The sequence below is a fragment of the Kribbella sp. NPDC051587 genome (assembly GCF_044453945.1).
GTDB lineage: Bacteria > Actinomycetota > Actinomycetes > Propionibacteriales > Kribbellaceae > Kribbella.
Genome location: NZ_JBITDE010000009.1, coordinates 1 through 113,314 on the forward strand (window position 1 = coordinate 1; position 113,314 = coordinate 113,314).

The window sequence follows — 113,314 nt, forward strand, 5'->3', positions numbered from 1 at the left end:
ACGGTCGACCGACAGATCCCGTTGAAGACCCGAAGTCAGTTAGAGGGCGAGTCAGGACGACCGCTGCGGAGCCACACTCACATCATCACTGTTAGCGGGTGTCGGGGCGTGGGACGAGGGCCAGGAGGCCGACGCGTAGGGCGTCGCGCTCTTGGTCGGTCAGGTCGCTGAACAGCTCCAGGTCCAGCTGCTCGGCGGCCGCGGCCGCCTCGGCGAGGAGTTGCCGGCCTTGTTCAGTGACTTCCAGGCGTGCCGCGTGGCCGTGGCCGGGGAGGGTTCGGGTGACTGCGCCGACCTCTTCGAGGGCGCGGACGGTGGCGTGCATGCTCTGCGTAGTGATCCCGGCGCGCCGAGCCAGGTCCGAGTACGACAGATCCGGGCGGTGCGACAGATGCGCCAGCGCGCCGTAGTGACGCAGGGTGAGACCCAGGGGTGCGAGCACGTCCTCCACTCGCCGGCTCAGCGCTCGTCCCGCGGCCACCATCATCAGCGCCACGGATCCGCTCGTCGGTGTACCAGCGCCCGCCATACCTGAACCCTACTGGCACGCCCCGACAGAACCCTGGGTATCAGTTTGACTTACAGGTGAACTGATACCCTAGCCCACTCACCGTTCGGAGACACCGTGACCAAGGTTCTGCTGTCACTGCACGTGCTCGCCGCCATCCTGGCGATCGGCCCGGTGGCCGTCGCCGCGAGCATGTTCCCCGCCGTAGCTCGCCGCGGCGCCACGACGGAAGTCCGCGTCCTGCACCGCATCTGCAACGTGTACGCGCTCGTCGGCATCGCCGTCCCACTCTTCGGCTTCACGCTGGCCAACGTCATGCACGTCCTGGGCAGTCCCTGGCTGATCGCCTCGATCATCCTCACCGCCCTCGCCGCCGCCGTACTGGGCCTTCTGATCCTCCCCGCCCAGCGAGCCATGCTCACCACCACAGAAGTCACCCCCAAAGCCACCGCTCGACTGGGAATGCTCACCGGCTGCTTCAACTTGCTCTGGGCAACTGTCACCGTCCTGATGATCATCCGCCCAGGCTCCACCACCGGAGCCTGAGCGGCGCAGAGGCGTGAGGGTGTAAGACTGCTGGTGGTGGATACACCACGGTGCGTCATGGCTGTCTGGAGGCGGTGCTGTGTTCGGGACTGAGGTACTGGCGGCTGGCGGGGATGTGCATGCGCCGTGGGACGGGCATGACACGCGGGTGCTGATCGTGGCGGCGGTGGGGATCGGGATCATCGTGGCCCTGATCGTCGCGGTGAAGCTGCATGCGTTCCTGGCGTTGACGATCGGTGCGTTGTTCGTCGGGCTGGCTTCGGGGATCGGCGCGGGGGCGGTGACGAAGTCGTACGAGGCCGGCGTTGGCAGCGTGCTGGGGTACGTCGGTGTGTTGATCGCGCTCGGCGCGATGGTCGGCAAGCTGCTCGCGGACTCGGGTGGCGCGGATCAGGTGGTGGACACGCTGCTGCGCGGGCGGACGGTGAGTCTGCCGTGGAAGATGGCGCTGGTCGCGACGATCATCGGGATCCCGATGTTCTTCGAGATCGGGCTGGTGCTGCTGATCCCGGTGGTGGTTCTGGCGGTACGACGTTCTGGCGCGCGGGCCATGTTGTTGGGTATCCCGGCCCTCGCGGGCTTGTCGGTGCTGCACGGGTTCGTGCCGCCGCATCCCGGTCCGCTGGCGGCGATCGGCGTACTGGGTGGAAATGTCGGCATCACGCTCGCGCTGGGTCTGCTGGTCGCGATCCCGACGGTCATTGTCGCGGGCCCCCTGTTCGGGCGGTTGGCGGCGCGGTGGGTGCCGATCGGCGCAGCCGGTACGGCGCTCGAGGTGACTGGCGCATCGGGTGACAGCGAGCGGAAGAAGACGCCGTCGTTCACCGTGACGCTGGTGACCGTGCTCGCGCCGGTCGTGCTGATGTTGCTGAAGGCCGCGTCGGACATCTGGATGAGCCCGAAGAACGCGATCTACCCGGTGCTGCAGTTCATCGGTGATCCCGTCACGGCGTTGCTGCTCGCGGTCCTGCTGGCGATGGTGACCTTCGGTACGGCGATCGGTTTCACTGTGCCGGTGCTGGGCAAGAAGATCGGCGCCAGCCTGCTCCCGATCTCGGGCGTGATGCTGATCGTGGGCGCGGGCGGTGGGTTCAAGCAGGTGCTCGTGGACGGCGGCACCGGGATCGCGATCGCCAAGATCGCGATCGCGGCCAACCTCTCGGCACTCCTGCTCGGTTGGATCGTCGCCGTACTGATCCGGCTCGCGACAGGTTCCGCGACCGTCGCCACGGTGACCGCGGCGGGCATCGTCGCGCCGCTGGCGGCCGGAGAGAACACGACCCAGGTGGCCCTGATCGTGCTGGCGATCGGTGCGGGTTCGCTGTTCTTCTCGCACGTGAACGACGCCGGCTTCTGGCTGGTCAAGGAGTACTTCGGGATGACGGTCGGCGAGACCATCAAGACCTGGTCGCTGATGGAGACCGTGATCTCCGTGATGGGCCTGGCGATGACCCTCCTGCTCTCCGCCATCCTCTGACCGGGGGAGAGCCAGGGAGATTCCGGGTGTGTTCCGGGCCTGAGTCACCGATACTCATTGCTATGCCCAGCGCCAGTACGCCTGTCGATGAGTATCTGACCGCATTGCGCCACTCGCTCGCAGGTCCGCGACGTCATAAGGCGGACCTGCTGGCCGAGGCGCGGGATCACCTGACGGACGCGACCGAAGCGTTCGAGGCCGACGGGCTGGATCGTGAGCAGGCCGAGCGCGAGGCGCTGGCCGACTTCGGGGAGCTGTCCGATGTGGTTCCGGGCTACCGTGCGGAGCTCGCGATCAGTCAGAGCCGGCGGACTGCGATGTTGCTGTTCCTGGCGTTGATCGTGCAGCCGATCGTCTGGCTCGACGGCGTCTGGAGCTGGAACGATGCGCCGGATCGACCGAGCGCGCTGAACGACGTACTGCAATGGGTGGTTCAGGCCGTTGGCATGCTGTCGATCGCCGGTGCGGTTCTGGCGGTGATCGCGACCGGCGTGGGGCTGCGCTTCCCGCTCGTGCGGCATCACGTCAGCCGGGTGACGGCGCAGTTCGCGCTGGTCAGCGCGGTCGCCGTCGGCGTGATCAGTATCTGCATGGTGACCCTGAACCCGTACCCGATCGACGTCCAAGCGGTGAGCGTCGTCGCGGGATTCGTCGTCCTGCCGCTGTGCTTCGTCGGTGTCCAGGCCGGCCGCTGCCTACGCCTGGCGCGCACCGCCTAGGACTCCTTCGACGACGGCCCGGAAGGTCGACCAGTCTTCCTTGCCGGAGGCAAGCATCTTCTGCCCCTCGGCGGTGAGTCGGTAGGTGCGGCGCTTCCGCCCGCCGACAGTGCTCCATTCACCGGCCAGGTATCCGGCCTGCTCCAGTCGGCGCAGCGCCGGGTAGAGGGTCCCGGTCGGCAGGTCGAGTACGCCGCCGCTGCGCTCCAGCAGCGCCTCCATGATCGCGTAGCCGTGCAGCGGCTCGGCCTGGACGATCGCCAGGATCATCGGGTCCAGGTGTCCACGCCACGCATCCGCCTTCATGTAGACAGTCTACCTATTCGTGTCCTAATGTCGAGAGGCGACATGTAGACGAACTACTTATGAAGATCCGAGGAGATCGAGATGGCCGTGGACACCCCTGTACGACGCCCGCCGCGGAAGGCGGGTGAACGCCCGGGACTGCTGCACCGGGTGTCCGGCTGGTCGATGCGGCGTGCCGGAATCGCCTTGGTGCTCTGGGTGATCGCGGTTGCCGCGATCACGACGGCGTCGACCGTGATCGGCGCGAGCTACGACAACGGCGGATCGCTCCCAGGGACCGATTCCCAGCGGGTCAGTGACCTCCTGGCCGAGCATCAGCCCCGGGGTGAAACGGGCTCGGTGCAGCTTGTGCTGCGCGCTGATGGCGGTCTGGCTGCGGAGAAATCCCGGATCGCCTCGATGCTGGCCGTGGTTCGCGACCTGCCGCACGTTGCATCGGTGGCAGACCCCTTCGCCGCACCCGGATCACTCTCGCAGGACGGACGTACGGCGTACTCGACTGTCGGTCTGGATGTCGCGACTGCGGACATGCCGGTGGCGGATGTGCGGACGATCATCCAACGGGCGAAGGACATCGGGGGCCTGGAGCTCCAGGTGGAGGCCGGCGGCGATCTGGCGCGCAGTGCGTCGGAGAGCGCGGGCGGTGCCTCCGAGGGCGCTGGCCTGCTGGCTGCGCTGGTGATTCTGGTGCTGCTGTTCGGATCGTTGCTCGCGGCAACTCTTCCGTTGCTGACGGCCGTCTTCGCCGTCGGTAGCACGCTTGGTCTGCTGGTGCTGGCGTCGCACGTCTTCTCGGTGCCGAGCTACACCGCGCCGGTGATGATCCTGGTCGGGCTCGGTGTCGGGATCGACTATGCGTTGCTGATCTTCTCCCGCTATCGGCATGAACTACTGAAGGACGGTGTGGATCGACTGACCGCCTCGACGCGGGCGCTGGACACCGCCGGGCGTTCGGTGATGTTCGCTGGGTGCACTGTGGTGATCGCGTTGCTCGGTCTGCTCGCGCTGGGACTCGGATCGCTTCAAGGCATCGCGCTCGGAGTGACGCTCACCGTGCTGGTGACGATGCTGGCCGCGGTGAGCCTGCTGCCAGCTCTCCTTACCCTGTTCGGGAAACGGATCGAGCGGAGTGTCCGCAAGCATGCTGCGAAGCAACGCCGTACGCCGGGTGATGGCTGGCGCAGGCTGGCAACGAGAGTGCAGCGCGGGCCGTGGGTGCCGTTGCTGCTGGGGACGGTCGCGTTGGTCGCCTTGGCGTTGCCGGCGTTGGACATGCGGCTCGGGTTCGCTGACGCGAGCACGGATGCTCCGGCCAAGACGAGCCGGAAGGCGTACGACCTGCTGGCCGAGGGGTTCGGGGCGGGCTTCAACGGTCCGCTGGTGGTCGTTTCGGAGGGTGACCAGGCCGCGGCCGACGCGCTCGGTAAGACGCTGACCGCTGACCCGGGGATTGCTGCCGTGGCCCCAGCGCAACTGACGCCCGACGGCAAGATCGCGACGGTCATCGCGTTCCCGAGGACCGGCCCGCAGGATGCCGCGACGAGCAAGCTGGTGGAACACCTCCGCGAGACGACCCTGCCGGCACTGGAGTCGCAGACCAGAGCGACGTACCTGATCGGTGGTTCGACCGCGGCCTCCGACGACTTCGCGTCGGCGGTGAGCAAGCGGCTGCCGATCTTCGTGCTGGTGGTGGTCGGACTGTCCGCACTGCTGCTGATGGCGGTGTTCCGGTCGATCCTGATCCCGCTGAAGGCCGCGGTGCTCAACCTGCTCAGCATCGGCGCTTCGCTCGGAGTCATCACGCTGGTGTTCCAGCAGGGATGGTTCGGAGTGCAACCCGGTCCGATCGAGGCATTCGTGCCGGTGATGATCTTCGCGATCGTGTTCGGGCTTTCGATGGACTACGAGGTGTTCCTGGTCTCGCGGATCCACGAGGAATGGCGGCGTACCAAGGATTCGCGGGCCGCCGTCCGGGAAGGTTTGGCGACGACCGGAAGTGTGATCACGGCAGCGGCCGCGATCATGATCGTGGTGTTCGGAGCGTTCCTGCTCAGCCCGGACCGGATGCTGCAGCAGTTCGGCCTCGGCCTGGCCATCGCCGTACTGCTGGATGCGTTGCTGATCCGCTGCGTCATCGTCCCCGCCGTACTGCGGCTCTTCGGTGACCGCGCGTGGTGGCTGCCTCGCGGCCTCGATCGCGTGCTGCCGAAAATCGCCCTGGAGAAGGAGTAATTGGGGTTCTGAGCAATCTCGGGGTACCCGCTTCGAGGTGTTGTCGCCCTCTGCGGTGGCTCCTACTGTCATCGGCGGGTGAGCGACTGACGACGTGAGGTAATCAGCGTCACCCCCCTGGGGAGGGAATTTCGATGACAGGTATCTATCGTCGCCTGACTGCCGCTGCCGCAGTCCTCGCGACACTCACCATCGGCCTGGCCGGGACACCGGCCGGCGCCGCGCCACCCGACACCGGATCGAAACTGGCCGCGGTCGACAACGGCGACGTCTACACCGTCGAGTACCTGGCCAACGGTCAGATCAGGGTCGGACTGCACGAGCCCGCCGGAAGTCCCGAGGCACTGCGTCGCTCCTTGCGAGCGCAGGGGAATAACGTCCTCGCGGCCGGTGAGACGCCGCCGGGCGGGGGCATGGGCATTTTGGCCTGCGTGACGTACGGGACCGCGGCTCAGTGGTGCAACCACGCCTGGAGCTACGGCCCGTTCAACGACCCGCAGGTCTACTTCCTCGACTACACGCCCGCCGGGTTCCCCGTCACCGATGCGGTGGCCGACTGGTACCAATCGCCCGGCATCGACGCCTACTACCGCTGGAACACCCAGGGCTGCCCGGGTGGCGGACGGCACTGTGTGGCAGTCCGGACCTACAACGCGGGACCGGATGAGTTCGGCGTCACCTACTGGAATGCGAACGCACCGGAAGGCCCGGTGAGCGTCTATCTCGCCAGCCACATGGCCGGCACCAACCAGGCGCGCAAGTCGACCTGCCATGAGCTCGGTCACGCACTTGGACTCGACCACAACTCTTCGACCAACTCCTGCATGAAGCAGGGCCGCATCGCTGCCGGCTGGTCGCTACACCCGTCCAGCCAGGACTTCGAGGTCCTGAACCGGGTCTACCCCAAGCCGGGAACGTAAGTCGTTTGACGAGGTGAAGCGTGGCGCCGGTCCTGCTGCAGGGCCGGCGCCGCCTTACTGAAGGTCGTTGGACAGGGCAGTTGCCGCCTCGGTCAGGAGGGGGACAGCCCGGGCCACCAGAGCCTCGGTCATCCGTGGGGCCGGCCCGGAGACGGAGATGGCCAGCGGACCGGGACCATCCGGTACGGCGACAGCCACGCACCGTACGCCGAGCTCCTGCTCACCCTCGTCGGTCGCGTACCCGGATCGCGCGGCCTCGTGGAGTTGAGCGGCGAAGGCATCGGGTGTGGTGATCGTGTTCTCGGTGTGCCCGGGCATACCGGTCCGGCCGAGGAGCTCACGGACCGCCGTTTCGGGGTACCCCGCGAGGATCGCCTTGCCGACCGCGGTGCAGTGTGGGAGCACTCGCCGACCCACCTCGGTGAACATCCGCATCGAGTGCCGGGACGGGACCTGGGCGAGGTAGACGATCTGGTCGCCGTCGAGCATGGCCATGTTGGCCGACTCGCCGAGCTCGTCGACCAGACGGGCGAGATGTGGCCGCGCGAACACGCTGAGCATGCGCGACGAGCTTTCGCCGAGGCGGATGAGCTTGGGGCCGAGGATGTACTGCCGCGACGGCTCCTGACGCACGTACCCCAGGTCGACCAGGGTGCGGACCAGGCGGTGAATCGTCGGCAACGGCAGGCCGGAGGCCGTGGCCAGCTGGGACAATCCCATCATGCCGCCCGCGTCGGCCATCGTCTCGAGCAGCCCGAACGCGCGCTCGATCGACTGCACGCTGCCGGTACGGCCCTTACTGCCGGGTTCCGTCATCACCGCCACCCTTCGCCTTGATGCTTCCGCACAGTAGATATTAGTCTCCGCAATACGGAAACCCGAGGAGGCAAGCCCATGGGGCTGGACGAGCTTGGTGACGAACTGGACCAGCGGCTGGCGGCCGCCGATGCGGCGCTGGCGGCCGATTACCCGGGAGACCGCGGCGTGCGGCAGCCGGTCCACACGGTGTACGTACCTGCCGACCGGTACGACGCTCAAACCGTCGCCGACTGGGGATCACAGGCGCGGGCGGCGCTGACCGGTCACGACCTGGCCGCCGTACTGGATGTTCCTGCTGAGGTCTATGACCGGATGACGGCCAAGCTCGAGCGGGAGCCGATCGAGGATCTTCGGATCGACTTCGAGGACGGGTACGGGAATCGGCCCGATGCGGAAGAGGATGCGGCAGCCGTCGCGGCGGCGCGGGTTGCGCCACAATCGCCGTACTACGGCTTGCGGGTGAAGTCGCTGGAGGCACCGACCCGGCGTCGCTCGCTCCGGACCCTGGACCTGTTCGTTCGGGAAGGTGGGGTCCGCGAGGGGTTCGTGGTCACGCTGCCGAAGGTGACGTCGGTCGAGCAGGTTGAGGCGTTCGTGCACGTCCTGGAGACGCTGGACAGCGCGTATGGCACCTCCTTGAAGTTCGAGATCCAGGTGGAGACGCCGCAGGCGATCCTGGGTGCTGACGGGACTGCGTTGATCGCGCGGATGCTCAAGGCCGGTGGGTCTCGCGTGACCGGGTTGCACTACGGCACGTATGACTACAGCGCCTCGCTCGGCGTCGCGGCGGCGTACCAGAGCATGGAGCATCCGGTTGCTGACCACGCGAAGGACGTCATGCAGCTGGCCGCGGCCGGGACGGGCGTGTTCGTATCGGACGGCTCGACCAACGTGCTGCCTGTCGGTGACGGGATCCACGCGGCCTGGCAACTGCACTTCCGGCTGGTACGACGTTCGCTTGCCCGCGGCATCTATCAGGGCTGGGACATGCATCCGGGTCAATTGCCGACCCGCTTCCTCGCGACGTACCTGTTCTATCGCGAGGGTTTCGACCAGGCCGCGACCAGGCTGAGCGCCTATCTCGGCCACGGCTCGTCGGGCTACCTCGACGAGCCGGCGACTGCGGTGGCACTGGCTGGTTTCGTCCTCCGCGGTCTCGATTGTGGCGCGATCGACTCGGCGGAGATCGACTTCGACCTGGCAGAGCTCGCCAAATTGGCCCGCCGCCCATAGCCTCGCGTCATGCGACTGGTTGCCGAGTTCACCACCGAGCCCTTCGATGTCGAGGGTTCTCCACCCGCGCACGTAACCGAGGCGCTGCGGGCCGCGGAGGAGGCCGGGCTCGACTGCGAGTTCGGCCCCTTGGGCACGCAGGTTCGAGGTGAGCAACAGGACGTGCTGTCCGCGCTCCCGCAGGTGCTCGAGGCCGCCTTCGCCGGGGGTGCGAGCCAGGTGACGCTGCAGGTACGACGCGATGCCTGAGCCGCATCCGCTGGTCGAAGCGATCACCCCGCTGATCGAGCGGCTCAACGCTGAACTCGTCGCGCCAGACGAGGCGGGCGACGACGACATTCCCTTGCTGTGGAAGGGGAAACCGGTGGTCGCGGTCCGGCTGACGCCCAAGCCGGTCGACGGCGTACAGGGTCTGCTCGCCGAGGTGGCTGGTGAGCTCGGCGGGCCCCTGAACTCGTTGTCGCGGACGGACAAGCAGCAGGCGGTGTTGTTGCTGGAGGCCCGGGGTGCGTTCGAGTACCGCAAGTCGGCCGAGATCGTCGCCGAAGCGCTCGGTGTCACCCGGTTCACGGTCTACAACTATCTGAATCGCTCTCGCTAAATTCAACAAACTGTTGACGGAGGACTGGGTGGGATGCCAGGCTCTCGGTCATGGATCTGGTGGAGTTCAACGCGGCGCCCGCCGACCGGCTGCGCCCGGAGCTGGCGAGCTGCTGTGACGTGCCACGCTGGGTCGACGGAATCCTGGTCAAGCGCCCGTACGGCGATCGCAGCGTCCTGACCGCGGTCGCGGATCAATTGGCGCGTGAACTCGACGCCGCCGAGGTCGACCGCGCGCTGCAGGCGCACCCGCGGATCGGTGACCGGCCGCAGGGTGCTGGTACCGAGGCGGCCTGGTCCCGCTCCGAGCAGTCCGGCGTCGGCGATGATCCGTCTGTTCGTCAGGCGCTTGCTCGGGGCAACTTTGAGTACGAGGCCCGCTTCGGGCGGGTTTTTCTTATCTGTGCAACGGGATTGTCCGCTGAGCAGATGCTGGGCAGTTTGCAGGAACGACTGACACATGACGACGCTGCTGAGGCTGTCGTCGTCCATGAGGAGCTGCGCAAGATTGCGTTGCTGCGACTTCAGAAGCTGGTGACGGTATGAGTAGCTTGTCGACGCACGTGCTGGATACGGCATCGGGTCGGCCGGCGGTCGGCGTACCGGTGCGGCTTTATCGGGGGGACGTCGTACTGGCGACCGGTGCGACGGACGAGGACGGCCGGATCGCTGAACTGGCGCCGACAGTGGAGCACGGGACCTACCGGCTCTGGTTCGACGTCGCCGCCTACGCGGGTCCGGACAGCTTCTTCCCGGAGGTCTCCGTGACCTTCACGGTCGCCGACGAGCGGCACTATCACGTCCCGTTGCTGCTCAGCCCGTTCGCGTTTTCCACCTACCGAGGGAGCTGACCGGAATGGCCATCCGCCTGGGAGCCAATCAGTACGGCAAAGCCGAGAGCCGCGTCGTGCGCATCTACCGCGACACCGCCCGTCACCAGATCCGCGACCTGAACGTCTCCACCGCCCTCCGCGGCAACTTCGCGGCCGCGCACACCGACGGCGATCAGAGCGACGTGCTGCCGACCGACACCCAGAAGAACACCGCCTTCGCCTTCGCCAAGGAGAAGGGGATCGGTGCGCTGGAGGACTACGCGCTGACGCTCGGCGCGCACTTCCTGGACGCCTCGCCGGCCGCGGAGGGTGCGCGGATCTCGGTCGAGGAGTATGCGTGGGAGCGGATCTCGGTCGACGGTGCTGAGCACGACCACGCCTTCGTGCGTGGTGGGAGCGGTGTGCGGAACACGATCGTGAACGTCGAAGGTCGCGGCGCCGACCGGCGGACCTATGTCGTGTCGGGGATCAGTGACCTGATCGTGCTGAAGTCGACCGGGTCGGAGTTCCACGGGTTCCTGAAGGACAAGTACACAACGCTTCCCGAGACCAACGACCGGATCCTGGCGACCTCGCTGGTGGCGCGGTGGCGCTACGACCACACTGAGGTCGACTGGGACAAGTCGTACGACGCGATCAAGGCGTTGCTGCTCTCGCGGTTCGCGACGATCCACAGTCTCGCCTTGCAGCAAACCCTTTACGGGATGGGCGAAGCGGTGCTGAGCGAGCACCCTGAAGTTGCCGAGATCAAGTTCTCCGCGCCGAACAAGCATCACTTCCTGGTCGACCTCAGCCCGTTCGAGGTCGAGAACCCGGGCGAGGTGTTCATCGCCGCCGACCGTCCGTACGGGCTGATCGAGGCGACGGTGGTCCGGGACGAGGCGAGCGACGCCGGGAGCGCGTGGCACGCCGTACCGGGTTTCTGCTGATGCTGGTGATCGAGGGCGCCTACGTGGCGACCCTCGATCCGGCCCGGCGGGAGTTCGTCGGGCACGTGGTTGTCTCCGGCAACAAGATTGTTGCCGTCGGCCCGGGGTCGTCGGGGTTGTCCGAGGGCGCTCAGGTGATTGACGGGTCGGGATGTCTGGTGACGCCTGGGTTCGTCAACACGCATCAGCATCTGTATCAGTGGGTGACGCGCGGGCTTGCCGTGGACGCGACGCTCTTCGAGTGGTTGCAGACGCTCTATCCGGTGTGGTCGCGCATCACCGAAGAGTCCGTGTACGTCGCCGCGAAGGGCGCGCTCGCCCAGCTCGCGCTGACTGGCTGCACGACCGCGGCCGATCACCACTATGTCTTCCCGCGCGGTGGTGGTGACCTCCTCGCGGCCGAGATCACCGCGGCGGCTGAGGTCGGACTGCGGTTCCACCCGACGCGCGGCTCGATGGACCGCGGTCAGAAGGATGGTGGCCTGCCGCCGGACTCGGTGGTGGAGGACCGCGACGAGATCCTGGCCGCAACCTCGGCCGCGATCGATCGCTGGCACGACCCGTCGCCCGGGTCGATGCTCCAGATCGCCGTCGCGCCGTGCTCGCCGTTCAGCGTCAGCGGCGAGCTGATGCGGGAGTCCGCCGTACTGGCTCGTCGCAAAGGCGTTCGCCTGCACACGCATCTCGCGGAGACCACGGACGAGACCGCATGGTGTCTCGAGACGCAGGGGTGTACGCCCCTCGAGTACGCCGCCTCACTGGGGTGGACAGGGCCGGACGTGTGGTTCGCGCACGGCATCCACTTCGACGACGCGGAGATCAAACAACTAGGTGCGACGGGTACGGGCGTCGCCCACTGCCCGAGCTCCAACGCCCGCCTCGGCGCCGGCATCGCCCGCACAGCCGACCTCCGCGCCGCCGGCGCTCCAGTCGGCCTTGGCGTGGACGGTGCCGCCAGCAACGAAGCAGGCAGCCTCGTCGAAGAGGTCCGCAACGCGCTGCTCCTGGCCCGAGCCCGCAACGGCCCCCAGTCCCTCACCGTCCGCGACACCCTAGAGATGGCCACGCTCGGCGGAGCCCAACTCCTAGGCCGCCTAGACGAGATCGGCTCTCTAGAGCCCGGCAAACTAGCCGACCTAGCGCTCTGGAACCTCAACACCCTCCAACACGCCGGCATCCCAGACCCCATCGCCGCCCTGGTCCTCAGCACACCCCCACCCCTGGACCTCCTCCTAGCCAACGGCCGCCCCGTCGTAAACCACAACACCCTCGTGACGGTCAATCACGACACCCTCGCCCGCCAAACAGCCCAAACCCAAGCCACCCTCCTCTAACCACCACCCGCCCCCAACGCAAACCGCCCCGGCCGCGACCTCACCCGGACCGCCCCCACTGTCCAACCTCCCGTGGTGCGCCCCATCCACGCTCAGCCCTCCTCGCCCGAGGCCCGGCTTAAGAGGTTAGTGAGTGGCGCACGTCCGCCTACCTCGATCCCCGCCCCGGTCGCCCGATCCTTGCCTTGCCGTCGGCGCCCGTTGCGTCCCGGCGCCTCGGCGGCGGCCTCGCGGACCGCCCCCACTGTCCAACCTCCCGTGGTGCGACCCATCCACGCTCAGCACTCCTCGCCCGAGGCCCGGTTCGAGGGGTTAGTGAGTGGCGCACGTCCGCCTACCTCGATCCCCGCCCCGGTCGCCCGATCCTTGCCTTGCCGTCGGCGCCCGTTCCGTCCCGGCGCCTCGGCGGCGGCCTCGCGGACCGCCCCCACTGACCAACCTCCCGTGGTGCGACCCATCCACGCTCAGCACTCCTCGCCCGACGCCCGGTTCGAGGGGTTAGTGAGTGGCACACGTCCGCCCGCCCGGATCCCCGCCCGGGTCCCCGCCCGAGCCTTGCCTCGCCGTCGGCACCCCGTTCCGTCCCGGCGCCTCGGCGGCGACCTCATGCGGACCGCCCCCACTGTCCAACCTCCCGTGGTGCGGCCCATCCACGCTCAGCGCTCCTGGCCCGAGGTCCGGTTCGAGGGTTTAGTGAGTGGCACACGTCCGCCCGCCCGGGTCCCTGCCTGGTCGCCCGAGCCTTGCCGCCGGCACCCCGTTCCGTCCCAGCGCCTCTTCGGCGACCTCACGCGGACCGCCCCCACTGACCAACCTCCAGCAGTGCGACCCATCCACGCTCAGCACTCCCCGCCCGAGGCCCGGCTCGGGGGGTTAGTGAGTGGCGCACGTCCGCCTACCTTGATCCCCGTCGCGCCCGCCCGGATCCTTGCCTCGCCGCCGGCGCCCCGTTCCGTCCCAGCGCCCCGGCGGCGGCCTCGCGGACCGCCCCACTGTCCAACCTCCCGTGGTGCTGCTAACCCACGCTTAGCGCTCCTAGCCCGAGGCCCGGCTCGAGGGGTTAGTGAGTGGCGCACGTCCGCCTAGCCGATCCCGCCTCGGCTGCGGGCACACCGGTCCGTCCCCGCACCCCGGCTCCCTCAGCACCTCCGGCGACCTCGGCATCTCGGACACCCCGGTACCACGGCCACACCAGCACGCTGTTGCCCCGACCCGCCGGACATTCCGGCGACTGCCGTCACGATCGCTCGCCGCATTCGCCGCGACTGGGTCCACCGTGCGCCGCGACTGGGTTCACCGTGTGGCGTGGGTGAGTTCACTGTGCGGCGCGAGTGAAGCTGGCGTGCGAGTGTGGGGAGTGGGGTGTTGAGTGGGGTGAGTGTGTTGCTAGTAAGGGGTTTCTGGCGACACGGTCCTTCCACTCGGCGTGGTTGGGTGGGGTTCCGCGAGTGGCGCTACCGTGTGGCGTGGGTGGGTTCACCGTGTGGCGCGAGTGGGTTCACCGTGCGGCGCGAGTGGGTTCACTGTGCGGCGCGAGTGAAGCTGGCGTGCGAGTGTGGGGAGTGGGGTGAGCGTGTTGCTGGTAAGGGGTTTCCGGCGACATGGTCCTTCCACTCGGCGTGGTTGGGTGGGGTTCCGCGAGTGGGTTCACCGGGCTGGGCGGCCGACCCGCGAGTGGGTTCACCGTGCTGGGCGACCGACCCACGAGTGGGTTCACCGTGCGGCGCGAGTGGGTTCACTGTGCGGCGCGAGTGAAGCTGGCGTGCGAGTGTGGGGAGTGGGGTGTTGAGTGGGGTGAGTGTGTTGCTGGTAAGGGGTTTCCGGCGACACGGTCCTTCCACTCGGTGTGGTTGGGTGGGGTTCCGCGAGTGGCGTCACCGTGTGGTGTGAGTGGGTTCACCGTGCTGGGCGACCGACCCGCGAGTGGGTTCACTGTGCTCCGCGAGTGAAGCTGGCGTGCGAGTGTGGGGAGTGGGGTGTTGAGTGGGGCGAGTGTGTTGCTGGTAAGGGGTTTCCGGCGACACGGTCGTCCCACTCGGTATGGATGGGGGGATTCTGCGAGTGGGTTCACTGGGCTGGGCGACCGACACGCGAGTGGGTTCAGCGTGTGCCGGGGAGGGGCGGCGGGTGGGGGTGGGGCGGGTTTGGTTAGGGGGTTAGGAGGGTGCCGTTGATCCAGACGGCTTGGACGTCGGTGGTGGTGCCTAGGGTGAAGATGCGGGCTACTACTTCGTCGTGGTCTTCGGCGTGGGCTATGCCTACGGCTAGGGGGGAGTCGGTGGCGGGGCGGATTAGTTGGGCGTCGAAGGCTTGGCCGGGGCTGAGGTGGCCTACTTCGGGGAGGTTGAGGGCTTCGGCGCCGGCGGTGGTGGAGAGGTAGAGGAGGTGGGCGGCGGTGAGGGGGCGGCCTTGGTCGCCGAGTAGTTGCTGGCAGAAGTAGGCCTGCAGACCCTCCTTGAGCAGCGAGAAGCCGGCGCCGGCTCCGACGTCTGAGCCGAGGGCTACGCGGACGCCGTGTTGGAGGTGACGGTGTAGGGGGAACAGGCCGCTGCCGAGGGCTGCGTTGCTGGTTGGGCAGTGGGCGACGGATGCGCCGCTGACGCCGAGGAGTTTGAGCTCGACGTCGGTGGGGTGCACGTTGTGGGCCAGCACGGTACGGCGGTCGACCAGCCCATGCCGGTCGTACGTCGTCACGTAGTCACTGCCCCCGAACAGATCGGCGACCGTCACGATCTCGGCCTCGTTCTCGTTCACGTGCGAGGTGAAGAGCGCACCCGGTACGGCGTCCATCAGCTCGCGACATGTGGCGAGCAGTTCATCGGTGCACGACAGCGAGAACCGCGGCGTCACGGCGTACCGGTTGCGACCAACCCCGTGCCACCGATTGGCCAGCGCAAGCGACTCGGCGTACGCCCGGACCGGCGTGGTGAGCAGATCAGGCCGCAGCAACCGATCGCTCAGCACCAACCCACTGGTGATCCGCAGCCCAACCTCCGACGCCGCACCAAACAGCGCGTCCATCGCGTCGGCGTAGTGCGCGCCGAACACCAGCGCAGACGTCGTACCGGCTGCAGCCAGCCCGCGCACGAACTCGCGAGCAACCCCGGCCGCATAAGTGGCGTCAGCCATTCGGGCTTCCTCGGGGAGCGCGTACTTGTCCAGCCACTCGAGCAGCGGCAGGCCCAGCCCACCAACGGCGCGGATCTGCGGGAAGTGCACGTGTGAGTCAACGAACCCAGGCAGCACGATGCCGCCGGTCAGGTCGACCACCGGCTCGGCCGGGTGGGCGCGGCGGATCTCCAGGAAGGGGCCGCGGGCAACAATCACACCGTCCTCGACCAGCAGTCCCGCGTCGGTGTCGACCCGGAGTTCGGCACCGGTGAACGGGTTCTGCGGGGTGTCGATGAAGGTGCCACGGAAGATCGTCATGCATTCGCCTCACGATGAGCCGGCGCAGGGCGACGCTCGGCGATGAACAGTTCGAGCAGCCAGGCAGCGACGCTGACAGCGATCACGGCCGGCTCCTTGCCGGTGACGGAGGGAACTCCGATCGGGGTGGTGATCCGCGCGATCGACTCGGCGGAGTTGCCGTCCTCGGCGAGTTTGCGCCGGAAGCGGGCCCACTTGGCGCGGGAGCCGATCAGGCCGATCGTCGCCAGGTGTTCGTTGCGGATCGCGGCGTCACACAGCGCCGCGTCCTCAGCATGGTCGTGCGTCATGATCACGGTATGCGTACCCGGCGGCAGTTCGCCGACGACCAACTCGGGCAGCACAGGCACGTTGTGCACGTGGACAGAAGCGACCGAATCGTCCAGCACAGCCAGCCGGTCCGCGGTCAGCTGCTCCGGTCGAGAGTCGATGAGGTGCAGCTCGATGTCGTGCCGCGCGAGGATTCGCGCCAGCTCCAGGCCCACGTGCCCGACGCCGAAGATCGCCACGGACGGCACGATCGGCAACGGTTCGAGCAGCATGGTCACCTCACCTCCACAACACTGAACTCCATGCCGGTACGGCGCTTTGTCCGACAACGCCGTCGTGATCAACTCCGGCTCTCGCACGTCGGCGGTGATCATTTCGCGCGCCCGCTCGATCGCCAGCGCCTCAAGGTTCCCGCCGCCGACCGTCGCCCAGACGTTGTCCAGGGCAACGACCATCTTCGCGCCGGCCTCGCGAGGCGCATGCCCGCGGACCGCGGTCACCGTGACGAGCACTCCGGCGCGACGCCCGGCCCGCAACTTCTGGATCGCCTTCACCCACTCCACGAGACACCTCCCCGCGCCCGATCCAGCGCCCAATAGACGGCCTCGGGTGTCGCAGGCGACGGCAGATCAACACTCACCCCAGCGGGACCGAAGGCTGCGGCCGCGTGCCGCAGCGCCTCGCGAACCGAGAAGGCCAACATCAACGGCGGCTCACCAACAGCCTTGGAACCGTAGACGGCACCGTCCTCATGCGCCTTCTCCAGCAACCGGACGTTGAATACCTCCGGCATCTCCGACAAGCTCGGCAGCTTGTAGGTGCTCGCAGCCTGCGTCGCCAGCCGCCCACGCTTCTCGCCTGTGCTCTCGTCCCACCGCAGATCCTCGAGCGTCAGCCAGCCGGCGCCCTGGACGAACCCACCTTCGATCTGTCCGATGTCGATCAACGGACTCAGGCTGTCGCCGACGTCGTGCACGATGTCGACCCGGCGCAGCCGGTACGAACCGGTGAACCCGTCCACCTCGACCTCAGAGGCAGCAACGCCGTACGCGAAGTATTTGAACGGCTCCCCACGCATCGCATTCGCATCCCAGTGCAGACCCTCGGTCCGATAGAACCCGGCGGCCCACAGCTGAACGCGTTGCATATAGGCGGAAGCGACCAGCTCCTCCCACGGCAGACCGTCACCAGACAGCCCCCGTACGACGCCGTCCGCGAACCGCACGTCCGACGGGCTGATGCCGAGTCGCCCGCCGGCGACCTGTGCCAGCCGCTCGCGGATCTGTTCGCACGCGTTCTTCACCGCGGCACCATTCAGATCCGCACCGGCCGACGCCGCGGTCGCGGAGGTGTTCGGCACCTTGTCGGTCCGCGTCGGGGCGAGACGCACCCGGGAGAGCGGCAGGCCGAGCGCGGTCGCGGCGACCTGCATCATCTTGGTGTGCAAACCTTGACCCATCTCGGTGCCACCGTGATTGATCAATACTGATCCATCTTTGTACACATGAACCAATGCGCCGGCTTGATTGAACGCCGTCAGGTTGAACGAGATCCCGAACTTGACCGGTGTCATCGCCAGTCCACGCTTCACGTGCTCATGCGACGCGTTGAACGCGGCGATGTCCGCCTGCCGAGCGGCGATCTCGCCACCGGTCAGCACCTGACTCCAGCAGGACTCCAACCTGTCCGCATGCCGCACCGGCTGCGCGTACGGCGTCGAATCGCCGGGCTGGTAGAAATTCCGCCGCCGAAGCTCCAAAGCGTCGTACGGGAGGAGGGGTGCGCAGCGGCCGAGAATGTCCTCGATCACGAGCATCCCCTGCGGGCCGCCGAAGCCGCGGAAGGCGGTCTGCGAGGTCTTGTTCGTCTTCGCGATCTGCCCGTCGACCCGCACGTGCGGGATCTCGTAGGCGTTGTCGATGTGGCACATCGCGCGCGCCAGTACAGGTTCAGACAGGTCCAGGCTCCACCCGCCATCGGCAGTCAGCGTCGCATCCAGCGCGACCAGCCGACCGTCCTCGTCGAATCCGACCGTCCACGCGCTGTGGAACCCGTGCCGCTTGCCCGACATGGTCATGTCCTGCGTCCGGTTCAATCGCAACCGCACCGGCCGGCCGGTCAGCGTCGCGCCCAGCGCCGCGATCGCGGCGAACCCGTGCGGCTGCATCTCCTTACCACCGAACCCGCCGCCCATCCGCAGGCACTGCACAGTTACCGAGTGGCTGGCCAGCCCGAGCACGTGCGCGACGATCTCCTGCGTCTCGGACGGGTGCTGCGTACTCGACTGCACAAAGATCTGCCCGTACTCGTCGACCAGAGCCAGCGCAGCATGCGTTTCCAGATAGAAATGCTCTTGCCCCGCGAACTCGAATTCGCCCGTGAAAACATGTGCAGCCCCAGCCAACGCGGCCGACACATCGCCGCGCTCCAGGTGCCGCCCGATGCCCTGGAAACTCCCGGCCTCGATCGCCTCGCGCACCGACACCAACGACGGCAGCGGCTCGTACTCGACCTCCACCGCCAACGAACCCAGCCGCGCCGCCTCCAGCGTTTCCGCCAGCACCCAGCAGATCGCATGCCCGTTGAACATGACCTCGCTCGGGAACAGCGGCTCGTCATGCTTCACGCCCGCGTCGTTCACCCCCGGTACGTCGTCCGCCGTCAACACGCGCACGACACCCGGTACGTCGTACGCCGGCTTCACTCGCAGCGCCGTGATCCGCGCGTGCGCGTGTGGCGACTGCACCGGCCAAGCGTGCAGTACGTCACGAGTCCGCTGCACCAGATCGTCTGTATATAAGGCGTTCCCGGTCACATGCAGCGCGGCACTCTCATGCGGCATCGGTACGCCGACAACCGCGCTAGCCGGCCTTTCCGACAACAGGCTCATGCCGTGGCCTCCTGATCAGAGAAGTAGAACCGCAGCAGCGACTGCCCGAGCATCGCCGACCGGTACGACGAACTCGCCCGGTGATCGTCCATCGGCGTACCCTCGGCCGCCATCACCGCGGCCGCCCGCCGGACCGTCTCCCCGGTCCACGGCTTCCCGATCAGTTCCGCCTCGGTCGACCGCGCCCGCAACGGCGTCGCCGCGACCCCGCCGAGCCCGATCCGTGCTTCCCGAACGATGCCGTCGGCAACGTCGACGGCGTACCCGATCGCAACACTGGAGATGTCGTCGAACCGGCGCTTCGCGATCTTGTGGAACGCGGTCATCGGTGCCAACGGCAACGGAATCACGATCGTCTTGATCAGCTCATCAGCCGCCTTCACGGTCTGCCGGTAGCCGGTGAAGTAGTCAGCCAGCGGTACGACGCGGTCGCCCCGAGTGGATGCGAGCACCAGGGACGCATCCAGCGCGAGCAGTGCGGGCGGCGTGTCACCGATCGGTGAGCCGGTACCGAGGTTCCCGCCGATCGTTGCCCCGTTACGGATCAGCCGCGACGCGAACTGTGGGAACAGCTGATCAAGCAACGGCACCCGGCCGGCCAGCCGCCGCTCGATCTCCGTCAGCGTCAACGCGGCACCCAGCCGAGCCTCATCAGAGCCAACGGAGAACTCCCGCAGCTCGGTCAGCCGATCGATGGCGATCACCAGCGGCGGACGCGAGCCGAAGATGTTCACCTGGACCCCGACATCGGTCGACCCGGCAACGATCTGAGCATCCTCCCGCTCGCTCAGCAGCTCCAAAGCAGCGTCAAGCGAGGCAGGGCGAACGAACTCACCCTCGCCACTCACCATCTCGGTCGCTGCAGGCGCAGGCGGGGGATTGCTGCAACGCGCTGCAAAAGCATCGTTCGGCCCGGGCTGACTCAGCGCGTAGGCGGCATCGCGGATCGGCCGATAGCCAGTACACCGGCAGAGATTGCCGCTCAGCGAGTGCAGGTCGAACCCATTCGGACCGTGCTCGTGATCATCGGCGCCGGCCGCACGGCCAGGCCGGTAGTACTCGGCAGCCATGCTGCACACGAAGCCCGGCGTACAGAAACCGCATTGTGAACCACCGCGAACCGCCATCTCCTCCTGCACCGGATGCAGCGCGGCAGGCGTCCCGAGACCTTCGGAGGTGACGACCTCCTGACCATCCAGACCGGCGATCGGCAGCAGGCACGCGTTCACCGCGATCCACTCGGTCGGAGCATCGGTGCCAGGCCGTGCGACCAGTACCGAGCACGCGCCACACTCGCCTTCGGCACAGCCCTCCTTCGCGCCGGTCAGGCCGCGGTCGCGCAACCAGTCCAGTACGGAGGTGTGGACCGGTACGGCGCCAATGGCGGTCGACTCGCCATTGACCTTCAGAGTGGGTGTGGTCATCGGTTGCTGCTCCAACGGGATCGGGCACTGTGAATCGGGTTGGCATCGGAGACGTAGTCGTCGAACCGGTAGCCGGCGATCTTCGCGATCTCGAGCAGCGCGGCGGCGTGCTCCTGGTTCTCGCAGTTGCCGAGGCGCTCGCGACCCTGCTCGAGGATGCGGGCGTACGACTCGGCGTCGCGGACGCTGATCACGAGCGGGAAGCCGAACCGGTCGCGGTAGGCGCCGGTGATCGAGGCGAGCTCGTCCTGATCCGGGCCGGCCAGGAAGGTCAGTCCCTTGTCGGACTGGTCGCGCAGCGAGGCGGGACCGCTCAGACCATCGGCGACGAACTGCGAACCGAGCTGCGGGTAGGCCTCGATCAGCGCGCGTTGTTCATCACGCGAACCGGAGAACAGCGCCTCCTGGAACGACCGCCGCAGCGCGTGAGTATCGGCGTACGGGCGTAGTTCCCAGGCTCGTTCGACCGCCCAGCGCGGTCCCTGGAACAGGTCGCCGAACGTGTCGACGAACTCCGCACGGGTCATCTTGTTAACCTGGTCGAGGCGGATCGAGTCGCCCGGCTGCCCGGCCACGGCGGGCCCGAAGTCCTTGCCTACATGGTGAAACAGGATGTTCAGGAAGATCGCGGTCAGGCTGCCGAGGGTGATGCCGCTGCCGAAGATGATCTCGGCCCAGTCGGGTACCGCCTGGGCGACCTGCGGTTGCGCGGTCACATACATGGCCAGGCCCACACTGGTGGCAACGATGACGACGTTGCGGTGGTCGTTGAAGTCGACCTTGGTCAGGGTCTGGAAGCCGACCACGGCCACGGTTGCGAACATCGCCAGCGCCGCGCCACCGAGCACAGGATGCGGAATGCCGGACACGATGGCGCCGGCTTTCGGCAGCAGGCCGAGCAGGATCATGATCCCGCCGGCCGCGGCGACCACCCAGCGGCTGCGGATCCGGGTCAGCCGGACCAGGCCGACGTTCTCGGCGAAGCAGGTGTAGGGGAACGAGTTGAAGATGCCGCCGATCGTGGTGGCCAGGCCGTCGGCCCGGAGTGCCTTGGCGATGTCCTCCTTGCCGATCCGCTTCTCGACGATCTCACCGGTTGCGAAGACGTCACCGGTGGTCTCGACCGCGGTGATCAGCATGACCACGACCATCGAGATGATCGCCGCCAGCGAGAACTTCGGCCAGCCGAAGTAGAAGGGCTGTGTCACCCCGACCCATGCTGCGTCGCCGACGGCACCGAAGTGCGCGTCCCCGAAGGCCCAGGCCACGAGGGTCCCGACGACCAGGCCGGCCAGTACGGCGATGGTCGCCATGAAGCCCTTGAAGACGCGCTGGATGAGGACGATCAGCGCGAGCGTGCCGAGCGCGTACGCCATGTTCTTGCCGCTCATCGGCGCCGCGGTGGGACCCGCGCCGCCGACCGCGTCCCCGGCTGCGACCGGTAGCAGCGCCAGTCCGATGATCGTGATCACCGAGCCGGTCACGACAGGTGGGAAGAAGCGGATCAGCCGGCTGAAGAACGGCGCGATGAAGAACGTTGCCAGACCTGCGACCAGTACGGCGCCGTAGATCACCAGCAGGCCGTTGGTACCGCCGCCCGCGGCCAGCCCGATCGCGATCATCGGGGAGACGGCCGTGAACGTCACCCCCTGCAGCAGCGGCAGCTTGACGCCGACCTTCCAGAAGCCGACCGACTGGATGATCGAGGCGATCCCGCAGGTGAAGAGGTCGGCGTTGATCAGGTGGATCAGCTGCTCGGTGCTCAGCCCGATCGACCCGGCCAGCAGGATCGGCACGATCACCGCTCCGGCGTAGAACGCGAGCACGTGCTGAGCGCCGTACACGGCGAGCTTGCCGGGGGGCAGCACCTGGTCGACAGGGTGGCGGCTGCTGGTACGGGCTGCCTTCATCGGACATCGCTCCTCAGGTTTGACCTGCACGCCAGCATTGACCCGGAGCGACCCGGATTGCACCCGAGGAACCTCCGAAGATGAACTGGCGGCGACCCCCGCTCTTTGGAGGATCCACCAATCAGAGTGATTTCAGGGCGAGAAACACGTCAACCCGGTTCTCGAGGGTCGACAGATCGCGATCAGTCAGTTGCTCGACGCGTTCGATGCGGTAGCGAACCGTGTTGACATGCAGGTGCAGGAGGTCCGCCGTACGGGTCCAGGAACCGTCGCAGCCGAGGAAGGCCTGCAGGGTGTCGAGCAGGCCGGCGTTGGTACGGCGGTCCTGTTCGAGGACCGGGCCGAGGACACGCTGGGTGTAGGTACGGCGGACGTCGTCCGGCAGCGTGGAGAGCAGGAGGACGTGGGAGGCGACCTCGTCGGAGGTGACGACCGAGACCGGGGCGCGGCTGCCCGCGGCGGCGCGCTGCGCGAAGCGGGCCTCCTCGAGGCCGCCGGCGAGCGCGTCGACCGAGGTTTCCCCGCTCACGCCGACTGCGAGCCGGGCTCTGTGCAGGCCGGGGGCCAACCGTCCGAAGGCTCGGCGGAGTTGTTCGGCGAGGCCGGGTGCTGCTGGTAGAAAGCCGACCAGCAGACCGTCGCGGGCGGTCGCGACCACGGCTGGTCCGACGGTCAGGGCGACGTCCTCGAACAGGCCGAGGGCGATCTCGCTCGGACCGTCGTCGCGCAGGTCGCCGACCGCGACGACGAGCGGCCGACCCGAGTACGCGCCGGCCTGCCGGAGCCGCGTCGCGAACTCCGTGTGCGGTGCGCCCGACTCGACCAGGGCCAGCGCGTCCGCCACGAGAGGCCTGAGGGCGCGCCGCCCCTCGTCCCGTCTGGCCCGATCCAGGGCGCCGATCGCGCAGAGTTCGTGCACTGCTTCGACATGATCGCGCGACCAGGTCGTGTAGTCGCCGTCGATCACCAGCACCCACGCGGTCAGCCGGTTGCCGAGCCCAGAACCGACGGGGAACAGGCTGTACGCCGTCTCGCCGGCGGTGGCCACCGCCGGCGTCCGGTCGGCGGTCAGGAACCGATGGGTGATCACGTCGAGGACGTCGTCGGGAAGCTCGCCAGGGCCCGGTACGACGTGCCGGCCGGTCGGGGTGAGGACCCGGCAGTCGTGGCCGATCTCGGAGGAGATCCGGGCCGCGAGCTCGTCCAGGCTGCGGCCAGCGGCGATCGATGACAGCAGTTGCCGCTGGCGGACCAGGCTCGCGGACAGACGGGCCCCGGTCTCGGCCGAGCCGGCGGCTGCGACGTACTCGGTGACGTCGGCGAAGGCGATCTCGATCGGTACCTCGATCAGGGTGACTTCGTGCCGCTGACAGGCGTCGAGGAGATCGGCCGGTACGTCGCCCAGTTGGGCTCGGCCGGCCAGGATCGTGGTGGCTCCGCGGGCTGCCATCGAGGCGACGAACAGCTCGCTGTCGAGTGGTCGGCGGCGCCAGACGAGGCCGGTCAGGACCACCTCGCCACCGCTCAGATAGCGGCCGGGGTCGAGCAGATCGGTCGTCACCAGTCGGCCGATCGGGCGGTCGAGTGCACCGCCCGCGGCGTGGACCAGGCGCAGCCCGAGTTCGGGTGCATCCAGCAACTCCGACAGCAGCACGCCGTACCTCCGATGGTTGTGCGTCTTCGGGCTTGTAGCTCTGCCTTTAGAGGAACGTACAACGCGCACGTGCGTACGGGGGAGGCCGGCCGGCACCTTGACGGCCGGTCGGTGCCGAACTTATGGTCATTTCGCAGACCAGAATTAGAATTCCACAATGCGGAAGTTGGCGAGTATGGCTCATCAATTGCGCCACACGGTGAACTGTTCGTTGCTCTTCACCGAGCTGCCCCTGCTGGAGCGGCCGGCGGCGGCCCGGCGGGCCGGGTTCGGGGCGGTCGAGTTCTGGTGGCCGTTCGTCGAGGCGGTGCCGCCGGATCGGCAGGTCGACGCGTTCGTCACGGCGATCACGGATGCGGGTGTGCAGCTGACCGGGCTGAACTTCTTCGCCGGTGACATGCCGGGTGGGGATCGCGGGCTGGTGTCCTGGCCGAAGCGTTCCGGTGAGTTCCGCGACAACGTCGAGGTGACGGTCGGGATCGGGGAGCGGCTCGGTACGCAGGGGTTCAACGCGCTCTACGGCAACCGCCTCGAGGATGTGTCGGCCGCTTCGCAGGACGAGGTCGCGGTCGAGAATCTCGCTTTCGCGGCCCGTGCTGCCCAACGGATTGGTGCGACCGTGCTGGTCGAGCCGGTCAGTGGAGCTCCCCGCTACCCGCTGCTGACGGCTGGTGATGCGTTGGCGGTGATCGATCGGGTCGATGAACCGGGTATTGGTTTGCTGGCAGACCTTTACCACCTAGCGGTCAACGGGGATGAGGTCGAGCGCGTGATCGCCGAGCACACGGCTCGGATCGCGCACGTACAGATCGCGGATGCGCCGGGGCGGGGCGAGCCCGGATCCGGAACCTTGCCGCTCGATCAGCAACTGACCGCCCTGGAGGCCCAGGGGTACGCCGGTTGGGTCGGGCTCGAGTACAAGCCGTCGACCAGCACGGACGAGTGCTTCGGCTGGCTCCCGTTTGAACGCCGTCGCTGACTTTGCTTCGAGGAGATGACATGACGAATATTGCCTTTATCGGTCTCGGGATCATGGGTAACCCGATGGCTGTCCACCTCGCGAACGCCGGTCACGCTGTGGCCGGTCTCGATCGCAGCCCTGACCGAGCCGCGGAGTTGGTCGCGGCGGGCGGCCGAGCTGCCTCGTCGATCGACGACGTGCTGAAGGGCGCCGACGTGGTCTGCGTGATGGTGCCGGACTCGCCGGATGTCCAGGAGGTGCTCGACGAGGTCTTCCAGCTGGCCGAGACCGGCACGCTGATCATCGACTTCTCCAGCATCCGCCCCGACATCACGCAGCAGCTCGCGTCCCAGGCTCGTGCGCTGGGCTTTCGGTTGCTCGATGCACCCGTTTCCGGCGGCGAGGCCGGCGCGAAGAACGCCGTACTGTCGATCATGGTCGGTGGGTCGGCTGAGGACTTTGCCGATGCCAAGCCGCTGTTCGATGTGGTCGGCAAGACGGTTGTCCACGTGGGACCGAGCGGTTCGGGTCAGACGGTCAAGGCGGCCAACCAGCTGATCGTGGCCGCGAACATCCAGGCGGTCGCGGAGGCTCTGGTCTTCTTGGAGGCGTACGGCGTCGACACGGCCGCGGCGCTCGAAGTCCTCGGTGGTGGACTTGCTGGTTCGGCCGTTCTTCAGCAGAAGAAGGCGAACATGCTGTCGCGTTCTTTCGAGCCCGGGTTCCGGATCGACTTGCACCACAAGGACATGGGCATCGTCACCGCGGCGGCTCGGGAGGCGGGCGTCGTCGTACCGCTCGGGGCGTTGGTGGCGCAGCTCGTCGCGTCGGCGCGGGCCAACGGTGACGGTGGGCTCGACCACTCGTCGCTGCTGCGTGGCGTGGAGCGTCTGTCCGGAAAGGCTTCGAGCTGATGGCACGCATGCGAGCTGTTGACGCGGCGGTGCTGATCCTCGAGAAGGAGGGATCGACGCAGGCGTTCGGGTTGCCGGGCGCTGCGATCAATCCGTTCTACAGCGCGATGCGCGCGCACGGTGGCGTCAAGCATGTGCTGGCTCGCCATGTCGAGGCCGCGTCGCACATGGCTGAGGGATACACCCGGGCGCGGGCCGGCAACATCGGCGTCTGCATCGGTACGTCGGGACCGGCCGGGACCGACATGATCACCGGACTGTATTCCGCGTCGGCGGACTCGATCCCGATCCTGTGCATCACCGGTCAGGCACCGGTGGCCAAGCTGCACAAGGAGGACTTCCAGGCGGTCGACATCTCGTCGATCGCTGCGCCGGTCGCGAAGTGGGCGGTCACGGTGATGGAGGCCGCGCAGGTACCGGGAACGTTCCAGAAAGCCTTCCAGATCATGCGATCCGGGCGCCCTGGACCGGTGCTGGTCGACCTGCCACTCGACGTGCAGCTGGCCGAGATCGAGTTCGACATCTCCGCCTATGAACCGTTGCCGCTGGCGCGCCCGGCCGCGACTCGTTTGCAGGCTGAGAAGGTGTTGACGATGCTGGCCGGCGGCTCACATCCGCTGATCGTGGCGGGTGGCGGCGTCATCAATGCGGATGCGTCCGAGCTGCTGGTCGAATTCGCCGAGCTAACCGGGATTCCCGTCGTACCGACGTTGATGGCGTGGGGTGCGATTCCCGACGACCATCCGCTGAGTGCAGGGATGGTGGGACTGCAGACGTCGCACAGGTATGGAAACGCGACCATGCTCGCGTCAGACGTCGTACTGGGGATCGGCAACAGGTGGGCGAATCGGCACACAGGTGGATTGGACGTTTACACCTCTGGCCGGACCTTCATTCATGTGGATATCGAGCCGACGCAGATCGGGCGGGTGTTCGCGCCGACGCTGGGCATCGCGTCCGACGCTCGAGCCGCTCTTGAGGTCTTCGTCGAGGTTGCGCGCGAGTGGGCGGCCGACGGCCGGTTGCCTGACCGTACGGCGTGGGCCGCGGAGTGCCGGGAGCGTCGTACGACGATGCAACGGCGGACGCATTTCGACGCCGTACCGATCAAACCGCAGCGGGTCTACGAGGAGATGAACCGGGCGTTCGGTCCGGACACACGTTACGTAACAACGATCGGGCTGTCGCAGATCCAGGCCGCACAGATGCTGCACGTCTACCGACCGCGCCACTGGATCAACGCCGGCCAGGCCGGACCGCTCGGCTGGACCCTCCCGGCCGCGCTCGGCGTCGCGGTCGCGGAACCCGACAGCACCGTGGTCGCCCTCTCCGGCGACTACGACTTCCAGTTCCTGATCGAGGAGCTGGCGGTCGGTGCGCAGTTCAACATCCCGTACATCCACGTGGTGGTGAACAACTCGTACCTGGGGCTGATCCGGCAGGCGCAACGTGGGTTCGACATGGACTACTGCGTGCAGCTCTCGTTCGACAACATCAACAGCCCAGAGGTTCAGGGCTACGGTGTCGACCACTTGAAGGTCGCGGAAGGCCTTGGCTGTAAGGCGTTGCGGGTCGTCGAGCCGGACGGCATCCTGCCGGCGCTGGAGAAGGCCAAGAAGCTGATGGTCGAACACCAGGTGCCGGTCGTCGTCGAGGTCATCCTGGAACGCGTCACCAATGTGTCGATGGGCGTCGAGATCGACAACATCATCGAGTTCGAGGACCTGGCCATCGATCCGGCCGACGCGCCGACTGCCCTCGCTCTGCTCGACTGATGGTGCGGGTGGTCGTTGCGTCGGACAAGTTCAAGGGTTCGCTGACGAGCGCCCAGGTGGCCGCGGCTGTTGCTACCGGAGTACGGCGAGTGCACCCCGACGCGAGTGTGGTCGCCGTACCGGTGGCTGACGGTGGTGATGGGACGCTGGCCGCCGCTGTGGCGGCCGGCTACGCACTGGTGCCGATGGTCGCGTCTGGGCCGACTGGTGATGCTGTGCACTCGGGTTACGCGCGTCGCGGGGACACTGCGGTCGTGGAGCTCGCAGATGTCTGCGGACTGGTCAGACTGCCCGACGGGCTCGCCCCGATGACGGCGTCGTCGTTTGGCTGCGGTGAGATGATCGCCGCGGCCGTGGACGCCGGCTGTACCCGAGTGATCCTCGGCATCGGCGGCAGTGCGTCCACCGACGGAGGTATCGGCCTGGTCCAGGCGCTCACCGGTAGCGAGGCGCTCGACACCGCCGTACTGCGGGCTCGGCTGGATGGTGTGCAGCTAGTGGTCGCGTGCGACGTCGACAACCCGCTCACGGGACCACGGGGTGCGGCAGCCGTCTACGGGCCGCAGAAGGGCGCGTCACCTTCGCAGGTAGCCGCCCTGGACGCCAGACTCACCGAGTGGGCCGCCCGCGTCGCTGCGGCGACTGGACGGGACCTCCGCGACACTCCGGGCGCCGGAGCGGCCGGTGGGGTTGGTTTCGCCGCACTGGCCCTGCTGAGCGCAGAGCTGCGACCAGGGATCGACCTCATGCTGGAGCTGGTCGGATTCCGCGAGCAGCTCGCCGGTGCGGACCTGGTGATCACCGGTGAGGGCGCCCTGGATGAGCAGACCCTCCACGGGAAGGCGGTCGCCGGCGTGGCCGCCGCCTCCGTCGTACCGGTGGTTGCGGTGTGCGGAGTGAACAAGCTGCGCGCGGATCAACTGGCGGCGGCCGGCGTGCGGGCGGCGTACGCGCTCACTGACCTGGAGCCGGACGTGGCGCGGTGTATCGCGCAACCGGTTCCGCTGGTGGAGAAACTCGCCGAGCGGATCGCGATCGAGCACCTTACGATGGCGGAAACCGGGGAGGTTGGCGCGTGACTGGATTGGATCTGGTGGTCCGGGCTCAACGAGTGGTCCGAGCCACCGGCGAGCAGGCCGGTGCGATCGGGATCCGCGAGGGCCGGATCGTCGCCGTCGCCCCGTACGACGCAGCACTCGCAGCCGCCCTTGAGGTTCGACTCGCGGATGACGAAGTGCTCCTGCCCGGCCTCGTCGACTCACACGTCCACGTCAACGACCCCGGCCGGACGGCGTGGGAGGGGTTCACCTCCGCGACCCGAGCCGCGGCCGCGGGTGGCGTGACCACGATCATCGATATGCCGCTCAACAGCCTTCCGCCGACTTGCGACGTACCGGCGCTGACGTTGAAGCGGGAGACCGCAGCACCTCAGGCGGCCGTCGACGTCGGCTTCTGGGGCGGTGCGATCCCGGGCAATCTGACGGATCTTCGTCCGCTGCATGAGGCCGGGGTCTTCGGGTTCAAGTGCTTCCTGCTGCACTCGGGAGTCGATGAGTTCCCGCCCCTTGATTCTTCGCAGCTCGAAGCGGTCATGCGTGAGCTGAGTACCTTCGACGGGTTGTTGATCGTGCATGCGGAAGATGCCCACAGCATCGACCACGCTCCGCCGCCGCGCGGCGCGTCGTACCGGAACTTTTTGGAGTCACGGCCACGGTCGGCGGAGAACCAAGCTGTTGCCGACGTCATCGATCTTGCGCGGCGTACCGGCTGTCGTGTGCATATCCTGCATGTGTCCAGCGCCGAGGTGCTGCCGCTGATTGCGGCGGCGAAGGCGGACGGCGTACGGATCACTGCGGAGACTTGCCCGCACTACCTGACTTTTGCCGCCGAGGAGATCCCGGACGGCGCCACGCAGTACAAGTGTTGCCCGCCGATCCGTGAGTCTGTTAACCGCGACTTGCTGTGGGAGGGGCTGCGCGCCGGCACGATCGACCTGGTCGTCTCGGACCATTCGCCGTCGACTATCGATTTGAAGCACCTGGAGACCGGCGACTTCGGTACGGCGTGGGGCGGGATCGCGTCGCTCCAGTTGGGATTGCCCGCCGTCTGGACCGAGGCTCGCCAACGCGGCTTCACACTCGCGGACGTCGTCCGCTGGATGTCGCTCGCGCCCGCCGTACAGACCGGTCTTCGGGCCAAGGGGCGCATCGAGGTCGGCGCCGATGCCGACCTCTGCGTCTTCGCGCCCGACGAAACCTTCGTTGTCGATGCCCATGCTCTTGAACACAAGAACGCCATCACGCCGTACGACGGCCGCACCCTGTATGGCGTCGTCCGCCGAACGCTCATCCGTGGCGCGGGTCCTGTTGGCCGTCTGCTATCTCGAGGAGACCCCCGATGAACTACTACACCCCGACCGGCGGCCTGCCCGCGCAGACCGACCTCACCACGGATCGTGCAGTCTTCACCGAGGCGTACGCCGTCCTGCCCCGCGGCACCATGCGCGACATCGTCACCAGCCGCCTCCCCTTCTGGGACAACACCCGCCTCTGGGTCATCGCCCGTCCCCTGTCCGGCTTCGCCGAAACCTTCTCCCAGTACATCGTCGAGGTAGGCCCAGGCGGCGGCACCACCAAGCCCGACACCGATCCGAACGCCGAGGCCGTCCTCTTTGTTGTCAACGGCAACATCACGCTGACGATCGCTGGGTTTGAGCACTCCTTGGCTCCGGGCGGTTACGCGTACCTACCCCCGGGCGGAGATTGGGCGCTGCACAACTCTTCGGACGACCCCTGCACCTTCCACCTGATCCGCAAGGCCTACGCCCGCGTGGAAGGTATCGACGTACCGACTCCTTTCGTCACCAACGAAGCCGACGTCGAAGGCATCCCCATGCCCGGTACCAACGGCGCCTGGCAAACCCAGCGCTTCGCCGACCCCGACGACATCCGCCACGACATGCACGTCAACATCGTTACCTTCGAGCCCGGCGGCGTCATCCCGTTCCCCGAAACCCACGTCATGGAACACGGCCTCTACATCCTCGAAGGCAAAGCCGTCTACTTGTTGAACAAGGACTGGGTGGAAGTCCAAGCCGGCGACTTCCTCTGGCTCCGCTCCTTCTGCCCCCAAGCCTGCTACGCCGGCGGCCCCACCCGCTTCCGCTACCTCCTCTACAAAGACGTCAACCGCCACCCCAACCTCACCCTCTGACGACCCCCTAACGTCCGAAGGACGCGCTGGCGTAGTCAGCGTGTCTTCGGACGCTACGTCCCGCGCCACCCCGGCCGGGGCTGGGGGAGTTGTCGACCTTGAGCACGGTTCAACCACCTGCCGGCGTGGTGGGTGGTTGAGGAGTGCTCAAGGTGGAAGGTGGCGCGGACCTTGAGCACGGGTCAACCATTTGCGGGGTGCGAAGGTGGTTGGTGGGTGCTCAAGGTCGCGAGCGAGGGGGATGCGGTTGCTCGGCGGGGTTACGTGGTGCGGTTGAGGAGTTCGTCGAGGATCTCGGGTTCGCGGCGGTACGGTTCGAAGTGGCCGGCTTCGCCGAACTCGCGCAAAGTTGCGGTGGGCAACTTGTTGATCAGGCGCTGGGCGGCGGGGAAGGGGCAGTTGCGGTCGGCCGCGCCGTGCCACCAGGTGAGGCTGGTGGTGATGGCGGTGAGGTCGATGTCGCTCCAGGTACCGCCCATGGCGAGGGTTTCGTCCACCCAGCCGTCCATGCCTGGCGCGAAGGCGTTCTCGATCGCGGTGGTCTGGGCGCTGCGCCAGCGCGGGTCACTCATGATGGCGAGATCGGACGCCGGCGCGGTTTCCATCGCCTTGTCCAAACCGGACAGCGGGACTGACCGCATGGCCTCATACGGCTCGGTGAGAATCCGCCGTACGGCGTCCTCGTCGCCGGCGCGGGCAGCACGGAAGGCGGCTGCGTTGAGGGGGATCATCTGGTCATACTCGGAATCGTCTTCCAGCGGCGGGAAGCCGACCGTGATGGTGGCTGCGATGATCCGGTCGGGGTGATGCGCGGCGAACGCGAGTACGTGCGGACCGCCGCCACTGCCACCGGTCAGGTAGACGCGGTCGAGCTCGAGGTGATCCAGGATCGCGGCCAGGTCGTCGGAGTGCTCACGAAACCCGCGCCCGGCCAAGCGAGTGGACCTCCCGTAGCCGGGTCGCTCGGTCGTGATCACCTGCAGACCGCGCTCGGCCCAGGCGGTCCGATCGGCACGGATACTCCAGCGGGAGCCCGGCGTACCGGGTAGCCGCAGCAACGGCGTACCGGCTCCGATTCGGGTCCAGGCGACCACCCTGCCGTCGGGGCGGACCAGGTCCTCATCGAGTACGGCGTCATACAGGTCGTCAGTCACATCCGCGATCATGCCAACCGGCTGGGGTCAGTCTCGACCCTGCCACGTGGTGATGCAGACTTCGTTGCCCTCGAGGTCGGAGAGCACCCAGAAGGCGGGGGCACGCGTCGCGGACACGACCCGGCCGCCGGCTGCGAGCGCGGCCTCGAGGCGTCGGGGTGCCTCGTCATGCGGTACGCAGAGGTCGAAATGGATGCGGTTGCGCTGCGGACGCGGCTGATCCATCTGCTGGAACCAGATCGCCGGGCTCTGCCAGACGGGATCGATGATCGGATCCTTCGGTCCGTCGGCACCAGCCTCATCGGCGTAGCCCAGTACCGCCTTCCAGAACGGCCGAATCGCGGCAATTTCCAGAGCATCGATCGCGATCTCCAGCGTTTGGACCGCGGGCACGGTCAGCGCCCCGGTGGCGGCAGAGATCAGAAGCGCGAGTTCGACGTCCAAGGTGGTGACGGCCGCGTGTTCCACCGACTGCAGCGTGAAGACGACCCGATGGGGGCGAGCATCGACGGCAAGATGCTGATCGGCAGCGTCCCCGCAGATCGCGACAGCGTCCGCGGCCAACCCGATTGCGGCAGCCAGCGAATCGACCGGGACCGACGTCCGCAAACTGCCCAGCAAGAACCTCCACCCGGCATCCTCAACCGCTTCTGAAGCCTCCCGCGCACCCACCACCTGATTCATGTGACCATCCTGGCAGCCCGCTCCGACAATATTTGGCGTCAACTGGTACGACGGCATTCGAGATGCCGGCCCGAATCCGTTGCCGGGCTGCGCAACGCGCGCCACACTTTTCGAATGACAGCGGCTGAACCGACGACCGACGGGACCTACCGGGACCGCGTGTTCGCGGTCGAGCCAGGCGGGAACGAGGCGATCGCCGAGGAGGACCGGCACGGCAGGCCCAGCCAGTTGTTCTGGACCTGGATGTCGCCCAACCTCGAGTTCGCGACGATCTTCGTCGGCGTACTGGCTGTGGCCGTTTACGGCATGACCTTCTGGCAAGCGGTCGCGGGCGTCGCGGTCGGCACGGGGCTGGGGGCGGTAGCGCATTACTTTCTGTCAGCGCGTGGGCCGCGGCACGGCGTTCCGCAGATGGTGGCGGGGCGCTTGGCGTTTGGGTTCAAGGGGAATGCACTGCCCGCCGTACTGATGTCGATCACGGCCGGCGTGGGCTGGTTCGCAACGAACAGCGTCAGCGGCGCCTACGCGCTGTCCGCGCTTTTCGGTATCGGTCCACTGCTCGGGCTGATCATCATCGTGCTCGTCCAGACGGCGCTCGCGTTCTGCGGCCACAACCTGGTGCAGGCGTTCGAGAAGTATGCGTTCCCGGCTCTGGCCGTGATCTTCGCTGTCGCCTCGATCGCGATCCTGATCAAGTCGCACGCCGGTGCACCCGCGCTGGATCCCCTTGTAGGTAACGGTTCCTTCGGCGGCTTCCTCCTGACAGTCGGTACGGCGTTCGGCTACGCCGCCGGGTGGACGCCGTACGCCGCCGACTACACGCGCTACCTGCCATCCCGAGTGTCTGCTTTTCGGACCGGGCTGTTCGCGTCGGCCGGCCTGTTCGTGTCTTGCACGGTGCTGGAGATCGTCGGCGCGGCGTCGGTGACCATCGGGCCGGCCCTGTCCGACAACCCAACTCAAGCATTCACCGGTGAGTTGAGCTCGTCGGTTGCCAAGGCCACGCTCTTGGCCATCGCGATCGGCGCGATCGCCGCGAACTCCATCAATATCTACTCCGGCGCCATGGCCTTCGTGACGATCGGTGTGCGACTGCCCGCGCACATCGCTCGCGCCCTGGTCACCGTGTTCTTCGGCGTCGCGGGATTCCTCGTCGCGTGGTGGGCGCTCCCCGACGCCGCCACCAGCTACGAAGCCTTCCTGCTGATCATCGCCTACTGGGTCGGCCCCTGGCTCGGCGTCGTGCTCGCCGATCAATACCTGCGGCGCTCGCAGACGATCGCCCCTTTCCTGTATGACGTCTCCTACGCGAACTGGGGTGGCCTGCTCTCGTTCCTTGTCGGGTTGATCGGATCGGTCCTGTTGTTCTCCAACCAGGAGAAGTTCACCGGCTTCGTCACCAAGGCCGTTCCTGGGCTCGGCGACATCACCTTCTTCGTCGGATTTCTCCTTGCAGGCGGCGGTTACCTGCTGCTCTGCCGGTCAAGAATCGCTACCGAGCTGGCCGCAGCATGACCCCGTCCGAGATGCTCGACGTCGCCGTTTTGGAGGCGCGTAAAGGCTTGGCAGAGGGCGGGATCCCCATCGGGGCGGCATTGTTCTCTGCGTCCGGCCTGCTTCTGGGCACTGGTCATAACCGTCGTGTGCAGAACGACGATCCTTCGGTGCACGGCGAGACCGATGCCTTCCGCAACGCCGGCCGCCAACGCTCGTACCGCTCCACGATCATGGTGACGACCCTGTCGCCGTGCTGGTACTGCAGCGGGCTGATCCGTCAGTTCGGCATCGGTGCAGTGATCATCGGCGAGAACCGCACGTTCGAAGGCGGTCAGGACTGGCTCGCCGAGCACGGCGTACAGGTAACTCTTCTCGACGATCCGCGCTGTGTCACGATGATGACCGAGTTCATCGCCGCGAACCCGTCCTTATGGAACGAAGACATCGGGGTTTCTGAATGAGTGCGATCGCCACCATCGACATCTCCCGCTGGTACGCCGGCGGCACCGAAGCCGACGCAGTCGCCGCCGAAGTCGACGAAGGCCTGCAACGCGCCGGCTTCATCCTCGTCACCGGCCACGGCGTAGACCCCGACCTAGCCGCACGCGTGCGAGCAGCCAGCCGCGAGTTCTTCGCCCTGCCGACTGAGGTCAAAGCGCGCTACTCCGTACCAGTCGGCGGCCACGGCTGGCTGGGCCCCGGCGCAGAAGCCAACGCCTACGCCGAAGGCACCGAGTCCCCACCAGACCTCAAAGAGAGCTACTCCCTAGGCGCCGAAACCGCCACCGGCGACGCCGAGGTTGATCAAGTCTGGTTCGCCCCCAACGTCTGGCCCACCGAAGTCCCTTCCCTACAAGCCCTCGTCACCGAGTACACCGCCGCCATGCGCCAACTCTCCGACGACCTACTAGCCCTCTTCGCCCACGCCCTAGGCCTACCGACCAATCCCTTTGTGACCCTGGCCGATCGCCCCACCTGGACAATGAACATCAACCACTACCCACCCCTAACGGTCGTAGGCGCCCCCGAACCAGGCCAATTCCGCATAGGCCCCCACACCGACTTCGGCACCGTAACGGTGTTGGACCGCGAACCAGGCGCTGGCGGCCTACAGGTCCACTCCGCCTCAGCCGGCTGGGAAGACGCCCCCTGGCAACCCGGCGCCCTAACGGTCAACATCGGCGACCTCCTAGAACACTGGACCGCCCACCGCTGGCCCTCAGGCCGCCACCGCGTACTGCCTCCCCAACCGCAAGCGCCCGAGGAGGACCTCGTCTCGCTGATCTACTTCTACGAAGCCAACCACGACGCGCTAGTCACTCCGCTGCAACCACCGATCGGCAAGGTGACCGACCTACACCCCGTCACCACAGCCGCCTTCATCAAAGAACGCCTCGACGCCATCACCGTCAAGTAGGTCCTGTACGCCGAACTGTCGACCGCACCAACCGCGGTCCGCGCCAGACGGTTCCAACCATCCCCGCGTGCTACGCACTCGCTCCTTCGTCGCTCCCGCCACGCCCGCACCCGCCCACCCTTACCCCTCCGGGCTACCGCCCACCCCAGCGTGCTACCGCCCGCGCCCAACCATCCGGGGCCTCGCCTCGTCCGGTCTCTGCTGGTGTGATGCCGGCAGCACGAACCCAGCAGCCGTTCGTTGGACCTCCCTGGCCGTATGGGGTCATGAGTCTCGAGGAGCTGGAAGGGCGCTGGCATCGGCTGGCTGAGTAGACGCTCTATCCCTGATCTACTTCTACGAAGCCGACCACAACGCTCTCATCACCCCACTCCACCCACCGATCAGCAGGACCTCCGACCTACCCCCCCCAGTAACCACTGCAGCCTTCATCAACAACGCCCAGACGTAATCACCGTGGGATAACCCGCCAGTTGTCACCCGACGGGGTATCCCACAGAGAGTTAGATCTTCTTGTCCTTGATGCGCCGCTGTCCTGTGAAGAAGCCAGCTTTTGGTACGTGATAGGCGGCCGGGTTGACCTGCGGTCCGACCTCCGCGTGCATGGGGGCGTTTCCAGTCTCAAGCAGGAGCGCCCACAGGAGTCGATTCGTCTCGACTTGGAGGGCCAGCAGGCTCTCTAGCGCGACCTTGGACTGCGCGATATTGATCGAGTCTCCGTCTGCTTGAAGTCCCATCTCAACTCCGGTTCCGTGCATAGATGCTCGTTGCTGCCGGCCGTCAGCTCTCGGGTCCGTCGGTCTCCTGGTCTTCGGGATCCTCAGGCTCTGGCTCGAACGCCTCCGACGTCTCCGTGCCGCCCTCCACCGACCGAGAACCAATGTCGTGGGCGACAGACTTGCCCATGGCTTCTTGGATCAGGGCGCAGAGGGCCGCCCGGCGAGCGACGAAGAAGTCGAGGAATCGGTTCTCGCGTAGCGCCGCCACATCAATTTGGTGGGCGGCGATGATGGCGTCTAGCTCGTCCGCCGGTATGCCTACCTGGGTCTCGAGAGCGCTGAGGTAGATCGATGGCGCATGCCCGCTGAGCTTGATGTTGGTCCGCTTCGCCAACGGTGTCTTGTTGACGATGCTTTCGCGGAGCTCCTCGTCGATCTCGTTCTTGATGCACCACGCCTTGGGGAAGACGTGATGGATGTCGACCTGCATGTCGAGGAAATGCGCCTTGTTGAATGGCTGATTCATCAGCCAGTCCACCGTGTGCTGTCCCATCAACAGGGCATATACACCCTTGTAGGCAGCAGAGTTGCGGGTCCGCATCGAGTGCAGCCGTGACTCGACAAAGCTGGCGTCGTCGATGGTCTTCGGACGAGCCACGCCGTCACCGGAGGCTCGTGCCCACGCCGGCACCTGCTCGAGATCTCGAGCAAACCGGCATTCAATGGCTGCGCCGTAGAGCTCGCCAAGCACTCCACACCAGTACCACTGCTGCAACGCCTTGCGAACACCGTGAATGTCGGCGTCCTCACCGAGCACCACCCGGATCGTCGCCAGCGGCACGATCTGCTTGGGGTACGGAACATCGCGCGCGGTGTGGATGTTCTGAGCGTCGAGGAACCCAGCGACCCACTTCAGCGCCTCACGGACCTTCGGTGCCCACGCCAGATAGTCGGTCAGCTCAAGCCGGAGGATGTCCTCCTTCTTGGCTGTCGTCGCGGTCGGGCCGTGGTAGGAGGCGAGAAGACCGATGGCCTGCAGGAAGCCTGTGTTCTCCAGGTGGTCCAGGACGGGGTAGGCGGCCAAAGCCTGCTTGGTCTCACGCCAGTCGTCGTTGAGCCGGAAGTCCTCGCCATGCGCGTCGTAGTAGGCCTTGTCGCCGGCGAAAGTGGCAGTGAGGAGCTCAAAGACGTTCAGCGGAAGTCCGCCAGTGTTGACCTTCTCGAAGACTGTAGCCACAGCCGATTTGCTGGTCGCCGTGTCCAACTCGATGGCAGGGATGTTGTACGTCGACGCTGGGCCGATAACGTTTGCGTGGAAGTCAGCCCCGCTGCCGTCGGGCAGTGCAAAGAGCCAGTTGACCGTCTGGGCGCCGGAAAAGAGCAGTCGCAGCGGGAAGTACCCGTGCTCGCGCTCCTTGTCCTCATCCGAGAGATCGAGCACTATGGTCTTGCCGAAGTTGGTCCGAACGACTCCGTCGCCAGGGATGGAGACGACTGCTTCATCGATCCTGTCGTCACCGGCGAGAGCCGTCTTGATGTGGACGTAGTACCGACGTGCCAACCTCTTCCCTCGGCTGTCCTCGGTATCCACCACGCCGGTGCCGGTCAAAGCCTGCGTCAGTGAGGTCAAACGCTGCTGACCATCGAGTAGCAACCAGTCGGGCTCAGTCGCCTCCGCGAGCACGACCCCCTCGACCGGCCGAGGCTTGAACCGGATCTGGTCGTCCCAGCCTTCAGCAGCATCACGACACCAAGCGGATGACCCCGCAAGATCGTCACAAGCAGCTGACGAATGCGCTCGTCCTCCCACTTGTAGCCCCGCTGAAAGTCGGGCAGCTGAACCTTCCCACCCGTCGTCCACCTCAGAAAGTCGCTCAACTCATAAAGCGGTGTCTGAAACCCCACCAGTTCTCATCCCCTAAATCCTCGCGTTCGCGCTGATGCATCATCTCGGTAGTTGGTGACTCGACGCTCCAAGTACCGACGTAGCCGGAACTCCGGACGCCAGTCTGTGCGACCAGGCCGACCTGCGCTAGGGGTATGCGCAGGTGGACAGATCGGGGCGCGGAAGGAGATCGTGCCGTCCTTGGGCAGGGTCTGGGTGAAATGCCGAGGCGTGGCGGGCGCCGCACCCGGCGGGGCGTCCAGGTGGCGCGGCACAGAACACCTTGCTGACGATGATTGGGTCGATTCGGCAGTAGCGTTCTCGCTCCATGCAAGTGCGAACGGTCGGTCAATCCTGTGCTTGGGTCTAGTGCTGGGCTTTCCTGCGGTGAAGGCGGATGCTCGCAGGAGCGCCGAGATAGTTACACTCCACGCCAGGACATCGCTCCCAGTACCCGGCTAGTACGGCAGCGTCACGAACACTCACTTCCGGCCCGAACCCGTGCTGAGCGATTAGCTGTGCCACTGAGTTGCCGTAGCGTGCGGCCAACAGGGCGGCTTCGGCGATCTTGTCGTGCCCCTGGGAAAAAAACGAGCCGAGGCCGACCTCCGCGCCACAGCCACACCAGCAAGTACCAGTTGGCATTAGACGATTCTTTACCTTAGCCATACCTTCAAGATAGCCTTCCTAGGAAGCAAGTCAAGAAGATCTTCCTAGAATCTTCGCCTGGTCAACGGTGTGATACGAACCTTCACACAGCAGGCGAGCAGCCGGATGGGCACCGGCAGCCGTGGACCGAGAAGCGGTGCTGTTGGGCCGCGCAGGCACTCGCTCCTCCGTGTGGTGAGCGGCCAGACCCGAGGCCAACTGGACTGCACGGACGGGCCTAGCAGGGAGAGGCGTGGGCAGGGGTCCTGAGTAGTGCTCTTGTCTATGTCATCGCCGCCGGCGTTGGATCCGTTCGCTGAGAAGATCGGAGGTCATCTCCGCGTAGCACTCGAAAAGGATGTCTTCGCGTTGGAGCTCCGACATGCCTGGGCCGCCGGATCGGCCGAAAGCTGCGTCGACTGCTGAGTCCAGCGCGTCGTGAGCCGCCTTCAATCGCGGATCGAGATCGCCAGGCAAATAGAGGTCGGCGAGCGGACCTGTGCCCACTTCTGCTCGTGCGCTCTCGATCGCTTGTCCTGATGCAATGATTGCGTCTCGAACGTGTGGATCCGGCATAGGGAACGGGAAATTGTTCCAGACGATGGTGTTCGAGAATCTCAGTCGAGACTCGAGTCGACCGCCCACTGTTTTCTGCCACGCAAGGAACATCGAACTCGTCAGAATCGCAAACGCCAGCCCATCGGGATCCGAGACCATAAAGTTCGCGTCGCCGCATATGACCTCGGGACCGAATCGCGCCACCAGGAAGTAGTGCCGGTCTTCGGACACGTGTCGCGGAATTCCGACGAATGGCACGTCGTGAACTGCTGGACGCTGGCCGAACAGGTGGGGCGTCGCTGCCATCGCCGCGGTAGACGCAGCTCGGCTCTGCGATCTGAGCTCGCGTACGGCATCAAGGCGCTGACGCAGTACAGGTGATTTCGCAATGTCGGCCGGGTCGATGTCCACCATCCACAGGCACCACCGGTCCCCACCATGGAGCAGTTCACGTGCCTGGAGGAAGCGGCGGAGGTACTTGCGCGCAATGGGGTCTGCGCGAACCTCGTCTACCTCCTCTGGCTCGACAATCAGGTGGCCGCCGTCGCGAGCCATTGCCCCGAATGTGACGGGAGCGAGCACCGGAGAGATGGGTTGCGAGCGCTTGATCGCGTAGACGATCGGGCCGTCAGCGAGGTACCCGTTGATGCGCTTCGCGGGGATGACGGTGGGCTTGGCCTTCGGGGTGTCGTAGTCGTACAGCAGCGGCTTCGCAGGGCTGCGTGCGAACCCGACAATCACACAGTGAACGGCTGCAGCGTTGGTGGCCTCTGACTCCCAGGCGAATGTGCGATGGGCGAATTTAATCTGCCACCCGCCAGCGAAGATCGGCTCGAACAGGTGCGGGACCGGATCTCCCTGAGTGACGGAACTCGTCGTGACGAAAGCCCAGAGGCCGTCTGTGGTTGCGAAATACCGGAGCGCCCTCGCGTGCCAGCCTGTGACGTAGTCCAGCCGGCTAATGTCATCGCGACCCCAAGCGTCACGAAGTTCCTCGGCTTGGGACTCTGATCTCGTTGCATGCCCCAGGAACGGAGGGTTGCCTGCGACGATCACATTGGCCGATGGCGGGCAGACCTCCTCCCACGGGATCCGCAGGGCGCTTCCGACGACGATGCGGGTCTCTCGCTGGATCGGTAGCCGCTCTGGCGCCTCTCCGAATCGTTCTCTGAGCTGGAGGTCACACTGACGATCCACGAGGAACATTGCGGTCTCGGCGATCCGGGCAGGCCACTCGTCGATCTCGATCCCGTAAAAGTGGTCCAGAGTGACCTTTAGGTCGAGCGTGGGATCGAAGGAGAGCTGAGTGGAACCCTCGAGTTCCTGGAGCGCGAGCATCACGTCGAGTTCGAGCAGGCGCAGCTGCTTGTAAGCAGTGATGATGAAATTCCCACACCCACACGCCGGATCCATGAACCGGATCGCGCCAAGGTTGTCCCACAGCGCCCGCAGGGCGTTGAGCTTCTTCCGGGTGGTATCCCTGCCAAGCGCCGCCCCGAGCTCGGCCCGAAGCTCGTCGAGGAAGAGTGGCTCGAGGGTCTTCTTGATGTTCTCCTCAGAGGTGTAGTGCTCCCCTAGGTCACGTCGGGTCTGAGCGTCGCGAACAGATTGGAACATCGAACCGAAGATCGCCGGGCTGATTGTCGACCAGTCCACCGCGCAGGCATCCAGGATGGCATCACGGAAGTCCTGGTTGAGCGCCGGTAACTGGATCTTCTCCGAGAAGATGCCGCCGTTGACATACGGAAACGACCGCAGTTCCGCTGGCAGGCCAGCCCGGCTGTTCGGGGGAGTGTCGAGAACCTCGAACAGCTCATTGAACCGGTCTCCGATGTCGGAACCGGCCCGTGCGGTGTGATCCTTGACGAAGTCCTGGAACAGGTCTGATGCCCACATCTCCGTGTCGTCCCCGAAGAGCAGGAAGAGTGCCCGAGCCAGGCTCACGGAGATCTCATGGTCGCGCTTCTTGGAGTTATAGCCGTCCGGATAGGCTTTCTCTATCGCAGCGTACATTCGCGCCATGAGCCTGGACGCCTGCTTTGTCTCGTGCTGGCTTTCGACGTCGAACGCGGCACGCACCTTCGCCAGCACAGCGTTGACGTCCAGGAGTACGTCATCGGGCAGTCGGATGGCCTCGAGCTTCTCTGCGAAGCGAGGGTCATTCGAACCTGTCCTATGCACGTGGCGTGCAGTTCGAGAAGCGACGCCGGCGCCCTTGCTGCTGCGAGAGGGCCACCGCCACGCTTGCTTGTCGGCCTCATGAAAGATCACTAACCGGTTCGTGGTGGTCTTTGCGATCAACTGATCAAGTCGCGCCTCAATCGCAGATCCTGGGAGCGCCGGTACTTCCCAAACCCGGAGGCCTTTGTAGGACGATACATTAGTGGCAGTCAGCGTCGCGCCGTTATCTAGCTCAAGGACTAAAGGTCGTTGGTCGGGAGCGCCCCAATAGAGATCAAAGCGGAACAGCCCGGCGTAGTCACGCTTCTCCGACTTCGCAACCAGGTCGTCACTCATCGATCTGTCACCCCAATTGAGCATACGATCTTGATCTCGTCTCGCTCGCTTGTGCCGATAGCCAGGCGCTCGTCTTCGTGTAGCTGTTTCACCAAGTCGGCAAGGTCTTGATCGCCGTATCGTCCACGACGAGCCTGCCGCAGCCGGGCGCTTGCGTATTCGGTAAGCGGCCGATCCATCATCGCGGACAGTGCTTCGCTGGCATCGGCGCCGAAGATCGTGCCCCCAAGTCGCTCGACGACCCACTTGCGGATCCCCCGCAGGTTTCCGGCCGCGACCATTTCAGTGGTCAACCTATCCCGGACGAGCCTGGTCTCTCGCTCGAAATGATCTGTCCGCAGTTCTGCTGTAGGCGTCGACTCCTGTGCCCGGAAGATGTGAAGTGCCTCAAGTGGAGTAATGAGGCGTTCGACGAGGTTGCCCTCCATATCGCTGTAGGACATTGCGAACGCGTCGACTCCTGAAGTGGTGCTCGCGTAACAGGTGACGCCGCTGCGAGTCTCATGATCGTAGGGGTCTCGGGTGCTATGCACCATGTCCTGCATCCAGGCAACTTTGCGTGCCAGCTCTGGCTTGTCATCCTTCGCTCGCGACCAGACCAGCCAGGCCTCGCTAACTGCGTCAGCCTCACCCTCGCTGGCGTCGAGCTGGTCGTCGTCGGGGATGCTCCCCTTGTATAGGTCGTCGATGATGTTGATCTCGTCTTCGTCGCCGAAGAACCGCTCGTCGGAGCCGAACGCCGCGGCGTTGTCTCCCAGCCGCTGGCGGATTCGTTGCCGCAGTCGGGTAGCCTGCTCGACTTTCTCATGCGTGATCAAGTAGATGAAGACCTCCTCGGCTTTCTGCCCGATCCGATCGACACGCCCGGCTCGCTGGATGATCCGGATGATCGCCCAGGGGAGGTCGTAGTTCACGACAATGTGCGAGTCCTGCAGGTTCTGTCCCTCGGACAGGACGTCCGTAGCGACCAGCACGTCGACGGGGTCCTCGACTTCGTCGCGCGCCTCCGCCGCGCCGGGCAGCCGGTTGCTATCTGGTGAGAATCGACGTGCTATACCAGCCGCGTCCTCAGTCTCCCCTGTAGCGAGCCCGACATTCTCTATACCGGACTCTCGCAGGGCATCGGCGATGTACCCTGCAGTGTCGACGTACTCGGTAAAGACCAGCACTTTCTCACCGGGGTGCTCTGTGCGTAGTAGGTCAACCAAAGCATTGATCTTGGAGTCCTTGCTCGAGTCCCATGCGCCAAAACCTTGTAGCAGCTCAGTCAGGATCCGATTGTCCCGCTCGAGGTCCTTGCGTAGCGCCTTCTTGAAGATCTTCGTGCTTAGCCACTTGGTCGACGGCGGAAGCTTGCGCTGGAGGTCGTTATAGCGGATGTCCATGCTGCCATGCAGGTCGATCTCGTCGTCGAGCTCGCGGTCGCTGACCATGAACTGGTGATCGCTGAAGCTGCCCAGCGGTACGTCGAGCCTCTGATCGATCGCGTAGATGAACAGGTCGTTGCGAGCCCGCTGACGCTGCAGGCTGAGGATGAACGAATGCCCGGAAGACGACAACCGCTTGAATAGGCCGATGCGAACGAACCCGCTGACGTTGCCGCGCCCCGAGCGGATATCGGCTAGGGTCCTGACATCCCGCTCGGCGTGCGGGGCCTTCGGATCGTCGTACTCTGCCAGTCGGTATCGCGGAAGCGTGAGATCCCGGATCGCGTCCAGTGTGTCGTCTTCCTCCATAAGCCGTGCCGGGTCATCGGCGGCGAACGAATGGCTCAGAGGTTTGGCGACGCGGTTGGGGAAGTAGAACCGCTGACCGTTGGCAAATTGCAAATACTCCTGATCCGCCGCCGTTCCGTCAGCCTGGACAACATGTTCTTTCTTCGCGGTGCGCTTCACGAACGACCGTGTGCGACGCACCAGGTGATCGGACATGAGTCGCTTCCAGTCCTCGGGCTCTTCTGAGCGCCGGAACGCCGCGAGAGTGGTGACCTTCCCATCGACCTTGTCGGCTAGCGCTGGGTCCTTGCCCAGGGCCACCGTGGGCTGGATCCCGAGGTCTTCGTCATCATCGATGTATAGGCCGATCTGATTGGCGACGTCGGCGAACGCGAGGTTGTACGGCGTTGCGGTCAGAAGGAGGACCTTCGAGCCGTTGCGCCGCACGTACTCCCTGATGGCTTCCGAGGCCTTAGTGGTGTTGTTACGCAAGTTGTGCGACTCATCGCAAATGACCAAGTGGAACCGCTTGAGTTCGGGGAGGCGCTTATCAGCCATCGAGTACGGGATGACTCGGGCTCCAGTGAGTTCGTACCTCTCGAGATGCTCCTCCCACATCCGCTCGAGGTTCTTCGGGCAGAGCACAAGCGTGCTGTAGTCCTCAGCGGCCTCCAGCATCAGCGCGGTTGCGACTGCGGTCAGCGTTTTGCCAAGTCCGACGACATCGCCGAGCATCGTTCCGCCGCGACGCACAATGCGGCGTGCGAGGGTGCGCACGGCGGTCTCCTGGTAGTCAAGGAGCAGATTCTGCATCGAGGGCGGCAGCACGTACCCCATGCCCTCGCGGGCGTCCTCTGACAAGCTGTGACAGACCTTGAGGTAAACCTCATATGGCGTCGGTTGCCGCTCTGAGGCCCACGAGTCTTCGATGAGGTCGATGATTTCGGCGGTGATCTTCAGCGAGAACGGCGCACTCCACCGGTCCTCGAACCACCCGGAGAGCCTCTCGGTGGCCTGGGCGTCGACCACGTCAATGTTCAGCTCGAGGTTTCGGTAGAATCCCGCAGCAGTCAGGTTTGACGAGCCGACATAGGCGCGCTTCTCGAGGTAGGGGTTCCCAGGTGCGTGGAAGATGTAGGTCTTCCCGTGCAACGGGGCGTCGGTGAAGACCTTCATTTCCACGGCCCCAGACGCCAGCTGGGCACGCAGTTGCTGTAGCACGCGTTGTTGGGTCTGGTTGGGAAGGCCGCGCATCAGTTGATTGCGCAGGTGCCGCACCAGTAGCTCTTTGGCCGCCATTGCCTTCTCGAGGCTGTTGACGTCCGCGCCATACGCTGCCGGCTGCACCTGCTCCTGCAGGCCGCTCAGCATGGCGGCGGCTTCCGACGGCATCACCATCCCGATCAGGGCTCGAGCAATCGGGCGGTTGGATTCTCCCTGGTGCTTGGTCGCCACGATGTCGGCGAACCCGCTCCAGCCGCGCAGGTCCAGATATCCTGTCGCGACATCTACTGAGTCGAAGTTACTCAAGTCGCCCCGGAGGGCCGGACCGAGACGGCTCTCATCGGTGAGGTTGTCGAAGATGCTCGGCACTCAAAACCCTCCCCGCGCAGTGCCCAATTGTGGTCTCGAACACTATAGAGAAATTGCCCTGCTTGCTGGCATGGCGCTGAGCCGCCGTCGCAGGCTTAAGGCCACGCTCATCGGGCCTCATTCCGTTCTATCGGAACCCCCGGTAGAACGTTACCGAGGCGCCTCTCGAGGAGAGATGGTTCCGGTCAAGATAGCGGGACAAGCGACGAAGGCCGATCAGAGGAGCGGAACCAGGGACGACGAGCTGCTGTACTCTTCTCAGAAGTGTCCGCTGAGCAGACATCCAGGCTGGCTAGTCAAGCTTGCAGATTTGGCACGGGCGATCCTCACAAGCAGGAGCACGGCTTCCGTCTTCAGGAGGCTGAGACCTCAGTCAACCTCGCAAGGGCTGTTGCGAGGTTGACTGAGATCGCGTTGGCAATCGTGTTGGCGACTTCTGGGAGCCATGCCCACTGGCCGTTGGTGTTGATCTCGAGGAAGTGCCAGGTGCCGTCGAGGGCGACGACGAAGTCAAGTACGCCGAAGACCAGGTTGAGGTGGCTCATCAGTCGGGCAACGCCTGTGCGTACCTCGTCGGGGATTTCGGCAGGTAGGTAGGTCAAGGGGGCGTAGTCGGCGCGCCAGTCGAGCGTCGCGTCCTCGCTGTGGGCGTGGATCTGGACCCCGAACATCCGCGTTCCGACCACGACCAGACGGATGTCGTGGCTCTTGGGAACGAACTGCTGGAAGATGTGCGCCGTCAGTCGCACGGACTCGTCAATCTCCTCCGCCGCGACGGGACGGACGATGGGTGTTGGTATGTGGGCGGGGTCCTGGGCGAAGTCTCGCCCGATGCCCTTATAGATCACTGGCCCTTGCTGTTCGGAGATGAAATGTCGGGCCGCGGCCGGATCGTTGGTAATGATCGAGCGTGGAGTGACGAGTCCCGATGAGCGGGCGAGCATGAGTTGGTAGGGCTTGCAGGAGGCGACGCGCGCTGCGACTGGGTGATTGATCCAGCGACACGGCAACGACATCAGCACGCCGGTAAAGCCTGCCTGTGCTTCCGTTGCCGCGAACTCGCGCTCGTCATCTGTCATGTCTGCCGGCAGCCGGAAGGCGGTCGGCCGACGACAGTAGATGCTTCGGATCTCTGCGAGGTTGATCTCGCGGTCAGCGTGCCGGAGGACGCCTATCCACCCGCCATCGTTGTGTGCTTCCAGCGTGAGCTCCGTTGGGAAGTCAGCTAGGTCGCAACGAAAGACTGGGGTTCCGGATTCGTGGAGCTTCTGGACGACGAGGTCGGCGGTGATGTCTCTCGGGTTCGTGAGGACCAGGACCGTCTGCTCGTCGTCCATTTACGAGGCCTGTCAGGCGAGCATTGCGTTGGCGTCGTCGTTGCCGTCGCCTGGGTGGCATCGCTCGGCGGCGAGTGCGCCGGGCTGCGCTACCAAGGGAATGCCGTCTGCAGATGTGTTGAGCTGCAGTTCCGCGTCGTACTGCTGGTCATCCGACGCTGCTTGCTCGCCGGTGGAGCGAACGAGGTGGGACATGCCGAACGGGCGACTGGACATGATGTGGTCCCTTCGTTGAAGAGGTTAGGAAGACTTGATGTCGTGCAGAGGGAGGATGCTGATGTCCTCAACTGGCCAGTGGGCATATGTCTGGGTATTGCCGACCTTCTTCCAGCCCCAACGTTGGTACATCGCGTGTGCCTGTGCGCCTGGCCGTGAGATGAGGCTGGCGAACCCTTCCGGCCGGTCAGCCAGGAGAGCGTCAACAAGTTGGCGCGAGTAGCCGTTGCCCCGGGACGCTTTGCGTATGCCGAGCTCGATCACCGCGAAGATCGGATCGGCAGCGATGTCGTCCGGGGCTGGATCGGTCTTGATGCCGGTCCACCATCGGCCGGGTTGGAAGGTGAATCCGTAGGTGAAGCCCACGAGGTCGCCGTCGACGTTGCCGGCGACTAGCGTGAAGCCGTCCAAGTTGGAATGCTTCGTGATGCGGACCTCGAACTGTTCGATGTCCTCATTCGACATTTCGTATGGCGGCTCGGAGTATGCGTCCGCATAGAGCGGCTTCAGCTCGGGAATCAGAGCGAGCGTCTCGGCTCCTGTGTAGCGGGTCAAGGTCAGTTCCATGCTGTCTCCGAGTCGAGTCCGGCTTGGCGTGCTTGGTCGGCGAAGGAGATGCCGCGCGAGGATCGTGAGGCGCGCGCAGCTCGAGCTACTGCCTGAACGTGTTGACGGGTGCGTCGCGACCCGCTGGCCGCAACCGATTCGAGGTGCGGGGTGAGAACCTCGGTTGCACCAACGATGTCGCCCTTGCTGGCTGAGGATCTGGCTAGCAGGGTTGTGTAGAGCAGTCGATTTCGCTGAAGGTGCGATGGGATGCGGCCGATCATTTCTCGATAGAGAGACTCGGATCGAGTTGAGTCGCCGAGCAGGCCGTAGGAGAGGGCTCGAAGGCCGTCGAACTCCGCCCGGTCATAGAAGTCCAGCCAGTTCGGATCATCATCTGACGGGCTGTCCGGAAGCAGATGCGCCGCCAGTCGCTGCATTCGATCGAACTGCGACGTCTCGTGGCGCGCCGCCCACGCCGCCGCTTCACGCACGAGGAGGAGCGACTTGAGCCTGGGTCGCGCACGTCGATCGGCTGGATGGGCTGTTCGGCAGGTGCTGGGAGCAGCCAGCGCCCACCGCGGGCTGCTCGGTCCAGCAGCTTTAGGCCGCGACCGACGCACTCGCCGGGGGCCAAGATGACGCCGGGCCGAAGGATGAGGCTGCGCTTCGCGCCCTCTATTGCGGCAGCCTCGCAGCCCGCCTTGAGGGTGCCGTATTGACCGCCGACGGTTAGGTGCGCCAGCTCGGGTGATTGCTCGGTGTAGGTCGGCGACGATGGCCAAAGCGGCGAGGACTCATCGACCGGGCTAGCTGGCCAATCGGGGTAGGCGCTGACCGTTGAGATGAGTACGTATTGCTCGACCAGATCAGCCAGGCCGTCTGTTACCTGTGCGACGTCGACGGGTTCGTAGGCGCTCGTGTCGATCAGGGCATCCCAGGGGCCGTGCTCAGCCAGGCGGTGGAGATCGGCGTCGTTGCGGCGGTCGCCAACCACGTGGGTTGCTCCGGTCGGCGGTTGGCCGCTCTTGCCGCGGGAGAAGGCGGTCACCTCCCATCCACGGGCCAATGCGTCGGAGACGACTGTTCGGCCGAGGAACCAGCTGCCACCGAGGATGAGAAGTCGCATGGTGACGATCTTGCCGGGTCAGACCGACGTATGGCGACTTGCCTGGCGGCCGAATGTCGGCCAGGACAGAGTGCTGATGTCTGAGAAGGTTCGGGGCCTGTAAATCGACTGCCTCAGGAACGGTACGGAGCCAGTCAGCGGGCGTGCCCGAATCTCAGCTACTACCGACGACCGTGGCCCGCAGACTTCTGTACTCGTGGCAGCTCTCCGTGCTCGTGGCACTTGCCCTGCGAGCTGACGATATGCGCAAGACGGAAGCGCTTGTGCAGAGGTACGGCGTCGCGAGCGCCTCTAAGTAACGAGGTGAGCCCCTAGCTCACAATCTGCAGCCCAACCCTTGGCAACTTAGGGTGACGGGTGCATAGTGCTCTGCCAGGGGCGGTAACACTGTGTGCTGGGGGAGAGTAATGAATCTGCTCGTTGCCTACGATCTGCACGGACATAGGCAGGTCTACGACAATCTCGTTGCTGCGAGGCTGAAGGCCGGTGGTGCTGGAAGGCTTATCCGACGACGGACTTCCATCGGAGACCTCGACTGTGCCTCGGTGCTCTGACGGTGGACGCCCAAGAGGCTGAGCTTGAGCCCAAACTCGTCGGTGACATTTCCGGTCGGTTCTATGTGCCCGCCTATCAACGTGGCTACCGGTGGGGTGAGGCCGAGGTCCGCAAGCTGCTCGACGATATCTGGGAGAGCAGCGACAAGCCGTACTACCTGCAGCCGGTTGTGGTGAAGCCGCACGGCGACGAATGGGAACTCGTTGATGGTCAACAGCGGCTCACGACCCTCTTCCTGATCTTCCAATATATGAAGAGTGAAGGGCTGCAGAGCGCCGGTGCGGGTTACACCCTGCGCTATGAGACTCGGCCTGACAGCGCGCAGTATCTGGAGAAGCTCGACCCTGCGTTTCAGGAGCGCAACATCGACTTCTTCCACATCTACGAGGCCTACCGCTGTATCAGCGCCTGGTTCGATGCACACGAGCACCGCCGGCAATTCGTTGCGAACAAGTTCTATGGGGCTCTGTTCGAGCACGTCCGGGTGATCTGGTACCAGGCGCCCGACGACCTGGATGCGAGTACCTTGTTCACCCGGCTCAACGTCGGTCGCATCCCACTAACCGACGCCGAGCTTGTCAAAGCCTTGCTTCTGTCACGCAGTCGAGGCCGAGCTGGTGTCACAGACCGCGCGCTTGAGACCGCGGCCCAATGGGACACGATCGAACGTGATCTACGCGAGCCGGAGCTGTGGGCCTTCATCACCGGGAAAGCGTCTGCTGAGCCCACCCATATAAGCCTTCTGCTCGACACCATTGCGGGCGGTCCAACAGGGCGCGAGCGACCGCTGTTCCACACCTTCGAGGTGCTCCGCAAGAGAATCGATGATGATCCGCAAGCGGTGTGGAACAAGGTGGTAGACCTCCATTCCCTGATCCTAGGGTGGTACGACAGTCGGGACATCTACCACAAGATTGGCTTTCTGATCGCTGAGGGAGTGGCGACGTTCAGTGCGCTGATCGACCGCTCCGACAGCAAGATGAAGTCGATGTTCGAGGCCGAACTCGACGGTCTCATCCGCAGTCATTTGAGCTTGACCACTTCGGGTCTACGGGAGCTTACCTACCAAAGTTTGAAGACGAGCCGGGTCCTCCTGCTGATGAATGTGGAGACTATTCGGCAGCGGAAGCAGTCTTCGGAGCGGTATTCCTTCCGCGAGCACGCTCTAGGTCGATGGTCGCTGGAGCATATTCACGCCCAGAACGCCGAGAGCCTAAACCGCGCGGAGCAATGGGCGGAGTGGCTGCGCCTGCACCGCAAGGCTGTCGCCGCCTTAAATGACGTGGACATCGCTACTCAGGCAGATCTGCTCGCGCGAGTCGATGCGGTCCTGGCGTCTGCAGCTATCAAGGAGACAGACTTCCGTCCGCTCGAGCGAGAGCTGACCCACCTGCTCTCGTCCGAGGGAGATCCAAGCGACGGTGACGTTGACTCGATTGCGAACTTGGCATTGCTATCCAGCGACGACAATAGCGCGCTCAACAACTCGGTCTTTGCCGTCAAGCGTTCGGTGATTCTTGAGCGTGACAGGATCGGAGCGTACATCCCCGTATGCACCCGCAACGTCTTCCTAAAGTACGACTCCCCAGCGGGCGAGCAACAGATGCACTTTTGGAGCGCTGATGATCGTCGCTACTACCTTGAGGCGATGAGTGTGGTTCTTCACCGCTATCTGTTCGCAGGCGAGGAGTCATTATGAAAGGTTATCTGACCTCGTATGTCGGGCTGTTCAATGAACAGGCCGGGGGCATCCCAAGGGTGGAGCAGATCGAGATCCCACTTATCCAGCGCGACTATGCGCAGGGGAGGCCTGACGCCGCGGTCAAGGAAATTCGCGTCAGCTTCCTGGAGGTCCTTCTCGAAGCGCTCACTGGCGATCAGCCCGTGGGCCTTGACTTCGTCTACGGCAAGATCGACGGCGGAACCCTGTATCCGCTCGACGGTCAGCAGCGGCTCACCACGCTCTTCCTGCTTCACTGGTATCTCGCATCTGCCGCGGGCCAACTCGACCCGCAGGCGCCATGGACAAGGTTCTCCTATGCAACTCGACCAGGTGCGCGTCTGTTTTGCAAACGGCTCGCCGCGAACCCCATGCTGCGCGATACCGCGAGGCCTTCCACTTGGATCACGGACCAGGCGTGGTACCTCCACGTCTGGCGCAACGACCCGAGTATCCAAGCAATGCTCGTGATGATTGACGCCATCCACCAGGCGGTCGAGCGACTGGAGTCGGGCCTTGATCTAGAGGCAGCGTGGGAGCGCCTGACCGATCAAACGTCGCCTGCGGTCTCGTTCCATCTGCTACCTCTTGACGATATGGAGTCCGACGAGGATCTCTACATAAAGATGAACTCACGCGGCAAGCCACTGACGCCGTTCGAGAACTTCAAAGCCAGGTTCGAGCAAGACATCGCATACTCAGGCCGCGCCGACGAGTTCGCTCACAAGATAGACGGAGCGTGGTCCGACCTCCTGTGGCCGTTCCATGGCGGTGACCACATCGTCGACGACGAGTTCATGTGCTACATCGAGTTCGTTACGGAAATCTGTGAACTTCGAGAGGGTGGTCGGGTTGGCACAGGCAGACTCGGCCCTCGCGCGCGAGCCATCTTCAGCGACACTAATCCGCGGGCCCTTGAGCACCTCGAGTTCCTGTTCGACGCATTCGATGTTTGGGCAAACCTGCCCGAGATCGAGCCTGCCTTCGAAGCGATCTTCTCAAGGGCTGAGCCCGGTCAACAGACCTACGACCCGGGCAAAGTCGTGCTCTTCGGTGCAGCATCTGTAAATTTGTTCGAGCAGTGCTGCCATCTGTTCGCGAGCCAGCGCGGTGGTAATCGAGCGTTCACGCTGCCTAGCAGTCTCTACTTGTATGCGGTGCTACTACACCTCACGAAGAAGACTGAGGACTTCCCGCGTCGCGTCCGTGTCCTACGGAACCTGCTTGCGGCCTCTGAAGACGAGGTCAGACGGCAGAACATGCCAGCCTTGCTTCGGGACGTCGAGCAGGTCATCGTCAATGGCGACCTTGGTGCCATCGGTCGGTTCAGCAGCAACCAGGTCCAGGATGAGAAGCTCAAGCAGGCCTTCCTCGATGCGCACCCAGAGCTTGCCGACGCGGTGTTCCGCCTGGAAGATAACCCCCTCTTGCGCGGCACCCTCAGTGCCTTCGAACTCGATGCGAAGACCTTCCGGCATCGGGCCGCAGCGTTCGAGACTGTAATGGCAAGGCCCTCGCACTGGCTCGGCTTGACGGGGGCGCTCCTTGCTGCCGGCGACTACCAACGCCGGCGGCGGCGCTCTGAGGCTTGGCAATTCGGAACGAGTTCGCCTGCGCATGACTCGGTGTGGCGCTACCTGCTGACGGACGGAACCCACGATGAACTTGCTAATACGAGAGCCGTGCTTATGCGCGTCTTGGACGACTTGAGTTCCACCGACGTCGACGTCAACGCCTACTTCGACTCGGCTATCGAGGCGCGGCTCGCTGAAAGTGACCAAGCATCGCATTTCGACTGGCGCTATTACCTCCTGAAGTACCCCTCAATGCGGCAGGGGTTGACCGGCATATATCACGGTGAGAACGGTGTGCTCGGCTACTCCATGTGCATGCTCCGCACGACCCAACTCAACGGCTACTACCGCGATCCGATCTTGCTGGGTGCGTGGGAGGTGAGCGGTGCAGGCCCGAAGGCCATTGATCCGTGGTTCAGCGGCTACACGTGGTACCCACGATGGCTTCGACTTTCGAGCAGCCGGGTGGGCATGCGGTCGGTCAAGGAGGGTTTCGAACTTCAGCGGCCTGATGACGATGCATTCCACTCAAGGTTCATGATGGTGTGTGAGGCACACGTGGACGTGGACGTGACGGACAACCGAATTGTCCTCAAGATCCCACAGGTTCACCGCGAGGGCATGCCTTCCGTTGACTCGGTGGACCGAGTCGCCGTGGGTGCTGCGTTCTTGAGAGAACTTGTTGAGAAGGGCTTGTAAGAGCCAATCCGCACCGCTTGGTCGTGCCCAGACAGCGCGGGTATGCGCTGGGCCGACTCCACTAACGATGCGATGGGGTCGCGCCCTCCCTGGCTATGGCCACGTCCGGATTACCCGCGAAACTTGTCGAGCAGCGCAAGGAACGGCGTGACTAGCGAGCCAACGAGAGCGAGGATGGCCACGGCGCGGCGGACGATGGAGGGGTTCCATGCCCGGTAGTTGGTCGTGTCGCGTGGTGCTGCCCAGCCTGGGCCAAGTGGGCTCAGGTCTCCGAGCACAGCAACGCGAATCACCCGAGTGATGGTCGGGCTCGACCCGATCGGTCGCGTGCCGTTGGCGAGGTCGATCAGCTCCGCGAAGAGCGGGCGCGTGGACAGCATGAGCTGCTTCTGATCGAGTCCTGGCAGAGTCTTGGCCCTGCGCCATAACGTGTTGTGCAAGGGCTTTAGCGCGCTTAAGAGTGCGTACCTCTCGGGCGCGCGTGCCTGGGACCACAGTTCGGCCGGTCCTCGAGTGGGTTCCAATGTCGTGTACGGACCATGCGGCGGAAGTTCCGCAGGTGGTTGGGATTCCGGGTCGCACGCACGCCCAAGTCTCCGTAGAAATGCATCAGTGCTGCGCATCCGTACCTCGAGAATCACAATGATTGCCATCAGGACAAAGGCGGGGAGGAGGCAGGCCGCAGCTGCCAGTCCCAGGATCTTCATGCCACCCCGCCATGCTGCGGCGAGTCCGCTCGCTATGGGAACTGCAGGCAGCGATAGCGCGATGATGGTGGTTATGTTCGACCGGACACGCTCCCGAGCGAGGTCGCGGATCTGTTGATGATCGACGTCGTGCCGGGCGAGCCAGGCCAGATCCTTATCAGCCAAGCGGTCCACGGCGCCCGGTACGTAGATGGCGAGAGCGACGGTGACCCCGCAGAGCACCAGCAGCGTTGCGTCGCCAAGCCACGCATCTTTCTCGTAGATGGCAAGAATGAGCAAGAGATAGAGCAGTACACCGAATACACCGGGGCCGATCAGGGCAACCGTTGCCGGGATGCGGAGGCTGCTGGCCTGGCGAACAGCTCTGCGCCATCGTGTCAGAGGCATCCAGAAGAACATTGCGCTCAACGTCAGCACCATTGGAATCCACAAGGTCTGCAGCAAGATGACGCGGACATATTCGTACAGTTGGGTCATGCAGGACGGCTCCTAGAGTTTCGCAGGCGACCGCTCGGGCACGAGCCTCTGAAGGCCTCGGCTTGCGGAGGTGATGCTGTGTCAGTGATGAAAGAGGCTGGTTAAGAAGCCTGGGTTTGCCAGGTTCAGGAGGTAGCCGAGGATCAGGCTGATGGCAGCGACCGCAATGTTGATCCAGCGTTCGCGGCGGGTCGAACGGCGTTGTCGTCGCTCCTGGTGGGCGAGAAGTGCAGTCAGTTGGTCTGACTCGATCTCGACGATGCGGCGTGCCTCCGTCGATTCGGCCAGCAAGTCCGCGACGAGGCGTTTCTCTGCGTCAATGGTTTCCTGCAATTCGTCCGCCAGGAGCGTGGCCTCCTGCATGGCGACCTCGAGGGCCTGGGCGTGGTCGCGCAATTGGTGAGCTCGTTGGAGAGCTGGTGGGATCGCAGACTGAAGTTGCCTCAGCCGTTCGTTCCGGCCGAGATGATAGGCCCAGATCAGTACTGGCGGGGAGACTGCGGCAATCGGGACGATGAGAACGAGGTCGCTAAGCGGAGGGCCGTCAGCCCAGAGCTCCAGGATGTTGTACGCAATCAGTGAGACGGCAGTCCATGCAAGGATGAAGGAGGCGGCGCCGACCATCGCGTATGCCACCCCGAGGCCGCGTGCGTAGCTTGGCCACTCCGACCGTGCCGGCCGAGGGAAGATCGGTTTCGCGATTGCATCTGCGGCGGCTCTGATGCGCCGGTGCGCAAAGGCGATGGCAACGGCGGCTCCCAGAAGTGCGAGTCTGCCGATTGGTATCCCGTGCAACTGCTCCCACTCAGTCTTGTGGCCGGATAGGGCTGACACGACCGCGTTGATGATGCTCACCAGGAGCAGCGCTGACAACCATGCAGCAAGAAGCGCGATGGGCCACATAGCGAGGCGTCGGTACTTTGTCGCGACGCGATCGCTATGTGTCGAGACGCGGATGACCGTCATCCCTCGGCCAGCATGGAGCTTTACCAATCGGACCCTCCGGAGTCATAGCTTCAGCCAACTACAATGAGATCCGACGCAATCACGGTACGCAAGATTCCCTCAAGCGAAGCTTTCGTTCCAGCGTCCTGCAGTCGCACCGAGTTCCCGTGAGGGTACGGGTTCTGTGGTGCGGTGGGCACGTTGAGTAACTAGAGTGAGGTTGGGGTGGTCCGCTGGGGTGACCGCCGGTGACTGGGAGGGTGTAGTGGCTGTCAAGGGTGCCGGGGTCGGACGTCGCCAGCACACCCACTTGCTGCTACCTCATGCGGCGCTGGACGCCCCTCAGCGGGCGTTGTTCGAGACGGCGCTGCGGCCGACCGGCTGGGTGGCGGATTCTGATGACAGCTCGAGCATGTCGGTGCGGTGGAATCGCGGTCGGGCGGCTCTGCGGTTGCAGACGCTTGGCTGGTTTCCGCTGCTGGTGACTGTGGGGCCGATCGGGAAGGCGACGGCGGCCCACCGGGATGCGGTCGCGAGATTGACCGCGGCCGTGCTGGCTAGTCGGGGGATGAGTTTCACGGATCAGCAGTTGGTTGAGTACTTGCCGCAGGCGCAGGCTCGTTGGCAGCGGGCGTTGTTGGAGCGTCGACGGCTTTCTACGGCTGTGCGAATGCTTCAGGCTCGTCGATGTTCGTACTGTGCGTCGTGGTCTGAGCCGTCGGCGACGCATTGTGCTGGATGTCGTCGGCGGTTCACGGTCGCTGACGACACTGAGTGGGAGGCCACGGTCGGCCGGGCGTCGGCAACTGTGGCTGAGGCTGAGGCGGTGCTTGCGGACCTGGCGCGTGGTGTGGTGCTGGAACGGCTGAATGGTGCGGCGCATGGCTGAACCGACCGTTGCAACTCGTGAGGCTGAGCAGTGGGGTTGGGAGTATCGCGGACAAGAGGTGGTGGTCGTTGAGCAGCAGGACCCGCCAGTGCCCGTCATACCGCCGCCGTCGGCGCTCGCGACGCTTGAGACCAAGCGGGCTTCAGCCGCGCGGGTAAGTCCCGTGTTGAGCTGGGCGGTGGTCGGGGCAGTTGTTGCTACGGGCGTGGTCGGGGTAGTCGTCAATCCCTTGCTGGCGTTGGTGCCCGCCGCGGTGGCCGTCGGTCTTGGGTGGTTGCGTTGGGGGCGTCCGGAGATGCTGCGTCGGGCTGCGGTCAACGAGCACCAGCGCTGGCTGGCCGACTGTGTCACCACGATGGCCGGATTCGAGCGCGACGTACAGGGTTGGCAACAGGAGTTGAGTCAGCGGGAGCAGACGAAGGCCCTTCAGGTCAGTGGGGTGCGTCCGTGGGTTCCTGTCGGTCCGGTGACCAAGGAGCGCGTCGACCTGTACGGCGGGACTGCGGCCGGCTGGCGTGCTGCGTTGCTGGCGATGGGTAGCTCGTTGATGAGTGCGGGCGGGCGGCTCGTGGTGCTCGACCTCACCCAGGATGCTGTGGTCGAACCGTTGCGCCGCATGGCATCCGAATACGGTGCGCCGATCCGGTCGGCCGTCGTACCGGATGAAGCGAAGGCTTTGAATCCGTTGACCGGGCTGAGCCCGGATGAGATCGGTGTGGTGATCGCGGAGGGGCTGCGCGGGGCGGAGCCTGAGCAGAACGAGTCGCGGGGTGTTGACGCGAGCCTGGTCCAGCAGGTCGTTGAGTGCTTGACCGAGGGTCCGGTTACGTTCACGCGATTGCATCTGGCGTTTCAGGTGTTGCTGCGGCAGTTGACGCCGGATCAGCGCGGTGAGCTGACGCGTGCGGAGTACATGAAGCTGGCTGATCTGCTCAGCGAGTCTGCCCGGCGTACGGCGGAGGCTCGGTTGTTCCGGCTGGCTGCTGGTGTGCAGCGGTTGTCGGCTGTCACGGGTGACGTGCCGACGGACGAGTGGGATGGCGACGAGGTTTCGTTGCGGGTTTTCGAGCTGTCGCCACGCGAGTCGGAGCTGTCTGCCTCGCTGCTGCGGCATCTGATGTTCCAGATCACGATGGTCCGGATCCAGCGCGGGCAGTTGTCGGGACTGGGAGAGCGCATCGTCGTGATCGCTGGGGCGGATGCTGTGGCGCGGCCGGAGCTCGAGCGGTTCGACAGCATCTGTCGGCGAAACGGGATCCGGCTTGTGCTGCTGTTCGCGCATCTGCGTGACAGCGCTGTGGAGCTCCTCGGCGGCGGGGACGCCGTACTGTTCATGCGCCTCGGGAACGCGAAGGAAGCCGAGCAGGCTGCGACCTTCATCGGTCGGCAGCATCGGCTGGTGGCCAGCCAGTTCACGTACTCGCACGGGACGAACACGTCCACCTCAACGTCCGACAGCACTACGCGTGGCAATAGCGCCTCGACTAGCGATTCGGTCGGCGTACAGACGTCGGACAGTCGGCAGGCGACGTTCGGGCTGCTGTTCAGCCGGCGGCACCGATCTGGGTCCAAGACCGCGGGTGAGCAGTACTCGTCGTCGACAACCGGCGGTACGTCGTGGTCGGAGGCGACCTCGAGTTCGGAGTCGAGCGGGTCTACGGAGAGTACGTCGGTCGGGTATCAGCGCACGTATGAGTACTCGATGGAGCCGACGGTTCTGCAAGGGCTGTCGCCGACGGCATTCGTGATGGTGGACCCGCTTGATCCGGCGAGTCCGCGGCTTGGTGACTGCGATCCGCGGTTGGGTTCCTCGTGATTCCGCAGTGGCGCATCGCTGAGGTGCCGTTGGCCGGTGGGCCGGATACGGGCGCAGCGCAACGGCTGACCGCGCTTCGGCGCGGGCTGTTGCCTGCGTTGATGCTCGAGGCGTCGGCGGGGCGGCCGTTCAGCTGCTGCTGGACTCGCGCGGTGGCCGGCGGGCCGATTGAGGTCCGGGTGGGGATCGAACCTGTGGACGGCGCGGTGTCCTATCCGGTGGGTGCGCGGGCTGTTCCTGCGGACCCGGTGGAATTTCCGCACTGGGTGGCAGTGGACGGCCGGCACGACGTACTGACTGCTCTGCCTGAGGCCGAGGTTGAACCGGCCGGGATACTGGAGGATCTAGCTGAGGCTCTGCCGGCCTTCGCCTGGGTTGTCCGGGCTGTCCCGATCGGGGTGCAGGATCGGGCCGAGCTGCTTGACGACCTTCATTTGCAGATGACGATCGGGCTGGACCGAGAGAAGGTCTCGGGTCGGGATGCTCTTGAGTTGGAGCGGAATCGCGCTCGGTACCGCGACTTCTCGGCCGCGCAGGGCGGTCTGTGGTTGGTGCAGATCCTTGCAGGTGGAGCCGATGAAGTCACTGCGAGGCTGGTTGCGCAGACCATGGCCGGGGCGGCCGACCTGCACGCCACGCCGTACGCCTTGAGCGCGCTGCCTGCGGTTGGCGCCGAAGCTACTAGCTTCGAGGCGACGGGGGAGTTGCTTGCGGCGATCGGGCGGCCGCCGGTGCGTGAGATCGCCGGTGTCCGCGTGGTCGAGCAGGTGCGCTTCGACCTGACGCCGGAGACTCCGCCGGACGGCATCCCGCTCGGCGAGGTCATCGATGCGTCGGGGCGTGCGGTCGGGGGCATGACGGTCTCGCAGAACACGTTGAACCGGCACGCGTTCGTCGCCGGCGCGACCGGCTCCGGGAAGTCGCAAACGATTCGTCATCTGCTCGAAGGTCTCACTGACGCGTCCGTGCCGTGGTTGGTGATTGAGCCTGCGAAGGCCGAGTACGCCGCCATGGCCGGTCGGTTGGGGTCGGAGTCGAGTGTTGCGGTCATTCGGCTCGGCGACCCTGACGCCGTACCGCTGAGTTTGAACCCGCTAGAGCCGGAGGCTGGCTTTCCGCTGCAAACGCACCTCGATCTCGTGCGTGCGCTCTTCCTGGCCGCATTCGAAGCGCACGAACCGTTTCCGCAGGTGCTCAGTCAGGCGTTGAGCCGGTGCTATACGTCGTACGGATGGGATCTGGCGTTGAGTCGGGGTGGGACCGAGTATCCGTCGCTCGGCGACCTGCAGACGACAGCGCGCACGGTCGTTGATGACATTGGGTACGGCGCTGAGCTCGCGGCGGACGTTCGTGGCTTCGTGGACGTCCGTCTGAACTCGTTGCTCCTCGGGACGCCTGGGCGGTTTCTCGGTGGGGGATATCCGCTTGATGTTGCTGACTTGCTCAGCCGCAATGTCGTACTAGAGCTTGAAGACGTTGGTGACGACCAGGACAAGGCCTTCTGCATGGGCGTCGTGCTGATCCGGCTGGTCGAACACCTCCGCGTGCGCCGCGGACCGTCTTCGAACCTGCGCCACGTGACCGTCGTTGAAGAGGCGCATCGCTTGCTCAAGGCAAGTACTGATGGCACTACTAGTCATGCGGTGGAGATGTTTGCGGGTCTGCTTGCTGAGATCCGCGCGTATGGCGAGGGCATTATTGTTGCGGAGCAGATTCCTAGCAAGGTCATCCCCGATGTGGTCAAGAACTCGGCTCTCAAGATCCTGCACCGGCTGCCTGCTGCTGATGATCGTGAGACCGTCGGTGCCACCATGAACCTCGACGAGCCTCAATCCCGAGCCGTCGTGTCGCTGCCACCTGGTCAGGCCGCCGTCTTTACCGACGGCATGGACAGACCGGTTCGCGTTCGCATTCCGCATGGCGGGCCACGCGAGCGACGAGCTCTTAGTGCGCCGACAGTAAAGGCCGCCGGTCGCCGAGACACCGTGCGCGGGGCAGGTAGTGGCGAGCGGCTTTCCACAGTTCGCGAGGCTGCCGATGTTGCCCAGCTTCTTGAGCACAACCCCCGATTCGTGTTGTGGGTCGAGTTGCTGACGGTGGCTCACTTGGTCGCCGCACCCAGACCGATGCCCGAATCCCCATGGGGGTTCAACGACGTCTCGTCAGAGGTGGTCGAGTACGCGATCGACGAGTCAGTCGGATCGGCCGTTTTCGGGCGCTTGCAGGCGATCGCAAGCGACGTCGTACCGGCGGGGCTCGCCGATCATCTGGTCGAGGTCGTGCGTCGAGTCGTGAGCGGCCAAGACCTCGGCTGCGCGGCGACGGAGATCGAGTGGCAGGCGGGCGCATTCCGGTTCGCCGATGTTGCCGACGCCCTGCGGACCTACACCGGGCCAACCGACGCGCCGCACCCTTCGACCGACGAGTGGGGCAAGCGAGGGTTGAAGCTGTGGGGATCGACGATCGACGAGCAGATCTGGAGCTACCTGAAGGTCGGGTCTGCCAACGTGCCGCCGACACTGCTGCTCGGTAATGGCACCTTGCTTCGTGCCGCGGCCAGTCTGTCCACGGCCACCGATCCGTACGCGCAACTACTCGAAGCGACGCACGGCCTGGCTGTCCCTGGTGAGTGGCATTGCCACGTCTTCCGGACGCTGGAAAGCGCGGGCGAGTAGCGCCATGGACCGACCACGCAGGCCCGAACCTAATGAACCGGACCGCCGCCCTTCCGACAATGCCTCCACTCCAGATCTACCGGTCGAGCGGCCCAACCCGGATGCTGTCGACCGCCAGCGGGACCTCGACGACCCCAGGCCGCAGGAACCCATCGGTCGCGGAGACCGAACCGTCGACGATCACCCCACGCCCTCGGCTGATTCAGCTAGGGACACACCCGCCTCGCAGCCGGACGAGGCTCAGGCACGTCGGCCGGATGAACCCTCGACTCGGTCGGTTCGTGACGCGGTCGACTCCGTCGACCAGCGAGGCCGACGCGATGCATCGTCGGAGGTCACACAGCCAGCCAGTGATCCGCCTCCGACCAGTCGGGATGAGTCTGACCACCCACCCGCGGACCTGCGCGCAAAGATGCTCCAGCACCCGGCATTCACCCGCCTCGGCTGGGGATCCGGCGATGAGGCCAGCTCGGAAAATGAAGACGGTACCCGTGGTCGCGATCGGAGGACACAGACGCTCGATAACGAGGCACAAGAAGACTGGGCTGAGCCCGAGACCGCTGATGTGTCCGAAACAGCGATACAGAACGGCGACCCTGCCAGCCCAGACAGATCCCTGCCTCCCGTCGAGCAATCCCAACGGCACTCGTCAACCGACAGCGACGGGACCGAAGAGACGGGACCGGAAAACACTGGCGTAGACGATGACCCAGGTCGAGCAGACAGGAGCGCCGATCCAACCGCTGCCATGGCTCTGGACTCCGATGTTAAAGGCGACTCGCTCAAGATACGGCTCGACCGGTGGGATGCTGCTCAATTGAATCTTTCCCGTCCAGCGTCCCCTGATACTGCCGACTCGCCTACGGATGCCAAGGATGTCGATCAGAGGAGCGTCGATAAGGCGAATGCAGTTGCCTACGTCGCGGCCAATAAGGAACAGCGCCCGTGGCTCGCGCCTGTATCCGACTGTGAGCCGGAGGTTCAAAGCGTCTACGCGTCGTTGGATCAAGGCGCCGGTCATGCGCACATCCGGCACGGACCAATGGGCGACGACAAGATGTACGCCGATCGAGTTGCGCGTCTCGAAGATCCGGCACAATCAGATCCTGAGTTGCGGGCGCAGAGCGCGGATGGATTCCGAGCGTCAGATCTGCACTACTGTGCGGAGTTCGCGACGAGAGTGCACGACGCCAGGGCGTTCGCTGCCGTTGTCGTCGTGCTGAGTGAAGAACCTAAGGTGCGGCAAGCGCTCGAAACCGGCTGGAACGACGTTCAACCCCACCCGATCGTGATTCCGATCGCGGACGTTCTCGGACCGAATGGACACGAATATTGCTCGGGCTTTCGCTTGAAGGGGGACTGGCCTCAGTCGAAGTTAGAGCGCAAACAATGGGCTCGGGCGCGCGCCGCCGGCCAGGATCTTGGCGACCTTCCCGAGCCCCGGGCCGAGCGGATCCCGACATTTGAGGACGGTCATTTCGTGGTCCAGTTCAAGAGGAATGATTCGGCGCGGCGCTACGAGATAAATACCATCTTCGCTGAACCTGCTCAACAGTAGATTATGAAGGGAGTTCTTGTGTCTAAGTCGAGAATGTACTGGTTGGAGGATGATGCGGTCCCCTTCGCGACCTTTCTCCAGATCATTCAGACCTACTACCACCCCGAGGTCCGCCACGATAATTTTGCCGAGCTGGTGCAGTTGGCACGTCAAGATGGCGGTGGTGACAAGATGGCGGCCTTCAAGCAGGAGCTTGCCCAACTTGTCAGCGGAGGGCGTGAGGGACTCCGTCCGAACGCCATCGGCATCGCGTCGGGCTACGACGATTGGGCAACCGACGAAGAGTTCCTGGCCTGGCTTTGGAATGAGTTGTATCCCAGCGAGCCAGTGCCGTCGTCCGCAGCGGATAAGTCGAACTGAGCTGCATCGAGCGAGCTAGGCGGCCTGTCGTCTGAATCGCAGTGCGCGTGCAAGGGATGTTCATGTCCTTCGGCTCGATGGTGGTGCTGGACCCTGTCTAGAATCCCTGGCTATGAACGTTGATCCAGTCGACTTGGAACCGGTCGACTGCTCTAAAGCCGCTCAGAATGCTGGTGAGTGTCTTGGCTGGACGGGGACGATTGGCACTCATCCCATAGCGGCCACCGTCTCCAGTGCCCTGTTGCTCGACAATGCGGTAGGTGCGCGCAAGTTCTACGAGAAGCATCAAGAAGAGGTCGATCCTGCGACCAGGATCCTCATCGAACGAGCTCTGGATCTGGAGCCGCTCGAAGGGGCGGCCGCAGCTGCGCGGATCCTTAGCTCGCTTGTCTACCCCTCGCTGGAACGATTGACCTAGCCCGCCTCAGCCTGTGGGGAATGCGAGTACGTGGAATAGGCCTAAGAGTGATGCGACGCCGATGATTTCGCCGTCGTCAATGCGTGCGCGCCAGATCTGCCAGAGCGTGGAATACGGCCCTCCGTTCGCTGCCATGGCACTACTTGAGGCGCCGGTTTGCGCGCCGAGCCACACCGCTAGCCCATGACGGCGGGCAGTTGGCGGATGAACGCCGGCCACGAGTGGTCGATGGCGGGCGGTAGCCCCGCTGGGCCGGGCGGTAGTCCGGAGGGGGCTGAGGGTGGGCGGGGGCGTGCGTAGCGGGAGTGACGAAGGAACGACTGCGTAGCGTGCGGGGGAAGGGACTGCATTGTGTCGGGGGTTGGGGATGGTGGGAGTGAGGGGTGGGGGTTTGGTGGGTACGGTCCGGGTGGGCGCCGGGGACGGTGACGGGAGACGGGTCTGCTGCCTGGGGAGGGCTTTGCTATGCCGAGAGTTCGTCGTGTGGCTTTGGTTGTGGCGTTGTCTGTTTGGCTGGTTGGGGTGAGTGCTTGGCCGGCGGCGGCTACGGCGGGGTTTGTTAATGGGTTTGAGAGTCCGCGGTTGACGGTTGAGTTCCAGGATTACGTTGCTGGGCAGCAGTTTGATGGGTGGACGGTGACGTCGGGGAGCGTTGATCTGACTACCGACTGGACTGATGCTGAGGGGCGGCAGTCGCTGGACCTGAACGGGTCTAATGACGGTGCGGTTGCTCGGACTCTGCCTGCGCAGCTGCTGACGACGTACAAGGTCACGTTTGCTGTGGCAGGGAACCCGGAGGGGCCGCCGGCGGTGAAGAGCGGCAAGGTTGCGGTTAACGGGCAGGAGGTTGATGCCTTTACGTTCAGCATTGCTGGGAAGAACAACGGCAACATGGGGTGGGTGTATCGCAGCTTCTACTTCACGAACTTGCTGTCGTCGACTGCGGTTCTGCAGTTTGCTGGTACGACGGGGACTGCGTGGGGAGCTGTTGTCGACGACGTGAAGGTGGAGAGTTGTCTGCTGATTCTCTGCCCGTCCGGAGCAGCGGCGGCCAACCGAATTCGGTGATCAGGGGTGCGGCCGTGCGCCACCGGGCGATAGCCCGCTGGGCCGGGCGGTAGCCCGGGGGAACCTGAGGGTGGGCGGGTGCGGGCGTAGCTGACGTTCATTCACTGAACATCTGGTGGTCTGAGGTGGAACTGGTCGTCGTGTTCGTCCAGGGCTACGAGCCTGGTGGTGCCGTCGGGGTGGGTCAGGGTCCAGAGGCCTGGGGGCTCTTGGTCGCCGGTAAGGATGTTGGTGGTGAAGGTGACGGCTAGTCGATGGGTGAACTTTTGGCGGCCGACTCGGGTGGCGGCTGTGGCGTTGAGGCCGAGGCTGAAGCCCATGGCGAAGTCGCCGGTGACGGTCCACCAGGTGCAGAAGACTGCGAAGAGTTGCTCCTCGGGTACGTCGGCCAGGGTGGTCGCGACGTTGTCTTGGTGAGCGACGAAGAGCTCTTGTTCGGGGGTACCGAAACACGTCAGGAGGAAGGTCCTCAGGTCTGCTTCGGGGATGAGGCGGGTGGAGAGTCCGTCGTACCCGGTCGCTGCTGTCACTTGTGCAGGGTATGACGAGCTAGGTCTCTGGGTCTGGTTCGCGGCGCAGGGCGAGGGCGGATGCGGTGATGTTCAGTACGACGCCTGTTGCGAAGAGCGCGCCGGCGCTCTTCAGGTGCTGTGGGGCACGGTCTTTCGCGGCGGCCTTTTCTGCGTAGGTGGTGGTGCCTCCGCCTGAGCGGACGCAGACGTCGCCCGGCTTCATCTTGCTGCCGCCGCACATGTCGCCGGAGAGGGCGGTGCCGCAGGAGACGACGAACCAAATGCTGCCGATGATAGCCGCGGTCCCGCTGAGGAATCTGAGGAGCCGGATCATGAGGGCAGCCATTCGGTTGCTTGGGCGGCGATGAGGTGGGCTAGTTCAGTGGGGGTGTCGTGGGCGATGAGGTGGCTTGCGGTGGGGATCTGGGCGACTGTGAGGGTGGGGTTGGTCGCGCGGAAGCGGGTGACGTCGGTGTCGGTGAGTGGGGAGTCTGGGCCGGCTTGGACGAGGAGGACGGGTAGGTCGGGGGTGGGGATTGTCGTTGGCTGGTTGAGGATGTCGTCGACCAGCTCGGCGTGTTCGTGCGCTAGGCCACGGTCGTTGAGCCAGGTGCGGACGCGGGCTGAGTCGGGAATCGGTACGACGTCGACGAGGATCAGGCCGGCCACGTCCCGGGCTGTGTAGGGGTCGGCGAGAGCAGCCAGGGCCGCTAGGCCGCCGAGGGAGGCGCCGACCACGACCAGGGGTGGCGGCTCGTGCCAGATCATTGCCGTGACGTCGTCGGCGAATGCCTGAAGGGTGGTTGCTTGGCCGGCGCTGGCGCCGTGGCCGCGGAGGTCGTAGGCAACGGTGCGCAGGTTGCGCTCGTTCAGTACGGCGGCAACGGGGGTCCACACGCTGCGCTGTTCACCACCGGCGTGGAGGAGCAAAACCGTCGGGCCGGAACCGGACGCCGTACCGCGTAGTTGCACGTCTCCACGGGGGAGGACGACTTCCCGCATATCACAACTCCACTACCTTGGCTGATCAAGGTAACAAAAGTACAAGGATTTACCTTGACTAGTCAAGGTTGTGGAGAACTACCTGGCGGTCACTCGGGCACCTTGAGCGCCGGTGAAGTCGCCGCGCACCGGATTGATGATGCGCGCGTTGGTGAGGTCTGCACCCTTGAAGGTCGTGCCGTCGAGGAAGGTGCGGTTGAGAGTGGCGTACGCCAGGTCGGCACCGTTGAAGTTGGCGTTGTAGGCGAAGGTGTTCACCAGCACTGCCTTGACCATGCCGGCGTCGGTGAAGTTGGCCAGCGGCAGGAGGTGAAGGACAGGTTCGCACTGAGGAGATGGGCGGTGGTCAGATTCGCCCGGGAACATGGTCGCGCCGGTGAGGTCGGCGCCCTCGAGTTCGGCGCCGACAAGGTAGGCGTCGCTGAGGTCGGCGCCGAAGAGTTTGGTGTAGCTCAGATCGATCTTGCGACCGCCGTCGTGGTTGTGATCGCGGCGGACGATCACGGTGAGAGCCGCTTGAAGGTCTGCGGGCGCGGCGGGTAGAAGCCGTTCGGCGGTCACCTTGGTGATGGCGGGCGGGCGGCCTCGGGTGGCGCTGTGGACGCGGATGTACGTCTGCAGGACGTCCATGATGGCCGGCTGATCGGGTGGCGAGTCGCGCATGATGCGTTCCAGGGCGTAGATCCCGCCGACCCGTACGTCGAGGGCGGGGCTGCCCAGCTGCTCGACGGCCCGGCCGTAGCGTTCGGTGGTCTGGCCCTGCTCGGCGAGCCGGAGTTGCTGTCGGCTGGCCTCTACCGAGTCCCGGGTGTAGATCAGGGCGTATCCGGTCGCGGCTGAACTTCCGAGGGCTGCCAGCGCGGTGATCGCGGTGACGATCAGGGTGAAGTTCTGAATCCGATCGGGCCGCTCCTTCTTCTTGCCGCCCTCGCCCGTCGATTCCTCGCTCATGCGGTTGTCCCCCTCCACACGTCGAGTATCGACCGCCCCGTCCGCGGTGGCGACGACACGCCGCCGACTCCGGTACGACGTACGCTCGGGTCATGACGCAGACGTATTCGCCTGGTGAGGCCGCGGAGATGACTGGGTTGAGCTTGGACACCTTGCGGTACTACGAACGCGAGGAGCTCATCGGGCCGATCGAGCGCTTGCCGGGTGGGCGACGGGTGTTCAGTGAGGGCGACCTGGCGTGGATCGGGGTGGTGACGTGTCTGCGTGAGGCTGGGTTGGGGATCTCTGATCTGCAACGGTTTACGGGCCTGTTGCGGTCGACCGGGGACCCGGCGTCGCGCGTGGAGTTCTTGCGCGAGCGCCGGGTTGCGCTGATCGAGCACATGACGCGGATGGAAGCCGCGCTCGGTGTTCTGGATGACAAGATCGCTCACTACAGCGCGCTTGAGGGATAGGCCCTACCAGGGGCGGTCGAGCTCCGTGCGGAGGTCAGTTCCGAGGTCCAGGCGGGCGCCTTCGATTGCGGCAGCGAGCTGCTCACGACGGCTGGCTCCGATGATCGGGCGGATCGGCGGAGTGCCGCCGCAGAGCCAGGCGACGACGACGGTGCTGCGGCTGACGCCGAGTTCGGCGGCCACCTTGCTGAGGGTTTCCAGGCGGCGGGTGGTGCCGGGGTGGTCGAAGGCCTGGTGGATCGGGCGGTCCTCGCGCTCGTAGCTGCCCGACATCAGTGGGGTGTAGGCCCAGAGGTCCCAGGCCGGCTGGTTCTCGACGTAGTCGAGGGTCTCATCGGTGACCCAGCCGAAGCGGTGGTCGTGGACGTGGCCGCGGACGAACGGGCGCGGCTGAAGGTAGGAGTAGCGCGACTGGATGGCGGTCGGCTCGACAACGCCCAGGTTGGCGGCGAGGCCGCGGGCGCGCTCGACGCGCCAGAGAGCCCAGTTCGACAGGCCGACCCGGCCGATCGTGCCCGCCGCGTGGTGCCGGCCGAAGGCAGCGATTGTCTCGTCCATCGGGGTGTTGCGGTCGTCGCGGTGTGCCCAGTACAGGTCGATGTGGTCGATGCCCATCCGGCGCAGCGAGGTCTCGACCGCGGCGTCGATGGCCGCCGTACCGAGGCCCTCGGTTTGCTCAGGGAAGCCGTCGACGACCAGGGGCTCCCAGCCGACCTTGGTGGCGATACGGACCTTCTCCCGTACGCCGGGCCGCTGCGCGAGCCACCGGCCGAGCAGCTCCTCGCTCTGACCGCCGAAGCCGCTCTCCGACTGCCAGAACGCATAGCAGTCCGCCGTGTCGATCCACACGCCACCCTCGGCGACGTACTGGTCGAGGAGGGCGAACGACGTCTTCTCGTCGATCCGGGTCCCGAATTCCATCGCGCCCAAGGCAAGGTTGATTTCGCTCATGACCATGAGCGTTCCTCCTGGAGCGCGCTCCAGGTCAAGTCAGCAGGTCAACTCAGGTGCCGCGGATGGTGAAGGGCTTGGTGGTGCCGGCGACCTTGTCGAAGCAGGTGGGGAGGTAGACGCGGTAGGGGATGTTGCCCTTGTACGACGGTTGCGCGGTGAGGGTGAACCGGCCGCTCACCCGGACCGTGCTGGAGCCGACCGCGCGCCACGCGGAGGCGCCGTACAGGCGTTGAAGGATGACCTGGCAGTTGGTTCCTTGGACGACCGAGCCGTTCACCGGGACGATGGTGCCGACCGGGGCGCTCGTCTTTGACGGCGCCGCGGTGATGTCCGCGGGGCGTTTGACGCGGGTCTCGAGGTAGGCGATCTTGGTGGGCTTGCCGGGGATCTCGAGGCAGCTGGTGTAGTCGCCGTACCGGTTGGCCGGGAAGGCGCGGGTGAAGTTGCCGCTGGTGTCGGTCAGGACGGATTCGCCGGGGCTGTTCTCGAGACAGCGTTCCTCGAAACCGAAGAGCAGCTTGAGCTTGGTTCCGTACGGCTTGCCGGTCTGCGAGTCGAGGACGGTGTACCGGACCGTCCACGGCTTGTCGTACGGCACCACCTTCGGCGTCAGCAGCGACACGACCTTGGGGATGTGGACGCCGCTCACGGTCAGCTTGGGCAGATTCGCCACTGGGACCGGATTGCTGGCGGGTTCGCCGGCGACGAACTCGTAGGCGTCCACCGTGGTCGCTTCGAGGGTTCCGTTGGTTGTGGACGGCACGTTGACGGTGCCCTTCCACACGCCAGGCGTGCCGTCGCCTTCGATCAGTGGCAGCGGCATCGACGAGATCTCGGTCAGCGGACCGGTACCGCCGGTCCGCTTGAACTGGACGAAGAGGTCCTTGGTGAACGAGAGATTGCTGTAGGAGCCCTCGACCGTGACGGTGACGGGCACGGTGTTCAGCGAGGAGACCGCAACGCTGCTGCGGCTCAGGGTGACGGTCACGGGCGGGTCCGCGGCGTGCGCGGTCGGCGCGCCACTCAGCGTCAGGCCGGCCACCAGCAGTGCAACGAGGGTCCGCATGCACCTCAGTCTGCTGATTCGACAGTCGACCGCGCTACCGCCATGCCGTGGAAATGCACGATCAGGCGAGAGAGGTAGACCAGTTAAATCCCTGAAATGTCACCAGAAATGACGGCAGGATCGAGGGATGAGCATGCATTCTGTCTTTCCGACCCGGGTTCGTACGGCGCGTTGCTGCGTGAGCTGTCCAGCCTCGAGGAGATCTGTACGGCGGTCAACAACCTCGTCCTGCACTATCGCGCCGAGGCCCACCTGATGCGCGAGGATCGTCGGGACGAGATCAACGCGCGCTGGATCGGCGCCATTCTGGAGATCAATCAGGCGCGGCATCCGCGCCCGCTGCTCGCTCCGCGACCACCTGGCGACCGGGTCGCGGGGTGCTGCCGTGATCACGCCCTGCTGGCGGTCGCAGCCCTTCGTGAGTAGGGGATTCCGGCGCGAACCCGGGTCGGCTTCACCTTCGCCCCGGACTTCCGCGGTGACCACGTCGTCGCCGAATGGTGGAACGGAACGCGCTGGCAGCGGCTCGATCCCGAACTCCAGCCGGGCAGCTGGGCGTTCGACGTCCGCGACATGGAGACCGGTGCGGGAGCGCCGTTCGAGACCGCCGCGGAGGTCTGGACCGGGTATCGCGCCGGCCGACTCGATGCTGCCATGTACGGCGTTGCTCCCGGTTCGGAGTTGTCCGGTCCGGGCTTCATCCGGATGTACGTGATCATGGAGGCTCTGCACCGGATCGGCCACGAAGCGTTGCTGTGGGACGACGTTGCGATGGGGATCACGGATGCCGATGCGGACGAAATCGCTCGGCTGCTGTTGGCCGCGGACGCTGGTGATGCGGCGGCCGATGAGCGCCTGGAACGGGATCCGCGGCTGCGCTACGGACCTACGGTCACCCAGCATTCGCCGTACGGGAATCCACCGGTGACGATCGAGCTGTGGCCGGTTTAGGTCAGGAGCGTTGAGAGAACAACCGGTCCGGGAGAATGACCGCCATGTTCGGGAGTCCGGCGCAGTGGGCGAATACTGCGGCGGCGGATGCGCTGGTCGAGCGCATTCCGGATCCTTTGGTGGCCGTGCGCATTCTACTTTCGATGGCGGCCGGCCGTGGAGAATTGCTGCAGCGTGCAGCGGTGAAGGCCGCGTCGGTCAAGCATGTGGTGGATCGCGGGCTGGCTGGCATCGCCGTCGTACAGGCTGCTGTTGCTGCTGGGCAGACCGAGGTTGCGTTCGGGCTCATGGCCGCGGTGGATCACGACTTGGCGCTGCACCTCAGGGAGGTGTGTGCTGTCGAGCTGGCTCGGCGGGGTGAGCTCCGGCAGGCGTGGGAGGCGGTTGAGGCTCTTCCTCCGGTACGGCGGGATCGCGCGGCTGCTGCGGTGAGCGCGGAACAGGCCCGGCGTGATCCCGAGTTGGCGCGCGATCTGGCTGAGCGGGTTGCCGGGGCTTCGGCGCGGGTCTCGGTATTGCTTGCTGGTGGGTTGGTGGATGAGGCGTTGGCGGTGCCGCTGGACGAGATAGATGCCGTAGGCATCGAAAAGGCGGACGTCGCGCGGACCGAGCTGGTTGCTGCTCTAGCGAGGCGAGGCGATTTTGAGCAAGCGATCGAATTGATCCGATCGATCTCCGGGCGGCGGCGTCGGTATCTCGCGCGCTGGGTTGCCGCGAGGTCGGCGTTGCCGGTGGCGGGAGCACTGCAGTTGTTGGCGACCTTCAGCGAGTGGGAGCAAAGCCGGTGCATCGCGGATCTCGTGGAGCGGGCCGAGAGCGTCGACGCCGCGCTGACCATCGCAGACGCGGCCCCGAGACGTCCCGAGGTGCTGCGAAAGCTTGCAGTGTCACTGGCCGGGCGCGGGGCGGTGGCTGCGGCGATCGAGCTGATGGACGAGTTCGAACCGGACGTCGCCGTCACCCTCCGAGTGGCTGAGGCCGTCGATCGGGAGACGGCGATCGCGATGATCACCGATCCGGCGGTCTGTACGCCGTACAGCTGGGAGAACCCGGCAGACCGGTACCACGTCGTACCGGGTGCGCGTGCTGCGGCGGCGCATGGCGAGCTGGCGCACGTGCTTGCGGCGGTCGAGACCGCGCGGGCGTGGGACAGAGGCGACGTACTGCGAAAGGCTGGGCTAACCGCTGCGGTTCATGGACATCCGCGTACGGCGCTGGCGTTGGCGGGGCGACTCGACAGTGAGCGGGATCGGCAGCATCAGACAGGTGTGGTGCTCGGCGCGACTGCGGCACGAGGCGATCTGTCGGAGGCGCTGGCGTTGCTGGGTGAGTACGTCCCGCGAGAGGACCAGGCGGATGCGCTCGCGGTGATTGGCCGAGCGCTGGTCCGGGCTGGCCGGGTGCCGACTCCTGAACTCGGGGCGATGGCTTCGCATGCGCTGGTGATGGCTGCGGCGGTTGGCGGACAGCTCAGTGCGGCTCTCGCCATGGCCAGTGGGATTGCCGGCGAGCAGGCGGCGCGGAAGTTCGGTCACTCGGCTGCTGTGCATCGGCGCGACCTCGTGATCGACATCTGTTGTGCGTTGGCCGCTGTTGGCGCGTTCGAGCGCGTGATCGAGGCCGCATCATCGTTGCCACCGAAGTATCGGGACATCGCGCTCCGGTTGGCGGGACGGACCGCCGTACGGCATGGGCATCTTGAAGGTGGGACGAAGCTGTGGTGGCTGATCGGTGGGCCGCGAGGGAACGATGCGGTCGAGGTGGCGGTTGTACATCTCGCCGCGGGGGTGGCTATGGCCGACACCGTTGGCGACGACGAGTACCGCAGCCGTGAACGCGCGTACCGGGACATCGCCGTACTGGCTGCTTATCGCGGCCTGCTCCCCGAGGCTGCTGCCGTGGTCGCGCGCATCGAGCCCGCCGAGTGGGCGCTCGCCTCGGCCTGGCGAAACATCACCGGCCACCTCAACGCCGAGCAACGCCGTACGTTCGCCGACGCCTACCTGACCGCCCGCGCTGCTACTCGTAGGTGACCAGTTCTGGGCGGGGGCGGATGGCGAGGACTTGGGATGGGGTCATGAGGGGGCCGTGGCGGGTGTCTTCGTCGTAGAAGAGCTTGAAGCCGGTGTGGATTCCTTGCGGCAGGCCGGTGATCAGGCGGTTGTAGGTGTCGAGTTTGTCGGTACGGGCGCCGATGCCGTCCACCGACTTCACGGTGACGATGCCTGGATGGGTCCGGAGCGCGGCCTCGTTGCGCACGATCGGTTTGCTGAGCTGGTGGAAGACGAAGAGCTTCTCCGGCAGGCGGTTCGTGGTGACCAGCGTGGAGAGGTAGGCGGCGATGCTGTTCAGCTCGGCGCCGGAGGTTCGGCCGAAGACGCGACCGGGCACCTGGCCGGGACCGACCTCCCACTCCGGGTCCAGCGCGAGCCCGACGTCAGGCTGCTTCAGCCACTGCTCGAGTCGGCGGATCTCGGTGAGCGGTTTCGCCTGACCGGGCTGGACGCCGAGGACCAGCAACATCTTGTGCTTGCGCGCGACGGCGAGATAGCGGTCGATCTGCGGGGAGGCGATGCGGGACCGGTACTTGCCGTCCCGACCAGCCGAGCCCTGCGCCAAGACCACGATCAGCTCCATGACGGGCAGCGCACGACGATCCTTCGAGTACGACGTCGCCGTCTGCTCGAGTCGTTGGGCGCGCTCGTCGAGATCGGCGTCGAGCGGACCCAGCGCAGGTGATCCCGGGGCGCCGACGAAGGCGACCAGTTGGTGGCCGGGGAAGATCCGACGACCACCGCGCGGCAACTGCAGCTCAACCGCCTTCGGCGAGGGCTTCGGACTACTCGCGACCGCCGATGGCTGAGCCTTCGGGGCCGACGGGGCCGGCGCGGTGTCGGCACAGCCCACGAGCACCAACAGACACGACACAGCCAGCACAGCTCGCCGGGATTTCCGCATACCCGCCTTTACCAGGAGTCTCCGACTACAGAATGTGATCAATAGCCCGCAGACCCGGGGTGACCCTTGTGGTCAGCGCGGCGGAGGGTGACTATTGGAGTCGGCCGCGCGTGCTGGTAGATGCAACACGCGCGGCCTGGTGATCTGCTACCTCGCGAGGCTTCAGGATCACGTACGCCCCCGGTGCCCCCCTGCCCAACTTCCACTCGCTTTTCCGCGAGTCAAAAGTTGGCGGCGGCCCGCCAGCGCTCGACGACCTCGTCCATCGGTGGCACCGGAAGCTTCACGATCTCGCCCCCGCGCTTCTCCACCACCAGCCGGCCGCCCCACGGCGCCTGCGCGTCCGGCCGGACCTCGGCGACATCGGGCCAACCGATCCGAGTGTCCGAGAACGCCCGGACAACCCGGACTCCCTCCGGACTCGTCTCGACCCGCGAGCGACCCGCCTCCAGTGCCAAGAACGCGCCGCCCAGGCCGATCGCCAACGCCAGGACGCCCTGCAGCAACGTGCCATCTGCGAACGCGAACCCAGCCAGGCAGGCCCCCGCCACCGTCTGCGCGATCGCCAGCACCAACCGAGCCTGCCGTCGCGGCGGCCACCACACCTCACGGTTCTCCATTCGCAGCCGGTACCCGCGATCATTCGGAGAACCAAAACGTCGTACTAGGGTCTGAAACAGTGTTTTATCAGTTCTGGATCAAGAGAGAACCGATGTGGTAGGTCCCGCTGGCCGGGGTGTACAGGCGCGTGCGGAGCAGCGCCTGCGGGCAGCAGGACTGCTTGAGAGTGGTCTGTACGTCGTACTTCGCGTGGCCCGTGGTGAAGACGCGGGTGACGGTGACGACCCACTCGTACGTGCCCTTCTCGAGGTCGATGGGACGCTCCAGTGCGCCAGTCATGCCGGTCATCACGAGCTGCCATTTGTAGCTGCCCTTGGCCAGGTCGATCGATCGGGACCAGCTCGCCGTCGATCCGACCGGTGCGTCGATGGACAGGTAGATATCGCGGGACAGCTCGGCGGTCCCGGTGGGGGCCATCACCGCGCTCGCCCGAGCGGCGGTCGCCGGTGCTGGAGCGGCCGACGCCTGGCCGGTCAGGATCGTGGTCAGGACGGCAAGTGACGCCGTCAGGGTCATAATTTTTCGCATGGCGATCTCCTCCGAAGGTGGCGAGCCCTGCTGCCGCGAGGCAGCGAGCACTGAGGTCCGGAGGCTATGAAGCGGCGATGGAAACTCGATGACTTAGCGATGAAACGCGAGCTGGGGACGGGCTCGTCGAGGACGGGGTCGAGAAGGACTGACGGCGCCGTCAGTCCGAGAGCAGTGCGGAGAGCTGTGGGGAGTAGGCGCGGTGCAGGACGAGGGCTGCGCCGCCTACGGCGGCGGCGTCGGCGCCTAGGGGCGAGAGGACTACCTCGACCTCGCGGATGGTTCTGGACATCACTCGGTTGGCGACTGCGCGGGCGGCGGCGTCGGTGTAGCGCTGGCCGAGTTCGCGGATGCTGGGTCCGCCGAGGATGACGAGGTCGACATCGGTCACGTTGATGACGTTGACGACCGCGGTCGCGACGTAGTCGGCGGCTTGGGCCAGGACGCTGGCGGCCAGTGGATCGCCGGCTGCCGCGGCGGCGTCGATGGCCTGCAGGTTGACCGACTCGGGGACCGCGCGGAACCGTCGGTCCAGTGAGCTCGCGCTGCCGGCCGTCAGCCTGCGGTGGGTTTCGGAGACGATGGCGGCTGGACGGGCCACGGTCTCCAGGCAGCCCCGGTTGCCGCAGGAGCACGGGAGTCCGTCCTGGACGACGGACATGTGGCCGAACTCAGCGGCGTTGCCGGAGCCGCCGCGGTAGACCTGCTGGTTGAGGATCAGGCCGCCGCCGATGCCGGTACCGAAGAAGAAGTAGGCGAAGTTCGCGACCCCGCGGCCGGATCCGGCCCAGCGCTCGCCGACCGCCGCGGCGGACGCGTCGTTGTCCAGCGTGACCTCGATACCGGTGGCCTCGCTCAGCAGGCGGGCGATCGGAACCCGTCCCCAGTGCGAAAGCTGGGCCGGCGACACCACGACGCCGTCCTTCAGATCAAGCGGTCCCGGGGTCGCGAGACCGAGGCCGAGGACGCTGTCGGGGGAGACCTCGGCGGCCCTGAGAACGTCCTGGACCAGGCTTGCCATCGACTCGATGACCTCGGTCGGGTCTGCCGTGGGCGGAATCTGCCTACGCTGAGTGACCAGCGGCTGACCGAGCAGATCGACGACGACGCAGGTGAGCTCGGCCGGATCGAAATGGAGGCCGATGGCCCGGCCGGCGTCGGCGTTGATCCGCAGAATGGTCCGGGGCTTGCCGGAGCTGTACTCCCGGCTGGCGCCGTCCTCGCGGACGATGCCCTCGTCGATCAGCCGCCGGACGATCCCGGAAACCGCTTGCGGGGTAAGACCGGTGTGCTGCGCGATCTCCTGCCGGGTGACGCCGTCGGCACGCTGGATCCGCTCCAGCACCACGGCCTGGTTGTAGCGCCCGACTTTGGGGAGATTCGTGCCTGCTTGACGCACCCGTTGACCCTCCAGATCACTGATCGACGCCAGTCTCCCTCAGACCGTTGACTAAGTAAATCAATTGGATTTACAGTCCAGCTCACAGGCAGTGATCGACAGGACTTGCGGGGATCAGTGATGCCAATGCCAGACCGGGACGCTCCGGTTCTGCTCGAAATGCGCTCAATCACCAAGACCTTTCCTGGTGTGAAGGCTCTCGCCGACGTCAACCTGGTGGTGCACGAGGGCGAGATCCACGCGATTTGCGGGGAGAACGGCGCCGGGAAGTCGACGCTGATGAAGGTGCTCAGCGGCGTGTATCCGTACGGTGACTACAGCGGTGAGATCCGTTATCGAGGTGTTGAGGCGCGGTTCGCCGACATCCGGGCCAGCGAGCACGCCGGCATCGTGATCATCCACCAGGAGCTCGCGCTGATCCCGGGGATGTCGATCACCGAGAACATCTTCCTCGGCAACGAGCCGCGCACGGGTCTGGCCATCGACTGGAAGACCGCGCAGCGCCGGGCGCTGGAACTGATGAAGCTGGTGGGCCTCAAGGAGGACCCCGACACGCTCATCAAGGACATCGGCGTCGGCAAGCAGCAGCTCATCGAGATCGCCAAGGCGTTCGCGAAGGACGTCAAGCTGCTGATCCTCGACGAGCCGACCGCCGCGCTCAACGAGTCCGACTCCCAGCAGCTGCTCGACCTGCTGCGCGAGTTCAAGACCCAGGGCATCACCTCGATCATCATTTCGCACAAGCTGAACGAGATCGAGGCGGTCGCCGACTCGATCACGATCCTGCGCGACGGCAAGACGATCGAGACCCTCGACGTCAAGGCCGACGGGGTGAACGAGGACCGGATCGTGCGCGGCATGGTCGGCCGCGACATGAGCAGCCGGTTCCCCGACTACACGCCGAACATCGGCGAGGTCTTCTTCGAGGTCCGCGACTGGACGGTGCGACACCCGATCGCCACCGACCGGCTGGTGACCAAGCACGCCAACTTCTCCGTACGGCGAGGAGAGGTGGTCGGGTTCGCCGGCCTGATGGGTGCCGGCCGGACCGAACTCGCGATGAGCCTGTTCGGCCGGTCCTACGGCACCTGGCTGGGCGGCCAGGTCTTCAAGGACGGCCGCGAGATCCAGCTGCGGACGGTGTCGGAGGCCATCGAGAACGGCCTGGCCTACGTCAGCGAGGACCGCAAGGCGATCGGTCTCAACCTCCTCGACGACATCAAGACCTCGATCGTGGCGGCCAAGCCGGCCAAGGTCGCGCATCACGGGGTCATCGACGAGGTGGCCGAGCACCAGGCCGCCGAGGACTACCGCCAGGAGCTCCGGATCAAGACACCGTCGGTCGACGAGGGCGTCGCCAAGCTGTCCGGCGGCAATCAGCAGAAGGTCGTGCTGGCCAAGTGGATGTTCAGCGACCCGGACCTGCTGATCCTCGACGAGCCGACCCGCGGGATCGATGTCGGCGCCAAGTTCGAGATCTACGGGATCATTCACAAACTGGCCGAACAGGGCAAGGGTGTCGTGGTGATCTCCTCGGAACTGCCGGAGCTGATCGGCCTGTGCGACCGGATCTACACCGTGTTCGAAGGCACGATTACCGGTGAGGTCGGGCGCGCGGACGCCGACCCCGAACGCCTGATGAAGCAGATGACCACTACGAAGAAGATGCCGGTGTGATGAGCGGATTCCAAGACCTCAAGAAGAACCTCTTCGGAGGAACGACCACTGTCGGCCGCCAGTTCGGCATGATCTTCACCCTGGTGGCGATCGTCCTGCTGTTCGAGGTGCTGACCGACGGGCTCACGCTGACGTCGGGCAACCTGATCGCGGTCGTCAGTCAGTACTCCTACATCCTGATCCTCGCGATCGGGATGCTGATGGTGATCGTTGCCGGACACATCGACCTGTCGGTCGGGTCGGTGGCCGCGTTCACCGGGATCGTGGTGGCCAAGTCGATCGCGCACTTCGACCTGCCCTGGCCGCTGGGGATCGTGCTGGGCCTGGTGGTCGGCGCGCTCATCGGTGCCTGGCAGGGCTTCTGGGTCGCGTACATCGGCGTACCGGCGTTCATCGTGACCCTGGCCGGCATGCTGCTGTTCCGCGGTGGCAACCAGTTCATCGGTAACGCCGACACGGTTCCGGTCCCGGAGGGCTTCCGCTACATCGGCGCTGGTTACCTGCCCGAGGTCGGACCCAGCACGGGGTACAACAACCTGACGCTGGTCCTCGGCCTGATCGGGTGTCTCGCGGTGGCGTGGCGGGAGTGGCGCTCCCGCCGTACCCGTCAGGAGATGGGCGCCGAGCCCGCTCCGCTGTGGATCTCCGGTGTCCGGCTCGTCGTGATGGTCGGCGTCATCGTCTTCGCCACGCTGCGGTTCGCCGGTGGCCGGGTCGGCACCAGCCTGCCGATCTCGGGCATCATCCTGATCGGTCTGGTGCTGATCTACTCCTTCTACACACGCAACACGGTCTCCGGCCGGCGGATCTACGCGGTCGGCGGCAACGCCCGGGCCGCCGAGCTGTCCGGTGTGAAGCTGCAGCGGGTCAACTTCTTCGTGATGACCAACATGGGCATCCTCGCCGCCCTGGCCGGCATGATCTTCGTCGCGCGGTCCGCCGCCTCCGGCCCGCAGGACGGGCTGAGCTGGGAGCTCGACGCGATCGCCGCCGTCTTCATCGGTGGCGCGGCGGTCTCGGGTGGTCTGGGCACGGTCAGCGGCTCCATCGTCGGTGGTCTGGTGATGGCGCTGCTCAACAACGGCCTGCAGTTGATGGGTGTCGGCGTCGACCTGGTCCAGATGATCAAGGGCCTGGTCCTGCTGCTCGCCGTCGCGCTCGACGTCTACAACAAGAGCCAGGGACGGTTCTCGATCGTCGACTCGCTCACCCGCCCGTTCCGGCGCGAGGCGGCTCCGGCCGCGGCCGCGCCCGCCGACGTACCGCGACCGAGCGACAAGACGCCCGCAGCTCGCTGAATCATCCGAACGCCCGCGAAGTTATCCAGACGCCCGCGAAAGCGGACACTCCCGCCGACCAGGTGCGGCGGGAGCCCACGAAAGGTATCCACGATGTACAAGCTCCTCACCAAGGCGGTCGCGGTCGGTGCCGTCGCCGTACTCGCGCTCAGCGCCTGCGGCAACAACCGCGAAGGCGAAGACACCGGCGCCGCGCCGGCCAAGGGCTTCGCGGCCGACTCCCTGATCGGCGTCGCGCTGCCGTCGAAGACCTCGGAGAACTGGGTCCTGGCCGGTGACCTGTTCACCAACGGGGTCAAGGAAGCGGGCTTCAAGTCCGACGTCCAGTACGCCGGTGCGTCGACGACCGTCGCCGACCAGCAGGGCCAGATCTCGACCATGGTCACCAAGGGTGCGAAGGTCATCGTGATCGGCGCCACCGACGCGGCGCAGCTGTCGACCCAGGTGAAGCAGGCCAAGGAGGCCGGTGCGGTCGTCATCGCCTACGACCGCCTGATCACCAACACCCCGGACCTCGACTACTACATCGCGTTCGACAACTTCAAGGTCGGCCAGCTGCAGGGCCAGGCCCTGCTCGACGGCATGAAGGCCAAGAAGCCGAACGGCCCGTGGACCATCGAGCTGTTCTCGGGTTCGCCCGACGACAACAACTCCGCGGTCTTCTTCAACGGTGCGATGGACGTCCTGAAGCCGCTGATCGACAAGGGTGACGTGGTCGTCGGCTCCGGCCAGAAGGACATCAAGCAGACCGCCATCCAGGGCTGGAAGGCCGAAGGCGCCCAGCAGCGGATGGACTCGCTGCTGACCTCGACCTACACCAGCGGCAAGACTCTCGACGGCGTCCTGTCCCCGAACGACACCCTCGCCCGCGCCATCCTGACCTCGGTCAAGGGCGCCGGCAAGCCGACCCCGGTCGTCACCGGTCAGGACTCCGAGGTCGAGTCGGTCAAGTCGATCATGGCCGGCCAGCAGTACTCCACCATCAACAAGGACACCCGCAAGCTGGTGACCGAGACCATCAACATGGTCAAGGCCCTGCAGACCGGCGGTACCCCGCAGGTCAACGACACCAAGACCTACAACAACGGTGTCAAGGTCGTCCCGTCCTTCCTGCTGCCCCCGGTCATCGTCACCAAGGCCAACGCAGCCGAGGCCTACGCGAACGACCCCAAGCTCGCGCCCCTCACCAAGTAACACCCCCGCGGCCGCCGCATCCCTCACTCCGAGGGGTGCGGCGGCTGCGTCGTTGTTGCCCCTTGTGGCAGCGGATTTCGGTCCCGACCGGTAGACCGGAGCCGGTCGCCCATGCCAGTGTCTGAGCATCTTTCTCCGCTTCAGCAGCGAGGCCGGAAAGTCTTGTTCTACCGGCGGACGGAATGCGGCATGCGCTTGTGGGCTCTTGGTCTCGGTGCGGGACTTCTGTACGGCGTTCTGTTCGGCCTGGCGATCCACTACCTGGAGGCCGAAAGCTGGAAGTCGGCAGTGGTCGCCGCAGTGATCACTGGACCGCCGCTCGGCGTCACGATGGTTCTGCTTCAACGGCGGTGGGGTGCGCTCATACCCTCGATCGACACCAACCTGACGCGGGAACAGCGTCGTACCGCCTTCCAGGCCTCACGTCGCGGACCTGTTCCCACCGACCCGGCGATCCGGGCGGCCGCGTTGGTTGCGGCGCGCCGGCAATTGGATCGCTACCGTTCGCGGTTGTTTCGGGTGTTCCTCTTCGTCATGCCCGTCTTCCTCGTACTGAGCGGGGTTCTGACCCTGCTCGACGACGACCGTGAAAAGTGGCGAGCGATCCTCCCCCTGGCGGGTGCCGTGCTGCTCAGCTGGTCTGCCTTCGAGCCACGCCGCCTGCGCCGCCGCGTCAAACTCCTGTCCACACCCGACAGCACCTGAGCGGGTGGCGGGGGCGGACCTGCACCACTGACCAACCCCGCTCCTGAGCCGTCCGGGTGGGCACGCTGAGCGTGAACCTGCCGGTCTCCGCAGAGTTGGTCAGTGGTGGCGGTCCGCTACTCGCCCGACTGAGCATCGCGGGTGGAGTCGCTGAGGCTTTATGGTTGGCCGCATGAGCTACCCGCAGCAGCCGCCGCAGTTCCAGCCGCAACAGCCGCAGCAGTACCCGCCCCAGCAGCAGGCTCCGATGGGGATGCTGCAGCTGACCATCCAGGGCAGCATCATGACGAGCAGCATGATCCCGCCGAAGGTGCAGCTGAACGGCTACCCGGTGAAGGTGAAGTACGGCCGCAACGACATCCCCGTCTTCGCCGGCCCGCTGCACATCGACGTCCACTGCGAGTGGATGCGCGACTTCGGCAAGGCCGCCCTCGACTTCACAGTCCAGCCCAACCAGGCCGTACCGGTCTTCTACGCATCCCCGTACCACCAGTTCGCCTCCACCGGCAGCATCGGCCACACCAAGGTGAAGCGCAAAGGCCTCGGCTTCCTCCTGGGCCTCCTAGGCATCATCCTCGCCGCCAGCGTGCTGGTAGTCCTCCTCGCAGCCCTCAACAGCTAACACCTCAGCCGTCCGCCCTGTCAGGGGCAGAGTTGGGTTAGGGACTTGATGGAGTTGCGGTCGTCTGTGGTGATGGGGAGGGACCATTTGTGGGCGACCTGGAGGTAGCGGAGGGCGTAGGTGCAGCGGTAGGTGCGGTTGAGGGGGAGCCATTCACCGGGGCCGGAGTCGCCTTTTGAGGCGTTGGCGGAGCCGCCGACTGCGATGAGGTTGAGGGCTTCGTCGTTGGCGAAGTCGACTCGACGTTGTTTGGGCCAGGTCGCGGCGCCCATGTCCCAGGCGCGCGAGAGGGGGTAGATGTGGTCGATCTGGATCTCGGAGGCCTTGGCTTTGCGGAACTCGAGGCGTTTGCCGGTGTAGGGGTCGGCGACGAGGGTGCCGGCGATCACGACGCAACGGGACTTGCCGCGGTACTTCGATGCCTGCAACTGCGCGGCGAGGATGTCGTTGCGGGTGTCGCAGCCGTTGTGACCGCCGAGCCCCGAGTGGTCGTCGGACCAGGCCGGGCCGAATTGATCGCGCCGATACCCCGCCACCTCAGGGCGCACACCTAACACGCGCACCTGCTTCAGCGCGGCCGTGATCGCCTTCCCGGTACCCGGCGAAGCGCTCGCCGTACCGACTGGTGGTGTTGGCTTCGACGGGCTGGCTGTCGAGCCCGGATCGGCGCCTGCCAAGGGAAAAGTGCATCCTGCGAGTACGGCGGGGACCAAGCACACGACAGCGATCAGGCGGCGAGTCACTGCCCGGACAGTACCCGCTCACACTGATCGTCAATCCACGGATCGCCGACGTCGTACAGATCAGTAGGCGAAGCGCGAGGCCGGCGTCGGTACGTCGTCCAGCCGCGGATCGAATCGGTCCACGAAGGTGACGCCGGGAGGGACTTCGATGCTCGCCGTCGAGGTCCATCCGCGCGTGAGGGTCGGGAAGTCCGGCACGTCCGGGTGGTAGTGCGGCTTGCCGGTTCCGAGAGCATCGACCGCCATCGGCGAGCTGACTGCCTGGTACCTGAAGTCGGCCGACAGCCGCAGCTGCTTGGTCTTGTTCGGCATCGCGCCATGAACGGTCAGACTGCTGAACAGCAACACGTCACCCGGCCGGTACGTCGTCGTCCGCCACTCGGGGTGATCCTCATCGGCCTCGGCCCGCATCATCCCTGGCCCGTCGGACGCCTTCACCGGCAGTACGCCGAGCCGCGGCGAGCCCGCGAACACCCGAAGCCCACCGATCTCCGGGGGAGCGTCACTCAACGGCAGCCAGGTGGTCAACGTGTCGATGCACCCCTGGATGAACCGGTAGTCCTGATGGATCGGTGTCGGGTTGGCACCCGGCGACGGCGGTGCGATCCGGCAGATGTGCGCCGGATGAGCAAAGGCAGGCTCACCGAGCAGCCGCTCCGCCAGCGCCAGCAACTCCGGCCGCACCGCCAGCGCATGAAAGGCCTCCGTGCTCTGGATCGCGGTGTAGGCGCCGAAGAATCCCGCCGACCCCTCCTCCACCGCACGACCCGAAGCGAGCAGCTCGTCGGGCGCGGAACCGGGAGCCAGCCAGTGGCTGTCCGCGAGTATCCCTGCGATCTGCCTACGGACGTCATCGATCACCGCCGCCGGCAGCAGGCCGCGAAAGAACAGGTACCCGTCGCCGGCCAGGCGCTCGCGTAGTACCGACGCATCGTTGGCGACAGGGGTGGAGTCGAGCAGCTCTTTCATCTCTTGTTCCCGATCTTGTCCAGGGTGGTGGCGATGCCGGCCACGTCGGTCTTGTCCAGATACACGTCGTTCATGGCTTTGTTGATCTCGGCAACCTTCGCGGTCCAACCCTCGGCGATCGGCATGTTCACCGTGCTGCCGGCGGCGGAGTCGAGGAACGGCTGCACGTCGATACCCTTCTTCTTCCAGTACGACGCGTAGCCCGCGCCCGCGTCGTTGAGAGCAGGGATCACGTATCCCGCATCACCCATCAGCTTCTGCGCCTTCTCCGAACCGAGGAAGGCGATCAGCTTCCCGGCCTCCTCGGGGTGCTTGGTCTTGGCGAACATCACCTCGGCCAGCCCGTTGATCACGACCGTGCGTCCGGACGGTCCGGCCGGCAGCGCGGTGACGCCGATCGGGAACTTCACCTCGGGCAACGCGAACGGCAGCAGCGCGTTGTTCGCCGGGAACATCGCTACCTCACCGCGGTAGAACATCTCGGTGGCCTGCCCGGTCGGCGGGTTGGTCCGCGTGCCATCAGGGGAGACCCGCCACTTGAAGATCAGGTCGCGGGCCCATTTCAGGGCCTCGACCGACTTCGGTCCGGCGAAGTCGAAGGTGCCGTACGGCTTGTCCATCGTCTTGCCGCCGTTGGATGCGATCCAGTTCAGCCATTGGGTCTGGCTGTGGTTCCAGGAACAGAAGCCCCACTGCTTGTCGCCGACAGTCAGCTTGCGGGCGATCTCCAGGAAGCTGCCCGAACCATCGGGGGCCCAGGTGAGTTGATCGGGCATGGTGATCCCGGCCTTGGCGACCAGATTCTTGTTGTAGAGCAGGCCTACCACGCCTAGGTCCTTCGGCAGGCCGAGTTGCTTGTCCTCGAACTTGTACGACTGGACGACGTTCGGGTGGTACGAGTCGAGCTTCAGTCCGGCCTTGGCGATCACGTCGTCGAGTGGTGCGAGCACGCCCTTGTCGGCCAGGTCGGGGAAGTTCTCGACCGTCAGCCAGAAGACGTCGGGGGCCTTGCCGCTGGCCAGCTCGGTGGTGAGCTTGGTCCAGTACTGGTCCCAGGGCAGCACCTCCATCCGGACGGTGATGTCCGGGTTCTCGGCGGTGAAGGCGGCGAAGACCGCCTTGTAGCCGACCTCCTGCTGCTCGTCCCAGAGGCGGTAGACGAGCTCGGTCTTGCCGCCGCTGGTTGATTTGTCGGTGGACGAACCGCAGGCGGTCAGACCGGCCAGACCGGCAGCGCCCAGCAGAAGTGTCCGTCGTGACAGGGGATGGGACATGATGAGCCTCCTACTTGAGCCCGGTGACGGCGACCGAGCGGACAATGAAGCGCTGGAAGAAGATGAACAGCACCAGCAGCGGCGCCAGCGCGATCAGGCTGCCGGCCATCACCGCGTTGTAGTCGACGCCGATTTCGCTTTTGAACAAGGCGATCCCGACCGAGAGCAGCCGCTTGTCCTCGCTGCTGGTGATGATGAGCGGCCAGAGGAAACTGTTCCAATTGGCGACCACAGCCAACGTGGTGACGGTGACCAGGATCGGCTTGGACAGCGGCAGCACGATCGAGAGCAGCGTCCGCACCCGGCCGGCGCCGTCGATCCGGGCGGCGTCCTCCAGATCCGCCGGGATGGTCCGGAAGAACTGACGCAACAGAAAGATCGCGTACGGCGTACCGAGCATGGTCGGCAGCATCAGTCCGGCCCATGTATCGACCAGGCCGAGCTTCTGCATCATCAGGTAGAGCGGGATCATCGTCACCACCGGCGGCACCATCAAAGTCGACAGATAGACCCAGAACAGGACATCCCGGCCCGGGAACGACAAGCGGGCGAAGGCATAAGCAGCCAGTACGGCGAACACCAGCTGCCCGACCGTGATGCCCACAGTGACCGCGACGGTGTTGACGAGGTACCCGCCGAAGCCCGACGCGAACAGCCGGTCGAAGGCGGCCGAGCTCGGCGGCAGCCCCGGTTCCCAGGGCGCCGTACCGAACAGTTGCCCAGGGCCCTTGAACGCGGTCAGCAGGGCAAGGTAGTAGGGGAAGATCGCGAACACGCAGCCGGCCACCAGTACGCCGTACGGAAGGATCCGGTATCTCGACATCGGCACCACCTCAGGAGAAGTCGTACGTCGTGCGACGCTCGAAGTAGACGAACTGGGAGATCGTGACGACCAGGATCACCACGAACAGCAGTACCGAGATCGTCGAGGCGTAGCCGAAGTCGAACTTGCGGAACGCCTCGTCGTAGATCAGGTACGTCGCCACCTCGGTGCTGTCGCCGGGGCCGCCCTCGGTCATCACGAAGATCGTGTCGAAGGCCTGGAAGGAACCGATCACGTTGGTGATCAGCACGAACAGCATGGTTGGCCGGAGCAACGGCAGCGTGACGGCGAAGAAGTGCGCCACCGGTGAGGCGCCGTCCAGGGATGATGCCTCGCGCAACGATGCCGGGATGTTCTGCAATCCGGCCAGGAAGAACAGCATGTTGTAGCCGGCGAACTGCCAGATGTGGACGGCCGCGACACTCGGCATCGCCAGTAGCGGAGACGACAGCCAGGCCGGGCCGTCGACGCCGAAGAGGCCGAGGAACTGGTTCAGGGCACCGCGGCCCGGGTCGAAGATCCAGGTCCAGACCAGGCCCATCGCGACCGGGGTCGCCATCCACGGGATCACCAGGAGCGCGCGGAAGTACTTCATGCCGCGGAGTTTGCGGTTGACCAGCAGCGCCAGCAACAGCGACAGGATGGTTGTCCCGGGCACGCAGATCAGGACGTAGTACAGGGTGACCAGGAAGGAGTGCCAGACGTCGCTGTCGTTGAACAGCTCGCGGTAGTTGGCGAGGCCGATGAATTCGGGGGTGGAGAGCAACTTCCAGTCGAAGAGACTGAGCACGATCACGATCAGCACCGGCGCGAGCAGGAAGCCGAGGACGCCGATCATGCTCGGGGCGAGCAGTGCGTAGCCGGCCAGGGTCTGCTGCCGTCGCTGGACGCGGCGGGTACGCCGGGGCGCGGGCCTAAGCATCGGGATTCCTGAGCGGATGGGGCCGGGGCGAGCTGGGCGTGAGCAACTCCCGGGTGCGGGCGAGACCCCACGCGTCGAGGTCGCCGATCGGGTCGCTGGACATCCGCAGCCCCGGTGCGGTCTCGATGTGTGCGGCCCACTCCTCACGAGCCTGTACGTCGGGTCGCACGATCAGGCAGTCGGAATCGTTCGCCCACCAGCGGCCGTGCAGGAACTCGCGCGCGATCGAGGTGGAGCGGGCGCCGCGCTGGCCGGGTTGCGAGATGTCACCGGACGGCGGGTCGACGAGCGGGTCGGTGTCCGGGGAGATCCGCATGCAGTCCACCAAGCCCAGGCTGGGAAGGATCGGGGCGCCGCAGCCGTGCAGGATCCGGTTGGGCCCGACGGCTTCCCGGAGGAGCCGCAGGCCGTGCCGGTACGCCGCGATGCCGTCGAGTTGCTCATGGCGATCGCCTTCGATGGCACCGGCGTACAGGAAGTCGAGTTTGAAGTGGTCGTAGCCCTGGCGGCACAGTTCGGTGAAGACGTCCTGAAGGTGGCGAGCCGCGCCCGGATGGGTGATGTCGAGTACTAGTTGCTCTTGGCCCCAATTAGTTCCGGCGGTGATGCCCGGGACGAGCCATTCGGGATGTCGCCGAGCGGTCTCGCTCTTGGCGCCGACTAGGAAGGGTGCGACCCAGATGCCGGCTCGCCGACCGCCGGAGCGGATGTCGGCGGCCAGCCGGACGGTCGAGCCGAAGTCCTCGCGCGGGGTCAGCCAGTCGCCGATCTCCGCCTGATAGCCCTCGTCGAGCAGCACGAGGTCGACGCTGAGCTCGTGCTCGTCGAACTGCCGGACCTCGGTCATTACATCGCGCTCGGTGACCTTGCCCCAGTAGGCGTACCAGCTGCACCACGACGGTCCGAAGACCCGTACGGCGTGCTCGGCCGAGCCGCGAGCGAATGCGTCGGCCCAGTCGGCCAATGCCTGATTCGCGTTCTCGTACTGACCCGAGCTGACCTGGACTTCGCCATCGGCGGAGACCACCACGACGTCTCCCCGCACTTCACAGCGGATCGACGGCACCTGATCCGGCGAGAGGGCGCTGACCACGGTGACCTCGTTGCCGGTCGCAACAGCCAGCAGGCCTTCGCCTTGGAAGCCCTGCGCAGTGACGCCGGGGCGATAGGCCATCACATGGTGATTGGGGGCGGTCGGTCGCGGCGGTCGCGCGTCCAGCGGATACCAGCCGCTGGGGCTCCAGGACTGCCAGCCGTGTTCGAAGACACGGGTCGTGGCGTCGTGGGCGAGCTCGGTGACGGGGACGAAACCCACGGGGATCCTCACTTCGGTGGGGTACAGGATCTTGCTGCTGTGTGGGTAATCTAGGGATCCGCACGAAGGGTGCACCATGACAGAGCCTGCTGAGTTCGAGCACGATCTTGCTACTCAGGTGCTGATCGAGCTCTACAGCGAGATCCCGCCGCCGAGCAAACTGGTGACTGGCCACTTCCACAGTGGCGGGGACTATCGCGTCGTCCGGCCGGACGGTGTCGGCAGTTGGTACCTGCTCTACACCGCCGGAGGTACAGGTCATTTCCAGATCGCCGGCGACAAGCTGACGCTCCGCCACGGCGACCTGGTGCTGGTCAGCCCCGGTACGGAGCACGACTACGGGACCGTGGGCACGTACTGGGAGACCTGGTGGGCGCACTTCCAGCCGCGTCGCGAGTGGCATGCCTGGTGGTCGTTGCCGCAGGCAATGCCCGGCCTGTCCTATGTTCGGCTGACCAGGCCGTCGGAGACCGACCGCCTGGTCTCTGCCTTCGCCCGCCTCCATCGCGACGCCCAGCTCGCCGGCCTGTCGCCCACCGGCGACACCGAGCTGCATCTGCTGGAGAAGAACCTCGCCGTCCAGTTGACGATGAACGGCATTGAGGAGGTGTTGCTGGTCGCCACCAGCAGCCTCCGCAGAGACACTCGCCACCTCGACTCGCGAGTGCAACTGGTGCTGGACGCGGTCACCTCCGACCCCGCCCGCCCATACACCCTGAGCAGCCTCGCCGGCCTCGCGCAGGTGTCGGTCTCGAGGCTCGCCCACCTGTTCAAGGAACAGGTGGGCGATTCGATCATGAACGTCGTCGTCGGGCTCCGGCTCCAGCGCGCTTCCGAGTTGCTCGGGGCAACCGATATGTCGGTCGCGCAGATAGCCCGTGCGGTAGGTTTCGAGTCACCGCACTACTTCAGCCGGCAGTTCGGTCAGCGTTTCGGTCTGCCACCGACGAAGTACCGCGACCAGGTCAGGAGCCCGGAGCTAGAGCAATATTGAGCTCGGTCGCCGACGCGTAGTCCGCGCCGCCTTCGAGGCCGACCAGCCGGACGTAGCGCGCCGTCGTACCGGCGGTGAAGCGGGCGATCTTGGCCTGCTTCGTGTCATCCCAGTTGCCGGTGGCCGCCGATTGGAAGTTGTTGCCATCGGCACTCACCTGGACGTCGTACTTGAAGATGCGGCCGTTCGGCGAGGCGTCCTGGCGTGGGGTGTAGACGAGTGCCTCGATCGAACGGCTCTGGCCGAGGTCGAGCGTGATGTACTGCGGAAGCGGCGCGTGCGGACTCCAGTTGGAGTGCCAGAGCGTCGTGCAGCTGCCGTCGAGTGCCGCTGCGGGACCGTTGGTCGCCGAGCCCTGGCTGGTCGCCGTGGCCTTCATCTCCTTCTGGGGCAGGAGATTCAGGCCGTCCACCGGAGGTGGCGTGCCCGGGATCGCCGTCACCCGGCCAAGGGCAGGCGCCTTGATCGATCGCTGGCTGCGCAGGTAGTTCAGGAACGCTTCCTGGCCCATCCGTGGCGCCCGGACCAGGTCGGTGTACTGCTGGAACCCCGGATAGCCGTACTCCGCACCGTGCAAGGGCATCGCGGCACTGGTCGCCACTCGATAGGTCTTGCCGAGGTCGAGCCGCTTGCCGCGGATCAGTACCTTCGCCGGATCGACCCGGTCACCCACCGGCTTGCCGAGATCGTAGGTGTAACGAACCTGGTCGGAGACCGCGAGCGACGACAACCGCGTGCATCCGTACGCCGGCGGAATCCATTGCTGTTCGAGGATCTGCTCCACCACTGATCCCTTGAGTGCCAGCGTTGTGATCGGCGAGATCCCGACCACCGGCCAAGCATCTCCGAACGAGACCGTCCCGGCCTTGAGCCCGGCCGCGATCACATCGACGCCCATATCGGCCGGTACCAAGGAGAAATCTGCCTGACCCTCCGAGCGGTAGAGGTCCGCGACCAGATTGCCGGTCCGACTCTCGGCCGTCTTGGAGAAGTCGAGATCGCGGTCGAGCTTCGCCAGCGGCTGCTGCTGCCGGACCGCCCACTTGTCCATCCAGTACTTCACGATCTTCTGGAGCGCCGGGTCGGGCGTGAGGTCTTTGGTGACCGCGTGGTTCGTGGCGGTCGTTGCCGAGCGGATCACCTCGCCGTTCGCGGGATCGAGCGACAGGTTCACCTCACCGAGCACCCGGCCGTGATTGGAGGCCTCGAGCACCGGCCGCGGGACGCCGTACGGGTCGGGAATCATGCAGTTGAACGCGGTGTGCCAGTGTCCGCCGAGGATCACGTCGATGTCAGGGGACATCGCCCGGGCGGCGTCGAAGATCGGGCCGACCGGATTCTTGCAGTCGTTGAACAGTCCGCCCTGCTGGCCGCCTTCGTGCATGCTGACCACGATCGCGTTCACACCTTGCGCCTTGAGTTCGGCCGCGGCTCGGTTCGCCGCGTCGACCAGCCCCTGGAACTCCAGCCCCGACTGCGCGATCGACAAGGTCTCGGTCGGCGTACCGGGGAATCCGAGGCCGATGAACCCGATGCGCGCCGTTCCTGCCTTCGCGATCCAGTACGGCGGAAGTACCGGCCGCTGGGTTTTGGCGGCGACCACGTTGGCCGCGTGGTACGAGTAGTCGGTGCCGTGGAACGCCCGGCCGCGGGAGTCGGTGAAGCAGGTGTCGAAGCCGGGCTTGCCGTAACAGGCTCCCGACATCATTCGCCGCAGGAACGGCAGCTCGCGGTCGAACTCGTGATTTCCGGCCACGTCGAAGTCGAGCCCGAACTCGTTCAGGACTTCGATCGTCGGCTCGTTCGCGAACCCCTGCGTGTAGTCGGGCCAACCGCTGAACTGGTCACCGGACCCGATCAGGAAGCTGTTCGGCTTCCCGGCGCGGAGCTTGTCGAGCTGCGCCTTCAGGTACGCCGCTCCGCCGACCTGGAGGGTGCCAGTCGGGCCGGGGATGGTCAGGTTCTCGGTCTCGGACAGGTAGCCGTGCAGATCGGTGAGGCTGAGGACCTGCACCGGAATGGGTGCGGCGACCGCCTGCGTCGGTACGGCGAGCGGGGCGGTCAGCAGAGTGGTCGCCAGGGCGATGACGGCGCTGAGTCTGAACATGGCTGCAACCTAACGACGCCATACAGACGGCCGACATCGCCGAGATTGCTGAGTTCCTGCACGATCCGGCTGCGGTCCCGGCGACCGCCGTCGGCTGCGGTGATCACAGATCGGTGACTACGCAGAGTTCAAATGATCGATCCATAGACTCACACACGGTAGCTGTGTACCGTCGCGCAGATGTGGGGAACCAGGGGTGGGAACCGATGTGTCATGGGGTGTCTGCTGTCAGGAGCGCTGCTGCTGGCCGCCGGATGCGGGGGAGCAACAGAAGGCAGTGGCCAGCCGACGGCCACCGTCACGGTAACGACGACGGTCCAGGCGCCGGCACCGACCGAGACGCCGCCGACCACTGCGCCGACGTCGGCCCCGGTGGGCGACGATTCGACCGAACCGACCGACTCGGCGACGCCGGTGGCGCTCGCCGCGGACGTCGCCGGCCGGCCGTTGGTACTGAGCAACGTCTTCGAGTACCCCGACGGCTGGAAGGACGGCCGGTACGACGTTGCCGACCGCAAACAGGTGACCGGAATCGGCGGCACCCTGAGCAACTGCGATGTCGAGGACGCGCTGGAGCTGCGGCTGGCGAACAATTTCGGCCGGTTGAAGCTCGAGTTCGGCCAGAGTAACTCGTCGGAGAGCTCCGACCAGGTGCTGGTGGTCCGGATCGATGCCAACGGGCAGTACCGAGACCAGAAGAGCGTGAAACTCAACCAGGTCGCGGCCTTCGATCTTCCGGTGCCGAAGGTCAACGCGCTGAAGATCATCGTTTCGCTGAAGAACACCGAGGGATGCGGCAGTGGTGCTGTCGAGGCGGTGCTGATGAACATGGTCCTGTCTTGACCGATCCGGACAGCCCGGAGGTGCAGCCACCTCCGGGCAACCGATCCGGTTCGGTGTTTCGGCATCTTGATCGTCTCAACGAGCACCCGGTCCTCAAGACCCTGGTGATGATCGCTGAGATCGTCGGCCTGGTCGGGGCGATCGTGGGTCTCGTGCGCTGGATCGTTCCCCATGATCCAGACACCGCCGAGCCGCCCACCGTGACCATCAGTACGCCGAGTACCTCACCGCCGTCGTCACCGGCTTCTTCGAGCACGCCGGTGCGTCCGACTGCTGCCGAGCTGGGTTGCTGGACCTCGGCCCGTACGGCGATCGACTGCCGCGAGTCGCACCGCTACGAGGAGATCCCGCAGGCCTCGTCCTGCGACCAGGCCGCCGTGATCGATTTCCTCGGCGGCCAGAACGGCCTCGACATCGTGGTCGCCAAGGTCGCCCGGTCACCGGCCGGACGATGTGCGATCGACGCCGGCCGGGAGGTCAGTGGATCGGCGCGCGACGCCTTGCAGGGAACGACCGGTGCGGCCTGGCGCCGCTGTGTCGATCGCCGGGTCACCAAGAACGTGCCCTGCTCCGCCTTGCACAGCGGTGAGTACGTCGCCACCGGCAGCACCCGCCGCGCTTCCGACGGCGAGTGCCAACTGGCCGCCGCCCGCTACCTGGACCAGGTTCCGGGCGCCCTGGTCGACGATCTCGACGTCAGGGTCTTCGCCGTCGCCAGCGGAACCAAGGACCCGGCCCGCTGCATCATCGAGGCCCGCGGCAGTCACCTGCTCACCACCTCGGTCCGGAACCTGGGCACCCGGCCGGTCCCGATCTACTCGCAATAGCCCTCAGGAAAGCGAAGGCCGGCCGGGCTGCTGCCCGGCCGGCCTTCGTGCGGCGAACTACTTCTTGCCGAAGACCTGGATCTCGGTCATGTCGGTGTACTGGCAGCCGCCGTAGTTGCCGGCGGGGCAGTTGGTGGCGAAGTCCGGGACCTGCGGGCTCAGCATGGTGAACCGCACGTACTGGACGTTCGCCGCGTTGCCGGTCGGGGTGAGCACGTTGTACTTGCCCCGGTTGGCGGCGGTGAAGGTGCCGGCCTGGGCGGTGGCCCAGGTGGTGCCGTCGGCGGAGGTCTCGATCTTGTACTGACCGGTCGAGGAGGAGCCGGCGTCACCGCAGACCGGCGACGGGTCGACCTTGAACGAGTCGATGCTCGCCAGCTTCGACGGGAGCTTGATGTCGATGTGCTTGGGGATCATCACGTTGGTCGGGTTGCCGTCGTCGTCGCCGGTGGTGCTGCCCCAGCCAAGGCCCTGGGTGTTGTCGATGGCACCGTCCGGCCCACAGGCGTTGTCGCTGTAGTCCGGTCCGTTGAAGGCGGCGATGGTGCCGCCACCCGAGGCGGCGGCCCAGTTCCGTCGTACGGCGTAGCTGGCGGTGCCGCCGGTCTTGACGGTCACCGGGTTGACGGCGAGCTCGTAACCGGGCGAGGCCACCACGAGCTTCGGGTAGGTGCCCGGGGCAACGTTGGTGATCTTGTACTTGCCGGCGGCGTCGGTGGTCGACGTGTAGCCGCCCGCGAAGCCGGAGGCGTGGCCGCCGATGTAGACCAGCGCGCCCGGGATCGGCTTGCCGGTGTCCTTGTCGGTGATGGTGCCGGTCAGCGTGACGGCCTTGCCGGTCGGCGGGATGTGGAAGTCCTCGGCCGGGAAGGAGTCGCCGCCGTCGATGACACCGGCGTACCAGCCCATGCCGCGGTTGGCGAAGACCTGCCAGATGATGCCGGCGTTCTTGCCGCCGCTGGCGACCAGGTCGGCCTGCACGATCGCGTTACGCATGTCCAGCATGGTCGGGTCGGCCGGCGAGAGCTCCATCGCGCGAGTGATGATGCTCAGCGCGTAGGTGTGGCCGAAGCGCTCCCGCAGGTCCCACAGCGCCTGGGCCCAGACCTCCCCGGAGGAGTGCACCTCGGGACTGCCGCCGATGGTGGGGAAGTCGCCGTACGTGTAGCCGCCCTGCGAGCCGTCGACGCCGACGCAGGCCGCTTCCTTGGCCTTGACCCGGCAGTCGGTCGGCATGGTGCGGATGGTGCCGCCGGCGGTGTCGTACCGGCCGATCCGCATCTCACCGTTGGCGACGGTGTCCTTCTCCAGGTTGTGCGAGGCCAGGTAGTCGAGCGCGTAGAAGTCGCTCCAGGCCTCGCCCATCGAGCCGGCCTGGATGCTGTTCAGCGTCGAGTTGCCGCCGGCGTCGACGACCAGGCGGCCGGACAGGCCGTGGGTGTACTCGTGGTAGAGGATCTCGGCCGAGTTCGACGAGCTGGTGGCGACGGTCGTGTCGTCGCCGGGGCTGCCGAACAGGTACATCTGCATGGTCGGCGCGATGCCGTCCGGCGGCGTGCTCATGTTCGCGTTGTTGATGTGGTTCGCGTCCGGGCCACCGTTCGCGGCGGTCGCGGCGCCGTCGATCGAGTTCAGCAGGACCGGGTCGCCGCCGGCCGCGTCGAAGGAACCCGCGGCCGGGGTGAAGCTGATCGGCGGCTTGGCCAGCCAGTCGTGGTAGTTGCTGGCCAGGTAGAACCCGTTGGTGACGTCCTCGTTCATGTTCGTCTTCCACGAGTCCGGCTTGGCCGGGTCCCAGGTGCAGACGGTCGTGGGCGAGCACAGCGGGTTGCTGTTGAACGGGACGAGCTTGTACTCGGCGCCGGTCTTGGTGCCGGGGATCTTCACGGTCTCGCCGGCGTTCGGCTGGTTGTCGTCGTTCACATCGGCGAAGGCGGAGACCGACGTACCGTCGAGCAGGGACTTGGCCGTCTTCGGCAGCCACTTCTCGTAGTACAGGTTCTCGAAGTGCTGCTTGCCGCCGCTGGGTGCGCCCGGGTAGTTGTCGATGACGAGCGCGTCGCCGCCGGCCTCGCTGTTCAGGTCCTTGCGGTAGAGCAGACCACCGGTCTGCGCGTCGATGACGTGCGTGTAAACCTTCGTGCCGCCCGCGTTGACATAGGTCATCCAGCCCTTGCGCAGGCCGTCGGCGGTGTGGAACCAGACCGGCTTGGCCTGGTCGCCGTTGCTCCAGATCACCGTGTTGCCGGATGACTTCGAGGACGCGGACTTCGCCGTACCGTCGATGTCCTTGGCAGCCGTTGTGCGGGCCTGGTCGGCGGAGACTGCGGGTGCGGCTGAGCGGGCGGCGGCTTGGCTGGTCAGGCCGGACACGGGCGATCCCATGATGGAGATCAGTTCGCCGTGCTTGGTGACGTTGGCCTTCAGGCCGTTACCGAACACCTCGGTCCCGTCAACGACCTGGGACCAGAAGATGTGGTGCGTGCCGAGATCGTCGACGTAGTCCTTGCGCAGCTTCAGCGTGGCCAGGTCGGCGGTGGTCAGCTTGAAGACATCCGCATGCGCCTTCACATAGCCCAGCGCGACGTCGGTCGCCTTCTTGGCGCTGCGGCCGGTCAGGAACCCGTTCAGCTTGGTGACCTGGGCAGGCGTCCCGGTGTTCGGGTCCAGCTCGACGACACCCTGGGTACCCAGGGAGTTGCGGAACTTCTCCGACGCGGCCGACTCCTTACCAGCCACCTTGGCGGCGCGGTTGTAGGTCGTCTTCGCGTTCGGCGTCCGGGCGTCGTAGTTGCCCTTGCGCTCCTTGCTCAGGTTCTTCTCGGCCGAGGCCGCCTTGCCTTCACCGGGACCGGCGCTCGGCGCGGCGGTGGCGCCTCCTGCGGCGGTCACGGCCAGCACCGTGGCGGCCGAGACCGCGGTGACCGCGAGCAGTCCCCGCCGTCTACGTGAATAGGTCACAGAAACGCTCCAGAAAATGTCGTCAGCGCGGATCGCCCTCCGCGACCCGGTCCGCGCCCGACCTTAAACGCGGATCCGGTACCGGGGAAGAGATATCCCCGGAATGACGCGCAGACGTGCGATTGTCCGCTGTCGGTCCGTGGGGTCGAGCCCAGGGTGCTCGGCTAGGGCTGGGAGGCATCGCTGCGTTCGACGGCTCGGTCGAGCGCTTGGCGGAAGGCTTGGACGGTGGGCGATTCCGGTCCTGGGCGGTGGCTGATGATGAGGTCGATGCGCCACCCCTCGACGGGAATGTACTGGACGCCTGGTGGTCGCAGGATGGTCTCGAACGAGTGCACCATGACCGAGACCGTGAGGCCGGCCGCGACCGCGGCGACGATGTTGGTCAAGGTTGCCTCCTGCAGCGTCGTGCGCAGACCGGCGGACCGGAGCATCCAGCTCAGCCAGCGATACCCGACTGGTTGGTCGGAACGATTGAAGAAGGTCACGGTCTCCCCGGTCAGATCGGAGATCTGCACGGACTCCTTGCCGGCCAGCCGGTGGTCGTCGCGGACGACCAGGCAGACCTGTTCGGCCGTCAGGACCTGATGCGGCAGGTCGCTCGGTGGCGGCTCGATCAGGTTGAGCGCGACATCGATCCGGCCTTCACGCAAGGCTCGCCACTGCTCTTCGTCGACCAGTTCGATGATGTTGGTGTCGACGTCGGGGTGGTCCTCACGAAACGCGGCGAGCGCGTCGACGAGCAGGACCGGGGAGCAGCTCGGCAGGACGGCGATGGCCAGCCGGCCGAGTCGGCCGGCGGCTGCGCGATGCGCCGTCCGGACGACGTCATCGGCTGAATCGAGCGCGCGCCGCGCGGCCTCGACCACGGGCTCGGCGGCGGGGGCGACCTGGAGCCGACGTCCGGACTTCTCGAACAACTGAAGTCCCAGCCGTCGCTCGAGCAGTCGCAACTGCCGGCTCAACGAGGGCTGCGCCACGCGTAGCCGTACCGCCGCCGCACTGACGCTGGCCTCGTCGGCGACTGCGACCAGGGCCTCCAAGAGCCGCAGATCAACGCCCAGATCCGATGACGTATGCACGCTGGCTATAGTAAGGAAGCATTTTGGTCTTGGACAGACATGAGTTCGTCGGGGTCTGATCGAGGTATGACCCTCGTGACAGCACGCTCATGACAGACATCGAGCGCAACAGGCAGATCGTCGTCGACTTCTATACCGGTGCCTTCGGCAACGATCCGGAGCAGGCCGTCAAGGACCATCTCGGCGATCACTACATCCAGCACAACCCGCAGGCGGCCGACGGCGCGGAGGCGTTCCTCGGCTTCGTCCGCCGGATCAAGACCGCCTTCCCCGCGGCGCGGCTGACCGTGAAACGTGTCGTTGCCGAAGGCGACCTCGTCGTCACCCATTCGGAGATGACCCTGGTGCCGGGACAGCCCGGCCAGGCACTGGCCGACTTCTTCCGGGTCGAGGACGGCAAGGTCGTCGAGCACTGGGACGTCATCCAGCCGGTCCCGACCGAGTCCGCGAACTCGAACGGGATGTTCTGACCGGCATCCGCACCACAACTCGTCGTACAAAGAGAGGCTGACATGTCATCGTCCCTGGCCGCCACGGCCGACGACCTCACCGTCCGCGGGCCCTCGGCCCGCTTCACCTACCGCCGGATCGGGCCACGCGGCGGCGTACCACTGGTCCTGCTCAACCGTTTCCGGGGCACCATCGACTGGTGGGACCCGGAGTTCCTGGATCTGCTGGCGGTCAACCACGACGTCATCGTGTTCGACAACATCGGCATCGGCCACACCACCGGCGAACCAGGCGACTCCGTCGAGCAGTTCGCCGACGGCGCCATCGAATTCATCGAGGCACTGGGACTACCCCAGGTCGACCTGCTCGGCTGGTCACTGGGCGGCATCGTCGCCCAGTACGCGACTCGTCGTCGCCCCGACCTGGTGCGCAAGCTGATCGTGGCCGGCAGCAGCCCCGGCAGCCCCGTCCCCGGCGCTCCGCCGATGAGCGACAAGGTCCGGCAGATCATGGCCAAGCCCGGCGGCGGAGATGACGAGGACGTCCGCTACCTGTTCTTCCCAGAGACAGAGCGCGGCCGAGCGGCCGGCCGCAAGCATCTCGCCGCGGTAGCCCCACGACTCGCCACCGGAGTGCGAGTCATCACGGACGAGGCGGGCAAGGGGCAACTCGTGGCCGTCGCGAAACTGCAGTCGATTCCGTTCGACCAGACTCAGGCAAACCTGGAAAGCATCCAGCAACCCGTCCTGTACGCCAACGGCGCCCAGGACACGATGCTGCCGGCCCTGGCCTCGTACGTCGCCGTCCAGCACCTCGACTCCGCCGTCCTGGTGCTCTACAGCGACTCAGGTCACGGCTTTCTCTTCCAGCACGCCAAGGCCTTCGTCACCCAGGTCGACAACTTCCTGGCCGAACCCAACCTCTGACCCGCGACGGAAGTCATTGCTAGAGGCAATGATGGTGGCTAGGAGCTCCGCTGAACGGGGAAGTCAGCAGGGGTCGAAGGTGGCTTTGTAGGACTTGGGGGCCTTGTCTATCAGGAGGGTTGGGGATTGGCCCTTCAGGAATTTGCCGACGGACCAGTGGGTGCAGGTTTGCTGCTTGGGTCCGTCTGCGGCGTTCTGGGTGCTGGTGAAGGTGACGCCGGCCAGGAGGCGGCCGTCGTCGGTGCGGCTGAGGGATTGGATGACGACGTCGGAGTTGACGGTGGAGCGGAAGCCGGTGGCGAACTCCGAGCGGGTCAGTAGGGCGCTTGCCGCGCGGGTTTGCTGGGCCTGGTACGTCGGGTAGTCGTGATCGTTGATGGCCTTGTAGTAGGTGGTGAGTAGGTCGACGACGGCGGACGCGGCCGGGTCTTGGGCGGCTTCGGGGGCGATGGAGACCAGCTCGTTGCCCAGCGTCGGCTCGGGAGTCGGAGTGGGTTCCGGTTCCGGGGTGGGCTCAACGGTCGGTTCGGTCGTCTCGTACTCCGATGGCGAGGGGGTGAAGGCCGGAGCCTCCTCGGTGGTCGGGTTTCCCTCGGCGGGAACAACGTAGCCGTTGGAGTCGATCTTGTAGCCGAGCGCTCCGGACCCGGTGGCGCTGGAGTCTTCGATCAGGCCGTTCACGGAGCGCGTGATCATGGCGTTCAGCCCGACGATCGCCAGGGTGACGACGACCGCGAGTACGACGGTTGCGCCGACGTACCAGCCCTGTCCGTAGCTGGTCGGGGCTTCGGTAGAACGGGTCGGGCGGGATTCTTCGAAACCGGCTTCGCACTGGGTGCAGTACTTGGCCGGCTCGGTGCGGCGGGTGCCGCACGAGGTGCAGTAGACAGACATCAGTCCCCCCGGACGGTCATAGGATCGCGCTGACCGCCTGCTGCACCGCGGTCACGGCGCCGCCGATCGTGGCGATCGACTTGGCTCCGGACGCGATCAGTTCCAGCAGACGTAGTACTGAGCTCTTGTCGGGTTCTTCCTTCGCCAGTTCGTGATCGGCCAGTTCGGCCATCGCGACGGTCTGCTCAGGCAGTTCCGGTACGGCGCGTAGCAGCTCGAGGAGATGCGTCATCTCGGCACGAGCGTCGGTGAGTGAGTCCGACACCGCCGAGATGTTCGTCGCGGTCGCGTGGTCACCGGCCGCCATCGCACCGGCCTCGACCTTCCCGCCGGTGACGCTGATCCCGTAGTTCTTCTTCATCAGTTCCTTCCCGCAACTTCGTCGACGCTGTGCTTTGCCGCCTTGGCGACCTTGCCGATCATGGAAGCCGCCCGGGCACCGGTGCCGGCGGCCATGCTGTTCGTCGTGACGGATCCGCCCGTGATCATCACGCCGGAGTTCTGGATCACCGTGCCGGCCTGGGCCAGCTCGTCGGTGTGGATCCCCTTGGACACAAGGAACTCGTTGAACGACTGCAGTAGCCGCTTGTCGATCACCTTCGTGTACCAGTTGTCGTCGAGCTGCTGGAAGTACCGCTGGTACCACCTGTCGCTGACAGTCTCGCGCGGGCTGACCGGAGCGCCATGGTCGAACCGAAGCGCGTTGAGGATCTCCTTCTTCTGCCTGCTCCGTTGCTGCTCTTCCGCCATCGAGCCGAACAGGTGGGCGATCGTCGTGACAGGTGCCCGGAACAAATGACCCGGCGTCCGCCACAGCGCTCGCCCGCCGATCCGCAGTGCCTGACCGACGGTCGGTTCGGGCAGCAGCCTGTCGACCTCCTGGAACTCGTCCCGCACCGGGGTGAGCAGGAAATGGCTGGCCTCGATGAACAGATCGCGAGGCGTCAGGACGAAGCGCAGGAAGGTCGAATGAACCAGTTGCCCCTGCCAACCACTGACCGTGATGCACAGGTACGGACGGGCCCGGTCCTCGGACTCCATCGTCAGGCTGCGCAGCAGCGCGGGATCGACCGAGGTCACCGGCGCCCCGACCTGCTGGGGCAGGAACCGGAGGTCGTCGCGGATGTCGCGACCGTCGACGAAGACCCGATCGGTCATCGTGACCGCGCCGGTCCGCAGGTCGCGCAACTGGTCCCGGACGAAGTCGTGGACCTCCAGCACCGTGAAGGTCTCGACCTCGCGGCCCTCCGCTGCCCGGTGTGTGTCGAGCACCATCGACCAGGCGTCGACGAGTTTCCCACTGCCGGCAAAGGGTTTGTACGCGCTGTAGACGCTGACGTTTCCCCGCTGCGCTTCGGCGATCAGGGCGAGTCGCCGGCGTTGTCCGTCGTTGTACGGCGGCGGTAGCGCATCCGGCTTGAACCGCGCTGGGTGCAGGTCACGTGCGACCACGCCGTACGTGGCTACCAGCGTCTCGCCGACGACGACCACCCAGCAGAGTGCGGTTGCCAGCACGAAGATGAGTGGCCGCGCGGTGTAGAGACTCCATACCCCGACGAAAAAGAGCAGTGTCAGCAGGACATCCCGGGCGAAGTGTCGTTTCTGGGCCTCGAGGGCATGCAGAACGACCGGCACCAGGTCGACGTCCGGCGACGTCGGCGGAGCCTTGTATCTCTCGTCCAGAACGTCACGGACCACCTGCTGTGCAAGCCTGCTGTCCAGCTGAACCGCAGCACACAGATAACGGGTCGCATCCGACGACGGCATCGTTGCCGGATCTGGTTCCACGGCCGGCAGCGAGGTGCCGCACGTGCCGCAGTAGGTGGCGCTGACCCGGTTGGCCGCGCCACAGGAATGACAGTTCCTCATGGTTGGTTCCCCCCAACCGGACCGACGGTACGACGATCACTCCGACGGCGTCCAGAGGTCGAGCACAATCCGTGACATTGACTCAAACGCTCGACGGCGCAAGTCATCCGGCCCACTAGGTGCCGACGGCAACGATCGACAACCCCGAGTTAATTCTCGGTCCGTCGGTTCTTGAGTGGAACCGACGGACCGGGGGAGGCAGGCTGTTGGTTACGCCTTGCGCCAGGTGGCGGTGAGGGCTACGGCTCCGCGCGGGGTGGTGTGCAGCACGGTGGCGCCGTTCTTGTAGAGGTAGGGCTTCCAGCCACTCGGCTGCTTGCCGGCGGCGTACCAGCCTGTTTTGCTGGTGTCCTTCGGGTTGTAGTAGCGGGTCTTGTTGTCGTAGGAGCGCTTCGCGGTCCAGCCGGTGAAGGTGTAGCCCGAGCGCTTGAAGGCGTTCTGCTGCAGGGCGGTCGTCCGGCCGTAGAGGACCACGGTGGACGGCATGGAGCCGGTGCCACCCGCGGCGGCGTACGTCACGGTGAACTGGAAGTTGTCCAGGCGGTAGAGCCGGCCGGCGCCGGTGTTGAAGCCCAGGTAGTAGGTGCCGCGCTGGTGGGTGAGGTGTTCGCTCTCAGCGCTGGAGGCGTGCTCGTAGGTGCGCACCAGCTTGAAGGACCAGTTGTAGACGAAGATCTTGTTGGTCTTCTGCGTGCCCTTAGGGCTGGTGATCACGTAGATGTAGCTCTGGTCGCAGTCGATGCCCTGACCGGTGCCGGGCATCGTCAGCTTCGCCGACTTCCCGGTCTCCTTGAATGCGCTGTCGTAGGCGTAGTACTGGTTCAGCGTGCCGCCGACGTACCGGTTCTTGACCGCGTCGTAGCACAGGCCGGTCGTTGTGTGCGGCAACAGTACGGTCTTCTCGATCGCGAGCGTGCTGGGGTTGACGACTCGGACCGATCGCCCCTGGGTGGAGGCCTGGACCGAGTTGTCGTTGGTCCAGGCGGGGATCATCAGCCGCTTGGTGTCGGCGTTGTAGGCCATGTCGTTGCCATGACCGAGCAGGTTCGTGTGGTTGCCGGAGCGGATCCGGAAGGTCGCGACCTTCGTCGGGCTGCTCGCGTACAGCTTGGTCTTGATCAGCTGGGTGGAGTCGTAGACCTTCGAGCCGGACTTGGCGTGCTCCGAGACAACGGCGTACCAGTAGGTGCCGTCGGTGACGCCACCGTTCAGCGCCGTGTACTTGGCGGAGGTCGGCTTGGCGGTCCCTGCCAAGGTCGGGCCGGTGACTTTCGGCAAGGCGGCACTCGCCATCGCTGTGCCGCCGATCGTGAGCGCAGTGGCGGTGCTGAGCGCAACCACCGTCCGCGTCAGCCGGCCGATTCCGTACCGAGTAAGCATGAAGCCCCCTTTGCCGTGCGCGCTTCCCTGCGAAGCCGCACCCGAACGCACGATAGAAGCGCGGAAGGTCAACGACGCCGTCGTCCCCCTGGCGGTGGGACGGTGCGCCTGACTCTTTGACGTCTAGGGTGGCGCAGTGGCTGAGATCGAGTGGAACCAGGTCCGCGAGTTCACCCTGGGCACGGTCGCTCGACCGGCCACCCGCAAGCGCAACCGGATCGAGTGGGGACCCCAAGCCAGTCGGGTGCCCCAGGGGCCCAAGAACGACCGGGTCTTCACGCCGTGCGCGTACGTCGCTTCCGGCGGCCGACTCAGCCTGGACTCCGAGGAGAAGCAGTTGCTCTGCTCGGTTGCCGAGACGGCGGAGAACCGTTTCGAGGTGCGCGACGAGCAGGCTGGATTGATCGGGACGATCACCCGTGTCCCGTCCGGCAGGCCGCTGCTCCGGCCGACCTGGCGGATCGACCAACCGGGCCGGCCGGAGATCGTCGGTCGCACCGAGTGGCTCAGTGGCCAACCCAAGGAGCTCGCGGCGAAGGCGGCTGGGCGGTTGTTCATCGGCGTACTGGACGCGATCTCCAGCGCAGGGGACGAAGGTGGAGATCAGGCCACCAAGCAGCGGGTCCTCGAATGGCGGGCCGGCGACGAGATCGTCATGCTCTCCGAGGGCAGCAAGTCCGTGTCCGTGAAGGCTGACTGGCTGGACCGTCGGCTGCCGTTCGCCTACGCCCTGATCGCAGAGTGGTCGCAGCGGACCTGAGCCACTCACCAACCCGGTCGTGAGCTGTCCCCACAGTGCGCGCTGAGCGTGAACGAGGCAGGCCGCGCAGAGTTAGTGAGTGGTGGCGGTCCGCCCTGGATCACCCCCAGCACGGTGGCTTTCACTCAACACCCACCACCAACAGCCCTACCTCGACTGTGGGGAGAATGCCGCCGGCAAACGATGCACACCGACATAAAGGCCACACTCGACCGCCCACTCCCCACCCTCGCCGACCACACCGAAAGTCAGGCGGAGAGCTCTACTGACCGGCCAGCTTGGCCACGACCGGGGCGAGAGTGCCGGCGAAGTCGGCGCCGATGACGAAATAGGAGAAGCCGATCTCCTCGCGGCGCCGTTCGATTTCCTCGGCGGCCGCGCCGGGGTCGCTGGGGAGGATGACGAGTGAGTCGGCCGCGCGAAGCGCCGCGGTGTCGACGTTGGGCCCCGCCATGAACGGAGCGACGCCGTCACCGACGGCGGCGACGTGCAGGCCGAGTTCGATGTCCCACCCGTCCGGAAGGTTGCGTACCCGGTTCGTGGCTTCAGCTCGGCTTTCGTCCGTCGGGAGGACGAACGTGAGTACGTCTGCGACCTCGAGTGCCAATGCCTGCGACTTCGGTCCGCTCACCGCCATGACGACCGGCGTGTGCAGATCGGGGCCGTCGAACCTCCGCAGAGCGGCCACGGTCTCGCGCATCCTGGCCCGACGCTCGGCGGGGGAGACGGCAGGCAGCCCCAGTTCGACCTCGATGCCGGGACGGCCGGCACCGAGACCCATCTCGAAGCGGCCTTCGGTGAGTACCGAGAGTGAATGAGCCTCCCAGGCCGCGTTCCATGGCTCGCGGAGCGCGGCGGCATAGACCCACGACCCGACCCGCAGGTCGGTGAGTGCGGCCGCGGTTGCCAGTGTGGGAGCGAGCGCCGGTTGCCAGGTAGGTACGTCGGGCATCAGCAAGGTCGAGTAACCACTGTCAGCAATGCGGCGCACGCGGTCTCGCCACGTCGCCAGGTCGGAACCGACCGGCGCGACGACCCCGAAGCGGAATGGTCTGATTGCTCGTCCGGCGTGGTCGTTCATCGTGGATCTCCTTGGGGCTGGAATTTCGGTCCTGTTGCCAGTACCACGAACCGGCCACCCGGGATTCGACATCCCGGTGACGAAATCTCCGGTTCGCCCTCGTACGGCGGGGGCGGGTTAGCCTCGGTGCATGGGCATGCTGACGCCGCTGGCGATCAAGATCGGTTCGCTGGCCTGGATGCCGAAGCTTCTGCCGGAGATCACTTGGTTGGACAAGGTGGTCCATCGGATCACCCGCGGGCATTGGTCGATCTTGCGGATCGCCGGGCTGCCGAACCTGATGCTCACCGTCGTCGGCCGCAAGTCCGGCGTACGGCGCTCCACCCCGCTGCTCTGCGTGCCCTACCGCGACGGGTACCTCATCGCCGGCTCCAACTTCGGCGGCCCGAAGACACCCGTCTGGGTGGGGAACGTGCGCGCTGTCGACCGGGTCACGGTGGCGATCGGTGCCAAGCAACACGAGGCGACAGCGCGGGAGATTACCGGCGAGGAGCGAGAGGCTGTCTGGGCACACATGCTCGACACCTGGCCGAACTACGCCCGGTACGCCGCTCGCACGGAGCGCACGATCCCGGTGTTCTTCCTGGAACCGGTCAGGGGCTGACGGGGTCTACCTAGGTGGGGTGTCCCAGCCTGTTGGTAGCTCCGGGGGCGACCAGGTGGGATCGGGGACGAAGTCGCAATACGTCCCGTCGAAGGGGAACTTGCCTTCCTCGGCCATGGCGATGACGCGACGTCCCTCGGCGCGGGCGGCGACTGCCTGGTCGGCGGTCCAGTAGCCCGGGGCGTCCGTGAACGTCGCGAAGTCGTCTTCGTCCTTCCATCGCCACGTCCGGTCGGGGTCGACGACGACATCGAGTCCCAGGTCAGCGACATCTATGCCGCGTCGCGGACCGTCGCTCCACCGCGGTCCGCGAAGTTCCAGGTTGACGTACCAGCCGGTGAAAGCGTTCGCATTGAAGAACCACCACAACGAATGGTCGGCACCGGCTGGATTCCAGATCAGCACGCTGTTGTTCTTCCACCGGCCCGCTACCAGTTGACGTGTCGCGACGACGTCGATCGGTTCCTCGCGTGTCGCCCGTCCCTGATCATCGGCGCGGTGCCCGAATCCCGAGCCCGCCGGTAGCCACAACAGGAGGCCGTCCTCGTCATCGCGAACGACTCGGGTGGCCTGTACCCACGTCACCACGCTGCCTCGGCGCGACCGCCGCAGTACGACGTCGCCGCGGTTGTCATAGCCGGTCTCGCTCATTAGTAGTCTCTCGATCAGCGGGGCGGGCGGAGGACCGCGAACGGGTCTGTGACGGTGAGCTCGCGGGTGACGAACTTGTAGACGGTGGCCGGGCGTCCACCGGACTGGCCGGAGCTGGTACGACGATCGGTCGGGTCGATCACGTGCCGTCGGGTCAGGACGCGGGTGAGGTTCGTGGCGCCGAGCTGATAGCCCAGGGCGGCACCGAAGAGATCCCGCAGTTCCGCGATGGTGAACTCGAGCGGCGCCAGCGCGAACCCGATGTTCGTGTACGAGAGCTTCGCGCGCAGCCGCCCGGTCGCGGCGTCGATGAAGTGGTGGTGGTCGAACGCGGTCCGCGGCAGGTCCTCGACCGGATGCCAGGCCGTGTCGGACGGAAGGTCCGGCTGGACGTCGGAAGGAACCAGGCCGAGGTAGCCCGTGGCCAGCACCCGGGCCCGAGGATCACGGTCGACGGCACTATGGGTGGCTACCTGCTCCAGATGCGCGACGTCGCGGACATCGACCTTGGCGGCGAGGTGTCCGGTGATGGCCTCCCGGAACCTCTCGGTGGACTCGACACCGCCGCCGGGGAGGGCCCATCGGTCCCGGTACGGACTGCGGGCGCGCTTCCACAGCAGGACGCACAGCCTGCCGTCGCGGACGGAGAGGACCACCGCGAGTACTTCGTGGGGATAGCTCGGGAAGTTAACCCGATCACCTTCCTTGGTTGCCGGCACGTGGGTGATGGTACCGTGATCCTAGTTATCGCCTCTGGAGCGAAAACCTCTCAAAGGACATCGACGTGACTATTGCCGAGACTCGATCGACCCACTGGCAGGACGAGGTACGCCGTCTCGCCCGGGAGCAGGACGCAGTGATCCTCGCCCACAACTACCAGGAACCGGCGATCCAGGACGTCGCCGACCACGTCGGCGACTCGCTCGCACTGTCCCGGATCGCGGCCGCGACCGACGCCGGCACGATCGTCTTCTGCGGCGTGCATTTCATGGCCGAGACCGCGAAGCTGCTGAGCCCCGACAAGACCGTGCTGATCCCCACCGCCCAGGCAGGCTGCTCCTTGGCGGACACCATCGACGCGGATCAGTTGCGTGCCTGGAAGGCCCAGCACCCGGGGGCCGCGGTCGTTGCCTACGTCAACACCAGCGCGGCGGTCAAGGCGGAGGCCGACGTCTGCTGCACCTCGTCCAACGCGGTGGAGGTCGTCAACTCGATCCCACGCGATCAGACGGTGCTGTTCCTACCCGACCAGTTCCTCGGGGAGCATGTCCGGCGGCAGACGGGCCGGGACAACATCGAGGTGTGGATGGGGGAGTGCCATGTGCACGCCGGTATCAGCCCGACCGACCTGCGCGCCCAGATCGCGGCCAACCCCACGGCCGAGGTCCTCGTCCACCCCGAATGCGGCTGTGCGTCGTCGACGATCTGGCTGGCCGGGCGGGGCGACCTGCCGGCCGAGCGGACCCACATCCTCTCCACGGCCGGGATGCTGGAGAGCGCCCGCGGCATGAAGGCCGAGACCGCTCTCGTCGCCACGGAGATCGGCATGCTGCACCAGCTGCGCAAGGTGAATCAGCACACGGATTTCGTCCCGGTGAACCCGAAGGCATCGTGCCGGTTCATGAAGATGATCACCCCGGAACTGCTGCTCCGATGCCTGCGTGAGGGCCGCGACGAGATCCAGCTGCCGAGCGAGATCGCCGAGCGGGCCAGGCGTTCGGTCCAGCGGATGGTTGCCATCGGCAAGTCTTCGGCCGCGTGACTCACAAGGCCATCACTGACGAGAGGACGCTCCTGATGCAACCGGCAACAGCAACAATCCTGGCCGCGGTCCGGGCTGCACTGGCCGAGGATCACGCGGCGGACGACGTGTCCACACGGTGGAGCGTCCCGGCGGCACTGCACGTCGAGGCGACGATGATCGCCAAACAGCCGGGACGCGTCGCCGGACTGTCCGTCGTACAGAGCGTGTACGGCGAGGTTGACGCCGGCGTGGTCGTACGGCCGGCCGTTACCGACGGCGATGCGGTGGTCCCGGGACAGTTGCTGGCGGCAATCAGTGGACCGGCACGCTCGATCATCACCGGCGAGCGGGTCGCACTGAACTTCGCCCAGCGGATGTCGGGCATCGCCACCTCTACGGCGTCCTTCATGGCCGCGATCGGCGGACGCGACGTGCGCCTCCTCGACACTCGCAAGACCGCACCCGGCCTCCGCGCGCTGGACAAGTACGCCGTGACCTGCGGCGGCGGGACCAACCACCGACTCGACCTTGCCTCCATGGTGCTCCTGAAGGAAAACCATCTCGCCGCAGCCGGCGGAGTCCGGTCGGCGGTTCAACGAGTCCGCGACGGCATGGCGGCGGAAGGCCAGCAGTTGGCGATCGAGGTCGAGGTCACCACTCTGGCCGAAGCCCACGACGCCCTCGACTGCGACGTCGAGTGGATGCTGCTGGACAACATGTCCACCGAGGACATGGCCCTGGTGGTGAAGGAGCGCGACGCCTCGGGATCCGCCTGCCGCCTCGAAGCATCCGGCACCATCAGCCTCAACACGGTCGCCGACATCGCTGCCACCGGCGTCGACGCCGTCTCGGTCGGCGCTGTCACGCACTCCGCCCCCGCACTCGACATCAGTCTGCTCGTGATCTAGCCCGATCGAGCATCATCCCAATACTGGAGGTTCCATGCCTAAGGGCTACTGGGTCAGCGTCTACCGCACCATTTCAGACCCCGAGAAGCTGGCTGCCTACAACGAGTTGGCTCGTCTGGCCGTTCAGGCCGCGGGCGGTCGAACCATCATCCGTGGTGGTCGGGTCGTCGCGCATGACGCCGGAATCGCCGAGCGCACGATCGTGGTCGAGTTCGACAGCTTTGAACAGGCCGTTGCGGCGCGCGAGAGTACGGCGTACCAGGAGGCTCTGGTCGCGTTGTCAGACGGTGTCGAGCGCGACTTCCGCATCGTCGAGGGTGTCGACTGACCAAGGTGCACTGTCTTCTGATGACTCCCGGTCGGCGTTAACCTACGGCCAGACTCGGCCGGTCCGCTCGGACCGCCGTGACACCGCCCCGAGGAGAACGTCATGCCTGTACCGCTTCGCCTGCCCCGCTCCCGGCGGAGGTTGACCGCCACCGCACTGGCCGCCACCGCTTTGTCTGTCGGTGTGCTGCTTTCCACAGCGGGAGCGTCGACCGCCGCCGAAGCGCCACGGCGCGACTACGTCAACGTCTACACGAACAACGTGGAGAACCTGAAGACGATCGACGCCAACTGTCCGGGGGACTGGCAGGACCTCATCTTCGCGATGAAGAGCTCCGACCCCGCCCCGGACATCTTCCTGGTGCAGCAGATCAGCAACCGTACGGAGCTGAACCTGTTGGTCAGCACCATGGAGACCAAGCTGAATCGCAAGTACACCGGCCGGATCGCGAACCCCGAGCCGCCGGAACAGCCGGCCCGCTGCAAGGGTGAGAAGAAGCAGCAGACCACCGCGATCATCTTCGACACCGATCGGTTCCAGGTGCTGCAGTCGGACACCTGGATAGCCGACCGAGACGGCGACAACGGTTGTGTGAACACCGGCCAGAGTCGGGCGGAGGCGCTCCGGCTCAAGCTCCACGACACCTTGGCCGACAAGAACCTCACCGTCGCGTCGACCCACTGGCCGACCGCCAACAGCGGCGGCCACCCGTGCGTCGCGGAGAACGCCCGCGAGGCATCCGAGAAGGTCTCCGGCTGGGGTGGCGACCTGATGATCTGGGGCGGGGACGCGAACACCACCGCCGGCAACCCGGGTGACTGGAAGGCCTGGTACCGGCAGACGAACGGCGACCTCGGCGGCGACGCCGGATTCCGCGACGTGATGTACGACCACTGCGGCGACGCGACAGCTCCGCGCGGGGAGTGCCTCGGCAACAACTGGACGATCGGCGGCAGCAACCGCATCGACTACATCTGGGCCAAGAAGCCCGGCGGTATGCCCGCCGTGACCGCCGTTCACACCGTCACCTTCGAAGAAGCCGGTGCGGCCGACGCCCACTACACCGGCTCCGACAACCCCGCCAACTACTCGGACCATCGCGCCGTACGGGCTCGCATTCACTACTAGGACCAACGGAGAAGACCGGTCGGCGAGCCGGGCTTCTCCGTTGGCGTTCAGGCGATCAGTTCCACTCGAACCCGTCGCTGTGTCCCTGGCTGGCCGAGCTCCCGCCGGCGTTCACCGCGGTCGTCGGCTTGACGACGAACGCGCCGGCAACGATCAACGCTGCCGAGGCGAACAATGCTGCAATTCGCTTGATGGTCATTTCACTCCCTCCAGTTCGATGTACCCGTCACCGTAGGTACGGTCGATGACATTCCGATGACTCAACTGACCGCCGTACCGGGTCGACGGTGGTCCATTGCAACAACGTGCAACGACGCACCTCGCCGCCGTTCTCGTCGCTAGAGTGACGAATCCGTCGTCTAGAGGGTGGGGGACCAATGGAGCTTTCAGTACGTCGCTTTCGGTATGTGCCACGGCTTGCCGGCCTGGTAGCCGGACTCGCTGTGACCGTGATGCAGATGCCGTCTCCGGCAGCGGCGCAGGTCAGCGGCGCGGACGGTACGGCGGCCGCCTGTACCTGGGTGGTCAGCGAGCTACCGCTACCAGCGGGGTGGAGCGCCGGGTACGTCTACAACAGCGATCGCGACGATTCGTTTGCGGGCTATGGCGTCGACGTGGACGGTAAGACGCGTCCCTTGGTGTGGCACGACGGCGCTGTGACCGTGCTGGATGCTCCAGGTGGAGTCGAGGCGGTCGCGCAGGACGTGAACAGTCGCGGCGACGTGATCGGCGTGACGCAGGGCGAGAACGTACAGGCACACGGAGTCCTCTGGCGCGGTGGCCAGGTCATCGACCTCCCGTCGCTGCCCGGCGGCGACGCCGCCGTACCGACCGCGATCAACGACGCCGGGCTGATCGTCGGCTACGCGGCCGGCGGGGACGCCAACCATGCCGTCGCCTGGTCCGCGCGAACTCCGCAGTCGATCCGGGACCTCGGCGTCGTGGCAGGCTCGGCCTACCTCACCGACGTCACGCAGCAGGGCACCGTCGTGGGATGGACCGAGACGGTCGGCGACGAGTTCAGGCAGCAGGCGATCGCAGGCACGATCCGCCACGGACTGACGGCGCTGCCCGGCCCCGTCTCCGGCACCAACTCAATCGCACGCGCCGCCGCAGGCGACTACATCGTCGGATCTGCCGTGCTCACCGGCGGACCCGAAGACCTCGCAAGCGCGGTCAGGTGGGAACCGACCGGCCCCCAAGCCCTGCCCGGTGTCCAGACCGACGCGCGCGCAGTGAACGACCTCGGAACAGCCGTAGGCTCCGACGCCAACCTCGGCGCCGTGATCTGGACCGACGGCAACGAGCAACCGCTCCCGCCCCTCACTGCCGGCAGCGACTCCTTCTCCACCTCCGCCACGGCAGTCACCAACAACAACACCGCAGCAGGCGTAAGCACAGACGCCCAGGGCCACACCCGCCCCGTGACTTGGACCTGCACCCCCTAACACCAACAGCGATGGGGTGCGCGGCGCCCAGGCACCACACACCCCATCAGGACGCTTCAGGCAATCCAGCGCGGTCATAGCGACCGAAATCCCCAAGAGTGGTTGCCGGTCGGCGTCTCGAATCTGACGGTAGGGTGCGGCGGTGGCTGACAAGCGGGTTGTTGAGATCTTTACCGACGGGGCCTGCAGTCCCAATCCTGGGCCTGGCGGGTGGGGTGTGGTGCTGCGGTACGGCGAGCACGAGAAGGAGCTGTACGGCGGAGAGCCGGCGGAAACCACCAACAACCGGATGGAGTTGATGGCCCCGATCATGGCGCTGGAGGGGCTGACGCGGGACGGCGAGGTGGTGAAGCTCCATACCGACAGCACCTATGTGCGGAATGGCATCACCCAGTGGTTGGCGAAGTGGAAGCTGAACGGGTGGCGCACCTCGGCGAAGTTGCCGGTGAAGAACGCCGATCTGTGGCAGCGCCTGGAACAGGCGAACGCGCGGCATGAGGTCGAGTGGTTATGGGTGAAGGGGCACGCCGGGCATCCGGAGAACGAGCGCGCCGATCGGCTTGCTGTCAAAGGGCTGGAGGAGGCGGTCGGACATGCGGTCGTCCAGCCGGGTGACCGGTCCGCTGCAGGTTTCCGGCCGGCTCCGGTTCAACCTGACCCGGAACCCAGTCTCTTCGACTAGCTGTCACTCCTGAGGGACGGAGCCGGGGACCCGTGGCGGGTCAGATGTCGGCTTCGAGGGCGAAGGTGTTGCCGTCCGGGTCCTGGAACCAGGCGATGCGGCCACCGCCGGCCCGGGCGGTGATGCCTTTGGCGTCGTGTTCGAGGTGGTCATAGCGGATGAACTCGACGCCGGACGAGGCGAGTTCGTCGACGAGCTGGTCGATGTCATCGACGTACCAGGTTGCCAGGGTCGCCGAGGTCTGCCCGGCGCTGTCGGACTGGTACACATTTAGTGCCGGTCCGCCACCAGAACCGTAGACGCGGCTACCGTCGGGGATGTTGGCGCTAGGGCCGGACTGCAGCGCCTCCAGGCCCAGTGTGCCTTCGTAGAACGCGATCGCTTTTTGCAGGTCGCGTACGGCGATCGAAGCTCTGAGGTGGTGTGCGCTCAGCGGCATGAAATCCACTCTCCCACAGGCCGGCGGCGAGACCGACGACCGAGCCCGCTCGCCACCCGTGAGCCCTTGAACGGACCGGCCGCAGTTGCTCCTGCGCCGCGCCGGCGGAACCGGGGCGCAGCGCAGGAGGGCGACTCGGCCGCGGTGGGGCTGGTGCGGGAAGGGAGGGTCGCTCAACGGGATTGGTCAGTTCCAGTCGTTGTTACGCATCGCGACGCACCTCCTCCCGGGAGACCGGGTGTGTCCGCCGGGCGACCGCACCGCCGCTGACAATCGGTGACGCGGCAGATACTCTGATCACCGGGGACCACAGTGAGGGTAGGGGACTTTCATGCCGAGTATCCGCCATTGGGCGCGGCAGCGCAGGCGCCGTAGGCGAACCGATGCAGCATGGTCACCTGCCCGGTGGGACCTGTGGTCCGTGCCTCGCACCGTGCTCGGCTACGTGCTGGCTGTCGATCTGCTGGCGCTCGCGGCGATCGCCGCCACGATCGAGCTGGTCGATGTCACGGCCGGCCACTGGCGTTGGCTGGCTATTCTCGCGGTCGGATCCGCGATCCACATCGAAGGCTCGCTGCGCATCGAGCGGTTGCGTGAACGCACCACGGTGGGGCCGCCGTACGTCAACCTGAAAGGGATGTGGACGTTCGCGGGAGTCCTGGTCCTGCCGCCGCCGCTGGCCGTCGTACTGATCACGACCACGTATGTGCACTCGTGGCTGCGGCTGAGCCGAGTGCCGCCGTACCGCTGGTTCTTCTCCGCTTCGACGGTCGTGCTCGCGGCCGCGATCGGCGCTGTTTTCCTGACCGCGATCAGCCCGGACCCCTACCCGGGGTATCCGCACGGGCCGCTCGGGCTCGTGGCCGTCAGTACCGCCGCGCTGGCGTACTGGTTCGTCAACTACGCGCTCGTGGTCGGCGCGATCATGCTGTCCAACCCCAGCGGGGAAGCCGGGAAGGCGCTCGGGCGGCTGTCCGACCAGTTCGTGGTCGCCGGCGCGCTCGGGCTCGGTATCGCGATCGCTGCGCTGATCAGCAGTCAGCCCTGGACGCTGGCCGCGCTCCTCGTGACCGTCCTCGCGCTTCATCGCGCCCTGCTGGTTGGCCAGTTCCAGGACGAGGCCCGCACCGACCCGCTGACTCGGGTTGCCAACCAGGTGTTCTGGCACCAGTTGGCAGCCACCGAAGTCGCTCGGGCTGAGCGCAGCGGTACGCCGCTCGGTGTGCTCTACATCGATTTGGACCACTTCAAGAGCGTGAACGACACCTACGGCCATGCCGCCGGGGACGCCGTCCTCAAGACCGTCGCGGACGAACTTCGCCGCGAGTTGCGCGGCGACGATCAGCTCGGCCGGCTCGGTGGCGAAGAGTTCGCCGTACTGCTGCCCAGCACCACCGCGGACGACACCAGCGCGACCGCCGAGCGGATCCGCCGCCGGATCGCCGCCCTGACCGTCGAGGTTGCCGCTAGCAACGGACCGGCGGTCGTCGACGGCCTGACCTGCTCGATCGGCGCGGCCACCTACCCCGAAGCCGGCCCCGATATCAACGTCGCCCTGCTCGCGGCCGACACCGCGATGTACGCCGCCAAGGAAGCCGGCCGCAACCGCGTCATCACAGCGCCCAGCCCTCACTGAAGCGACCCCGAGCCCTGCCGGTACGGCGCTCCGTGGCCGGCGTCGTCAGTCCCACTCCCAGCGCAGACCCACCAGACCTGGCGCGATGTCCCGGTCGACGACATGGACGCCGTACGTCGATCCAACCCACACCTCGCGGACACCCTGGTCGGGCGCGTTCTCCCGGCGCCGGCTGTACCGGAAGCACCGGGCCGGCAATGCGGCCGGGTCGAACTGCACCTGCAGCAGATAGTCACCGGTCTCCGCCGGAAAAGCCCGGTGGTAGTGGTCGCTGAAGGCATCGGGACCGAACCGCATCTCGTATTCGATGGCGGCTGTCTCTCCCGTGCCCAGGACGCGATCGAAGATCAGTTCCGCGACCAGGAATCGTTCGTCGGGATCGGAGCGGGTCCGGCCGATCCGGCAGTTGCGAACCGGGTGCACGGTCGGCAGACCGCCCTCGTCCTCGTCGCTGTGATAGGCGAACACGCTGCGGGAAATCTTGTCGGCGGTGGCCCGGACGACCGCGCGGGTCGTCAGTGAGACCAGGCCCCGATCCGGGCCCAGGACGAACAGGTCGTGCATGCTCACCCGGTGCAGGATGTTGTGCACCGGGGTGTTGACGGCCTCCAGCAGGCTCTCGAGGCTCTCGGAGTCCGACCACACCTCAGCCAGCTCCATC

Annotated in this window: 103 protein-coding genes and 1 pseudogene (1 of these 104 cut by a window edge); 53 read left to right on the top strand and 51 right to left on the bottom strand. The window is 65.8% G+C overall.

Features of this window, described 5'->3' with window-relative positions; translation table 11 throughout:
- Positions 1 to 91: 91 nt before the first annotated feature.
- Positions 92 to 529 carry a MarR family winged helix-turn-helix transcriptional regulator gene (locus ACIA49_RS27965; protein WP_396380315.1) on the bottom strand — a complete coding sequence of 146 codons (438 nt, stop codon included), beginning with the start codon at positions 527 to 529 and terminating at the stop codon, positions 92 to 94.
- A gap of 96 nt (positions 530 to 625) precedes the next feature.
- On the opposite strand from ACIA49_RS27965, the gene ACIA49_RS27970 reads away from it, so the two are divergent.
- The 3 genes from ACIA49_RS27970 (at position 626) to ACIA49_RS27980 (ending at position 3,250) form a co-directional block, all read left to right on the top strand.
- Positions 626 to 1,054 (top strand): hypothetical protein, encoded by a 429-nt coding sequence (locus ACIA49_RS27970; RefSeq protein WP_396380317.1) that lies wholly within the window; start codon positions 626 to 628, stop codon positions 1,052 to 1,054.
- Positions 1,055 to 1,169: 115 nt separating this feature from the next.
- Positions 1,170 to 2,531, top strand: a complete 1,362-nt coding sequence (locus tag ACIA49_RS27975; RefSeq protein WP_396380818.1) for a gluconate:H+ symporter — start codon at positions 1,170 to 1,172, stop codon at positions 2,529 to 2,531.
- Between the two features lie 62 nt (positions 2,532 to 2,593).
- Positions 2,594 to 3,250 carry a permease prefix domain 1-containing protein gene (locus tag ACIA49_RS27980; RefSeq protein ID WP_396380318.1) on the top strand — a complete coding sequence of 219 codons (657 nt, stop codon included), beginning with the start codon at positions 2,594 to 2,596 and terminating at the stop codon, positions 3,248 to 3,250.
- Here ACIA49_RS27980 and ACIA49_RS27985 read toward each other — a convergent pair.
- Positions 3,227 to 3,556 (bottom strand): PadR family transcriptional regulator, encoded by a 330-nt coding sequence (locus tag ACIA49_RS27985; protein WP_396380319.1) that lies wholly within the window; start codon positions 3,554 to 3,556, stop codon positions 3,227 to 3,229. The two genes, ACIA49_RS27980 and ACIA49_RS27985, sit on opposite strands and share 24 nt — an antisense overlap.
- 81 nt (positions 3,557 to 3,637) lie before the next feature.
- On the opposite strand from ACIA49_RS27985, the gene ACIA49_RS27990 reads away from it, so the two are divergent.
- Complete coding sequence (locus tag ACIA49_RS27990) at positions 3,638 to 5,788, top strand: MMPL family transporter (protein ID WP_396380321.1); 2,151 nt, start codon at positions 3,638 to 3,640, stop codon at positions 5,786 to 5,788.
- Positions 5,789 to 5,922: 134 nt separating this feature from the next.
- The gene (locus tag ACIA49_RS27995; RefSeq protein ID WP_396380322.1) at positions 5,923 to 6,708 is read left to right on the top strand and encodes a hypothetical protein; all 786 of its coding nucleotides are present in this window, start codon (positions 5,923 to 5,925) and stop codon (positions 6,706 to 6,708) included.
- A gap of 54 nt (positions 6,709 to 6,762) precedes the next feature.
- On the opposite strand, the gene ACIA49_RS28000 is transcribed toward ACIA49_RS27995, so the two are convergent.
- A complete protein-coding gene (locus ACIA49_RS28000; RefSeq protein WP_396380323.1) occupies positions 6,763 to 7,524 on the bottom strand; it encodes an IclR family transcriptional regulator in 762 nt (253 codons plus the stop codon).
- A gap of 78 nt (positions 7,525 to 7,602) precedes the next feature.
- On the opposite strand from ACIA49_RS28000, the gene ACIA49_RS28005 reads away from it, so the two are divergent.
- From ACIA49_RS28005 to ACIA49_RS28035, 7 genes are read left to right on the top strand one after another with little or no spacing between them, the layout of a single operon-like run.
- Positions 7,603 to 8,760 (top strand): DUF6986 family protein, encoded by a 1,158-nt coding sequence (locus ACIA49_RS28005; RefSeq protein WP_396380324.1) that lies wholly within the window; start codon positions 7,603 to 7,605, stop codon positions 8,758 to 8,760.
- Between the two features lie 9 nt (positions 8,761 to 8,769).
- Positions 8,770 to 9,009: a thiamine-binding protein gene (locus ACIA49_RS28010; RefSeq protein ID WP_391543295.1), complete on the top strand. Its 240-nt coding sequence runs from the start codon at positions 8,770 to 8,772 to the stop codon at positions 9,007 to 9,009.
- A complete protein-coding gene (locus tag ACIA49_RS28015) occupies positions 9,002 to 9,361 on the top strand; it encodes a helix-turn-helix domain-containing protein (protein ID WP_396380325.1) in 360 nt (119 codons plus the stop codon). The genes ACIA49_RS28010 and ACIA49_RS28015 overlap by 8 nt, the downstream gene beginning before the upstream one ends.
- 50 nt (positions 9,362 to 9,411) lie before the next feature.
- The gene (gene uraD, locus ACIA49_RS28020; RefSeq protein ID WP_396380327.1) at positions 9,412 to 9,906 is read left to right on the top strand and encodes a 2-oxo-4-hydroxy-4-carboxy-5-ureidoimidazoline decarboxylase; all 495 of its coding nucleotides are present in this window, start codon (positions 9,412 to 9,414) and stop codon (positions 9,904 to 9,906) included.
- Entirely contained in the window at positions 9,903 to 10,211 is a 309-nt protein-coding gene (gene uraH / locus ACIA49_RS28025) for a hydroxyisourate hydrolase (protein WP_396380329.1), read from the top strand. The genes uraD (ACIA49_RS28020) and uraH overlap by 4 nt, the downstream gene beginning before the upstream one ends.
- Before the next feature lie 5 nt (positions 10,212 to 10,216).
- The gene (gene pucL, locus ACIA49_RS28030) at positions 10,217 to 11,122 is read left to right on the top strand and encodes a factor-independent urate hydroxylase (protein ID WP_396380330.1); all 906 of its coding nucleotides are present in this window, start codon (positions 10,217 to 10,219) and stop codon (positions 11,120 to 11,122) included.
- Positions 11,095 to 12,456 carry an 8-oxoguanine deaminase gene (locus ACIA49_RS28035; protein WP_396380331.1) on the top strand — a complete coding sequence of 454 codons (1,362 nt, stop codon included), beginning with the start codon at positions 11,095 to 11,097 and terminating at the stop codon, positions 12,454 to 12,456. The genes pucL and ACIA49_RS28035 overlap by 28 nt, the downstream gene beginning before the upstream one ends.
- A gap of 2,148 nt (positions 12,457 to 14,604) precedes the next feature.
- Here the strand turns inward: ACIA49_RS28035 and ACIA49_RS28040 are convergent.
- The 6 genes from ACIA49_RS28040 to ACIA49_RS28065 form a co-directional block, all read right to left on the bottom strand.
- Entirely contained in the window at positions 14,605 to 15,885 is a 1,281-nt protein-coding gene (locus ACIA49_RS28040; RefSeq protein ID WP_396380332.1) for a guanine deaminase, read from the bottom strand.
- Complete coding sequence (gene xdhC / locus ACIA49_RS28045; RefSeq protein ID WP_396380333.1) at positions 15,882 to 16,718, bottom strand: xanthine dehydrogenase accessory protein XdhC; 837 nt, start codon at positions 16,716 to 16,718, stop codon at positions 15,882 to 15,884. Before xdhC ends, ACIA49_RS28040 begins: the two co-directional genes overlap by 4 nt.
- Positions 16,706 to 19,045 (bottom strand): xanthine dehydrogenase molybdopterin binding subunit, encoded by a 2,340-nt coding sequence (xdhB, locus tag ACIA49_RS28050; RefSeq protein ID WP_396380334.1) that lies wholly within the window; start codon positions 19,043 to 19,045, stop codon positions 16,706 to 16,708. Before xdhB ends, xdhC begins: the two co-directional genes overlap by 13 nt.
- A complete protein-coding gene (locus tag ACIA49_RS28055; protein ID WP_396380336.1) occupies positions 19,042 to 20,469 on the bottom strand; it encodes a xanthine dehydrogenase small subunit in 1,428 nt (475 codons plus the stop codon). Before ACIA49_RS28055 ends, xdhB begins: the two co-directional genes overlap by 4 nt.
- Positions 20,466 to 22,379 (bottom strand): 2-oxo-4-hydroxy-4-carboxy-5-ureidoimidazoline decarboxylase, encoded by a 1,914-nt coding sequence (gene uraD / locus ACIA49_RS28060; protein WP_396380338.1) that lies wholly within the window; start codon positions 22,377 to 22,379, stop codon positions 20,466 to 20,468. Before uraD (ACIA49_RS28060) ends, ACIA49_RS28055 begins: the two co-directional genes overlap by 4 nt.
- 121 nt (positions 22,380 to 22,500) lie before the next feature.
- On the bottom strand, positions 22,501 to 24,033 hold the full coding sequence (locus tag ACIA49_RS28065; protein ID WP_396380340.1) for a PucR family transcriptional regulator: 1,533 nt from the start codon (positions 24,031 to 24,033) through the stop codon (positions 22,501 to 22,503).
- A 157-nt stretch (positions 24,034 to 24,190) separates the two neighbouring features.
- On the opposite strand from ACIA49_RS28065, the gene ACIA49_RS28070 reads away from it, so the two are divergent.
- Genes ACIA49_RS28070 through ACIA49_RS28095 form a run of 6 tightly spaced genes read left to right on the top strand, consistent with a single transcriptional unit; the run spans position 24,191 to position 30,896 of the window.
- Positions 24,191 to 25,012: a hydroxypyruvate isomerase family protein gene (locus ACIA49_RS28070; protein ID WP_396380341.1), complete on the top strand. Its 822-nt coding sequence runs from the start codon at positions 24,191 to 24,193 to the stop codon at positions 25,010 to 25,012.
- A gap of 20 nt (positions 25,013 to 25,032) precedes the next feature.
- Positions 25,033 to 25,908, top strand: a complete 876-nt coding sequence (locus ACIA49_RS28075) for a 2-hydroxy-3-oxopropionate reductase (protein ID WP_396380342.1) — start codon at positions 25,033 to 25,035, stop codon at positions 25,906 to 25,908.
- Positions 25,908 to 27,683 (top strand): glyoxylate carboligase, encoded by a 1,776-nt coding sequence (gene gcl, locus ACIA49_RS28080; protein WP_396380343.1) that lies wholly within the window; start codon positions 25,908 to 25,910, stop codon positions 27,681 to 27,683. The genes ACIA49_RS28075 and gcl overlap by 1 nt, the downstream gene beginning before the upstream one ends.
- The gene (locus tag ACIA49_RS28085) at positions 27,683 to 28,762 is read left to right on the top strand and encodes a glycerate kinase (protein ID WP_396380345.1); all 1,080 of its coding nucleotides are present in this window, start codon (positions 27,683 to 27,685) and stop codon (positions 28,760 to 28,762) included. Before gcl ends, ACIA49_RS28085 begins: the two co-directional genes overlap by 1 nt.
- Entirely contained in the window at positions 28,759 to 30,084 is a 1,326-nt protein-coding gene (allB, locus tag ACIA49_RS28090) for an allantoinase AllB (protein WP_396380346.1), read from the top strand. Before ACIA49_RS28085 ends, allB begins: the two co-directional genes overlap by 4 nt.
- A complete protein-coding gene (locus ACIA49_RS28095; protein ID WP_396380347.1) occupies positions 30,081 to 30,896 on the top strand; it encodes a bifunctional allantoicase/(S)-ureidoglycine aminohydrolase in 816 nt (271 codons plus the stop codon). Before allB ends, ACIA49_RS28095 begins: the two co-directional genes overlap by 4 nt.
- Positions 30,897 to 31,156: 260 nt before the next feature.
- Here the strand turns inward: ACIA49_RS28095 and ACIA49_RS28100 are convergent, their stop codons facing one another.
- On the bottom strand, positions 31,157 to 32,050 hold the full coding sequence (locus ACIA49_RS28100; protein WP_396380349.1) for an alpha/beta fold hydrolase: 894 nt from the start codon (positions 32,048 to 32,050) through the stop codon (positions 31,157 to 31,159).
- Positions 32,051 to 32,077: 27 nt separating this feature from the next.
- Positions 32,078 to 32,791 carry a VOC family protein gene (locus tag ACIA49_RS28105; RefSeq protein WP_396380351.1) on the bottom strand — a complete coding sequence of 238 codons (714 nt, stop codon included), beginning with the start codon at positions 32,789 to 32,791 and terminating at the stop codon, positions 32,078 to 32,080.
- A gap of 57 nt (positions 32,792 to 32,848) precedes the next feature.
- Between ACIA49_RS28105 and ACIA49_RS28110 the strand changes: the two genes are divergently transcribed.
- The 3 genes from ACIA49_RS28110 to ACIA49_RS28120 are packed head-to-tail and all read left to right on the top strand — an operon-like array spanning position 32,849 to position 35,648.
- Positions 32,849 to 34,249 (top strand): purine-cytosine permease family protein, encoded by a 1,401-nt coding sequence (locus tag ACIA49_RS28110; RefSeq protein ID WP_396380353.1) that lies wholly within the window; start codon positions 32,849 to 32,851, stop codon positions 34,247 to 34,249.
- On the top strand, positions 34,246 to 34,692 hold the full coding sequence (locus tag ACIA49_RS28115) for a nucleoside deaminase (protein WP_396380355.1): 447 nt from the start codon (positions 34,246 to 34,248) through the stop codon (positions 34,690 to 34,692). The genes ACIA49_RS28110 and ACIA49_RS28115 overlap by 4 nt, the downstream gene beginning before the upstream one ends.
- Positions 34,689 to 35,648 carry an isopenicillin N synthase family dioxygenase gene (locus tag ACIA49_RS28120; protein WP_396380356.1) on the top strand — a complete coding sequence of 320 codons (960 nt, stop codon included), beginning with the start codon at positions 34,689 to 34,691 and terminating at the stop codon, positions 35,646 to 35,648. The genes ACIA49_RS28115 and ACIA49_RS28120 overlap by 4 nt, the downstream gene beginning before the upstream one ends.
- 503 nt (positions 35,649 to 36,151) lie before the next feature.
- Here the strand turns inward: ACIA49_RS28120 and ACIA49_RS28125 are convergent.
- The 9 genes from ACIA49_RS28125 to ACIA49_RS28165 form a co-directional block, all read right to left on the bottom strand.
- Positions 36,152 to 36,406, bottom strand: coding sequence for a hypothetical protein (locus tag ACIA49_RS28125; protein WP_396380357.1), 255 nt, complete (start codon positions 36,404 to 36,406; stop codon positions 36,152 to 36,154).
- Between the two features lie 22 nt (positions 36,407 to 36,428).
- Positions 36,429 to 38,051, bottom strand: a complete 1,623-nt coding sequence (locus ACIA49_RS28130) for a DUF262 domain-containing protein (protein WP_396380359.1) — start codon at positions 38,049 to 38,051, stop codon at positions 36,429 to 36,431.
- A complete protein-coding gene (locus ACIA49_RS28135; protein ID WP_396380361.1) occupies positions 37,994 to 38,272 on the bottom strand; it encodes a DUF262 domain-containing protein in 279 nt (92 codons plus the stop codon). The genes ACIA49_RS28130 and ACIA49_RS28135 overlap by 58 nt, the downstream gene beginning before the upstream one ends.
- 916 nt (positions 38,273 to 39,188) lie before the next feature.
- On the bottom strand, positions 39,189 to 41,975 hold the full coding sequence (locus ACIA49_RS28140) for a class I SAM-dependent DNA methyltransferase (protein ID WP_396380363.1): 2,787 nt from the start codon (positions 41,973 to 41,975) through the stop codon (positions 39,189 to 39,191).
- Positions 41,972 to 45,283: a helicase-related protein gene (locus tag ACIA49_RS28145; protein WP_396380365.1), complete on the bottom strand. Its 3,312-nt coding sequence runs from the start codon at positions 45,281 to 45,283 to the stop codon at positions 41,972 to 41,974. The genes ACIA49_RS28140 and ACIA49_RS28145 overlap by 4 nt, the downstream gene beginning before the upstream one ends.
- A gap of 353 nt (positions 45,284 to 45,636) precedes the next feature.
- Positions 45,637 to 46,620, bottom strand: coding sequence for an ATP-grasp ribosomal peptide maturase (gene tgmB, locus ACIA49_RS28150; RefSeq protein ID WP_396380366.1), 984 nt, complete (start codon positions 46,618 to 46,620; stop codon positions 45,637 to 45,639).
- 12 nt (positions 46,621 to 46,632) lie between these two features.
- A complete protein-coding gene (locus ACIA49_RS28155) occupies positions 46,633 to 46,836 on the bottom strand; it encodes a hypothetical protein (RefSeq protein ID WP_396380367.1) in 204 nt (67 codons plus the stop codon).
- 24 nt (positions 46,837 to 46,860) lie between these two features.
- Positions 46,861 to 47,403 (bottom strand): GNAT family N-acetyltransferase, encoded by a 543-nt coding sequence (locus ACIA49_RS28160; protein ID WP_396380369.1) that lies wholly within the window; start codon positions 47,401 to 47,403, stop codon positions 46,861 to 46,863.
- A 259-nt stretch (positions 47,404 to 47,662) separates the two neighbouring features.
- A complete protein-coding gene (locus ACIA49_RS28165; RefSeq protein ID WP_396380371.1) occupies positions 47,663 to 48,511 on the bottom strand; it encodes an NAD-dependent epimerase/dehydratase family protein in 849 nt (282 codons plus the stop codon).
- A 556-nt stretch (positions 48,512 to 49,067) separates the two neighbouring features.
- On the opposite strand from ACIA49_RS28165, the gene ACIA49_RS28170 reads away from it, so the two are divergent.
- Both ACIA49_RS28170 and ACIA49_RS28175 read left to right on the top strand, forming a co-directional pair.
- Positions 49,068 to 50,765, top strand: coding sequence for a DUF262 domain-containing protein (locus tag ACIA49_RS28170; protein WP_396380372.1), 1,698 nt, complete (start codon positions 49,068 to 49,070; stop codon positions 50,763 to 50,765).
- The gene (locus ACIA49_RS28175; RefSeq protein ID WP_396380373.1) at positions 50,762 to 53,059 is read left to right on the top strand and encodes a DUF262 domain-containing protein; all 2,298 of its coding nucleotides are present in this window, start codon (positions 50,762 to 50,764) and stop codon (positions 53,057 to 53,059) included. Before ACIA49_RS28170 ends, ACIA49_RS28175 begins: the two co-directional genes overlap by 4 nt.
- Positions 53,060 to 53,169: 110 nt before the next feature.
- Here the strand turns inward: ACIA49_RS28175 and ACIA49_RS28180 are convergent, their stop codons facing one another.
- Positions 53,170 to 54,243: a hypothetical protein gene (locus tag ACIA49_RS28180; RefSeq protein WP_396380375.1), complete on the bottom strand. Its 1,074-nt coding sequence runs from the start codon at positions 54,241 to 54,243 to the stop codon at positions 53,170 to 53,172.
- Between the two features lie 81 nt (positions 54,244 to 54,324).
- Positions 54,325 to 55,209, bottom strand: coding sequence for a hypothetical protein (locus ACIA49_RS28185; RefSeq protein ID WP_396380376.1), 885 nt, complete (start codon positions 55,207 to 55,209; stop codon positions 54,325 to 54,327).
- A gap of 244 nt (positions 55,210 to 55,453) precedes the next feature.
- Here ACIA49_RS28185 and ACIA49_RS28190 point away from each other — a divergent pair, with 244 nt between their 5' ends.
- The 7 genes from ACIA49_RS28190 to ACIA49_RS28220 all read left to right on the top strand — a co-directional run bounded on the left by ACIA49_RS28190 (position 55,454) and on the right by ACIA49_RS28220 (position 63,972).
- Complete coding sequence (locus ACIA49_RS28190; protein WP_396380377.1) at positions 55,454 to 56,077, top strand: hypothetical protein; 624 nt, start codon at positions 55,454 to 55,456, stop codon at positions 56,075 to 56,077.
- Positions 56,070 to 57,893 (top strand): hypothetical protein, encoded by a 1,824-nt coding sequence (locus tag ACIA49_RS28195; protein ID WP_396380379.1) that lies wholly within the window; start codon positions 56,070 to 56,072, stop codon positions 57,891 to 57,893. Before ACIA49_RS28190 ends, ACIA49_RS28195 begins: the two co-directional genes overlap by 8 nt.
- On the top strand, positions 57,890 to 60,568 hold the full coding sequence (locus ACIA49_RS28200; protein ID WP_396380380.1) for an ATP-binding protein: 2,679 nt from the start codon (positions 57,890 to 57,892) through the stop codon (positions 60,566 to 60,568). The genes ACIA49_RS28195 and ACIA49_RS28200 overlap by 4 nt, the downstream gene beginning before the upstream one ends.
- 748 nt (positions 60,569 to 61,316) lie before the next feature.
- Complete coding sequence (locus ACIA49_RS28205; protein ID WP_396380382.1) at positions 61,317 to 62,126, top strand: hypothetical protein; 810 nt, start codon at positions 61,317 to 61,319, stop codon at positions 62,124 to 62,126.
- Between the two features lie 18 nt (positions 62,127 to 62,144).
- Complete coding sequence (locus ACIA49_RS28210) at positions 62,145 to 62,486, top strand: hypothetical protein (protein WP_396380384.1); 342 nt, start codon at positions 62,145 to 62,147, stop codon at positions 62,484 to 62,486.
- Positions 62,487 to 62,598: 112 nt separating this feature from the next.
- Positions 62,599 to 62,904, top strand: coding sequence for a hypothetical protein (locus tag ACIA49_RS28215; RefSeq protein WP_396380385.1), 306 nt, complete (start codon positions 62,599 to 62,601; stop codon positions 62,902 to 62,904).
- 465 nt (positions 62,905 to 63,369) lie between these two features.
- The gene (locus ACIA49_RS28220) at positions 63,370 to 63,972 is read left to right on the top strand and encodes a DUF642 domain-containing protein (protein WP_396380386.1); all 603 of its coding nucleotides are present in this window, start codon (positions 63,370 to 63,372) and stop codon (positions 63,970 to 63,972) included.
- A 101-nt stretch (positions 63,973 to 64,073) separates the two neighbouring features.
- Here the strand turns inward: ACIA49_RS28220 and ACIA49_RS28225 are convergent, their stop codons facing one another.
- The 4 genes from ACIA49_RS28225 to ACIA49_RS28240 form a co-directional block, all read right to left on the bottom strand.
- On the bottom strand, positions 64,074 to 64,502 hold the full coding sequence (locus ACIA49_RS28225; protein ID WP_396380388.1) for a hypothetical protein: 429 nt from the start codon (positions 64,500 to 64,502) through the stop codon (positions 64,074 to 64,076).
- 19 nt (positions 64,503 to 64,521) lie between these two features.
- On the bottom strand, positions 64,522 to 64,830 hold the full coding sequence (locus tag ACIA49_RS28230; RefSeq protein WP_396380389.1) for a hypothetical protein: 309 nt from the start codon (positions 64,828 to 64,830) through the stop codon (positions 64,522 to 64,524).
- Entirely contained in the window at positions 64,815 to 65,486 is a 672-nt protein-coding gene (locus tag ACIA49_RS28235; protein ID WP_396380391.1) for an alpha/beta fold hydrolase, read from the bottom strand. The genes ACIA49_RS28230 and ACIA49_RS28235 overlap by 16 nt, the downstream gene beginning before the upstream one ends.
- 78 nt (positions 65,487 to 65,564) lie before the next feature.
- On the bottom strand, positions 65,565 to 66,437 hold the full coding sequence (locus ACIA49_RS28240; RefSeq protein ID WP_396380392.1) for a pentapeptide repeat-containing protein: 873 nt from the start codon (positions 66,435 to 66,437) through the stop codon (positions 65,565 to 65,567).
- 92 nt (positions 66,438 to 66,529) lie between these two features.
- Between ACIA49_RS28240 and ACIA49_RS28245 the strand changes: the two genes are divergently transcribed.
- Positions 66,530 to 66,892, top strand: a complete 363-nt coding sequence (locus ACIA49_RS28245; RefSeq protein WP_396380394.1) for a MerR family transcriptional regulator — start codon at positions 66,530 to 66,532, stop codon at positions 66,890 to 66,892.
- A gap of 3 nt (positions 66,893 to 66,895) precedes the next feature.
- On the opposite strand, the gene ACIA49_RS28250 is transcribed toward ACIA49_RS28245, so the two are convergent.
- Together ACIA49_RS28250 and ACIA49_RS28255 are read right to left on the bottom strand one after the other, a co-directional pair.
- The gene (locus ACIA49_RS28250; RefSeq protein WP_396380395.1) at positions 66,896 to 67,843 is read right to left on the bottom strand and encodes an aldo/keto reductase; all 948 of its coding nucleotides are present in this window, start codon (positions 67,841 to 67,843) and stop codon (positions 66,896 to 66,898) included.
- A gap of 52 nt (positions 67,844 to 67,895) precedes the next feature.
- The gene (locus tag ACIA49_RS28255) at positions 67,896 to 68,912 is read right to left on the bottom strand and encodes a hypothetical protein (protein ID WP_396380397.1); all 1,017 of its coding nucleotides are present in this window, start codon (positions 68,910 to 68,912) and stop codon (positions 67,896 to 67,898) included.
- A 108-nt stretch (positions 68,913 to 69,020) separates the two neighbouring features.
- Here ACIA49_RS28255 and ACIA49_RS28260 point away from each other — a divergent pair, with 108 nt between their 5' ends.
- From ACIA49_RS28260 to ACIA49_RS28270, 3 genes are all read left to right on the top strand, one after another.
- The gene (locus ACIA49_RS28260; protein ID WP_396380398.1) at positions 69,021 to 69,338 is read left to right on the top strand and encodes a hypothetical protein; all 318 of its coding nucleotides are present in this window, start codon (positions 69,021 to 69,023) and stop codon (positions 69,336 to 69,338) included.
- A gap of 147 nt (positions 69,339 to 69,485) precedes the next feature.
- Positions 69,486 to 69,863, top strand: coding sequence for a hypothetical protein (locus tag ACIA49_RS28265; protein WP_396380400.1), 378 nt, complete (start codon positions 69,486 to 69,488; stop codon positions 69,861 to 69,863).
- 44 nt (positions 69,864 to 69,907) lie between these two features.
- Positions 69,908 to 71,896, top strand: coding sequence for a hypothetical protein (locus ACIA49_RS28270; RefSeq protein WP_396380401.1), 1,989 nt, complete (start codon positions 69,908 to 69,910; stop codon positions 71,894 to 71,896).
- Here ACIA49_RS28270 and ACIA49_RS28275 read toward each other — a convergent pair.
- The 4 genes from ACIA49_RS28275 to ACIA49_RS28290 all read right to left on the bottom strand — a co-directional run bounded on the left by ACIA49_RS28275 (position 71,883) and on the right by ACIA49_RS28290 (position 75,369).
- Positions 71,883 to 72,791, bottom strand: coding sequence for a hypothetical protein (locus tag ACIA49_RS28275; protein WP_396380402.1), 909 nt, complete (start codon positions 72,789 to 72,791; stop codon positions 71,883 to 71,885). The two genes, ACIA49_RS28270 and ACIA49_RS28275, sit on opposite strands and share 14 nt — an antisense overlap.
- Before the next feature lie 251 nt (positions 72,792 to 73,042).
- Positions 73,043 to 73,441 carry a PH domain-containing protein gene (locus ACIA49_RS28280; protein WP_396380404.1) on the bottom strand — a complete coding sequence of 133 codons (399 nt, stop codon included), beginning with the start codon at positions 73,439 to 73,441 and terminating at the stop codon, positions 73,043 to 73,045.
- 67 nt (positions 73,442 to 73,508) lie between these two features.
- Entirely contained in the window at positions 73,509 to 73,970 is a 462-nt protein-coding gene (locus tag ACIA49_RS28285) for a hypothetical protein (RefSeq protein WP_396380406.1), read from the bottom strand.
- Between the two features lie 160 nt (positions 73,971 to 74,130).
- Positions 74,131 to 75,369, bottom strand: a complete 1,239-nt coding sequence (locus ACIA49_RS28290) for an ROK family transcriptional regulator (RefSeq protein ID WP_396380408.1) — start codon at positions 75,367 to 75,369, stop codon at positions 74,131 to 74,133.
- A 120-nt stretch (positions 75,370 to 75,489) separates the two neighbouring features.
- Here ACIA49_RS28290 and mmsA point away from each other — a divergent pair, with 120 nt between their 5' ends.
- The 5 genes from mmsA (at position 75,490) to ACIA49_RS28315 (ending at position 80,865) form a co-directional block, all read left to right on the top strand.
- Positions 75,490 to 77,046 carry a multiple monosaccharide ABC transporter ATP-binding protein gene (gene mmsA, locus ACIA49_RS28295; protein WP_396380410.1) on the top strand — a complete coding sequence of 519 codons (1,557 nt, stop codon included), beginning with the start codon at positions 75,490 to 75,492 and terminating at the stop codon, positions 77,044 to 77,046.
- Entirely contained in the window at positions 77,046 to 78,344 is a 1,299-nt protein-coding gene (gene mmsB / locus ACIA49_RS28300) for a multiple monosaccharide ABC transporter permease (protein WP_396380412.1), read from the top strand. Before mmsA ends, mmsB begins: the two co-directional genes overlap by 1 nt.
- A gap of 93 nt (positions 78,345 to 78,437) precedes the next feature.
- Positions 78,438 to 79,538 (top strand): substrate-binding domain-containing protein, encoded by a 1,101-nt coding sequence (locus ACIA49_RS28305; RefSeq protein ID WP_396380413.1) that lies wholly within the window; start codon positions 78,438 to 78,440, stop codon positions 79,536 to 79,538.
- 189 nt (positions 79,539 to 79,727) lie between these two features.
- Entirely contained in the window at positions 79,728 to 80,243 is a 516-nt protein-coding gene (locus ACIA49_RS28310; protein WP_396380416.1) for a hypothetical protein, read from the top strand.
- Between the two features lie 172 nt (positions 80,244 to 80,415).
- Positions 80,416 to 80,865 (top strand): hypothetical protein, encoded by a 450-nt coding sequence (locus ACIA49_RS28315; protein WP_396380419.1) that lies wholly within the window; start codon positions 80,416 to 80,418, stop codon positions 80,863 to 80,865.
- A 20-nt stretch (positions 80,866 to 80,885) separates the two neighbouring features.
- On the opposite strand, the gene ACIA49_RS28320 is transcribed toward ACIA49_RS28315, so the two are convergent.
- Genes ACIA49_RS28320 through ACIA49_RS28345 form a run of 6 tightly spaced genes read right to left on the bottom strand, consistent with a single transcriptional unit; the run spans position 80,886 to position 86,923 of the window.
- A complete protein-coding gene (locus tag ACIA49_RS28320; protein ID WP_396380421.1) occupies positions 80,886 to 81,608 on the bottom strand; it encodes an HNH endonuclease family protein in 723 nt (240 codons plus the stop codon).
- A gap of 60 nt (positions 81,609 to 81,668) precedes the next feature.
- Positions 81,669 to 82,577: a phytanoyl-CoA dioxygenase family protein gene (locus ACIA49_RS28325; protein ID WP_396380424.1), complete on the bottom strand. Its 909-nt coding sequence runs from the start codon at positions 82,575 to 82,577 to the stop codon at positions 81,669 to 81,671.
- Positions 82,574 to 83,851: an ABC transporter substrate-binding protein gene (locus ACIA49_RS28330; protein WP_396380426.1), complete on the bottom strand. Its 1,278-nt coding sequence runs from the start codon at positions 83,849 to 83,851 to the stop codon at positions 82,574 to 82,576. The genes ACIA49_RS28325 and ACIA49_RS28330 overlap by 4 nt, the downstream gene beginning before the upstream one ends.
- Before the next feature lie 10 nt (positions 83,852 to 83,861).
- Positions 83,862 to 84,674 carry a carbohydrate ABC transporter permease gene (locus ACIA49_RS28335; protein ID WP_396380428.1) on the bottom strand — a complete coding sequence of 271 codons (813 nt, stop codon included), beginning with the start codon at positions 84,672 to 84,674 and terminating at the stop codon, positions 83,862 to 83,864.
- A 10-nt stretch (positions 84,675 to 84,684) separates the two neighbouring features.
- Positions 84,685 to 85,596, bottom strand: coding sequence for a carbohydrate ABC transporter permease (locus ACIA49_RS28340; protein ID WP_396380430.1), 912 nt, complete (start codon positions 85,594 to 85,596; stop codon positions 84,685 to 84,687).
- Complete coding sequence (locus ACIA49_RS28345) at positions 85,589 to 86,923, bottom strand: glycoside hydrolase family 36 protein (protein ID WP_396380433.1); 1,335 nt, start codon at positions 86,921 to 86,923, stop codon at positions 85,589 to 85,591. Before ACIA49_RS28345 ends, ACIA49_RS28340 begins: the two co-directional genes overlap by 8 nt.
- A 64-nt stretch (positions 86,924 to 86,987) precedes the next feature.
- Here ACIA49_RS28345 and ACIA49_RS28350 point away from each other — a divergent pair, with 64 nt between their 5' ends.
- On the top strand, positions 86,988 to 87,905 hold the full coding sequence (locus ACIA49_RS28350) for a helix-turn-helix domain-containing protein (protein ID WP_396380435.1): 918 nt from the start codon (positions 86,988 to 86,990) through the stop codon (positions 87,903 to 87,905).
- On the opposite strand, the gene ACIA49_RS28355 is transcribed toward ACIA49_RS28350, so the two are convergent.
- Positions 87,877 to 90,012, bottom strand: a complete 2,136-nt coding sequence (locus ACIA49_RS28355; RefSeq protein WP_396380437.1) for a discoidin domain-containing protein — start codon at positions 90,010 to 90,012, stop codon at positions 87,877 to 87,879. The genes ACIA49_RS28350 and ACIA49_RS28355 overlap by 29 nt on opposite strands.
- Before the next feature lie 213 nt (positions 90,013 to 90,225).
- Between ACIA49_RS28355 and ACIA49_RS28360 the strand changes: the two genes are divergently transcribed.
- Positions 90,226 to 90,855, top strand: coding sequence for a hypothetical protein (locus ACIA49_RS28360; protein WP_396380438.1), 630 nt, complete (start codon positions 90,226 to 90,228; stop codon positions 90,853 to 90,855).
- Positions 90,852 to 91,682, top strand: coding sequence for a hypothetical protein (locus tag ACIA49_RS28365; RefSeq protein WP_396380439.1), 831 nt, complete (start codon positions 90,852 to 90,854; stop codon positions 91,680 to 91,682). Before ACIA49_RS28360 ends, ACIA49_RS28365 begins: the two co-directional genes overlap by 4 nt.
- 57 nt (positions 91,683 to 91,739) lie before the next feature.
- Here ACIA49_RS28365 and ACIA49_RS28370 read toward each other — a convergent pair whose 3' ends face one another.
- Both ACIA49_RS28370 and ACIA49_RS28375 read right to left on the bottom strand, forming a co-directional pair.
- Complete coding sequence (locus ACIA49_RS28370) at positions 91,740 to 94,643, bottom strand: M36 family metallopeptidase (protein ID WP_396380442.1); 2,904 nt, start codon at positions 94,641 to 94,643, stop codon at positions 91,740 to 91,742.
- 164 nt (positions 94,644 to 94,807) lie between these two features.
- Positions 94,808 to 95,725 carry a LysR substrate-binding domain-containing protein gene (locus tag ACIA49_RS28375; RefSeq protein ID WP_396380444.1) on the bottom strand — a complete coding sequence of 306 codons (918 nt, stop codon included), beginning with the start codon at positions 95,723 to 95,725 and terminating at the stop codon, positions 94,808 to 94,810.
- Between the two features lie 89 nt (positions 95,726 to 95,814).
- On the opposite strand from ACIA49_RS28375, the gene ACIA49_RS28380 reads away from it, so the two are divergent.
- Positions 95,815 to 96,195 (top strand): ester cyclase, encoded by a 381-nt coding sequence (locus ACIA49_RS28380; RefSeq protein ID WP_396380446.1) that lies wholly within the window; start codon positions 95,815 to 95,817, stop codon positions 96,193 to 96,195.
- Positions 96,196 to 96,237: 42 nt separating this feature from the next.
- On the top strand, positions 96,238 to 97,101 hold the full coding sequence (locus ACIA49_RS28385) for an alpha/beta fold hydrolase (RefSeq protein WP_396380449.1): 864 nt from the start codon (positions 96,238 to 96,240) through the stop codon (positions 97,099 to 97,101).
- A gap of 63 nt (positions 97,102 to 97,164) precedes the next feature.
- Here the strand turns inward: ACIA49_RS28385 and ACIA49_RS28390 are convergent, their stop codons facing one another.
- From ACIA49_RS28390 to ACIA49_RS28405, 4 genes are all read right to left on the bottom strand, one after another.
- Positions 97,165 to 97,995 (bottom strand): hypothetical protein, encoded by an 831-nt coding sequence (locus ACIA49_RS28390; protein WP_396380451.1) that lies wholly within the window; start codon positions 97,993 to 97,995, stop codon positions 97,165 to 97,167.
- 16 nt (positions 97,996 to 98,011) lie between these two features.
- On the bottom strand, positions 98,012 to 98,356 hold the full coding sequence (locus ACIA49_RS28395; protein WP_396380453.1) for a hypothetical protein: 345 nt from the start codon (positions 98,354 to 98,356) through the stop codon (positions 98,012 to 98,014).
- Positions 98,356 to 99,864, bottom strand: coding sequence for a hypothetical protein (locus tag ACIA49_RS28400; protein ID WP_396380454.1), 1,509 nt, complete (start codon positions 99,862 to 99,864; stop codon positions 98,356 to 98,358). Before ACIA49_RS28400 ends, ACIA49_RS28395 begins: the two co-directional genes overlap by 1 nt.
- 210 nt (positions 99,865 to 100,074) lie before the next feature.
- Positions 100,075 to 101,244, bottom strand: a complete 1,170-nt coding sequence (locus tag ACIA49_RS28405) for an InlB B-repeat-containing protein (protein ID WP_396380456.1) — start codon at positions 101,242 to 101,244, stop codon at positions 100,075 to 100,077.
- A gap of 136 nt (positions 101,245 to 101,380) precedes the next feature.
- Here ACIA49_RS28405 and ACIA49_RS28410 point away from each other — a divergent pair, with 136 nt between their 5' ends.
- The gene (locus ACIA49_RS28410; RefSeq protein WP_396380459.1) at positions 101,381 to 102,004 is read left to right on the top strand and encodes a hypothetical protein; all 624 of its coding nucleotides are present in this window, start codon (positions 101,381 to 101,383) and stop codon (positions 102,002 to 102,004) included.
- A gap of 262 nt (positions 102,005 to 102,266) precedes the next feature.
- Here the strand turns inward: ACIA49_RS28410 and ACIA49_RS28415 are convergent, their stop codons facing one another.
- Positions 102,267 to 103,085, bottom strand: a complete 819-nt coding sequence (locus ACIA49_RS28415; protein ID WP_396380461.1) for an LLM class flavin-dependent oxidoreductase — start codon at positions 103,083 to 103,085, stop codon at positions 102,267 to 102,269.
- A 130-nt stretch (positions 103,086 to 103,215) separates the two neighbouring features.
- Here ACIA49_RS28415 and ACIA49_RS28420 point away from each other — a divergent pair, with 130 nt between their 5' ends.
- Positions 103,216 to 103,689 (top strand): nitroreductase family deazaflavin-dependent oxidoreductase, encoded by a 474-nt coding sequence (locus tag ACIA49_RS28420; protein ID WP_396380463.1) that lies wholly within the window; start codon positions 103,216 to 103,218, stop codon positions 103,687 to 103,689.
- Positions 103,690 to 103,695: 6 nt separating this feature from the next.
- On the opposite strand, the gene ACIA49_RS28425 is transcribed toward ACIA49_RS28420, so the two are convergent.
- Together ACIA49_RS28425 and ACIA49_RS28430 are read right to left on the bottom strand one after the other, a co-directional pair.
- Complete coding sequence (locus ACIA49_RS28425; protein WP_396380466.1) at positions 103,696 to 104,340, bottom strand: DUF402 domain-containing protein; 645 nt, start codon at positions 104,338 to 104,340, stop codon at positions 103,696 to 103,698.
- 14 nt (positions 104,341 to 104,354) lie between these two features.
- Complete coding sequence (locus ACIA49_RS28430; protein ID WP_396380468.1) at positions 104,355 to 105,059, bottom strand: NUDIX hydrolase; 705 nt, start codon at positions 105,057 to 105,059, stop codon at positions 104,355 to 104,357.
- Between the two features lie 59 nt (positions 105,060 to 105,118).
- Here ACIA49_RS28430 and nadA point away from each other — a divergent pair, with 59 nt between their 5' ends.
- The 4 genes from nadA to ACIA49_RS28450 all read left to right on the top strand — a co-directional run bounded on the left by nadA (position 105,119) and on the right by ACIA49_RS28450 (position 108,448).
- Positions 105,119 to 106,102, top strand: coding sequence for a quinolinate synthase NadA (gene nadA, locus ACIA49_RS28435; protein WP_396380819.1), 984 nt, complete (start codon positions 105,119 to 105,121; stop codon positions 106,100 to 106,102).
- Between the two features lie 35 nt (positions 106,103 to 106,137).
- Positions 106,138 to 106,992, top strand: coding sequence for a carboxylating nicotinate-nucleotide diphosphorylase (gene nadC, locus ACIA49_RS28440; protein ID WP_396380470.1), 855 nt, complete (start codon positions 106,138 to 106,140; stop codon positions 106,990 to 106,992).
- 34 nt (positions 106,993 to 107,026) lie between these two features.
- Positions 107,027 to 107,320, top strand: a complete 294-nt coding sequence (locus tag ACIA49_RS28445; RefSeq protein ID WP_396380471.1) for a DUF1330 domain-containing protein — start codon at positions 107,027 to 107,029, stop codon at positions 107,318 to 107,320.
- A 102-nt stretch (positions 107,321 to 107,422) separates the two neighbouring features.
- A complete protein-coding gene (locus ACIA49_RS28450; RefSeq protein WP_396380472.1) occupies positions 107,423 to 108,448 on the top strand; it encodes a hypothetical protein in 1,026 nt (341 codons plus the stop codon).
- A gap of 55 nt (positions 108,449 to 108,503) precedes the next feature.
- On the opposite strand, the gene ACIA49_RS28455 is transcribed toward ACIA49_RS28450, so the two are convergent.
- Positions 108,504 to 108,647, bottom strand: a complete 144-nt coding sequence (locus ACIA49_RS28455; RefSeq protein ID WP_396380474.1) for a hypothetical protein — start codon at positions 108,645 to 108,647, stop codon at positions 108,504 to 108,506.
- A gap of 259 nt (positions 108,648 to 108,906) precedes the next feature.
- Here ACIA49_RS28455 and ACIA49_RS28460 point away from each other — a divergent pair, with 259 nt between their 5' ends.
- Both ACIA49_RS28460 and rnhA read left to right on the top strand, forming a co-directional pair.
- On the top strand, positions 108,907 to 109,896 hold the full coding sequence (locus tag ACIA49_RS28460; RefSeq protein WP_396380477.1) for a hypothetical protein: 990 nt from the start codon (positions 108,907 to 108,909) through the stop codon (positions 109,894 to 109,896).
- A gap of 142 nt (positions 109,897 to 110,038) precedes the next feature.
- A pseudogene (rnhA, locus tag ACIA49_RS28465) lies at positions 110,039 to 110,482 on the top strand (ribonuclease HI); the annotation flags it as partial.
- Positions 110,483 to 110,618: 136 nt separating this feature from the next.
- On the opposite strand, the gene ACIA49_RS28470 reads toward rnhA, so the two are convergent.
- Positions 110,619 to 111,017 carry a VOC family protein gene (locus tag ACIA49_RS28470; protein WP_396380478.1) on the bottom strand — a complete coding sequence of 133 codons (399 nt, stop codon included), beginning with the start codon at positions 111,015 to 111,017 and terminating at the stop codon, positions 110,619 to 110,621.
- Between the two features lie 421 nt (positions 111,018 to 111,438).
- Here ACIA49_RS28470 and ACIA49_RS28475 point away from each other — a divergent pair, with 421 nt between their 5' ends.
- Positions 111,439 to 112,653: a diguanylate cyclase gene (locus ACIA49_RS28475; RefSeq protein ID WP_396380480.1), complete on the top strand. Its 1,215-nt coding sequence runs from the start codon at positions 111,439 to 111,441 to the stop codon at positions 112,651 to 112,653.
- A gap of 45 nt (positions 112,654 to 112,698) precedes the next feature.
- Here the strand turns inward: ACIA49_RS28475 and ACIA49_RS28480 are convergent, their stop codons facing one another.
- On the bottom strand, positions 112,699 to 113,314 hold the 3' portion of the coding sequence (locus ACIA49_RS28480) for an XRE family transcriptional regulator (protein ID WP_396380483.1). It continues 317 nt past the right edge of the window; the window shows 616 of its 933 coding nt (coding positions 318-933); its start codon lies off the right edge, out of view; it ends in the stop codon at positions 112,699 to 112,701.

Excerpts from the sequence above, each read along its gene's own strand:
- ACIA49_RS28105 (WP_396380351.1), bottom strand. The coding sequence starts at position 32,791 with ATGCCGTCGTACCAGTTGACGCCAAATATTGTCGGAGCGGGCTGCCAG.
- ACIA49_RS28460 (WP_396380477.1), top strand. The coding sequence starts at position 108,907 with ATGCCGTCTCCGGCAGCGGCGCAGGTCAGCGGCGCGGACGGTACGGCG.
- ACIA49_RS28270 (WP_396380401.1), top strand. The coding sequence starts at position 69,908 with ATGTTCGGGAGTCCGGCGCAGTGGGCGAATACTGCGGCGGCGGATGCG.
- ACIA49_RS28245 (WP_396380394.1), top strand. The coding sequence starts at position 66,530 with ATGACGCAGACGTATTCGCCTGGTGAGGCCGCGGAGATGACTGGGTTG.
- ACIA49_RS28075 (WP_396380342.1), top strand. The coding sequence starts at position 25,033 with ATGACGAATATTGCCTTTATCGGTCTCGGGATCATGGGTAACCCGATG.
- ACIA49_RS28445 (WP_396380471.1), top strand. The coding sequence starts at position 107,027 with ATGCCTAAGGGCTACTGGGTCAGCGTCTACCGCACCATTTCAGACCCC.
- ACIA49_RS28420 (WP_396380463.1), top strand. The coding sequence starts at position 103,216 with ATGGGCATGCTGACGCCGCTGGCGATCAAGATCGGTTCGCTGGCCTGG.
- ACIA49_RS28355 (WP_396380437.1), bottom strand. The coding sequence starts at position 90,012 with ATGTTCAGACTCAGCGCCGTCATCGCCCTGGCGACCACTCTGCTGACC.
- mmsB (WP_396380412.1), top strand. The coding sequence starts at position 77,046 with ATGAGCGGATTCCAAGACCTCAAGAAGAACCTCTTCGGAGGAACGACC.
- ACIA49_RS28260 (WP_396380398.1), top strand. The coding sequence starts at position 69,021 with ATGACGGCAGGATCGAGGGATGAGCATGCATTCTGTCTTTCCGACCCG.
- ACIA49_RS28470 (WP_396380478.1), bottom strand. The coding sequence starts at position 111,017 with ATGCCGCTGAGCGCACACCACCTCAGAGCTTCGATCGCCGTACGCGAC.
- ACIA49_RS28360 (WP_396380438.1), top strand. The coding sequence starts at position 90,226 with ATGGGGTGTCTGCTGTCAGGAGCGCTGCTGCTGGCCGCCGGATGCGGG.
- ACIA49_RS28140 (WP_396380363.1), bottom strand. The coding sequence starts at position 41,975 with ATGAGTGACGACCTGGTTGCGAAGTCGGAGAAGCGTGACTACGCCGGG.
- ACIA49_RS28015 (WP_396380325.1), top strand. The coding sequence starts at position 9,002 with ATGCCTGAGCCGCATCCGCTGGTCGAAGCGATCACCCCGCTGATCGAG.
- ACIA49_RS28285 (WP_396380406.1), bottom strand. The coding sequence starts at position 73,970 with ATGCGAAAAATTATGACCCTGACGGCGTCACTTGCCGTCCTGACCACG.
- ACIA49_RS27980 (WP_396380318.1), top strand. The coding sequence starts at position 2,594 with ATGCCCAGCGCCAGTACGCCTGTCGATGAGTATCTGACCGCATTGCGC.
- ACIA49_RS28250 (WP_396380395.1), bottom strand. The coding sequence starts at position 67,843 with ATGAGCGAAATCAACCTTGCCTTGGGCGCGATGGAATTCGGGACCCGG.
- ACIA49_RS28085 (WP_396380345.1), top strand. The coding sequence starts at position 27,683 with ATGGTGCGGGTGGTCGTTGCGTCGGACAAGTTCAAGGGTTCGCTGACG.
- ACIA49_RS28335 (WP_396380428.1), bottom strand. The coding sequence starts at position 84,674 with ATGTCGAGATACCGGATCCTTCCGTACGGCGTACTGGTGGCCGGCTGC.
- ACIA49_RS28120 (WP_396380356.1), top strand. The coding sequence starts at position 34,689 with ATGAGTGCGATCGCCACCATCGACATCTCCCGCTGGTACGCCGGCGGC.
- ACIA49_RS27990 (WP_396380321.1), top strand. The coding sequence starts at position 3,638 with ATGGCCGTGGACACCCCTGTACGACGCCCGCCGCGGAAGGCGGGTGAA.
- ACIA49_RS28395 (WP_396380453.1), bottom strand. The coding sequence starts at position 98,356 with ATGAAGAAGAACTACGGGATCAGCGTCACCGGCGGGAAGGTCGAGGCC.
- ACIA49_RS28180 (WP_396380375.1), bottom strand. The coding sequence starts at position 54,243 with ATGACCCAACTGTACGAATATGTCCGCGTCATCTTGCTGCAGACCTTG.
- ACIA49_RS28450 (WP_396380472.1), top strand. The coding sequence starts at position 107,423 with ATGCCTGTACCGCTTCGCCTGCCCCGCTCCCGGCGGAGGTTGACCGCC.
- uraD (WP_396380338.1), bottom strand. The coding sequence starts at position 22,379 with ATGAAGGCAGCCCGTACCAGCAGCCGCCACCCTGTCGACCAGGTGCTG.
- ACIA49_RS28390 (WP_396380451.1), bottom strand. The coding sequence starts at position 97,995 with ATGTCTGTCTACTGCACCTCGTGCGGCACCCGCCGCACCGAGCCGGCC.
- ACIA49_RS27965 (WP_396380315.1), bottom strand. The coding sequence starts at position 529 with ATGGCGGGCGCTGGTACACCGACGAGCGGATCCGTGGCGCTGATGATG.
- ACIA49_RS28265 (WP_396380400.1), top strand. The coding sequence starts at position 69,486 with ATGGAGACCGGTGCGGGAGCGCCGTTCGAGACCGCCGCGGAGGTCTGG.
- ACIA49_RS28330 (WP_396380426.1), bottom strand. The coding sequence starts at position 83,851 with ATGTCCCATCCCCTGTCACGACGGACACTTCTGCTGGGCGCTGCCGGT.
- mmsA (WP_396380410.1), top strand. The coding sequence starts at position 75,490 with ATGCCAATGCCAGACCGGGACGCTCCGGTTCTGCTCGAAATGCGCTCA.
- ACIA49_RS28070 (WP_396380341.1), top strand. The coding sequence starts at position 24,191 with ATGCGGAAGTTGGCGAGTATGGCTCATCAATTGCGCCACACGGTGAAC.
- ACIA49_RS28205 (WP_396380382.1), top strand. The coding sequence starts at position 61,317 with ATGGCTCTGGACTCCGATGTTAAAGGCGACTCGCTCAAGATACGGCTC.
- ACIA49_RS28385 (WP_396380449.1), top strand. The coding sequence starts at position 96,238 with ATGTCATCGTCCCTGGCCGCCACGGCCGACGACCTCACCGTCCGCGGG.
- ACIA49_RS28240 (WP_396380392.1), bottom strand. The coding sequence starts at position 66,437 with ATGAGCGAGGAATCGACGGGCGAGGGCGGCAAGAAGAAGGAGCGGCCC.
- ACIA49_RS28415 (WP_396380461.1), bottom strand. The coding sequence starts at position 103,085 with ATGAACGACCACGCCGGACGAGCAATCAGACCATTCCGCTTCGGGGTC.
- ACIA49_RS28380 (WP_396380446.1), top strand. The coding sequence starts at position 95,815 with ATGACAGACATCGAGCGCAACAGGCAGATCGTCGTCGACTTCTATACC.
- ACIA49_RS27995 (WP_396380322.1), top strand. The coding sequence starts at position 5,923 with ATGACAGGTATCTATCGTCGCCTGACTGCCGCTGCCGCAGTCCTCGCG.
- ACIA49_RS28315 (WP_396380419.1), top strand. The coding sequence starts at position 80,416 with ATGAGCTACCCGCAGCAGCCGCCGCAGTTCCAGCCGCAACAGCCGCAG.
- ACIA49_RS28175 (WP_396380373.1), top strand. The coding sequence starts at position 50,762 with ATGAAAGGTTATCTGACCTCGTATGTCGGGCTGTTCAATGAACAGGCC.
- pucL (WP_396380330.1), top strand. The coding sequence starts at position 10,217 with ATGGCCATCCGCCTGGGAGCCAATCAGTACGGCAAAGCCGAGAGCCGC.
- ACIA49_RS28110 (WP_396380353.1), top strand. The coding sequence starts at position 32,849 with ATGACAGCGGCTGAACCGACGACCGACGGGACCTACCGGGACCGCGTG.
- ACIA49_RS28095 (WP_396380347.1), top strand. The coding sequence starts at position 30,081 with ATGAACTACTACACCCCGACCGGCGGCCTGCCCGCGCAGACCGACCTC.
- ACIA49_RS27985 (WP_396380319.1), bottom strand. The coding sequence starts at position 3,556 with ATGAAGGCGGATGCGTGGCGTGGACACCTGGACCCGATGATCCTGGCG.
- ACIA49_RS28215 (WP_396380385.1), top strand. The coding sequence starts at position 62,599 with ATGAACGTTGATCCAGTCGACTTGGAACCGGTCGACTGCTCTAAAGCC.
- ACIA49_RS28155 (WP_396380367.1), bottom strand. The coding sequence starts at position 46,836 with ATGTCCAGTCGCCCGTTCGGCATGTCCCACCTCGTTCGCTCCACCGGC.
- ACIA49_RS28115 (WP_396380355.1), top strand. The coding sequence starts at position 34,246 with ATGACCCCGTCCGAGATGCTCGACGTCGCCGTTTTGGAGGCGCGTAAA.
- ACIA49_RS28220 (WP_396380386.1), top strand. The coding sequence starts at position 63,370 with ATGCCGAGAGTTCGTCGTGTGGCTTTGGTTGTGGCGTTGTCTGTTTGG.
- ACIA49_RS28000 (WP_396380323.1), bottom strand. The coding sequence starts at position 7,524 with ATGACGGAACCCGGCAGTAAGGGCCGTACCGGCAGCGTGCAGTCGATC.
- ACIA49_RS28340 (WP_396380430.1), bottom strand. The coding sequence starts at position 85,596 with ATGCTTAGGCCCGCGCCCCGGCGTACCCGCCGCGTCCAGCGACGGCAG.
- gcl (WP_396380343.1), top strand. The coding sequence starts at position 25,908 with ATGGCACGCATGCGAGCTGTTGACGCGGCGGTGCTGATCCTCGAGAAG.
- ACIA49_RS28405 (WP_396380456.1), bottom strand. The coding sequence starts at position 101,244 with ATGCTTACTCGGTACGGAATCGGCCGGCTGACGCGGACGGTGGTTGCG.
- ACIA49_RS28235 (WP_396380391.1), bottom strand. The coding sequence starts at position 65,486 with ATGCGGGAAGTCGTCCTCCCCCGTGGAGACGTGCAACTACGCGGTACG.
- ACIA49_RS28005 (WP_396380324.1), top strand. The coding sequence starts at position 7,603 with ATGGGGCTGGACGAGCTTGGTGACGAACTGGACCAGCGGCTGGCGGCC.
- ACIA49_RS28195 (WP_396380379.1), top strand. The coding sequence starts at position 56,070 with ATGGCTGAACCGACCGTTGCAACTCGTGAGGCTGAGCAGTGGGGTTGG.
- xdhB (WP_396380334.1), bottom strand. The coding sequence starts at position 19,045 with ATGAGCCTGTTGTCGGAAAGGCCGGCTAGCGCGGTTGTCGGCGTACCG.
- ACIA49_RS28280 (WP_396380404.1), bottom strand. The coding sequence starts at position 73,441 with ATGGAGAACCGTGAGGTGTGGTGGCCGCCGCGACGGCAGGCTCGGTTG.
- ACIA49_RS28160 (WP_396380369.1), bottom strand. The coding sequence starts at position 47,403 with ATGGAACTGACCTTGACCCGCTACACAGGAGCCGAGACGCTCGCTCTG.
- tgmB (WP_396380366.1), bottom strand. The coding sequence starts at position 46,620 with ATGGACGACGAGCAGACGGTCCTGGTCCTCACGAACCCGAGAGACATC.
- ACIA49_RS28425 (WP_396380466.1), bottom strand. The coding sequence starts at position 104,340 with ATGAGCGAGACCGGCTATGACAACCGCGGCGACGTCGTACTGCGGCGG.
- ACIA49_RS28400 (WP_396380454.1), bottom strand. The coding sequence starts at position 99,864 with ATGAGGAACTGTCATTCCTGTGGCGCGGCCAACCGGGTCAGCGCCACC.
- ACIA49_RS28255 (WP_396380397.1), bottom strand. The coding sequence starts at position 68,912 with ATGCGGACCCTCGTTGCACTGCTGGTGGCCGGCCTGACGCTGAGTGGC.
- ACIA49_RS28350 (WP_396380435.1), top strand. The coding sequence starts at position 86,988 with ATGACAGAGCCTGCTGAGTTCGAGCACGATCTTGCTACTCAGGTGCTG.
- ACIA49_RS28325 (WP_396380424.1), bottom strand. The coding sequence starts at position 82,577 with ATGAAAGAGCTGCTCGACTCCACCCCTGTCGCCAACGATGCGTCGGTA.
- ACIA49_RS28125 (WP_396380357.1), bottom strand. The coding sequence starts at position 36,406 with ATGCACGGAACCGGAGTTGAGATGGGACTTCAAGCAGACGGAGACTCG.
- ACIA49_RS28305 (WP_396380413.1), top strand. The coding sequence starts at position 78,438 with ATGTACAAGCTCCTCACCAAGGCGGTCGCGGTCGGTGCCGTCGCCGTA.
- ACIA49_RS28310 (WP_396380416.1), top strand. The coding sequence starts at position 79,728 with ATGCGCTTGTGGGCTCTTGGTCTCGGTGCGGGACTTCTGTACGGCGTT.
- ACIA49_RS28010 (WP_391543295.1), top strand. The coding sequence starts at position 8,770 with ATGCGACTGGTTGCCGAGTTCACCACCGAGCCCTTCGATGTCGAGGGT.
- ACIA49_RS28455 (WP_396380474.1), bottom strand. The coding sequence starts at position 108,647 with ATGACCATCAAGCGAATTGCAGCATTGTTCGCCTCGGCAGCGTTGATC.
- ACIA49_RS28055 (WP_396380336.1), bottom strand. The coding sequence starts at position 20,469 with ATGACCACACCCACTCTGAAGGTCAATGGCGAGTCGACCGCCATTGGC.
- ACIA49_RS28185 (WP_396380376.1), bottom strand. The coding sequence starts at position 55,209 with ATGACGGTCATCCGCGTCTCGACACATAGCGATCGCGTCGCGACAAAG.
- ACIA49_RS28165 (WP_396380371.1), bottom strand. The coding sequence starts at position 48,511 with ATGCGACTTCTCATCCTCGGTGGCAGCTGGTTCCTCGGCCGAACAGTC.
- ACIA49_RS28040 (WP_396380332.1), bottom strand. The coding sequence starts at position 15,885 with ATGACGATCTTCCGTGGCACCTTCATCGACACCCCGCAGAACCCGTTC.
- uraD (WP_396380327.1), top strand. The coding sequence starts at position 9,412 with ATGGATCTGGTGGAGTTCAACGCGGCGCCCGCCGACCGGCTGCGCCCG.
- uraH (WP_396380329.1), top strand. The coding sequence starts at position 9,903 with ATGAGTAGCTTGTCGACGCACGTGCTGGATACGGCATCGGGTCGGCCG.
- ACIA49_RS28230 (WP_396380389.1), bottom strand. The coding sequence starts at position 64,830 with ATGGCTGCCCTCATGATCCGGCTCCTCAGATTCCTCAGCGGGACCGCG.
- nadC (WP_396380470.1), top strand. The coding sequence starts at position 106,138 with ATGCAACCGGCAACAGCAACAATCCTGGCCGCGGTCCGGGCTGCACTG.